Source organism: Sporosarcina soli (genome assembly GCF_042655805.1).
In the GTDB taxonomy this organism is placed as follows: Bacteria; Bacillota; Bacilli; order Bacillales_A; family Planococcaceae; genus Sporosarcina; species Sporosarcina soli.
In genome coordinates this window covers 1,268,774-1,384,116 of record NZ_JBHSNO010000005.1, presented here as the reverse complement: position 1 = coordinate 1,384,116, position 115,343 = coordinate 1,268,774, and the positions used below count along the sequence as shown (strand labels likewise).

Below are 115,343 nucleotides of genomic sequence, written 5' to 3'. Positions count from 1 at the left end.
ATATGTGCCACATCAAAACAATCATCCGATGGACCAAACAACAGAAGCGTTAAGCCAATTGTCTCCTTTGGCGGCGCTTTCAAAGGGTTGAGTTAAGCAGAACATGAGGGTGGAATGAAATAAAGAATATTTCATTCCACCTACTATGTTTGTGAAGTCTTCAGTAAGAGGAGTGATCTAAAATGAGGATTCACACTTGCAATGACTTAAAATTGCCTGCTTCGATTATTGCAATTGGAGCATTTGACGGTGTGCATAAAGGGCACCAAGAATTGATTCTCAGTGCACGTCTGCAAGCGGAGAAACTGCAAGTTCCTTTTGTATTATATACATTCGATCCTCCGCCAAAGGTCTATTTTCAGAAGGTACGACTGCTCACTTCCTTGCCTGAGAAGTTAGAGAGATTGAGTCGGTTAGGTGTGCAACATGTTATCGTGGCACCGTTTGATACGCACTATGCTTCACGGAAAGCTGAGGAGTTTTATGAAGAAATACAGGCATTGAATCCAAAAGGGATCTGGGTTGGTAGTGATTTTAGGTTTGGTATCAACCGTAGCGGAAACGTTGAATTATTACGAGAGCGGTTTCCTGTTCATTTACTGGAGCCGGTACGATGCGGATCGGGTGAGGTCATCTCATCCAGTCGAATACGTCAACTTTTCAATGAGGCGAATACATTATTAGGATGGAATACAGATCGTATTAATGAGTCATCATAGATTTTGTTTCAGGGGGGCTTTGAGTATGATAAGCAAAAGTATCGAAGAATTGGCAGTCCATTTATGGGATGCAGAACAGACTGGAAAAGGTATACCAGCCTTGACGGAACTTCAACCAAACCTAAGTATTCCAGAAGCCTATCAGGTACAGTTGCACAATATCGAAAGAAAACGGAAGGATGGTCGAACCATTACCGGGAAAAAAATCGGCTTGACGTCCTTGGCTATGCAGGAGCTGTTGGGCGTCGATCAACCCGACTACGGGCACTTATTGGATGACATGCTTGTGGCAAACGGAGCTGAAATTCCTTTTTCCAGAGTGATGCAACCAAAGGTGGAAGGTGAAATTGCTTTTGTACTAAAAAAGGACTTAGTCGGTCCCGAGGTGTCAGCTGAGGACGTGTTGCAAGCGACTGATTACATATTGCCTTCCATTGAAGTAGTAGATAGCCGCGTGAAAGATTGGAAGATCCAGCTTGCAGATACGATCGCAGATAACGCTTCCTGCGGGTTGTATGTACTCGGTGGTCCTCCATTGCCGGTTTCAGACGTTGATCTGCTGCAAATCAGGATGGCTCTTAAGAGAAACGGTGAAGTTGTCAATACAGGTGTTGGAGCTACGGCGCTTGGAGATCCCGCATTCGCTGTAGCTTGGCTCGCCAATAAACTGCATGAATTTGGAATTGGTCTGAAGGCCGGTGAAGTTATTTTATCTGGAGCACTTTCAGCAGCAGTGGACGCACGACCAGGAGATGTGTTTAGCATACAGATGGATCATTTAGATGAAGTAAGTGTCAAATTTTCATCAAACTAAGAGCAAGAATAGTAATGGCTGGGTGGATACGGTTCGTCTGATGGATAAAAGGGCGCATTACTTCTGTTTTCACGGGCATGTGCATATTGAAAAGATGAGAATATGAAGGAGTTGAGTGGGGTGCAAAAAAGCATAGATAAGCAAGTACTGTATAAAGAAGTGATGGGAAACTATCCGACAGGCGTTACGATTGTTACGACGAAGGATGATCAAGGGACTCCGGTTGGACTGACGGTAAATTCGTTTGCCTCCGTTTCGTTAGATCCATTACTCATTCTGTGGTCGATTGACCATTCCGTCTCTTCATTGGACGTATTTAAAAATGCCGGTAAATTTGCTGTGAATATATTGGCAGGGGAGCAACAAGAGCTTTGCAAAATCTTTGCCAGTAAAAATACGGACCGTTTTGCAAGTTGCCAATGGGAGACATCTGAACATGACCTTCCGGTTATTGCAGATACGTTTGCTGTATTGCAATGTGAGACATACCAAACTGTAGAGGCTGGAGATCATACCATCTTAATAGGCCGGGTGCTGGATATTGAAAAGGGAGATCAGGATCCTATGTTGTATCACAACAGAAAATTCGGTCCTATTCCGCTGGAGTTTCACGTTTGATTTGCTATGAAAATAGTGGAGAACTCTTCATGGATCGCTTGAAGCTACCGTTTCCGGATTCATCTACCGAGAGTATAGTTTTTTAAAAATATAGGACTGCCCAGAAAGTCAGTTTCACTGATTTTCTGGGCAGTCCTATCGTTTTTTTATTTATCCCCAAACAAACGCCATACGCCTAATGCATCGAGAAACACGATAATGATGGCGATCGGGGTGACATATTTCAATAGATAATACCAACTATTGAAGAAAAGTTTTCCGACATTCGATCCTTGTTTCATCTCATTGAATAAATCCGTTTTCGAGAGTTTCAAAGGGATGAAGATAGAAATCAACAATGCACCGAGTGGCATTAAAACATTGCTGACGGCATAATCGACCAGATCGAAAACCGTTTTATCAAAAAGCTTCACATCGGCCATGACCCCGTACGATAAACAAGAGGGAATGCCGACGATGAAGATGGCTATTCCGATGATCCAAGTGAATTTTTTTCGTTTCGTTGGATCATTTTTTGTCATCGTCGCGACAATGATTTCAATCATCGAAAAAGCGGAAGTAAGTGCCGCAAATAAGAATAGGATCAGAAATGCGATGAAGAAAAGGATGCCGAACGGCAGTTGATTGAAGACGGCCGGCAATACTGTAAAAATAAGAGTAGGACCAGCGTCCGGTTCAAAACCGAATGAAAAAACACCCGGGAAAATAGCAAGACCCGCTAAGAGCACGATGATGATGTTCATCGTAATGATTGAAAAGGCAGAGCCCGGTAGGTTTTGCGTTTTGGGAAGATAAGAAGCGTAAGTCACCATGACAGAAGCGCCTAATGTGAGTGTGAAAAACGCTTGCCCGAGGGCAAATAAAATCGATTCGGATGTCAATTGCGTGAAATCAGGGACGAGTAGAAAGCGAACGCCTTCCATCGCGCCGTCCAAAGTGAGCGAACGGATGACAATAAGGACAAACAGGATGAAGAGGACAGGCATCATGATTTTACTTGCTACTTCAATTCCTTTTTGGATCCCTTGCGCAACAACGATAATCGTCATAAGCATGAAAAGCAGTTGACCGATGAGTGTGGAAATTGGATCCGCAATAATACCGCCGAATAATGGTCCAAATTGCTCTTCGGAAAGTCCGGAAATCCCGCCGGTCACTGCCTTGAATAAGTAGAGGATGATCCATCCCCCGACAACACTATAAAAAGACAAAACTAAAAAGCTGATGACGACACCGATTCTTCCTGTTAAATGCCAATTCGTTTGGGGGGCAAAAAGTTTATAGGTTGTGATGGCGTCGCTCTGGCTTTTACGGCCGAGGATAAATTCCCCGATCAGAAGGGGAACGCCTAATAGTAACGTGAATAATAAGAAAATCAGTAAGAAGGCTCCTCCGCCGCCTGTTCCAGCTACATAGGGGAATTTCCAAATGGCTCCTAGTCCGATGGCAGAACCGGCCGCAGCTAGTACAAAACCGACCTTCGATTTCCAATGTTCTTGTTGAGACATACTTTCAATCCTTTCGATTTTTCCGTGTTGCGTTCTATGATGCAAAAGACCTTGTATAATACTAGCCTATTCAAGGGTAAATGTCACTATTTACAAAGGCTCAGATAGCGGAATGTTTGGTTTGCGAAAGCGTGGGATCGGGGAAATCAAAAAGTCTGCCTGAATGAAATGAATTCATTGATGGCAGACTTTTTTTAAGTGGTGAAAAATGTATGTTGTAGGCTTATCATGCGTGTATACCTACCTCATTAAAAGCTGTACGTTTTATTAGTGGAACAAGTTAATGGTAGTGATAATAATAGGAATCGCGAATACGTCAATGAGGAAAGCACCGACAATTGGAACGATCAGGAATGCTGTTCGAGAAGGACCGAATCTTTCTGTAACAGCTGCCATATTGGCCATTGCGTTAGGTGTAGCCCCGAGACCGTGTCCAGTAAACCCTGCGACCATAATGGCGGCATCGTAGTTTTTACCAAGTAAACGGAACAAGACGAAAATCCCGAATAGGACGATGAAAACAACTTGGACAAAGACGATGATGAGTAGTGGAAGGGCCAAATCGGCAACTTCCCATAGCTTGATGCTCATCAGTGCCATGGAGAGGAAAATGCCTAACGATACGTCGCTGATTAAGCCAATGCCCTTCATGTCGACTGTTTTCGGATTGAGTTTGTCCATGATATTCCGGACGATGACTGCAACGAACATGGCGCCAACATAGCCGGGTAGGACGAATCCTGTTGCAGCTGAAAATAGATCTCCTAAATAAGTTCCGACCGCCATACAAAGTGTGATGAGCAAAATCTGTGTGAAGAAAGCGTCCGTCTGGATTGGTTTCTCTGTTTCTCCCACTGGCATTCCTATACCATCATCTATTTCCGACGGTTTCAGATTATGTTTGGAAATCAAGTATTTAACGGTTGGTCCTCCGACTAGACCGCCTGCAACGAGTCCAAATGTGGCAGCAGCAATTCCGATAGACAAGGCGGATTGGATGCCCAGGTCTTCGATTGTTTGACCGAATGCCGTAGCAGCGCCATGACCTCCTTCCATTGATACAGCACCAGCCATCATGCCGATTAGCGGATGCAAGTCAAAGAGATAGGCCATGGAGACGCCGATTGTATTTTGGGCAAGCGCTAAAAATCCGCAAGCAAGCCAGTAAATGACAAGCAGTTTACCACCGAGCTTGATAAGTTTAAAGCTTGCTCCTAGGCCGACTGTCGTAAAGAATGTCAGCATGAATAAGCTTTGCAAGGATGTATCAAGGGTGATTTCCAGCCATCCGAGTGATTTGAAAATGGTCGCAAAAATGGCGAACAATAAGCCACCGACGACAGGAGCCGGAATACAGAACTTTTTAAGGAACCCGACTTTCTTGACTAAAAGCATTCCTAATGTAAGGAGGGCGATGGCTAGAAAGAGAGTTGTAACTTGGTTAAGAACTAACGTCATGCAATGTTCCTCCTAAAAATGATGTGATGGCCTCATTTGTCAAATAAGCCCCAAGTTTTACGGTGCGATTGTTTTCATCCAAAATTGGATTGACTTCCGAGATATCAAAAGACAAGGTTTTGTCATGGGATGTAACCGTTTTAATAATAGCTCTGACGATAGCTGGGTCCAAACCAAAAGGTGAAGGGGCACTTACGCCGGGTGCGAAAGCTGCATTCAGGACATCCATACATAAAGTGAGAAAGACAAAATCATGCCGGGCGATGAATTTTTCGAGATCTGCAGTTAGGCTATCCATTTTGCCGATATGCATGTCTTCTTCATAAACATAGGTAACGCCAAGCGCGTCAGCTCGGTCGAATAATTCTTGTGTATTGCCGTAGCGCTGGATACCGGCTACAAAATAGCTGCTTTTCTTGTCCTGTTCAAGTATTTGTTTGAACATCGTGCCGGAGGACGGCTGTTCATCGTAAGGGCGTAAATCGAAATGGGCATCGATGTTGATGATCCCGATGGTTGCTTCTTTCCCTACGTGTTTTCGAACACCAAGATAATGTCCGTAAGCGGTTTCATGTCCGCCCCCTAAAATGATCGGAGTCATATCATTGTGTAAGGCTACAGCGATTGCATCACCTAGTTGTTGCTGAGCTTTTTCAAGGTTATTGTCTAGGCATTCGATATTCCCTAAATCAACAAGTCGTTGTCCTTCAGGCATCTTCCAAGGTAATTTTGCAAGTTCGTTACGCAACGCATCGGGTGCTTTTCCTGCACCGAGTCGTCCATTGTTGCGGCGGACACCTTCCTCACTTTCAAAACCGATAATGGCACAAGTAGCGGGAGATGGCTTGCATGCATCTATATTTTCGAATTCCACGATTTGGTGATAACGAAAACTGGATCTATTGTCAATGTGGTCTGTGCGTCCAGTCCAAACATTTGGATTTACTTTTTTCATCATGTAATCATCCTTTCCTAAACTTCAGAAAATGTAATACTCATTAAGTATATATGTACAGATTTATAAATTCTAATATATAATTATAATAAATGGATAGTTTCAAACTATAAGTACTAAGGGTGTTGACTTTGGAGCTCAAAAAACTGAAATACTTTGTAACTGTCGTTGACAAAATGAGTTTTTCAAAAGCGGCTGAGGAGCTGCATATTTCACAGCCATCATTGAGTAATGCGATAAAGAATATGGAAAGTGAATTAGGGTTTCAAATTATTGAAAGGAATACGCGATCCATCAAATTGACCGAAGCGGGTGAAATCCTCTACGACAGAGCAATTCATTTATTATCAGAAATGGAAGTCGTGAAAAAAGAAATGGAGGAAGTGAAAAACGTAGGCAAAGGGGATATTCGAATCGGCATGATTGAATCCGTCAAGCATTGGTTGCCGAAAGTAATTGTTCAATACCATCAAAAAGTTACGGATATGGATATTAAGCTAACGGAAGTGCTAAGCGGAAATGATGTGAAAAATTCACTTAGAAACTATAAGACGCATGCCATTTTAACAAATCAGTTGATTCGGGAAGCCGATATTGAAACCATTCCTTTATACAATGAGAAGCTGGTTTTGGTGCACCATGAAAGTCACCCACTTGTAAATATGGAAGCGATTACGCTTAAGGATGTCATAAAGGAACCGTTTATCTTGAGTACTGAGGGATTTCAGACAAGGGAAGACATACTGCATGCATTTGAATTGGAAAATGTAAGGCCGAATATTAAATATGAGATTGAACGGTTTGAAACGGCTTTAAGCTTAGTGCGTGAAAATTTGGGAATCACGATTATCCCGGAAAATTACTTGCAAGGACCGCATGATACGTTAATCAGAAGTAGAACTATTGCACCAACTGCATTGGAGAGAACTGTTTATTTGACCTATATGAAAAATAGGTATCTGTCCCCGGCTATCCGGTCATTTTTATCAGCTATTACGGAATTCTTCGAGTAACAGTCGTTAGAACAGAAAACAGATGATTATGAGGGGGTTCGAAGGTTGAAGAAACGATAATTCGGGTATTAAAAATAGAGTTCCATTGATTCGAGTACATGCTAGTAAAGTGAAAAGAGGTGTTTGCTATGAAAGGGTCAATCATCCCTTATTTGACTTTCCATGGGCAAGCGAAGGAAGCAGCTGAGTTTTATACGGAGCTTTTCGGTCTGGTCAATTTGGGCGTTCAGCGATATGGAGATGCCGATTTTCCTTCACCTCCGGAAGCGGCAGACCTTGTCATTCATTGTCATCTTCAAAAAGGTGATTTTCAGCTGATGCTCGCGGACTCGACTGAAGAACGCCCGCAAGAAGTGCAACATGGACTGTCTTTAACAGTTCAATGTGAAAGTGATAAGGAAATTCAAAAACTATATGACGGGCTCCTGCAAGAAGGCACGATGCTCATGGAATTGCAACATACGTTTTGGGGAACGAAGTATGGAAAAGTGCGGGATAAATATGGATTCGTCTGGGATTTGAATTGTGAAAAAGAAGGATAGCATGTTAAAGCGGGAAGAACGGAAGGCCTTTGTATGGAAAGAGGCCTTTCGTTCGTTTGCTGATCGTTGGCAGAGAAATTCGTATATAACAGCGGTTAACATAGAAATAAGCACTACCTGATAGGGGGGATAGGCGTGATCGGAAGAAATGATCCTTGTTTATGCGGGAGTGGAAAGAAGTATAAGAAATGTTGTGGGGCGAAGGGAACCGATTTGGTTGAAATGATTGTCAATGAAGAGCTCGATCGCATCCTAAGTGGCTATTTTGATGCCTATTCGAAAGGGCAGGATCGGGCGGAAATGATGCGGATCATGCGGGAATGGGCAAACCGGTTATCGGATAGTTGGGAAAAGGAGCATATTGAAGAGGCGGCCAGCGAGTTTTATTTGTTTATCCAGAACGGAAAGCTTTGGCGTACATATATGGAAGTACAACTTGCGGAGACGAAACGCGAATCGGTTGTAGCGGTATTAGAACAATGGAGTAAACCGATTTTATTGCTTGCTGAGATTGTAGCCGTAGAGGCGGAAGTGATGAAAGTGCGTGAGCTGTTCGGGGAAAAGGAGTATCGCTTGACCCGTGCCGAAGGAGTGCCCGCGGATAGTGGAACGTTGTTATTCGGGATTGTTCTTCGGGATCCGCGCAAAGGGGAAGACGTTGTCGCTCCAGTATCCTCCATGATCTTCCTTGCCAAGTGGAGTAAACAGACGAAGAAATCACTGAATGAATTGAGGGAATCTGATTTACAGAAACCTTCGGAGGAATTTTTACAGGATCATATACTCGCGATTTATGAATTGCTCATCAAACGGAGCCAAGCTTCCATGAATGAGCTAGTGGAAGAGATGCTGGATCCTTCACAATTGAATGCCTTGAAAGAGCTGGATTCGACTATGATTGAATGGGAACAAACCGCGGATTCACGAGAGATCATGCATAAGTTGGCTGTTGCTTATTTCCTGAATGAAAATGAGCAAGCGATCGTGGCCTCGGATTTTGTGGTGGCAGCTTTGCAGACAGGGGTAGAAATCGGCATCGTGCAGGGAGAAGGCTTGAAAGAAGAAATTGTACGGAAGTTCGGTCCTTCTAAGGAAGGAATTGACCTGTATACGGAACAACTGCGCACTTTATTCGATGCAATGATGGATAGCGGAGAGGAACCGGTGACGGCACGGGTTTACGAAATCGGCACGGATCCAAGGCCGACAGAGAAAAAGCTTTGGGAAACGGCGATGACGACATCGGGAATCGTTCAACCGGAGCGGAGACCGGGCATCGCGGAAGGACGGGCACAGCTTCTTGCTTATGAAGCGTATACCGCAGATACGGAAGAAGATCGGCAGAGGCTTGCGAAACGGGCTTCGGAAATCGAACCGGATCTTCCAGATGTGTTGCTAATGTCTGCGGAGATGGAAGAAGATCCGCAGAAAGCGGCAGAGCTCTATGAAAAAGCGATTCGTCAAGCGAGTAAAGTTTTTGAGCCAGGGGATTCGCCGTGGCAAAATATCCCGAACCGCCCCTTCATGCGAGCAACTTTCGCGTATGGAATCCACCTGTTCAGTTGCGGCGACTATGATGAGGCGGCAGGCGTGTTTATGGATCTAGTGAAAATGAACCGCAACGATCAACAAGGCGCTCGCTACGAAGCGATTGCCTCCCTCATTCACGTCGAGCGTTATAAAGAAGCGGCTGAACTATTGGTGCGCTATGAAAAAGGCTCGCAACAGGATGCGACGTATCTCTATTTGGACTGGAAACTCGAGCATGAAGCGTCTGGTGGACAGTCACTTGAAGTGGAAGAGATGTTAAAAGCCGCCGCGCAGTTGAATGGACACGTCATGCATCTGATGACATTTAAAGCGAAGGCAATTTCGTACCCGCGCCATCAATCGATTGAACCGGGAAGTGTAGAAGAAGCGAGATATATTTGGTGGTTGTTAAAGGGGAATAAATAAAGAAGAGATCTGCCGTACGAGCCATTTTCTCGTATGGTTTTTTCTATGTTCATACACTTTAGACATGCGGTTTGATTTCATAGCTATCCAATTTGAATGCATATTTTCATTATGAAAAAAGTAAAGATTAAGTAGATTTATGTTTTAGGTTAGAAAGGTAGGGAATACATTATACAAAAATAATTAGGAGGAATTTGTAAATGGATGGTCAAGACTCTAATGAACGAAGGAGAAAGTTAACGAAAACATTGAAACCATCATGGGTGTTCGCGATTGCACTCGGTTCGTCCGTCGGATGGGGAGCATTCATCTTGCCGGGTGATTGGATCGGGGAATCGGGACCGTTAGGCGCGATGATCGGTCTGTTGATCGGTGCGGTGATCATGATGGTGATTGCATCGAGCTATGGCGTGATGATCAAGAAATTCCCGGTGTCGGGCGGAGGATTTACATATGCGTTTATCGCGGCAGGTAAGAAATGGGCATTCATTTGCGGTTGGTTTTTGTCGCTAGGATACATATCGATTGTTGCGTTGAATGCCTCAGCGTTTTCGCTGTTGCTGAAGTTTTTAGCACCGGGATTCATGAAGCAATTCTATTTATACTCGGTGGCTGGTTGGGATGTTTATTTGCCGGAAGTACTGATTTCTTCGGCAATCCTGATCATTTTTGCCTTGATCAACACGACGGGGACGAGTGTATCAGGAAGAATCCAATTTTATTTTAGTGTATTGCTTATTGCAGGTGTTATTCTGCTTGGTGCATTTACATTCGGGGTTGCAGAGAATCCGCTAGAGAATATGAAACCATTATTTAGCGGTAACCAATCTATAATTGTTTCAATTCTCGTCATTCTTGCCATTGCACCTTGGGCATATGTCGGCTTTGACAATGTGCCGCAAGCGGCGGAGGAGTTCGATTTTTCCCCGCGCAAGGCGACCGTTTTAATTGTGTTATCGCTTTTCACTTCTTTTTTGATTTACGCAATAATGATTGGGCTAACGGCATGGACTTTCCCGAAAATGTCGGAAGTGAGCGGCAATCTCTGGTTGACGGGTGATGTCGTCGGTTCGGCGCTTGGCTTAGGTGGTCTCATTATCATGGCTATCGCGATCATTATGGGGATATTCACAGGATTGAATGGCTTTTATATGTCAGCCAGCCGTCTCTTGTTTTCAATGGCGCGGGCACGGGCATTACCGGATATGTTCAGGACGATTACGAAAAAGAATCAGATACCTGTTTGGGGAATATGGTTTGTTGCGGTCATTACATTGCCGATGCCGTGGTTTGGTAGACAGGCGTTATCTTGGATTGTGGACATGTCATCGACTGGTGTCTCCGTTGCGTATTTCTTTACTTGCTTCGCTGCCTATAAAGTATTGGCGTGGAAAGCAGAAACGGCAGGACGGGAAATTGCTCCGTTGAAGAAGTTTCTAGCGCTTGTCGGAATGATTGCCAGTGCCGTTTTTCTACTATTGCTCCTCATACCATTCTCGCCAGCAGCATTATCGGCGCCATCGTACATACTTCTCGTTATCTGGGGAGTTGTCGGCGGAGGTTTTTATGGGGTGATCCGCAAGCGGTATAATAGTTTGAAACAAGAAGAGACGGAGTACTATGTATTAGGGAAAACGATTGAATCCGAAGTCGAAAACAATGATGCCTCTGAGGATTTTGACAGTAAAAATGTCTCTTTTACAAATTAAAAAAATAGAAAACAGCCCATCCGTTTATTTTAGGCGGATGGGCTGTTTGGATTTTTGAAGGTTTCAATCTTTTTATTGACAAAAGATAGCATTCTCTATACTATTTTAAATAATCAAACAGGGTTCGACAATGCCGAATCTCGGGAGGTCAAACATGTCTAAGCCAATACAGTCGGTAGATCGTGCTTTAACAATTCTGGAGATGTTCAATGAAAGGAATGCTGAATTAGGTATATTGGAAGTCAGTGAACGGATGGGACTTCCTAAAAGTACTGTGCATGGAATCATTAAAACATTAGTGATGAGAGGGTATTTGATTCAAAACAGTGAGACAAAGAGATATAAATTGGGAATTCGGCTATTTGAACTCGGGAATACGGTGAGTAAAGGGTTAGATATCAAAGAAAAGGCGGGACCTTATTTAAAAGAGGTATTTAGTCAAACAGGTGAAACAGTCCACTTAGTCCAACTTGAAAATAATGAGGCGTTCTATGTGGACAAGCATGAGAGTGATAGTGCGTTACGAATGTATTCACAAGTGGGGAGAAAAGCTCCGCTCTATTGTACAGGCGTAGGGAAGGCGATACTGGCCCATTTGGATAAGGAGATGCAACTAGCCATTTTGCAATCTACTAAAATGGAAGCTTACACGGAAAAGACGATTCTGGACAAGAATGTAATTCTTGAAGAGTTAGAAAAAATTAAGGAACGAGGCTATGCGACGGACGATGAAGAGATTGAAATGGGATTGTTTTGTGTCGCGGCCCCGATATTTGACAGCAATAATCGTGTAATTGGATCCGTCAGTACAGCAGGCCCTAAATTCCGATTTACGGAAGAAAAAATAGAAATCGCGAAGCAATGTATAAGAGAAGCTGCCCGCAGTATCTCGCGGGAAATGGGTTCAACAAAGTGAATGGAGAAGTGAATAGATGACCAAACATGCCATATGGGAGGGCTTCCCATATGGTTTTTTTGAGGTCAGCAAGAATATATTTTCTGTCAATTGTGCAAAGAAAGACTATTTAGTATTGACAGGATGATCAATCTTGATTATATTTTAATAAACGTATTAGTCGAACTTAGTTCGGCAATGCCGAACTATGAAGAGGTTTTGGAAATGCCTAAGCCGATTCGATTAATTCAAGATAGAAGCGTATGCAGAGAAGGTTTGGGTGTACAAGGACTTTGAAACTTTGAAAAAGGAGTGGAGAAAATGAGTAAAATCAATGTAGCGATTATCGGTTCGGGTAATATCGGAACGGATTTAATGTACAAATTGGAACGAAGCGAATTGTTGAATTTGACCGCAGTCATCGGGATCGATCCGCAATCGGATGGGTTGAAGAAGGCGAAGGAAAGAGGGTATCAAACGTTTAGTAATGGGATTGAGGCGGTCAAAAATAATCCTGACCTAGCGGAGATTTTCTTTGATGCGACTTCAGCAAAAGCCCATTTAGTGAATGCTGAAGTATTGAAAGAATTGGATAAAATCGCTATCGACTTAACTCCGGCGGCGGTAGGTCCATTAGTATCACCAGCGGTTAACGGTGATACGTATAATGCCGAGTCCAATATCAACCTGATCACTTGTGGCGGTCAAGCGACGATTCCGATGATTCATGCAGTGAATCGGGTAGCGGATGTGACGTATGCTGAGATTGTTGCCACGATCTCCAGTAAGAGTGCGGGACCTGGAACGCGTGCTAATATTGATGAATTTACGATTACGACGCGTCGGGGCATTGAGGAAGTAGGGGGAGCGGACAAGGGGAAAGCGCTCATTTTGATTAACCCTGCGGAGCCACCGGTATTAATGAGGGATACGATTTATTGTGAAGTGAAAAACATGGATGCCGAGGCGATTACAAAATCGGTAAACGACATGCTTCAAGTGGTGCAAAGTTATGTACCGGGTTATCGTCTGAAACAAGAATTGATTTTTGATGAAGACAAAGTGACCATTTTGTTGGAAGTTGAAGGGGCGGGAGATTATTTCCCGGTCTATGCAGGAAATCTCGATATTATGACAGCCGCAGCAGTGAAAGTGGCGGAAGAGCAAGCGAGAAGAATTCTACATGTTGAAGAAGAGGTGACGAACTAATGACAAACGTAGTGAAATTGACGGAAGTATCCCTTCGTGATGGAAGCCACGCCGTGTCGCATCAATTTACAGCAGAGGAAGTCGGTTCGGTTGTACGGGCATTGGATGAAGCGGGCATGCATTACATCGAAGTCAGTCATGGCGATGGATTAGGGGGATCTACCTTACAATATGGAAAATCTCTTGTCGATGAAATGAAATTGATCGAGCGTGCTGTGGCCGAGGCTCAATCTTCTAAAATTGCTGTATTGCTGATCCCTGGAATTGGGACGGTCCATGAATTGAAACAAGCCCACGAACTCGGGGCGAAATTAGTACGTGTCGCTACACATGTGACAGAAGCGGATGTTTCGGCCCAGCATATTGCGAAAGCGAAGGAATTGGGCATGGAGTCATTAGGTTTTCTGATGATGGCCCATTCGGCACCGGTTGAAAAACTGGTTGAACAAGCAAAGCTGATGGAAAGTTACGGGGCGGAAGCAGTCTATATTACCGATTCTGCGGGGGCACTTTTACCGGAACAAGTAAGGGAACGAGTTCGAGCGCTTCGCCAAGCACTAACTTGCGAAGTGGGCTTCCATGCGCATAATAACTTGTCATTGGCTGTTGCGAATACGCTCATTGCCATTGAAGAAGGTGCGACAAGAATTGATAGTAGTGTGTGCGGCCTAGGAGCAGGGGCAGGCAATACACAAACGGAAGTATTAACAGCAGTATTGGATTTAATGGGGCAAAACCCTGGAATCGATGTGTATAAGATGATGGATCTTGCCGAAAGCGTTGTGACACCGATTATGAAGCGGCCGCAACTTGTAGACAAGGGAAGTTTAGCATTGGGGTATTCCGGCGTCTATTCAAGTTTCTTAATCCATTCAGAACGAGCGGCAAAAAGATTCGGACTGGACCCGCGAGATATCTTGGTGGAATTAGGCAAGAGGAAAGTAGTTGGTGGACAGGAGGATATGATTTTAGACGTTGCTTCGGAATTGGCGAAAATGAAGTGATTTGAATGGGATTGATGGACGATTGAAGATCAGTTTGTGTTGAAAAATCGGGATGTCCCGTAAGTCGATGATGAAACGGCTTATGGTACATCCCTTTTGTTATGCAAGTCCCTTTCGTTGCAAAGTATCAATCGGTGCACCTAAAAGTCTGGATATTTCGATAGTTTTTTCTTTCAAAAGTTTTACAGCTTCAGAGCTTTCTGATATATCCAAAGAGTTTTCAAGGCCTACCACAGTCAGCACGGCAATTACTTGTGAGGTATGGTCAAAAATTGGCGCGGCTATTGCACTAATACCTGGAACAATAGTGCTGATCACATAAGAGTACTCTTTCTCACGTATGGTGTTCAAATACTCTTGAAGTTGATCTTCACTGATAGAGTTTTTACTTAATTCCCGGCTGATTTGTTCGGCAGTCAAATGACTGGGCAAATAGGCGGCAAATACTCGACCAGAAGCACTTTGGGTAACTCCAACACGGGAGCCCACTTTGATTCCAATATTAATGGGTCTATTGCTTTCTTCCCAACTGATAAAAAAAGGACCGCCTTCTCCCCAAATAGCTAGTGCTGCTGTTTCATTTAATCTATTTTTTACCTCAATTAAATGCGGGGCAACGATATCAGTAATGTTTAGCTTTTGGGATGCGCTTAACCCTAGCATGATTAATTCTGCTCCGAGTGTGTATTTAGCGTCTTCACTTTTCTCTAACATCCCGGTTCTAATAAAACTTGTTAAATAACGATGCAGTTTACTTTTGGATGTATCACATAAGTTGGCAATTTCAGTAATAGATAGAGGTTTATCGGCTTCAGCAATTTTTTTTAGTATGTCTACTCCTACCTCGATGGATTGTATTCCTTTACTTTTGGATTCTTCGCTACTCATGTCGTATCTCCTCGTATTTTATTTTAAAATTCAGTCGAAATGTATGTAGCATGCTTTCGGTATTATGTATATCGCAAGTTTTCATCTTATGTATAAGTATATAGTGGGCTTTCCTTTTAGGCAAAAAAATCCCACAAAAACCTAATCGTCATCGTGGGGTTTTAAGGCTTATATTGGTGATGTTTTAAGTATCTGAATAATAAACAGCGTTGCCTGATCCTCCGGATACATCAATCACATCGCCTGTAATAGCAACCGATAATGGTGAGGATAAAAATGCAATCACATTGGCTATTTCTTCCGCTTTAACTAAGCGTCCGATTGAGTTCATCTTAGAGGCCTTCAGTAAATCCGCTTCACTGGGGAATCGATCTTTTGTTGTTTCAGTTTCGGTAACACCTGGATAGACAGTATTGACAGTAATCCCATGCTTTCCCGATTCCTCTACTACCACCTGTAATCAGTGCCTTTTTACCAGCTAACTGCAAATCCATGGCAGACCCTCCTTATAACAGAATGTCTACATTACGATTTTAAGAATGTTACAGCAAAACGAACCCCCACTATTCATGCTGATAGTGGGGATTCGTATTTTGTCTTCAATTATAGGACCAATGCTTCTTCTTGATTAAAATGCGGCATGACTTGCTTAGTGAAACGTTCCATCGCTTTCATCGTGTCTTGATGCGACAGCCCTCCGAAATCGAAGTAGAGGATGACTTCATCTAAACCTGTTGCTTCGATTTCTTTGAGTTTTTGGGTTACATATTCAGCATCGCCTACGATAATGCTTTTATCGCTCAAACTGTCCGTCGTCATATTTTTTAGCTGATCAACGATTTCGGCGAAATACCGGATATTTGGCGGTGCTTTGGATGGATCTTCCGGGAATGCAGGAACAAGGCCGGTAAAGTATTTTAACATACGCCGCTTTGTTTCTTCTTCCTCTTCTTTTGTTTCCACCACATTGATGAAGTAGGAGCAGCTTGCCTTTCTGTCCGTAAATCCATTTTCAGCAGAAATCCGATTAAACGTCTGAATAGCGTTTTCCATCGTGCCGAATACCATATTTGCGGCGAATGGAGCGAAGATAACGTGTTCTCCCATTTCTGCAGCTTTGCGGATAGAAGGTTCACTGAAAGCGGCTACATAAATTGGTAAGTTTTCTTGTACAGGCGTAGGTGTAAGTTGAATTTCTGGGAATGAGAAGTTTTCTCCTTCATGAGAAATCGGACCTTTGGAACGCCATGCTTTTTGAATAATGTCCAATCCTTCAAAGAAAAGTTCACGGCTTTTGTTAAAGTCGATGCCGAAAACATCGTATTCACGTTTATCATATCCACGCCCTGCCGAAAAGATTGCCCGACCATTACTTAGTAAATCTAGTAGAGCGTATTCTTCAGCTAAACGAATTGGATGCGTAGCTGGAAGCAACACAGTAGCTGGCGCTAATTTAATTTTCTTTGTTTTTGCAGCCACACTTGTTAAAAACATAGCCGGCGACGGAAGAACGCCTAATGCACTAAAGTGGTGTTCAGGAACCCAGACTGAGTTAAAACCAAGTTCCTCCGCATAAATACATTGTTCTTCTAAGTCCAAGATCATTTGATTTGGATTCTTGCGTGTATCGCCGTATTCGATAGGATTATCCGTTAAAGTAAAATAACCAATTTTCATTTGACAGTCACCTCATCTTTTTTGTTAACGTTTCGTGAATCTAATTCACCTAACGTTAATTCAAACGATAACAAATGTATCTTGGCTTGTAAAGAGAAAAATTGTTTTATTTAGGTAGTTTTAAACAATTAGTATTTTTTGATATTTGGACTTTACAAATGAAGAGCGGGTAGTATAATTAAAAATGATCACCAATGTTGAACTATGTTCACCTATGGTTAACAAAATGAAGGATTTAGAAACTACTAAAATCGGAATTATCTTACTAAAGAGTAAAGATGATTCTAAACAATGGGAGGAAAAATAATGCTTAAAGTCAAAGACCAGGATTTATTTAAAGAAGTACTGGGGAATTATCCTACGGGCGTTACGATTGTAACGGCAACTACTGAAGAGGGAAAACCGATCGGGTTAACCGTTAACTCATTCGCTTCTGTTTCTTTAGATCCTCTTATGGTTCTTTGGTCGATCGATCATGGTGTATCTACACTTCATGATTTTGTAAACGGCGGGGAATTTGCAATCCACATTTTAGCGGGAGATCAGCAAGAACTCTGCCGTACATTTGCGAGTAAGGGAGTTGACCGTTTTAGTCAATGTAACTGGGCATTTTCGGAAAGAGGACTACCCATTATTGAGGATACTTTCGCCGTTCTGGAGTGCGAAACGTTTAAGGCGGTAGAAGCGGGGGATCATACGATCTTAATTGGTAATGTGAAGACCATTATAAAGAATGAGAAAGAGCCAATGTTATATCACCGGAGGCATTTTGCATCCATTCCTGATGAATTTTATGCGGTTAAATAAGTAAATTAAAAGAATTGATGAGGTGAAAAATAATGAATATTGAGGAGACCGTCATTCATTATTTGGAGAAGCACCCGGGAGCTAGTGCAAAGAAAATCATAAACCACTGCCATCATCTTCATATGAAGAATCCATTATTAGAAACGAAACAGTTTAAATCAATTGTTTCAAAAAAGCTTCGTGTTTTAAAGAAAAAGCAGGTGCTTCACAATAAGCAAAACGCATGGTATTTATTAAAGTGTGAGGCTTAGTGATCGTGATGTGTAAGTAAAATGGAGAAAATCTATGACAAAATTTACGAGGGGGGATAAAGATGTTTTTGTTTGAATATTTCTTCTTTTTGGAGTGTTTTTGTTCGGATGATTAGAGAATAAATATTGCTAGATTTGAAAGCGCTATCTTTTATCATGAACGCTTTAATGACATGTTTAAAAAGAAAAGGAGAATCTTATGAACTCTGTTAATGTGGGACAAGTAATTGACGAATCAAAGTTTAATCGTTTTCATGCAAAAGTGCTCTTTTGGTGTGCTTTTTGTATCGTATTTGACGCATATGATTTAGTCGTTTTCGGATCTGTCGTTCCAGTCTTAATGAATGAATGGTCTTTGACAGCAAATCAAGCAGGGACATTGGGAAGTTACGCGTTAATTGGCATGATGCTTGGAGCTCTGATCTTTGGTCCTTTAGCAGACAAATTGGGTAGGAAAAATGTTATTCTGTTTTGTGTAGCTTTGTTTAGCCTTTTCACTTTTTTAATCGGTTTTGCCGACAGTGTGACTGAATTTGGGGCATATCGTTTTATTGCAGGACTCGGATTAGGCGGTGTCATGCCTAATGCGATTGCTCTCATGTCTGAGTATTCACCGAAACACTTGAAAAGTACGCTTGTCTCCGTTATGTTCAGTGGATATTCTGTTGGGGGGATGCTTGCGGCAGGTCTTGCTATTTTTCTTATCCCGAACTTTGGATGGCAATCCGTATTTTTCGTAGGAGGGCTTCCTTTATTGGCTCTTCCATTTATGTATAAATCATTACCGGAGTCACCGGAAATGTTAATGATAAAGAATCAATCAAAAACGGTGGAAGAATTATTGGCTAAAGTCAAACCGGGCTTTGTGTTACATGAAGAAAGTCAGCTGGAAATCTCCAAACATGAAGAAAAAGGGAGTCCTGTCATCAAGCTATTTACCAAAGGTCGTGCCTTGAGTACTGTCTTGCTTTGGATCTCCTTCTTTATGTGTCTATTAATGATTTATGGCATTAATACATGGTTGCCGAAATTTATGGAAAGTGCTGGATATGGTTTAGAATCAAGTCTGGTATTCTTATTTGTTCTAAACTTCGGTGCAATCTTTGGTGCAATTGGAGGAGGGTGGTTGGCGGATAAATGGAACCCGAAAAGTGTGTTAATTTTATTTTATCTTTTAGCCGCTCTATCACTATTTCTACTAGGATTTAAAGCGAACATGATTGTTTTACTCATTCTGGTTGCCATAGCAGGAGCAGCAACGATTGGTACGCAAATTATCGCGAATGCCTATGTCTCTCAGTATTATCCAAGCGATATGCGTTCAAGTGGGATCGGTTGGTCTTTAGGAATCGGACGATTAGGTGGGATAGCAGGACCTATCATGGGGGGAATGCTTTTAACCATGAATCTACCTATCAATATGAACTTTCTTGCATTTGCAATTCCGGGTATAATCGCTGCGATTTCTATTATGCTAGTCCAAGAAAAATACTCTTCTGTCGTAAAGGCAAAAAAAACATCTGAGGAAAAAAGTATAGCTCAAGCTCAAAGAATTTAAAAAGTTAATTCATTCATTAGGTTTGAAAGACTCGATTGGAGCGGGGCTTTGAACCTTTTTCTTTGAAATTTTTTTGTGAATGGGAACCACAAATAGGGGATGTCCCGCAAGTCGATGACAAAACGACTGACGGGACATCCCTAGTTTGTGCTTATATCGAATTTAGTTTTTCCCGCCAAGCAAGTCGAACAGTCCTCCGGTTACGCTGCCTTCACCGACGGATTTACCACCAGGTGTTTGCGGGGCTGCTGCGAATACGCGGCTTGCGAGTCTTGAAAATGGCAATGATTGAATCCAAACGGTTCCAGGACCGCGGAGCGTTGCGAAAAACAGTCCTTCGCCGCCGAATAATGCTGTTTTGACGCCTTTGACCATTTCGATGTTGTAATCGACGTCACGTGTCATGGCGACAAGGCATCCGGTATCGACGCGTAATGTTTCGCCGGGCAGCAGTTTTTTCTCGACAATCGTCCCACCTGCGTGGATGAAAGTCATGCCGTCCCCTTCCAGTTTTTGCATGATAAACCCTTCACCGCCAAAGAATCCCGTGCCGATTTTACGTTGGAATTCGATGCCGACGGATACGCCTTTTGCGGCGGCAAGGAATGCATCTTTTTGACAGATGATTTTCCCGTCATGTTCACTGAGATCCATCGGAATGATTTTCCCAGGATACGGTGAAGCAAATGAGACGTGCTTCTTCCCAGATCCGGTATTCGTAAAGGTTGTCATGAAGAGACTTTCCCCAGTTAGAATCCGTTTACCCGCTCCCATCAGTTTGCCCATGATTCCGCCCCCGGAAGATCCGGATCCGTCACCGAAAATTGTCTCCATTTCAATGCCGTCTTCCATCATCATTAGAGCGCCTGCTTCCGCGACAACGGTCTCCTGCGGATCAAGTTCCACCTCGACGAATTGCATATCATCCCCATACAGTTTGTAATCGATCTCGTGGTTGTTCATCGAATTCCTCCCTTGATTGTTTGCTAGTTAAACATACGGATGCGTACTCAGAAAGTTTCAACGAATTACTTGGATGTTTCTTCTTTTCGAATGGCGTCCATCTGATGCCAGACATCATTAGCTAGTTCATGGGCTTCCGGTGCGTGTGAAGTCCCGACAAAAGCTTTGCGAAACGATTGGACAACGGATTCTAAAACAAAGATGCGTGGGTTTTCTGAACGTAATTCATCCAACAGAAATTGGACATACTGTTTGTTAACAGGCTGTCCATCGTCATCGAGTAACGCAAGAAATCCCGAAAGCTTTTCCAACAGTTCCTCTTTAGAGATAGATTGTTCTTTTTTGGGAGCACCTAATTCGAAGAAAATTCCATTCTCCAATAGTGCATCTTTTGACTGAATCATATCGGGAACGATGGAGTCGATTCTTCGGATGACGTATTGCACAAGTGCTTCGACATCTATTTCTTTTTCAGCATGGCGGGAGCGAAGACGCAACATTTGGTGAAGCATGCCAATGAGGAGGACTGCGCAATCAGCGGCATAAGGCTCGGCCTCTTTCCCGTATATATCCACAAATCTGTCTGCTAGCCATGTAAACTCAACTAACAGCATTTTCTTTACAAAAGCCCTAAGCTCAGGGTCATTGGAATGAAAAATCGATTCGAAAATGGGTAACAAATTTTTTTCGTGATTGACCTGCATTCTAACGATGATTTGCTTCGCTAAGACGTTTTTGTCTGTTCGGTCTTGGCCGATCAGCAGTTCACGTCTTCTCACTTCAGCTTCATCCCATCCGTGATCTAATATTGCCATCAAGCATTCGTTTTTGGAAGTGAAGTAATTATAGAACGTACCTTTGGAAATGCCGGATTCATCCAAAATATCTTGAACAGACGTAGAAGCAAACCCTTTCTCTATAAAAATTCGCTGCGCTGTCAATAAAACCTGTCTTTTCCGTTCGTTCACATAATCACCCTTGTACTCATAGTCTACTTCTATTTTATCCTTGAAAGTGGGTGAAATCAATAAATATAGAGGTGGGAAATTTTTTGTTTGCATTTTTTATACCATGAGTATAAAATGTTTCAAGTAGTGAACAAGAGGTTCAAACTTTAAACTGTCAGCTACGCGAAGGACAGTTGAATGGGGGAATTAGATGGATATGAAACAAATGCACGAAAAGCCGCCATATGGGATGATTGCGATTTTGTTTATCGGCGCATTCGTAGCTTTTTTGAATAATACATTATTGAACGTTGCTTTGCCGACGATTATGGATGAGTTTTCTGTGAAGCCATCGGTGGTGCAATGGTTGACGACAGGGTATATGTTGGTCAATGGTATCTTAATCCCAGCTAGTGCGTTCTTCGTACAGAAGTTTACAAATAGGAAGTTGTTCATCACAGCCATGTCGCTTTTCACTGTTGGGACGCTTCTTGCGATGTTGGCGCCATCATTTGGGGTGCTCGTTGCAGCCCGGATGATTCAGGCATCAGGATCTGCTATGATGATGCCCTTACTGATGAACATCATGCTGGTGGCATTTCCAATTGAACGCCGTGGAACTGCAATGGGCGTTTTTGGGCTCGTTATGATTACAGCGCCGGCAATCGGGCCGACGCTATCCGGTTGGATTGTTGAACATTATACATGGCGTACCCTTTTCGGTATTATTTTACCATTTGCGATTTTGACACTTGTCTACGCGTTTTTCAAACTGCGAAATATTACTCCGAACCGTGATATGAAATTGGATTTCTTATCCCTTGTTTTATCAAGTATTGGTTTTGGCGGTCTTCTTTACGGGTTCAGTTCGGCAGGGGATATGGGCTGGGGAGACCCACTCGTTTATGGGACGATCATTGCGGGTGCGGTTGGGCTTGTTCTATTCATTGTTCGTCAATTGCTCATGGACGATCCGATGCTCGACTTCAGAATTTATAAGTACCCGATGTTCGCCTTATCATCGGCTATTTCGATCGTCCTATCCATTGCCATGTTTTCTGGAATGATTTTGACGCCGCTTTATGTCCAAACGATTCGAGAGATTTCACCATTTCATTCAGGCATCTTGATGCTTCCAGGTGCAATCGTCATGGGAATCATGTCGCCGATTACGGGAAGACTGTTCGATAAATACGGACCGAAGATGTTAGCGATTGTGGGTCTAGTCATCACAACCGTTTCGACATACTATTTGAGTAAGCTCGGTATGGATTCCGGTTACTACTATATCATGTTCATTTATACGATTCGGATGTTCGGGATTTCAATGGTTATGATGCCTGTCATGACGAATGGGTTAAATCAGTTGCCGATGGTTTCAAATCCGCACGGAACGGCTATGAATAACACGTTACAACAAGTTTCCGGTGCAATCGGATCTGCGGTGTTGTTGACGATTATGACAAAGCGGATGGAATCGGCGGGTGCGAATCTTTTTGCGGAAGCGCAAGCGTCTGGCAACGCCCCGACAACTGCCGAGGGGCTCGCGAAATTGCAAGAGCAACTTGGTGCACAAGCGATGTTGGACGGCATTCAATTCTCGTTTTTCATTTCGACAATCGTCGCGCTAGTTGCGTTGGTGTTAACGTTTTTTGTGAAACGTGTGACACAACCGACTCGCGAAAAATCGTTTGCGCAGTCGGAGGAAAATGAAAAATAATAGATCAGATCAATTACGCCGGGGCGTAACTGATTGAAAAAGCCTTGGGAAGCGATTGTCTTTCCAAGGCTTTTTGATCGTCTAAGCAGGCGCCCTGCGCTTTTGTCCTGTCTGGAAAGAGCTATCATTGGCAAACAGTGAGATACATATACTTAAGGAGAGGGAAAGGAATTTCGTATGAAATGTCGAATTATTTAGTAAAGGAATTTTCGGAAAAATGATGCTTTTAGAAGGGAGACGGAGCAATGCAACTGAACAACTATATCGGAGGTACGTGGCAAAGTACTGAAGGCGCAGACTACACGGCAGTGATCAATCCGGCGAACGGCGAACAGCTGGCAGAAGTGAGGTTGTCGACAAAGGAAGATGTGGACCTTGCGGTGCAAGCAGCCAAAAAGGCGCAGAAAAATTGGGCGCTCGTCCCCGCACCGAAGCGCGCAGACTTTTTATATGAAATCGGTCGTGTCATGAAAGAAAGGAAAGAACATTTAGCACAAGTGTTGACGAAGGAAATGGGGAAAGTAATCGAGGAGGCGCGTGGCGAAGTCCAAGAAGGGATCGATATGGCATTTTATATGGCAGGGGAAGGGCGGCGCTTATTCGGGGAAACAGTCCCATCCGAATTGCAGGATAAGTTTGCGATGAGTGTCCGTGCACCGATCGGGGTTGTTGGATTAATCACCCCTTGGAATTTCCCGGTAGCGATTGCCACGTGGAAATCTTTCCCGGCGATTGTCGCGGGCAATACGTTCGTCTGGAAACCGGCAACAGAAACACCGATGATGGCGTATGAAATGGCATTGATCTTTGACGAAGTGGGCATACCACGTGGCGTGGCAAATATTGTTTTTGGATCTGGATCTGAGGTGGGAACGGCGATGATCGAGCATCCGGACGTCCGTGTCATTTCGTTCACCGGGTCGACGGAAACGGGTCGTCATGTTGCGGAACTGGGCGGACGCCATCTGAAGAAAGTGTCACTGGAAATGGGCGGGAAAAATGCGGTCATCGTCATGGAGGATGCCGATATCGATCTTGCAGTGGAAGGGATTCTGTGGAGCGCATTCGGAACGGCTGGGCAACGCTGTACAGCATGCAGCCGTGTCATTGTCCATAAAGACGTGAAAAAGGAACTTGAACAAAAGCTGGTAGAAGCGATGGAAGGTTTGACAATCGGCGATGGGCTGGATGAATCGGTGAAAGTAGGCCCGGTGATCAATCAACAAGCGCTGGAGAAGATTCAGAGTTATATCCGCATTGGTACAGAAGAAGGGGCGAAACTGCTGGTGGGAGGCCAACTATTGAGGGAGGGGGCGCTTGCGAAAGGCCATTATGTTGCACCGACTTTATTCACTGATGTGAAATGGGATAGTCGTCTTGCGCAAGAAGAGATCTTCGGCCCGGTCGTCTCACTCATTGAAGTGGCTGATTTGGATGAGGCGATTGACGTTAATAACAGTGTGAAATATGGACTTTCGAGTTCTATTTTCTCGCGTGATGTCAATAAAGTATTCCGGGCGCAGCGAGATTTGGATACGGGCATCGTCTATGTCAATGCGGGAACGACGGGGGCTGAAATCCATCTGCCGTTCGGTGGGACGAAAGGAACGGGGAATGGTCATCGGGATTCGGGTGTTGCGGCATTGGATGTCTTTACGGAATGGAAGAGTATTTACGTGGATTATAGCGGTAAATTGCAACGGGCACAAATCGACACGGACTAACTCGCGATGTAAGGGGCTGAGGATATGAAAGTTGTCATACTTGGCGCAGGATTGATGGGGAAAGAGGCTGCCCGCGATCTTGTGAAAAGCGAAGAAGTCGACAAAGTCTATTTGGCGGACTTGAACGTCCGGCAGGCAGAGGATTTCGCGGAAGAACTCAATTCCGATAAACTCGATATTTTGCGGTTGGACGCGCAAAATGATGTGCAATTACGCGATGTGATGAGACTTGGAGATGTCGTCATCAATGCGTTGTTCTATACATTCAATGAAAAAGTGGCACGAACTGCTGTAGATATCGGTGTTCATGCCATCGATTTGGGAGGTCATATCGGAGGGGCGACGGATGCGGTACTTGCGTTGGCAGACCAAGCGAAGGCGAAAGGGATTACGATCATTCCGGACTTAGGCGTTGCGCCGGGGATGATCAATATTTTGACGGGGTATGGAGCAGGGAAACTTGATCAAGTGATGACGATCAAATTGTATGTTGGAGGGATTCCGGTGACACCGGAACCGCCGCTAAACTATAATGTCGTCTTTTCGTTAGAAGGGGTGTTCGATCATTACACGGACCCTTCCCATGTCATCCGGAACGGCCAGTTGTTGGAAGTCCCGTCCTTGTCCGAAGTGGAGTCGATCTATTTTGAACAGTACGGCGAATTGGAAGCGTTTCATACTTCGGGCGGCACATCGACCTTGACAAAATCGTTCCCGAATGTTGAAACACTCGAATACAAGACAATTCGTTATAAAGGGCATGCGGAAAAATTCCAGTTGCTCGTCGATCTCGGTTTATTGTCACGGAATAAGGTAGTGATGATAGACGGTAAACCGATAAAAATTCGTGACATCATGCGTGAGCTTTTATCGCCACAGCTACGTCTTGGCGACAAGGCGGATGTCGTTTTACTTCGGGTTATCGTCAGCGGTGTTAAAAAAGGGAACCCAGTCACCTATGAATATGATTTGATTACAGAAAAAGATCAGACAGTCAATGAAACGGCGATGGCGCGTGCTACTGCCAATACCCTTTCAGTCGTTGCGCAAATGATCGGCAATGGCACGATTACAAAACGCGGCGTCCATCCACCGGAACAGATCGTGCCGGGGGAATTGTATATGCAGGAGATGAAAAAGCGTGGTGTCGTCATTGTAGAGCATGTGGAGACGAGAGACTCATCGGCTTAATGGAGGAGGAAATGGCATGGATTTCAGTTTTACCGAAGAACAGCAGATGTTGAGAAAAACGGCTCGTCAATTTGTCGATTCAGAAATTATGCCGCATATCCAGAAATGGGATACAGAAGGCGGCTTCGACCCAGCGATTTGGAAGAAGCTTGCGGATCTTGGTTTCATGGGCGTTTGCATACCAGAAAAATACAGCGGCAGCGGCATGGACTATAATTCGCTCGCGATTCTGTGTGAGGAGTTGGAGCGCGGCGATACGGCATTCCGTACGGCGGTATCGGTGCATATCGGTTTGAATTCGATGACGCTTTTGCAATGGGGGACGGAAGAACAGAAGCAGAAGTATTTGATTCCACAAGCGAAAGGTGAGAAAATCGGCGCTTTCGGCTTGACGGAACCAGGCGCTGGATCGGATGTTGCGGGGATGGCGACGACGGCGGTACGCGACGGGGCTCATTATATATTGAATGGCCAGAAAACGTGGATTTCGCTTTGCGATGTCGCGGACCATTTCCTCGTTTTCGCCTATACGGATAAATCAAAAAAACATCATGGAATCAGTGCATTCATCGTCGAACGGACGACACCGGGCTTCTCCTCCAAAGCGATCAAAGGGAAATACGGTATTCGCGCCGGCAATACCGGAGAACTGTTCTTCGAAGATATGCGGATTCCGGCGGAGAATCTGCTTGGGAAAGAAGGGGAAGGATTCAAAATTGCGATGTCCGCGCTTGATAATGGTCGCTTCACCGTAGCAGCGGGAGCCGTCGGATTGATCATGGGCTGCCTCGAGGAAAGCGTGAAATACTGCCATCAGCGCGAAACATTTGGCAAAGCGATCGGTAAACACCAACTCGTTCAACAAATGATCGCCAATATGGAAGCGGGCTACCAAATGAGCCGCCTTCTCGTCTACCGCGCAGGCGAAATGAAAAACAAAGGGGTACGCAACACGCGCCAGACCTCACTTGCGAAATGGCAAGCATGCGATTTTGCCAACAAAGCGGCGGACGATGCCTTCCAAATCCATGGCGCTTACGGCTATTCGGACGAATACCCGGTCGCGCGTTTCCTACGTAATTCGAAAGCGCCCGTCATTTACGAAGGGACGCGCGAAATCCATACAATTATGCAAGCGGAATATGTCCTCGGGTATCGGGAAGATAAGCCGTTGAGCTATATGCTTCCGGAATGGCCGTTTGAATAAGAGGAAAAGGAATTCCACAAATTTTTTGTGAATGTCGAAAATAACTTTGCAAAACTACATCGTTCGACAATTTTTAATATTTACAATTATCGGCATGTGGGGTAAAGTATTAGCAATGAGTCATGTTGAAGCCAAAAAATTACGCCTTGGCGTAATTGCGTCCAGATTTTGAGTCGAGCAAAGCTAGATTCAAAATCTGTGACATCCGCCGGAGCATGATGAAGATGGAAATCAGACAATGCTGCCTAACCTGTCGAAAATCGAATCCCGATTTTTCTTCGCAGGTAAAAGCCAGTTCAAATGGATTTACGGCTAACCGTAATCTTTTTTTGAGCTGGCTATTTTAATGCCCAAAAATAATTACAAACAAACGAGGAGGAAATAACATGAAAGAACTAATTGAATTGGACAAAAAGCACTTTATTCACCCGACGACTTCTATTATGGAACAGCAGGAAAAAGGGCCAAAGCTCATTGTTGAAAAAGGCGATGGCATCTATTTGACGGACAAGGAAGGAAACGCTTTCATAGATGCGATGTCGTCACTTTGGAATGTCAACATCGGACATGGTCGCAAAGAGATTGCGGAAGCGGCAAAGGAACAAATGGAGCAACTTGCTTTTAATTCTACTTTTTCGACATTCAGCAATGAGCCCGCAATTCGTTTAGCTAAAAAAATTGCTGATCTTGCACCTCCCAGCTTGAATGCGGTGTTTTTCACGTCAGGAGGTTCCGAATCCAATGATTCCGCTATCAAACTAATCCGGCACTATTGGAAAATTCAAGGTCAGCCTGAGCGCAATAAAATCATTTCGCTGAGCCGTGGCTATCATGGCGTGACTGCGGGTGCGACAAGTGCAACTGGTATCCCTCAATTTTGGGATATGGCAGGGCATATGCTGACGGGCTTTGCCCACGCAAAAACACCATATGAAATCGGAACAACTGCGTCGATCCAATCGATTCGGGAAGTTATTGAAGCAGAAGGACCGGAGACGGTAGCCGCCTTTATGGCGGAACCGGTGCAAGGAGCCGGCGGTGTCCTGATTCCACCAAGCGATTATTTTAAAGAGGTGCGTAAGCTTTGTGACGAATACGGTATTTTGTTTATGGCAGATGAAGTGATCACTGGTTTCGGACGGACGGGAACGATGTTCGGTATTGAAAACTGGGCTGTTGAACCGGATTTAATGTCCTTTGCTAAAGGGGTTACGAGCGGATATTTCCCACTTGGTGGCGTGATCGTCTCGGATCAAATCCATGAAGTGCTGAAAGAGAAATCGCAAGGTGTCTTATTCCATGGATTTACGTATAGCGGACATGCGACAGGTGCGGCTGTTGCGTTGAAAAATATTGAGATTTTGGAGAACGAAGGGCTGGTAGAAAATTCCCGTCTTATGGGGGAAGAATTGTTGAAAGGTCTTCAATCGATTAAAGAAGAGAGCGTGATTGTTGGAGATGTCCGTACAGTCGGATTGCTTGGAGCAATTGAATTTGTCCAAGATCCCGCAACGAATACTCGATTTTCACCCGATTTGAAAGTGACGTCAAGAATGATTGAAGCATTGCATGAACGGGGAGTCATCTGCCGAGGAGTCACTTACGACGGGACAGACATTGTCTGTTTCTCACCGCCGCTCATCATTAACAAAGAGCAGATCGATACCCTCATTGAAAGATTACGTCAATCTGTGCTGGCTGTTCAGCAGGAGCTGGAAAGCCAATCGGTAAAACTTTCATAAACAGGTAATTCTAGAACTAGAATGAGTGTGGACTGGGGGGGATCGAGTGGAAGATCAGAAGCTATTGAAAGTTTTAGGGAATCGGGATGTGCTTGCACTTGCATTCGGAGCGATGATTGGTTGGGGCTGGGTCGTCACTGCGGGACTATGGATCATGGAAGCTGGTTCGCTCGGAGCAATTCTCGCATTCCTCATAGGTGGGTTACTTGTTGTCTTTGTCGGATTAACGTATGCAGAATTGGCTTCAGCCCTTCCATTAGCGGGAGGGGAGTTATTTTATGGCTACACCGCAATGGGACGATTACCTTCTTTTATTCTGACATGGGCGATTATCCTTGGATATGTTTCCGTTGTTGCGTTTGAAGCAGTTGCGCTTCCGACCGTTTTTGATTATTTGTTCCCGGGATATGGGAAGGGGTATATGTATACGATTGCAGGCTGGGATGTGACGGCCACTTGGGCGGGCGTCGGGATTGCGGGCTCTATCCTGATTGCTTGGATCAATTACCGAGGTATGAAGCTAACAAGTATCGTCATGACAATTCTGACGTTATTGATCATCGTTTCAGGTGTGTTGTTGATTACAGGAAGCTCGGTGGCCGGAAACGTTGGAAATTTGCAGCCTCTTTTCGGAAGTGGCATGGCGGGCTTGATGATTGTGCTGATCATGACACCTTTCATGTTTGTCGGATTTGATGTCATTCCGCAAGCGGCAGAAGAAATCAATTTGCCTCGTAAGCGGATCGGTCAATTATTGGTGTTTTCCGTTCTGATGGCAGTTGCTTGGTATGTCCTGATTATCTTTGGTGTTTCCATGGTTATGACGCCTTCGGAAATTTCGGGTTCTACATTGGTGACGGCGGATGCGATGGCAAAAGCTTTCGGAGGCAGTAAGATGATGGGGAATATCCTCGTGCTAGGGGGGATCGGAGGGATATTATCAAGCTGGGTCGGTTTCTACGTAGGCGGGAGCCGTGCAATTTACGCGCTGGCGAAGGCGGGAATGCTACCGAAGTCGCTTGGAGAGTTGCACCCGAAATACAAGACGCCGCATAGGGCGATTTTGTTGATTGCGGTTTTGACGACTGCAGCGCCATTGTTCGGAAGACCAGCTCTCGTTTGGCTTGTGGATGCAGGTGGATTGGCATTGGTCGTCGCTTGGCTGATGGTCGCTTTGTCATTTATCATACTTCGGAAAAAGCGGCCGCAGTTGCGGCGGCCATTCCGTGTGCGGGGAGGTACGACAATCGGCTGGATTGCCTTAGTCATGTCTGTAGGGATGGCCATCCTGTACATGCCGGGGATGCCATCAGCGCTTATTTGGCCGTATGAGTGGGTGATCATCTTTGTATGGGTCCTATTGGGAGCGGTCTTCTATAAAACGTCGATCAGCAAATACGGAGCGGCGAATGCCAATGCGCATTTGGATGCAGAGGTGGAGCGGGTCCTTCAAGAAGAGGATATCCTATCTGAAAAGGATATCAAGGATCGTGATAAGGTGGGCGAAATGTATAGCTGATAGATGAGGTTGAAAAAGAAGTTAGAAAGAGAATTGAGTTCTAACTTCTTTTTCTCGTAAATAATTTGCAGTGTGAATAGGCCGAAAAGGGAGAGGAATCTATTGACAGATTATCGTTTTGCAGTCGATGTAGGCGGGACGTTCACGGATGTGTTTGTGTTTGATGAAAAAAGGAAAGAAATTGCGATCACGAAAGTATCCTCCACTCCGAAAGAGCCTGAAGTAGGGATACTCGAAGGTATAAAAAAGACCGGGATATCCGGGGAAGATATTATGCAATTTTCCCATGGGACGACCGTTGGAACGAACGCTTTGATTGAGAGGAAATTACCGAAGACAGCGCTTGTCACAACGAAAGGATTCCGGGATGTCATTGAAATCCGTGATGGGACAAGGCTGGATTTGTGGGATGCGTACAATGATGTCGCACCGCCGTATATTAAACGCCGCGATCGTTTTGAAGTGACAGAACGAATCGATTATGCGGGGAATGTCTTGGAAGAGATTGATGTGGAAGAAGTGCGTGCTTTAGGGGCGAAGTTGAAAAAACGTGGTGTCGAATCAGTTGCCGTCTGTTTTATTAACGCGTATGTCAATGGTGAAAACGAAGCCAAAGTAAAGGAAATCCTGCAGGAAGAACTTGGTGATGTTTATATTTGTGCCTCCAACGACATCTTGCCTGAAATCTTTGAGACGGATCGGATGAGTACGACCATTGTCAATGCAGTTCTTGGACCGACTGTGAGCAACTATATTAAAAAACTGGAAGGCGAAATGAAAGCGGTAGGGTATGAAGGCGATATCCTAGTCCTGCACTCAGGCGGCGGTGTCATGACATCGGAAACAGTACCGCGTTATGCTGCTAGACTTGCGAGTTCGGGAATTGCCGCCGGAGCGATTGCGAGTAAATACATTGCGGGATTATGCGGTTATAAAAATGCCATCGGATTTGACATGGGTGGGACGAGTACGGATATCTCCTTGATGTATGAGGGAGAATTGAGGATCACGAAAGATTGGTCTATCGAATATGGCTATCCGATCGGGTTTCCGAGTATTGAAATCTTGACGATCGGGGCTGGCGGGGGCAGTATTTCCTGGATCGACGAAGGTGGTTCTTTACGGAATGGGCCGCAGAGTGCGGGAGCTGAACCGGGTCCCGCTTGTTATGGACTTGGCGGCACAGAGCCGACAAATACGGATGCCAATTTAGTGCTTGGAAGATTGGATACGAAGTTGTTGGATGGACTGATGCACTTGGATAAGGAAGCTTCTTTAACAGCAGTTTCCAAACGTATCGGTCAACCGTTCCATCTTGAAGTAGCGGAAGCGGCCAATTCCATCTTGAAAGTGGCCAATGCAAATATGTGTGATGCGCTTCGTCTAATCTCAGTACGTAGGGGCTATGATCCCCGTGATTTTGCACTCGTTGCCTTCGGTGGGGCAAGTGGATTGCACAGTGCCTATTTGGCGAAAGAGATGGATATTCCGAATGTAATCATTCCACCTTATTCGGGAGTGGCGGCTGCTATGGGCTGTTTGATGGTTGACGTTCAACATGATATTACAAAGACATTTTTAGCAGATGCGAAAAGCATGTCATTAGAAGCGCTGGAAGCAGAATTTTCTTCAATGGAAAAAGAGGGGAAAGCACTATTGGAAGAAGAAGGGATCGCCCAAGAGGACATGAACTTCATCCGTTACGTCGATATGAGATATGCGGGGCAATGGAGATCGTTAGCGATCACAATCGGTCGGGAATTGAAGTCGATGGACGATGCGCTTTTCCAGTTCCACAGGGAGCATGAACGCGAATTTGCATTTTCCGATGCCGATCAAAATGTAGAGATTTATGGCCTTCGTGTAGCTGCCATCGGCGTCGTGGAAAAACCGGAACTGCCGAAGAAAATTGTACAAGGGACATTGGAATCCGCATTTATCGAAGAACGCCCTGTCTATTTCGAAGAGTCCGATGGTTTTGTGCAGACTTCCGTCTATCGCCGTTCGGACTTGCCGACGGGAGTGGAATTGGAAGGGCCGGCAATTATTAACCAGCTCGATTCGACCATTGTCATTCCACCGCAATTTACGGCGAAAACGGACGAGTATCGGAACATCATCATTCAATACACGAAATCATAAGGGGGAATGAGCATGTCGACAACTTCAACTCAACCAATCTTTCAAAGTAAACTGGATCCAGTGACATTCGAAGTGTTGAAAAATGCGTTTGTGAATTTAGTGGATCAGATGTCGGAACAAATCCTCAGAACATGCTATTCGTTTGTTATTTATAACCGCGACTTCAGTTCGGCTATTTGTGATGCAGAAGGAAATACGGTCATGCAGGGGACACAAGATATTTCTGTCCATGTTGGTACATTGCATTTAACCGCCAAAGCGATTATCGAAGACTTTAAAGATGATATTCATCCCGGTGATGTATTTTTAATCAACGATCCTTATCGGGGTGGTACGCATTTCAATGATACACGAGTCATTAAGCCTGTCTTTCATGATGGAAAAGTCATTGCCTTCATGCAAGTGAATGGGCATTGGGCGGATATGGGCGGTTCCGTTCCCGGATCATTCGATATTAAGTCGAAAGACCATTTTGGGGAAGGTCTGCGGATTCCACCGCTGCGGATTTATAGTAAAGGCGTTTACTTAGAGGACGTAGCAAATATGCTGGTGGCCAATATGCGTGTGCCTGAAGAACGGCTTGGGGATCTTCGTTCACAAGTCGAAGCGACCAAAGTAGGGGAGACACAGCTGGCAGCATTAATTAGCAAGTATGGAATTGAAACGGTTTTAACCGCTTTCGATGAAGTGCAAGAGTATGTGGAACGCCTAACAAGAACGCATATAAAAGGGTTGCCGGATGGGACCTGGGAAACGACGGATTATATTGATATGGACCCGGAAATCGGGGATGGATTGATTCCTATCCATGTGAAAATGACCATCAAAAATGATGAAGTATTTTATGATCTAAGTGGATCACACGCCTATATCGGTTGTTTCTTGAATGCAGGTTTTGGGGCATCGCTATCCGCGGCGTATGCGGGTACCAAAACATTTTTTCCGGATATTCCGTTGAATTCTGGATTTTACCGGGTCGTCCATGTTCATTTGCCTGAAGATTCAGTTGTTAATGCTCCTTATCCAATTGCGGTGACAGGTTTCTGTTCAGGTGCCTATGAAAAAATCATGAATGCCTGTTTTGAATTATGGTCCGCGATCATTCCGGAAAGAGCATTGGCCTGTTCTTTTAACTTGGAATACTTACTCATCGGCGGTTGGGATACGAGAGAAGAGCAAAAAGATTACTTCATGTGGTATGACTGGATGGCAGGCGGACATGGTGGACGCAATAAACGAGACGGGGCCAATGCCATGTCACCTGTATTCGGGGTCGGGTTAAGTATCCAGCCTTGCGAAGGGCAGGAAAGGCTATCGCCGGTTATCACGACGAAGCATGAAATTATAACCGACTCAGGTGGGCCGGGAGAATACCGGGGTGGGTGCGGGGTTGAAAAAGGCGGAACGCTGACAGCTGTTGCGGATACCGTTATGTCTTATTGCTGCGACCGTTCCCGATCGGTGACATGGGGGATTTCCGGTGGGTTGCCTTCTTCTCCGCATGGAGCCTGGTTAAATCCTGAAACGGCTGAACAGGAATTTCTCGGTGCAATTTTTTCCAATGTCAAAGTGAAAAGTGGGGATTCGTTCGTCAGACCATCAGCAGGAGGCGGTGGTCTTGGAGATCCTTTGGAAAGAGATCCGGAGGCTGTACTGGAAGACGTGATTGACGAATATGTCTCCATTGAGCGAGCTGAAAAAGACTATGGTGTAGTCATTAAAGAAATCGATAGAGATATAGACCTTTTTAAAATTGATCAAGAAGCGACCATCCTTGCTAGGGCTAAAATCCGCAAAAAACGGAAAGCGTGGTTGCGCGAGGATATCGAAAAGGTGGAAAGCTTGTATTTGAATGGCTCAATCGATTCGTATGATTTGATTCGAAGATATGGAGTTGTATTTGATCATGAACAGAAAATAGTGTTGCCGAAATCCACGCAGCAATATCGTGAAATGCTGGAAGAAAGAATGGTTCCGCACTGGGGCTAATTACATTCAGAATGGAGTGTCGTGCATATGAAACAAGAGTTGAAAACAAAACAGTCGCTGATGTATCTAAACGGGAAATGGGTCGGAGAAGACCTGGCCGAATTGCGCGTGCTCAATCCGGCAAATGGGGAAGTTGTCGGGTGCGTACCGAATGGCGGTGAAGCGGAAACGAATGAAGCGATCGAGTTTGCTTATGAGGCGTTCCAAACATGGTCACAAACAACGGCTTACGAAAGGGCTGAGCATTTAAAAAGGCTGCATGCATTAATGTTGGAGCACCAAGAGGAATTGGCAAAAACAATGACACTGGAAATGGGGAAACCCATCAATGAGTCTAGGGGTGAAGTTGTGTCTGCCGCGGCCTATTTGGAATGGTTTGCGGAAGAAGGGAAACGGGTTTACGGGGAAACGATTCCTACCCATACACCGGGCAAACGATTACAAGTATGGCGGAAGCCTGTAGGTGTCGTGGCCGCGATCACGCCGTGGAATTTCCCGGTAGCGATGCTAACAAGGAAGATAGGACCGGCATTGGCGGCTGGCTGTACTATCGTCATTAAGCCATCCGGAGAGAGTCCTTTGACGGCCGTCAAATTGGTAGAGCTATGTGAAAAAGCAGGCTTTCCAAAAGGCGTTATCAATTTAGTGACAGGTTCTTCGTCCAAAATCGGGAAAGCGATTATGGAAAATGAAAAAGTCCGGAAAGTAACGTTCACTGGATCGACGGAAGTCGGAAAAATGTTAATCCGACAAAGTGCAGATCAAGTGAAACGATTATCACTGGAGCTCGGCGGACATGCCCCGTTCATCGTCCTCGATGACGCCAATTTGGATGCGGCAGTAGAGGGTGTCGTCGCTTCGGCTTTCAGAAATGCCGGCCAAACCTGTATCTGTACCAATCGGATTTACGTACAAGCTGGAATTCACGATGCCTTCGTCGATAAATTTGCGGCGGCCGTCAAGGCATTGAAAGTCGGAAACGGCATCGACGAAACGGTCCAAATCGGGCCGGTCATCAATCAAGCGAGTCTAGAAAAAGTGGCTCATCATGTAGAAGATGCTTTGTCAAAAGGAGCTTCCCTCGTAACGGGTGGAGCCCCGCTAGACGATGCCAAAGGAAATTTCTACGCGCCGACTGTACTCTGTAACGTTACTCCGGAGATGGTTGTCATGCATGAAGAAACATTCGGACCAGTTGCGCCTATTCAAAAAGTAGAGACGGTCGAAGAAGCGGTTGCATTCGCGAACGATACGCAATATGGTCTGGCTGCTTATGTCTATACGGAAAGTGTATCAGCTGGTACAAAACTGATTGAACAACTGAACTACGGTATTGTCGGTTGGAATGACGGCGTTCCGACAGCAGTCCAAGCCCCGTTCGGCGGCATGAAGGAAAGCGGGATCGGGAGGGAAGGCGGCAGACAAGGAATTGAAGACTATTTGGAGACGCAATTTGTTTCGATTGGCGTGAATTAATTATGAAGTGATAATTGAATATTTACAAAATTAGAGGATTGTAGTAGAATGATAAGTAACGAATCATGTTGAAACGTACAAACGTTCATTACACATGATCGATTGCAACAAGGGAAATGAATAGCTATTGCTGCCTAATCTGTTAAAAGCCTTACCGGGTTATCCAACACAGATACAAGCCAGTTCAATTTGACTAACAGGTGACCTGTAGTCTCTTTGGACTGGCTTTTTATGTTCTTTGAAGAAAGGGGTGGGAATGTGTCTGGAGCTTTAGAGAATATTCGGGTTCTCGACTTATCGCGAGTGCTTGCGGGGCCATACTGCACGATGATTTTGGGTGATTTAGGTGCCGAAGTGATCAAAGTGGAAGGACCGGGGGGAAGCGATGATACGCGTAAATGGGGACCGCCTTTTAAAGATGGAGTCAGTGCTTATTATTTAAGTGCTAATCGTAACAAAAAGGCGATCACGGTCGATTTGAAATCGGCTGAAGGCGTTGACATCATTAAAAAACTTGTTAGCGAAAGTGATGTCATCATCCATAACTTTAAAACGGGGACGATGGAGCGGTTCGGCCTGGGTTATGCCTCGCTCGAAGCTATTAATCCTGGCATTGTGTACTGTTCGATTACGGGATTCGGGGAGACAGGTCCGGATCGGCATGTGCCCGGCTATGATTTTATTATCCAGGCGATGAGCGGGTTGATGAGTATTACGGGGACGGATCAATCGGGACCGCAGAAATCAGGTGTCGCCATTACGGATGTATTGACTGGTTTATACGCTTGTATCGGGATCCAAGCGGCGTTAGTGGAACGGGCTCAGTCTGGAAAGGGGCAAAAAATCGATATTTCGCTGTATGACTCTGCAGTGAGTGCGCTTGTGAATATCGGCAGCAATTATTTAATGGAAGGCAAGATCCCGAAGGCGCTTGGCAATGAGCATGCCAACATCGTACCGTATCAGACATTCCGGACGGCGGACGGCGAGATGGTCATTGCGGTCGGGAATGACCACCAGTTCAGAGCGTTATGTACGGTGTTGACCGTACCGCAGTATGCGGATGACAAGCGCTTTCTCACGAATCCGGATCGCGTATTGCATCGGGAGGAATTGGTTCCTTTATTGCAAAAGGAGTTTTTGAGCGAATCAACTGCCTATTGGTACGAAAAATGCCGAGAGCAAAATATTCCAGCAGGACCGATTCAGAACTTGGAAGCAGTCGTAAACGATGCACAGCTTCAAGCGCGCAATATGTTCATTGAACACGAACATCCGACGGCGGGGACAATCAAAATGATCGGCAGTCCATTAAAGCTATCAAGGACACCGGTTGCCGTAAAACATCACCCGCCAAGTCCCGGAGAACATAACGACGAAATCATCGGAAACTTATTCGAAAAAAACAAATAATAGGAGTGGTTGATATGAACTTTGAATTTACAGAGGAACAACAATTATTAAGAAAAACGGCGCGTCAATTTGTGGATGAGGAAATCATGCCGCATATTCAGAAATGGGATTCGGAAGGCGGGTTTGATCCAGCGATTTGGAAGAAGCTTGCGGATCTCGGGTTTATGGGCGTTTGTGTGCCTGAACAATATGGCGGCAGTGGGATGGATTATAATTCACTAGCGATTCTATGTGAAGAATTGGAACGCGGGGATACAGCATTCCGGACGGCGGTATCCGTCCATATTGGGTTGAACTCGATGACGCTCATGCAATGGGGGACGGAAGAGCAGAAACAGAAATATCTTGTGCCGCAGGCGAAGGGCGAGAAAATTGGCGCTTTCGGCTTGACGGAACCGGGTGCTGGATCGGATGTTGCTGGGATGGCGACAACGGCGGTGCGCGACGGGGATCATTATGTATTGAATGGGCAGAAAACATGGATTTCACTTTGCGATGTCGCGGACCATTTCCTCGTTTTTGCCTATACGGATAAATCGAAAAAACACTCTGGCATCAGTGCGTTCATCGTTGAACGGACGACACCGGGCTTCTCTTCTAAAGCGATTAAAGGGAAATATGGTATTCGCGCTGGTAATACCGGGGAATTATTCTTCGAAGATATGCGGATTCCGGCGGAGAATCTGCTTGGAAAAGAAGGGGAAGGATTCAAAATTGCGATGTCTGCACTCGATAGCGGACGCTTTACAGTAGCAGCGGGGGCTGTCGGATTGATCATGGGCTGTCTGGAAGAAAGCGTGAAATATTGCCATCAGCGTGAAACATTCGGCAAAGCGATTGGCAAACACCAACTTGTTCAGCAAATGATCGCTAATATGGAAGCGGGTTATCAGATGAGCCGCCTTCTCGTTTACCGTGCAGGTGAAATGAAAAATAAAGGCTTACGAAACACACGTGAGACCTCACTTGCGAAATGGCAGGCATGTGATTTTGCCAACAAAGCAGCGGATGACGCCTTTCAAATCCACGGTGCATATGGTTATTCGGATGAATACCCAGTTGCTCGTTTCTTACGCAACTCGAAAGCGCCCGTCATTTACGAAGGGACGCGTGAAATTCATACGATTATGCAGGCAGAATATGTCCTTGGCTACCGTGAAGATAAGCAATTAAGTAAAATGCTTCCTGCTTGGGAAGAAGAACTGCAATATAATTGAAATATGGAAATAAAACCTTGATGGGAAGTCTTTCATCAAGGTTTTATTTTTGGGGAGTGCTAGGTTGAAGGTCATGTTTCGCTGATAATTGACGGATAAGCGCCGATAAATCGGCTGTAACCGCTGATAAATGAGGGGCGACCGCCGATAACTGTGAACTGGGCGCCGATATTTCTGCGACTTCACAAAAAAATGGTGTGGAAAACTAATCGTTTGAATCTTTTATTGGATTCCAACGTATGTATAGGCAGTTAGAGTGTGCGAAAGGGGAGTTATGAATGGGGAAATATACGATTAACGAGTTCATTAAACAGACGAAGCAGGATGAGCGGGAGAGCGAGTATTTTGAGTTGGAAACACCGCGTATTTTAGAAGTGAATTTAACAGACCTTGTGTGGGCGAAGACCGGTTCGATGGTTTCCTATACAGGAAATATTAAATTCGAGCGGGAGCGAATGCTTGAGCATGGGGTGGGGATGATGTTCAAAAAAGCATTCACAGGTGAAGGTACTTCATTAATGAAAGCGACAGGCAATGGCCGTTTGTATTTGGCGGATCAAGGAAAAAAGATTACCATTTTCGATTTGGACAATGAGTCAATCACGGTGAATGGCAATGACTTGCTGGCATTTGAACCAAGTATTGAATGGGATATAAAATTGATGCGGAAAGTGGCAGGCATGATGTCTGGCGGACTGTTCAATGTGAAGTTACGGGGCAAGGGCAAAGTAGCGATCACCACACATTTCGAACCATTGACGCTACTCGTCCGGCCAGGGGCACCTGTCATCACGGACCCGAATGCAACCGTCGCCTGGTCCGGCCACTTAGAACCGGAATTCCGAACAGATATCAGTTTCAGAACATTCCTTGGCCGTGGTAGTGGAGAATCAATTCAGATGGAGTTTTCAGGTGAGGGGTTTGTCATCATTCAGCCATTTGAAGAGGTGTATATGACAGGGAATGGTTCTTCGTCTTGATAGAAGGTGAAGATGGAAAAACCTTGATGAGAGTCGGCTCCCATCAAGGTTTTTTCTTGGGGATGAGATAGGCCAAAGGTCATGTTTTGCTGATAAGTGACCGTTAAGCGCCGATAAACGAGTGGCAAGCGCTGATAAATGACCGTTGAACGCTGATAACTGTGCTTCGAACGCTGATATTTCTTCAATAAGCGATCAAGCGCTCATTCCTGAAACTGTTTTTGAATAAATTCCACCAATTTTCTCGTACTTGGCGAAATATGTGTAAACGAAGTCGCTCCTATTCCTATGGAGCGATAGACATTGCTTTCCAATGGGATGGCACGGACATTTACAGGAAGGCGATATAAAATCATCGATGGCAGAATGCTGATACCGAGTCCATTTTGTACCATAGAAATGATTGCCTGATCTTCTGCGATTTCGTATTGTACATGAGGGTTTATGTTGTGTTTTTTTAAGATCCTCCTCACATCATTATCGATCGTTGACTTCGGCATGATAAATGGTTCTTTATCCAGGCTTTTGAACTGGATTTTATCGTGATGAAAGAGCGGATGTGAATCTGGCACGATGCAATGCAAGGGATCATTTTTGATAGGAATCGTCTCAAATGATTTGGAAGCAGGTAGTGAAAGAAAGCCGAAATCAATTTTACCGTCCATAATCCATTGGGTGATTTCATCATAGTTTCCTTCATAGAGCTTCAAGTCGATGAGTGGAAACGCTTCTCGGAATTGTTTAATAATCGACGGAATCCATTGGATGGATACGCTTGGAATCGTTCCGATTCGGACAACGCCTGTTTCAATTCCGTTGATCTTGGCAGCTTCTTGCATCATTTGTTCATTAAGCTTCAACATTTCTTCCATATAAGCCAGCATGTTTGAACCGTTTTCCGTCAAAATGACGCCTGAACGATTTCGGATTAATAATGTAAAGCCGAATTCATTTTCAAGGCTTGCGATGGCATGGCTCACTGCAGATTGCGTAAGTTTCAGCGTTTCTGCGGCTTTTGAAAGAGTCCCCGATTCTATAACGGTTCTAAAAATCTCAAATTTGATTAGTGACATTTAACTCACCTTTAACTATTAATTTTATTCATACTTCTTATTATAACTATTCATTTGATTTATGTAAAAGAGAGATTTTATAATAGAGATAAGAATAATTAGTGAATTAAGAACCATAGGAGGTTGGAAGATGATGAGAAGGTGGGGGATGAGCACGACGCTTATCCATGATCAACATGCTTCGGAGAGGAAGACAGGTGCTGTCGCTCAGCCGATTGTACCGGCAGTTGCCTATTCGTTTGGAAATCTTGAGGCTGCTGCCGATACAGTAGCCGGGAAAAGGGACGGCATTTATTACGGGCGGTATGGGAATTCGACGCTGCGCGCGTTGGAAGAGAAAATGGCGGTACTTGAGCATGGTGAAGCAGCTCTCTGCGTAGGATCGGGAATGGCAGCCATCTCTACTGCGCTGTTTAGCGTATTACAAAATGGTGATCATCTCATTGTTACAAAAGATGTATATGGCGGAACGTACCACTTTTTAACGACATTGGCAGCGCGCTGTGGAATTACGTACAGTTTAGTCGATTGTACAAATGTAGAAAACATTGTTGAAGCGATGCAGCCAAATACAAAAGCGGTCTATATTGAAACGCCATCCAACCCGATGCTAACCATTTTGGATATTGAAGCAATTGCGCAAGTGACGAAGCACTATCAAATTCCGCTCATTGCGGACAATACGTTTATGTCACCTTACTTGCAAAAGCCGCTCGATTTAGGGGTGGATATCGTCATTCATAGTGCGACCAAATATTTGAACGGGCACGGGGATGTCGTAGCCGGCGCAATTGTGGCGAATGCAGAACGCATCCAGTTCATGCGCCAACAAATTATGGGTGATTTAGGACAAGTATTGAGCGCTTGGGATGCATTTTTAATCTTACGGGGGATGAAAACACTCAGTGTAAGAATGGAACGGCATTGCAGCAATGCTGAACAGATTGCAGCCTTTCTTGAGGCGCATCCGATGGTAGACAAAGTCTATTATCCAGGTCTCCAATCACATCCACAGTATGAGATTGCGCAAAAGCACATGAACGGCATGGGCGGGATCGTATCCTTTGAAGTGAAAGGGGGAGGCGAGGCGGCAAAATCTTTCTTGGATGCTTTGCAATTAGCGATGATCTCTTTCAGCTTGGGTGATCCGGAAACGCTCGTTCAGCATCCGGCAACAATGACGCATTCGTCGATACCTGAAGCGGAAAGGGAAGCGGCAGGCATTACAGATGGCTTGATCCGTCTTTCTGCGGGGCTTGAGGACATAGAGGATATCCTTGAAGATTTAACACAAGCATTCGAGCAAGTAAACCATACAGAACGGAGTGCATACGCATGGGCGAAATAACAAACTTGACACCGGTAACGATGTATACCATTACGGCTAAACTGATGACGCATATCGTGGATATCGTCACAACTCGATTTGGAGAAGAAGGAAAGGCTAGAATACGGGCAGGGGTTCAACAGGTAGTCGATGAACAATCTGCTGAATTGAATGGACAGTTAACAGAAAACATGCTATTTTCGTTCGACAAACTGTTTGATGATGGTAAAATTGAGATAGCGTTTCTTGCATACAGTGAAGCGCAAAAGCAAGCAGGCAAAGAGCCATGGACGATGTTTGCGATTATGGCGAAGCTATTTGCCCAAATTGCAAAAGCTATCGTAGAGCGTTACGGCAAAGAAGAAGGGGAAAAAGCGATGATGGATAGTGTCGGTGCATTCGGCGAGGAACGTGGCCGGGACATCGCGCGCCGTGCCGCTGCCGTCGGGAAGCCGAATACGATGGATCATTACTTGTCCAATTATGATATGGGCCGCAGTGACCTGTTTGAATATGAAACGCTATTCCATCCGACTGAAATTGAACAAACGTTCACGAAATGTGCCTTTGCAGAACAGTGGAAAAAAGATGGGATGGAAGACTTCGGGATTTTGTACTGCCATATGATCGACCCATCGATCGCAAAAGGGTTCAACCCGAATTTTGAAGTGATCCATGATCAATACGTGTTAAAAGAAGGCGTCTGTCATTTCCGATTTCAAATGAAAGAGGAGGACCAAACGAAAGTGGAGGCGAGTCGATGATCAACCAAGAACGATTGTGGAACCGTTTAGTGGAACTAAGCGAGTTTGGAAAACAAGTGAGTGGCGGAATTACCCGCTTCTCTTTTACAGAAGAAGAGAGGGAAGCGAAAGCATTGGTTGCTTCCTACATGAAAGAGGCGGGGATGACGGTACGAGAAGATGCTGTCGGGAATCTGATTGGCCGAAAAGAAGGGCAGCGTAAGGATGCACCAGCTGTTCTGATCGGTTCGCATATCGATACGGTTCCAGATGGCGGGCGGTTTGACGGAGCACTTGGCGTCATCGCAGGCATCGAAGTTGTTCAAACCTTGCATGAGCAGCAAATCCAGCATGATCATCCAATCGAAGTGTATGCCTTTACGGATGAGGAAGGGAGCCGCTTCGGTTTCGGAATGATCGGTAGCCGTGGTCTTGCTGGCATATTAACGAACGAGGAGTTGCAACACCGCGATGCGAATGGCGTGTCGATTGCAGAAGCGATGAAAGAAGTCGGGCTCAATCCGGAGCAGTATAAGGATGCGGCAAAAGATCCATCTTCCGTTAAAGGGTATGTGGAGTTGCATATTGAACAGGGGCGGGTACTTGAACAGCGTGGTCTTGCAGTGGGTATCGTTTCAGGAATTGCTGGTCCCCTTTGGATGAAATGGACCATCGCCGGAGAAGCCGGTCATGCGGGTGCGACACCAATGGCGATCCGCAAAGATCCACTCATGGCAGCAGCGGAAATGATGCAGTTTATAGAAGCGGAAGCGAAAAAATATCCGAATGCCGTTGCGACGATCGGACAGATTTCCGTGAAACCGGGCGGGGTCAATGTCATTCCGGCTGAAGTGGCATTCACGCTCGATCTTCGCGATATCGATGAAAAAACCCGCGATCAGGTTGAAGCAAGCATAACAGCTCATGCGCTGGAAGTAAGCCGTAAACGGGCTGTCGAATTGAAGCTTGAAACCATGCAGCGGGTTGAACCGGTTCCTTGTTCTGAATCGATTCAAAACGTTATTCAAGCGGCATGTAACAAATTGGATGTTGAATCTTTCGTATTGCCGAGCGGTGCCGGACATGATGGCATGCAGTTCAAGGATTATTGCCCGATCGGGATGATTTTCATCCGTTCCAAAGACGGGATCAGTCACAATCCAGCTGAATGGAGTTCAATAGAGGACTGTGGAAAAGGTACAGAAATCTTATATGAAACAGTGTTAGCTCTTGCTAGTGAATAAACGAAAACAGAGTGCTAGATCCATTAGGATCTAGCACTCTGTTTGTAGTTATACTTAGGCACCCATGAAAGCTTTAATTGCATCAATCAAGCTGTAAAGACCAAGGCCTGTACAAATTAAGGCAACGATGCCGCCGAAGATGTTTGCTTTCAATGAGTTCGTATACTCACCGAGACGTTTTTTGTTATTCATAAAAATTAATAACAAGATCGCGATGACTGGCAATAAAATACCGTTCAAAGCTTGTGCGAAGAGTAGCACATCGAGTGGGTTGAATCCGAGACCGGACGAAACGATCCCGATGACCATAATCGTAATGAACACAGCTTTAAATCGCTTGTCCTTCATACCGTTTTCCCATTTCAAAACGCTGCCTACCGTAATCGCTGCTCCAAGTGGTGATGCGAGCGCAGAAGAGAACCCAGCCGCAAACAAGCCAAGACTCATGAACACCTTTGCCCAATCGCCTAATATTGGCTGAAGTTGAACGGACAAATCCGCTGCACTTGTTACTTCCATACCTTTGATCATTGCACCTGCAGTGATTAGGATCGCTGCTGTAATCAGACCGCCAATACTGATGGAGATGATTGTATCCCAGCGTGCTTCTTTTAGATCGGAAGGCTTACTCCAACGTTCTTGCACCATCGTGGAATGCATGAAGAAGTTGTAAGGAACAACCGTTGTTCCGATAAGCGCGATAACCATAATAATTGAACCGGAAGGCATAGATGGAATAAATGCCCCTTTGAATAGTTCACCTAGATCAGGTTTTGCGATGATCATTGTTGTAATGAATGTAAAACTCATAACGACGATAAGGGTAATCATAACGCGTTCGATCAATTTGTAACTACCGCTCAAACCAAGAAATAGAATGACAATCCCGATGATCGGACCAAGAATATTCGAAGGAACTCCCGTTAGCGTCGTAATCCCGAGAGAAGTACCGAGCAAGTCCCCAGCCATATAAGCTGCACAACCGACACTGATGGCAATCATGACGAGCCACATCGAACCGTATTTTAAGATCGGATTCGTGAATTGTTCCCGAACTGCATCACCGAGGCCTTTCCGAGTGATGATCCCTAGTCGCGCAGTCATTTCTTGCAAAACGATCGTTGCGATAATAGAGAAGAGAACTGCCCACAAAAGTGCAAATCCGAATGAAGCACCTGCACGTGTTGCGGTCGTGACCGTACCAGGTCCGATAAAGGATGCGGTAATGATCGCCCCTGGGCCTATTATTTTCAGTCTATCGGTGAAAGATTTTTTTTCTTTAGACATGTTTGCGTTTACATTTACATCTTCAATACGTGTCATTTCTTTTCCCCCTTTTCTCTCCACATTCTCTTTGCTGTCGTTTGTAAAATTCAGTCACCCTTGAGGGAAAGATACCTGTAACAAGCCTTGTTGTTACAGGTATAGTTCTCGGGCATTGGATTGTGGATGCTCATTTACTCCAAGTAATTATAAATGGTTTGCTTCGATACACTAAGCACCTTTGCGATTCGTTCAGTTGAACCTTGAATGAGGAAAGTTCCTTTTTCTTCTAAGTTTTGAACGAACCGGATTTTATCTTCTCTCGACATTTCCTGGAGTGAAACGCCTGTCTCGATAAGTGCCGTGTTGATTAAATGGTCGAAGACTTCTTCAATATTTTTTGCATATGATTCGTTTGAATGATGATCGGCATGATCGAAATCCGTCGTGGAGGAAAAATCTTTAATAATTTGATTGACCATTGAAAAGGCCGTGATATCAAAGTTAATCCCTAAAAAACCGATCACTTCTGCACGATCATTTCGGATGAAGGAAATGGATGTTTTAACTAGTTTGCCTTCCTTTGTCCGCGTTGTGTAGCCGAGTTTATCTTTTACTTGCTTGCCGTGTTGCCGCAATTCTTTTAAGATGACTTCAGTTGTCGGTGCCCCAAGTTCTCTGCCCGTCAAAGTCCCTTTTATATAGATGAGAGACGCTTGAACGTTTTGCAAATCATGCACGACGACTTCGCAGTTGCTGCCAAATGTTGCATAAATCATATCGGCAATCGGTTTATAGCGATCTAGGATTTTACGATTTTCATCATGTGTAGTTTCCAACGTTATCACCTATTTCTTTAAAAATCATTTGGAAGTTTACTTTAATTCTTCCTGTTATTGTAGGGGATAACGATAGTATCGGCAAACATTATTTTCATTCAGCTTTGTTAGCGATAACACCAGCAAGTGCATATAACACAACTGTTGAAACAAAGTGTGCTGAATTTTGGTTTGAATCCTGTTGAGGATAAACTTCAACGAAGTCCATACCGATAACACCTTGTTTACAAATTTCATGAACAAGTGTGAGCAATTCGTAAGAAGTCAATCCGTTTCCGTCAACGGGTCCACCTGGGTTAAATGCAAAATCGAGGACGTCACTGCAAATGCTCAAGTATACACAATCCACGTCTTTGCTTGCCATTGCATGCAATTCAACTGCTAGCTGTTTTAAATCCTTCGCGTTGCGGATATCGTTAACTGTGACTGTTACAGCGCCGGCTTCTTTAGCATTACGTCCAGCTTGTGGCTCGTTACGAGGTCCGTGAATGCCTGTATGAATGATGCTTTCATTTCTGACGCCTTCTTGCTCGTAAAGTCGAGCGAATGGACTGCAACGTGCATATTGGTCACCGTTATGGGATGGCAAGTTATCATAATGCGCATCGAGGTGAATGATCCCTACTTTTTTGCCTGACTCGGCAAGCGCTTTCACGATCGGGAAAGTTACCCCGTGATCTCCGCCCAATCCGATGAGGAATTTTCCGCTATCCCAAAGCTTACGAGTGAAATTTGTAATGCGTGTCATTGTTTCGTCGACATCGGCAGGTACAACATCGATGTCACCGATATCGCCCAATTTCACATGTTCAAATACATCAATATGGTCGAGTTCAGGTAAATAGCCGCTGTATCGTCCAGATGTGAGACGCATCACTTTCGGTCCGAGTTCACAGCCGGTATAGTCGCCCCATGTTACTGCACCTTCCCAAGGGATTCCGTAAACAACTGCATCGATACCTTCAAAAGATTGATCTTTAGAGATATTTTTTGCGCCGAGAAAGCAAGGAGTGTTTCCGTATAAAGTAGTAGTCATATATATTCAATCCCTTTCACAATTGTACTATAATTTTGTTAATCCATAATTGAATCGTACTCTCTTTTTTAAAAAAAGTCAAATTGATTTTTATGATTTTAAAAGTTGAATTGAGAGGGATGCTTTGGATTTAAGTCTTGTTGTTGCCTTGAATACCTTTTTAACGCTTGTTTTATCTATTGTTTGTAGGGTGGAGAGAAGTTTTAAAAAAATTAAAAGTTGCTTTTGGTCTTGAAAATTACTTTAATAATTTTAAAAGTATAGGATGATATACCTCGGTAATTTTCCTTATATGGAAAAATTATGACTAGGAGTTTGGGAGTAGGAAATAAATGGTGAATGCAATTATTTGAGACGCAATTGATCAATCGCGTCGTAGATTATGATAAAATTACTCTTAAAAATAATTTCTTAACCATTAAGGAGTGCTTATCAATGAAGTTTGAACCTTCGTTAAAAATGTCTATTTTTGAACCCGCTATTTTTGCAGACTTGAAAGCGGCAGCCGAAGCCAAAAAAGCGACGGGTGGAGAAACGGTTGACTTAAGTCTTGGAAGTCCCGATCTGCCGCCGGATGAAAAAGTGAGACGGGTATTAGCGGAACAAAGCGCTCAAGCAACTACATATGGCTACACTCTTGGCGGCACAAAACGGTTCCATGAAGCCGTCGCCAGTTACTATAAACGGCGTTCGGGTGTAACGCTAAATCCAGAAACGGAAATCATTCAAACGATGGGATCCCAAGAAGGTTTGGTCCATTTGCCACTCGCTTTTTGTAATGAAGGGGATATCGTTTTGACGACAAACCCCGCTTATGTAGCGTACGAAGCAGGCATAAAGCTAGCAGGGGCGGTTCCATACGAAATGCCGTTGCGAGCGGAAAATGGCTTTTTACCTGATCTGGATGCCATTCCAGAAGACGTTGCACAACAGGCGAAGATCCTTATTTTAAATTTGCCAGGGAATCCAGTTCCAGCCATACCGGACGCACAATTCTTTGACAAGGTTGTGGCTTTTGCAAGGAAGCATAATATTCTTGTCCTCCATGACGCAGCTTACTCGGAATATTACTTTGCAGGCGATTCTCCGATCAGTTTCTTGTCCACACCAGGGGCAATGGAAGTCGGAGTGGAAATCAATTCGTTATCCAAAAGCTTCAGTCTTGCGGGTGCCCGCATTGCGTATATTGTCGGCAATGCAGAGGTAATCCGTATTTTTAAAGAGTTGAAATCGAATTTGGATTTCGGGACATTTGGACCGATTCAAGAAGCGGCCGTAACAGCGCTTGATCATGCAGAAGAAATTACGGACCGTTTAAGGAGAGAATTTTCAGCGCGTCATCATGTATTGATGAATGGTTTGACCGAAATCGGCTGGTCGGCAGCACCTTCAAACGGAGGGATGTTTGTCTGGGCAAAATATCCATTTGACATGGATGATAAGGAATTTGTCTTTAAAGCAATCGAACATTGCGGCGTTGTCATGGTACCCGGAAGTATCTTTGGGACGGAAGGGAAAGGGTATGTTCGATTGGCGCTCATTCAAAGTGTGGAAGAATTGCAAAAAGCTGTTGAACAACTAAGCAAACTAGAAGTTTTTATGAAAGCTTAAATGAATGGTCTGTATAAGGTTAGGAAGGACATGCGTATAGATGTCCTTCCTAACTTTTTTGCGTGCAAAATGAAAGGGGGAGGAAGCAAAGGTTGAATGTGACTTTTAAAATGTTAATTATTTTTATGCCAGTAATTAAATATGTTGAAGTTAAAATTAATTTTATTGAAAATTAATCTTGATTTTATTGATTCTTTGCTATACGATGAATACAAATGGGAGGAGGGAACTACACTTCATCATGACCTATCCAGTTATTAGTCATTGTCCTGTCTGTAGTGAAACATTAAAAATCACGAGACTTCATTGCTCACATTGTCATACAACTATTGAAAATGAATTTGAATTATCTAAATTGGCATCTCTATCGAGTGATCAACTTCGTTTTGTTGAAGTATTTCTAGCGTGCAGGGGGAATATTAAAGAAGTTGAAAAGGAGCTTGGGATTTCTTATCCGACGGTTCGAGGCAAGTTAAATGACGTGGTCAGCTCCCTTGGATACGAGACAAAGAAGAAAAGTGAAGTAGACGAGAAAAAGGTCGTTGCGATGTTAGAAAGTGGAGAAATAACGCCGGAAGAAGCAATTAGGCTCTTAAAAGATGAATAGGAGGGAAAGCTATGAATGCTGAAATCGAAAAGGTGTTAACGATGGTGCAGGAAGGGAAAGTTGATGCGGAGAAGGCATCTGAACTCATCCAAGTGTTAAATGAACGGGAAGTTGGCAGCACCCCTGTATCAAAATCACCTGCCTATGCAGACAAAATGCTGAAAGTCCGTGTTGTATCAGCGGAAAATGACAACATTTCAGTCAATGTGCCCATTAAACTTGTTAAAGTTGTCTTGTTGGCAGGACATAATATCGCTGCTAGCATTCCACAATCGGAAAAGTACGTGAAGGAAATCGATATTGGCTTACTTGTAGAAGCGATTGAGAATGAATTAGATGGTCAAATTGTTGATGTGAAATCTGCAAATGGCGATACGATTTCCGTGACGATTGAATAAGGTGGTCAGATGTTGCATGTAAAGGTGAAAATGTCAAAAGTAAGACTCTTTATTCCGGTACCTTACCTCATTCTGACGCTAGGCATTTCCATACTTTCGTCGAAAGCAGTGAATCGTCTTATTAACAAATGGGTGAAGGAGTCTACGAAGGAAAAAGAACAAGCATTTAGTATGCCGCCACTAAACAAAAAGGAACTCAAAAGCATCGTAAACGAACTGAAAAGACATAGGGGGCTTGAGCTAGTCGATGTCATAGCGAAGGATGGTACGGAAGTTAGGATTAAGCTCTAAGCTGATTGACGAATGACATCCAGTCCGATTAGTAAAAATAAATGAAGGAACCTCTTTCGTCAGATCTTGAATGGTCTTCTCACCGGTGTGGTTGAGGGGGCTTCTTTTTTTCTGCTATTATTGGCCTCTAACGCCTCGCCAATTCTTTTCACATGGCTGTATTCAAAATGAGTCTTTCAATTTATATTGAGTTTACATTTGTTTATTAAGATGAATGAATCAAATATGAGTCAAAGGATTGGAGTTCTGTATATTGGAAAAGAAACAAGGCGGTTTAAAGCCGTTTTTTACACTTATTTTATCTACAAAAATCCCCAAACTGGCACTCATTGTTGGTTTAACGGCAAGTGTTCTCACTACGCTAGCCGGGCTGGTTGTTCCGTTGCTGACGAAAAATTTAGTAGACGGTTTTGAAGTTGCTTCTTTAAGCATTCCGCTGATGATTGGGATTGGGGCGGCCTTTATCGTTCAAGCAGTCATTAACGGGATTTCCATTTACTCACTCAGTTATGTTGGACAAAAAGTGGTGGCTCGGTTGCGCGATCGGATGTGGACAAAACTGATCCGCTTGCCTGTCAGCCATTTTGATAAGGAAACGAGCGGCGAAACGGTCAGTCGTGTTGTCAATGATACGGGAATCGTGCGGGAATTGATTTCGCAACATTTTCCACAATTTATCACGGGCATCATTTCGATTATCGGTGCGGTGACGATTTTACTTATCATGGACTGGAAAATGACGCTCATTATGTTAATTTCTGTGCCGATTACAGTCGCCATCATGATTCCGCTCGGTACGAAAATGGCGAAAATTTCACGGGGGTTGCAAGATGAAACAGCGGTGTTTACGGGCCAAATCCAACAGACGCTTGGTGAAATCCGCTTAATGAAAGCATCCAATGCCGAACAGAATGAAGAGGCGAAAGGATTAGCCGGTATTGGGAAATTGCTTGGATTTGGATTGAAGGAAGCCCGTATTACGGCGCTGATTGCTCCACTTATGTATTTAGTCGTCATGATAGTCATTGTCATGATCATCGGCTATGGCGGGATGCGTGTGGCGAATGGAACGATGACAACAGGTGCACTTGTCGCATTTTTGCTCTATTTGTTCCAGATCATTTTTCCGATCACCTCTTTTGCCATGTTCTTTACGCAACTTCAAAAAGCGAAAGGAGCCACAGAGCGCATCATCGATATTTTGGAATTGCCGTTGGAAGAAGGGCAGGATGGATTGGAAATGGATATCGCCAACAAACCGGTTCACGTTGCCAATGTATCTTTCGCTTATGAAGCGGACGAACCGGTGCTGAATGGCATTTCCTTTGAAGCACAACCTGGTGAAATGGTCGCTTTTGCCGGTCCGAGTGGCGGCGGCAAGACGACGATGTTCGGATTGTTGGAACGCTTTTATGAACCAACGGCAGGGGAGATCCGAATCGGCGATACGCCGGTCAAAGCGTTATCGATGGCGTCCTGGCGCAGTCAGATCGGTTATGTCTCACAAGAAAGTGCCATGATGGCCGGCACAATCCGTGAAAATTTATGCTATGGCTTGAAAGAGATGGAAAACATTTCAGACGAACGGTTATGGGATGTCGCGGGAATGGCCTATGCTGATGAATTCATCAAAAGTTTCCCGAAAGGATTAGATACTGAAGTAGGGGAACGCGGAGTGAAATTGTCAGGCGGTCAAAGACAACGGATCGCCATTGCCCGTGCCTTTTTGCGAGATCCGAAAATATTGATGATGGACGAAGCGACCGCAAGTCTTGACAGCCAATCGGAAGGTGTCGTGCAAGAAGCGCTGACACGATTAATGGAGGGACGCACAACATTTGTTATCGCCCACAGGCTATCCACAATTGTCGATGCAGATAAAATCATCTTCATTGAAAACGGGCAAGTGACAGGCATGGGAACCCATCACGAATTGACGCAATCCCATGCGCTATACCGGGAATTTGCTGAGCAGCAATTGGCGTAATGAAATACAGTACCCCTTAGGGGAGCAATAAAACCAATTGAACACACAAAAAGAGTGCCAAATCTCGATGATTCGGCACTCTTTTTAAATAGGGTCAAACCTTGGTCCATCAGGCTCCGGCAAATCCACTCTTGCGATGGATATTTTGCAACGGGAGTGTCAAAGACAATATATGGAGTCCAGCGGTTTGACAACGGACGCCATTAGCAAACCGAATGTCGATTCGATTATCGGGCTTTCCCCTTCCATCAGTATCGGGCAGCATGTCACGAACCGCAATCCGCGTTCGACGGTCGGCACAGTCACCGATATGTACACGTATTTGCGATTGATCTACGAAAAAATCGGTGAACGCCCTTGTGAAAACTGCGATAAAGTTCCCTACAATTCAGTGGATCTCTCTATTATCATACATGAGGCAAATGATAAAGTTACCCGGGAATTAAACCGTATAAAATCATCATTGGTATTTAATATTTTGAAGGGTAGGGGTATCACTTAACCCATTTTTCGGGGTGTTACACCATTCATAAATGAACCGAATCATCACTTTTGTAAAATCCACGAGCTGTTCAATGCGGACTTTTTCATTTACCGCATGCGCGTTTTGTAAATCTCCGGGACCATAAATAACGGTTTGGATGCCCGCATCTCCAAGCCATCCACCATCTGTAACGGTAGGGGAGTAATCGACAATGGCTGGGATGTTCAATTGGGATTCGTGACAACGTGACAATAATTGGACGCCGGGCGCTTCTGGGTCTATTTCTAATGAAGGGAAGATCTCACCCTTGTCCTCAATCATCGACGTCCCACCCCATTCAAATATCGGTGGATTATCGCGTAACCAACTATCGCTTTCGGCGACTTTACGTAAATGCATTTCGACTTCTTCTGCTACTTGTTCATGTGTTTCATCGGGATAAAAATGAACGGTAATCCACAATCGACATTCATCCGCGATAAAAGCTGGATGTCTGCCACCTTCAATGACGGCAGGGTTAATGGTTGAGGAGCCGGCTGGGAATCCGGGGTAACTTTTCATAACAGCCCAATGTCGTTCCAAGTCTTGTAATCCAGCAATCATTTTCATCATCTTTTCTATGGCGCTTGCACCGTGGAGACCACCACCTGCGTGAATCATACTTCTTCGCGTAGCGTCATGATGTGTTGTTGGGCTTTTGATCGTCACCCATCCGGTGATGACGCCGCCTTGCCCTTGGATATGAAGATCGGATGTATCGACAACGACCGCGAAATCGGCAGTATAGCCTCTTTGTGTACACGCCAGCGTTCCGGCTTCGCCAACTTCTTCACCAATTACAGATTGGAAAATCAAATCGCCTGCAAGTTCGAGGTTGGCTTCTTTCAATAATTGGATGGCAAACAGGGAAGCGGCTAATCCGCCTTTCATATCTGCCGCGCCTCGTCCGATCAAATGTCCGTCCTGAATCGTCGGTTGAAAGGGGCTTGTAGCCCATTGCTCCTGTTCGTCAATTTCAGCTACATCGACATGCCCGTTAATGATAAGGCTATTATGTAGTTTGGCATCTGTCCCTTTTAATAAACCTACAACGTTTGGATCATTAGGATACACATCCCACTGGTCGATTGCAAAGTCCAGTGTTCTTAAAAAGTTAGCAATAAATTCCTGTGCTTCTTTCGTGTTTCGGGCTGGCGGGCTTGGCGTTTCGAACTGAATCAGCGTCTTTGTAAGATGGATTAACTCCTCTTGTCGTTGTTCTACTCGTGCAATGACTTGCTCAATTGAGCGCATAAACATTCCTCCCATATTTGAAATCAATTACGCCTCGGCGTAATTGCGTCCAGATTTTGAAGCGAGCTTGCTCGATTGACTCCTTTCAAAATCTGTGACATCCGCCGGAGGCTTTATCTTCTTTCAGCGGGCATTTGAACACCCATTCAACAGGAAACAAAACTAGCATTCATCTCGCCACCTACAGAGGTGGGAGTCTTCCGCTGAATGAAGATAAAAAACCACTTTCACAGAATGGAAAGTGGTTGAACGCACAACGAAAAATGCGTGAACAAGTTTTACCACTTCCCTACGCTAGCATTATCTAGGTCAGGTCATTAGGGTTGAGCACATAGGTCTCTCTCAGCTTGACAGCACCCCTAGGGTATCGATTAGGATTGAAATGAATCTATCTCCACCATCGCACGGATTGAAAATTAAGTCAATCATGCGAATGATGTGGATAGTTTTTGCTATCTTCAGAGTTGATGCAAAGGTAAAAGGTAATTATGATTAGGTAAATGAAATAGTTGAAAGGGGGATTAACGTGCTTGACTTGTCTACTTTAGGTGCATTTATTGTTGTGGTTATCGGTTTGTTTTTGATACCGGGGCCTGCCGTCTTTTTGACGATCACACGGGCAGCGCAGGGAGGTCATAAAACGGGGATTATGACAGGGCTTGGCATTGCCACGGGCGATTTTCTACATGTATTGCTTGCAGCTGTCGGATTCTCGGCAATTCTTATGACTTCTGCGGTTGCGTTTAATGTCGTGAAATTTGTGGGAGCGGCTTATTTATTATATATGGGGATTCGGGCGATTTTCGCGAAAACGGCAACCTCAAAGATGCCGGATGTATCACATGTTTCTGCAGCACGTGCTTATGGACATGGGGTTTTGGTAGAGGCTTTGAATCCCAAATCTGCTCTCTTCTTTTTAGCTTTGTTCCCACAATTCGTTCATCCGGAAAAAGGATCGACCCTTGCCCAATTTTTAACGCTCGGAGTCATTTTTGTCGTGATGAGTATCCTCTATACATCGACTTTGTCGATTGGTACGGGAACAATCACGCGATGGATGAAGCGGGGGTCATCCGGGTTTGGCCGGTGGGGCAATAAATTTGTCGGTTTGGTCTATATCGTCATCGGTTTGCGGGTTGTTTTCCAAAGCCGTTAGAGACGTGAAAAAACTCGAAAAAACTTGCATAATCTTCTGGTCAGGCGTATGATAATGACTGTGTGACCGATATTGTATTTCGGTCACAAGAGGAATTCCTTTCGAAGTGAGGTGGGAAAATGGACCGTAGACAGGAGATCATGGCGGCGGCAGCCAAATCATTTTCGCTGTTCGGCTACAAGGCGACTACAATGGACCAAGTTGCAAAAATTGCAAATGTCGGCAAAGGGACAATCTATACGTTTTTTTCCAATAAAGAGGAATTGTTCAATGCCATCGTGCTCAAAATGATTGATGAAATGAGAGATGAGGCGGATACCGTTTCAATGGAAGGTGCGTCGTTTGAGCAAATTGCACATGCAAGATTGATGCGTATGCTCAAGTTTCGTAAGACCCATCAATTATATGCAAAATTGATTGATGAAGAAAAAGAATTACGTACCCCTGCCGTAAGCGAAGTTTTACAGGCGATCGAGCAAGAAATTGTTACCTATATTAAAGAAAAAATTGAAAAGGCGGTTGCGAAAGGCGAGTTGAAGCCTTGCGATACCGAATTGGTCGCCTATTTGCTATTCAAATCTTATCTTGCACTTGTCGCGGATTGGAGCAAAAACCACGATGAAGAGCTTGGAGAAGAGCGAATTGCTGCGTTATTGAGTGGAACCATTTTTAAAAGTCTCTTAGTTTGAGACTCTTTTTTTATTCATATATGACCAAATGAAGAAAATGGTCAATCAGTACAGAGGAGAGAAGATTTATGAAAAAAACAATGACAGGCGCAGAGTGGAAACAATTATTGCGTTCCCGGAAGCTGATGGTTCCGATGATCGCCATTTTGTTCATTCCCGTCCTTTATGCAGGGATGTTCTTATGGGCATTTTGGAATCCATATGCGAATATGAGTGACTTGCCTGTCGCCATTGTGAATTTGGATGCAGGATCAGAGATGGATGGGGAACAGCTGGCACTTGGGAAGGAGCTAGCTGATAAGTTAATCGATAGCCATCAATTTGATTTCAAAAATGTGTCAAAGATAGATGCAGAAAAAGGGCTGGCAAACCAGGAGTACTATGTTGTAATCGAAATACCGGAAAATTTTTCCCAACATGCAACGACATTGCTCGATGACAATCCGGAGAAATTGACGATTGTTTATAAGCCGAATGAAGGCTTTAACTTCCTTTCTGCGCAGATCGGTGAAACGGCCATGGATCGGATTCGTGCGGAAGTGAATGAGCAAGTTGCATCCACCTACGCTGAAAAGCTCTTTGACTCCATTGTGGAAATGGGGAATGGGTTCGGAGATGCGGCGGATGGTGCCGGCGAATTACATGATGGTGCTGCGAAATTGGCTAACGGTGCCGATGAGTTGAAAGGGTATTTAGAAACATTGGCCGGAAGCACGATCACCCTTGCAGATGGTTCACAGAAACTCGCGCAAGGAGCGAAAGATGCCGCTGCCGGTGCCAGCGATTTGAATAAGGGAATCGCGACATTAGCGGAAGGATCCAAAGAATTGCTCACGGGCGCAGAAAAAGCGTCAACAGGCGCAAATGGGCTTCAAGAAGGGATTGCCCACTATACAGAAGGTGTTGGCCAGCTGACTGATAGTTACGGGCAAATTGCCCAGAAAGAAACAGCGTTTACCGCAGCTGTCGGTTCATTGAATGAAAAATCCGGTCAGCTAAACGGCGCCGCTAGTCGGCTGGTGGGGGCGGTAACTTCCATTCAAAATGGAATGGAAGGATTGTCTACTCAACTGGAAGCGGTGCTGGCTGAATTGCCGGAAGAGCAGCGGACAGCGCTTCGGGAAACACTTGGTCAATTGAAACAGGGGAGTGCAGAATTGGCGGGCGGTATGTCAGAGTTGTCTACGGGCACGGCCTCGCTTGCGCAAGGGGCGGCTGATTTGAAAGGAGCGGCTGGCGAACTTGCAGGTGCGCATGGTCAAGCACTTGCCGGACTGGAAAAATTGAATGGTTCGTCTAAAGAACTCCGCGACGGGGCCGATGCCCTTGCATCGGGTAACGAAACACTTGCAACCGGGCTTGCTCGATTTACGGAAGGCGTAGCATCTGCTCAGAAAGGGGGCGCAGATTTGGCTACTGGGCTCGCTTCTTTGACTGAAGGGTCAAGCAACTTGAAAGCGGGAACGGATACCCTCGCTTCGAAATCCCAAGAACTTGCGGCAGGTTCCGTGACATTGGCTGAAGGGCTGGCGGAGTTCGATAAAGGGACATCGACCTTGCAGGAAAAACTTGCAGAAGCGAATGAAACAGCAAGCGAAGTGAATCCGTCCGAGAAAACATATGGAATGGTCGGTGCACCTGTTGATATAGAGAAGGAAGGCATCAATCATGTACCGAACTACGGAACAGGATTTGCGCCATATTTCCTGTCACTCGGCTTATTTGTCGGCGCTTTGCTGCTATCGATCGTCTTCCCGCTTGTGGAACCCGCGATGATACCGACTGGTGCCCTTAGATGGTTTACGAGTAAAGTTTCCGTACTCGCAATTGTCGGGTTATTGCAGGCATTGATCGCAGTCGTCATCATCAAGTTTGCACTCCACATGGAAGTGGTCAATATGCCGGTGTTCATTTTGACGGCAATCATCACAAGCTACACATTCATTGCAATCGTGCAAATGCTTGTGTCCATCATGAGCGACGCGGGACGCTTCGTAGCGATTCTCGTACTCATTTTGCAATTGACGACAAGTGCTGGAACGTTCCCGCTCGAACTGATCCCAGCACCATTGCAAATCTTCAATATAGTATTACCGATGACCTATTCTGTCCAAGCCTTCAAAGGAGCGATTTCGACAGGCGATACTTCATTCCTTTGGATGAATAACGGCATACTGATCGGCTTCATGGTAGCTTGTCTTGCCATCACATTCGGCTACTTCGCATTGTTGTTCAATAGAAGATATTCAAATGGAACGGTAGAGGCTTAATCATGTAACTCCTTAACGAGGGTGAAAATCCTTGTTAAGGAGTTTTTTTATGGATGCTTTGGTATCTATCAGCGCGGAGAAAATGTTTTTTTGGAAAGTACATAGCGTTTTCACAAAAGAAAACAGCGCTCCATCCCCCCAAAACACCCCTTGAAGAATTTCTCTCCAAGGGGTGTGTACTTATTAATTAAGAACCTACAAAATCGCCGCCGTCGACATGGATTGTCTGGCCTGTAATGTAGGTGGAATCTCCTGAAGCCAGGAATACATAAGCTGGTGCATTTTCAGCGGGTTGACCGCGACGTTGTACCGGTGTGTCCGATCCGTGCTGTGCCACTTTTTGCGCATCGAATGTTGCTGGGATGAGCGGTGTCCAGATGGGCCCGGGGGCGACTGCATTGACGCGAATTCCTTTTGGAGCTAGATTCAGTGCGAGTGAACGGGTGAACGAAGTGATCGCTCCTTTGGTCGCCGAATAATCGATGAGTCCCGCGGAACCGTTATAGGCCGTGACGGAAGAGGTGTTGATGATGGTGTCCCCTTTGCCCATATGGGCCAATGCCGCTTTCGTCAAGTAGAATAGTCCGAAGAAATTCGTATCAAATGTTTCACGTAGTTGGTCGGCTGAGATAGCAGAAATATCGTTTTGAGGAAACTGCTTACCAGCATTGTTGACAAGAATATTCAAGCTGCCGAATTCATCAACGACTTCGTCAATCAGTTGCTCACAATGTTCTTCTTCGCTAATATCAATCCGGATTTTCAACGCTTTTCCGCCATAGCCTTCGATAAGCTGTACAGTTTTGGCTGCGTCTGCGTCTTCTTTTTCATCGAGATAGGCAATGGCAACGTTCGCACCTTCTTTGGCAAAGGCGACCGCGACGGCACGTCCGATTCCACTATCACCGCCCGTGATCAAAGTGTTTTTCCCTTTCAATTTACCTGACCCTTTATAATTTTTATCGTCATAGATCGGTTCGGGTTGCATTTCCGATTCGATTCCGGGTTGCTCATTCTGTGTTTGCGGGGGCACTTTGTTATCGAGTTTTTCAAATTGATCTTGTGACAAGTAAATTCCTCCTTAAATTGACTTCTAGAAGGACTATTCCCCGAATTGATTTCAATAAACAAAGGGTGCCACTTCCGCTATGATTATGTCCAGCTCCAGCGACCAGATGCCCGGACCATGATCCGCTCCGGCTGTGCGACAAAAGACGTCGCTTAGGCCTACAGGATGTAGGTCATGCAGTCGTTGCCGCAGGAAGCGGCGACCTTAGACTGCCTTCCTTCATTCGTCTTATGCCTGTTGCATCTAAACGGTCGCTTCCGCATTTCTTACAACAATCCAATCCATTTCCAATACGTCGCACTGAACAGTAGGATCAGCAAGTAGCCGATTACTGTAAGTGGGACGCCGGATTTCAGGAAGTCTTTTACCGTGAAAGCGCCAGTCCCATAGGCAAGCATATTTTGTGGAGCGCTGACCGGTAGCAAAAAGCCGAAGCTGATAACAAATTGTTGGATTAGGACGAACCCGACGTTGTTCACATCAAGAGAAATCGTTGTTGTCAGGGCGATAAAAATTGGAATGAGTGCCGACGATAAGCTGGTGGCGCTGGCAAATCCTAAGTGAATGATGATATTGAACAAAGAAATCAAGGCAATCGTCGCAAGGATTGGCATATTTTCTAGTCCCATTGCTCCGAATACTTTATTGGAAAGCCATTGTGCACCTTGTGTACTTAACAAAATGGTACCGAGTGCAATGCCGACTGCGAACACGATGATCGTTCCCCAAGGAATAAGTTTTTCTACCGTTTTCCAATCGAAGACGCCGATTTTAGGGGATAGTAGGATGGTGATGGCGATCAGTGTCACGGTCGTCGTATCCAACTGATGCAACTTTTCTTCCGTTGACCATAGTAGAAGAAGTGCGAGCGATATGACGATGAGCCGTATTTCTGCAGACTTCATCGGCCCTAGTTCTTTCAGTTGTCCTTCAATCAATTCTTTACCGCCCTCGACCACTTTCGTTTCGGGCTCAATCAACTTGATCATGACGAAATAGAGCACGATGGACATGATGATGGCCCATGGTGCGGCATATAGGAACCAGGAGCTCCAAGCGACGGAGACACCGAACTCTTTTTCCATGAAACCAAGGGCGACCATATTTTGCGCGGCGCCTGTTTTGATCCCGATATTCCAAATGGAGACGGATTGAACAGCGGTGATGACGAGCAACGCACCGAGCCGACTATTATGAGGCAATCCGAATGCGGCGACCATCCCGAGTAAAATCGGAACAACAGCACCCGCACGTGCAGTTGCACTTGGTACGAAAAATGCGAGGATGATGGAAACAAGGATAGCCCCGAAAACGATGGCGCCTGTTTTCACTCCCACTTTTGATAAGATGAACAAAGCCACCCGCTTATGAAGATTCGTCGCTTGCATGGCGGCAGCTAGGAAAAGTGCAGCCGCGACAAGTGCCACTGCGGAGTTCGAAAATCCGCCGAGTGCCATTTGAAGCGCCGCCTTCGTACCGAGCAGTTCATCCGGATTTGCCATATTTGGGGCAAAGCCGAGCAATAGCGTCGAAAGACCGATAATCATTGCTGCACTGACTGGATAAGATACGGCCTCCGTCATCCAAAGGATGACGGCAAATACCAAAATGGCCAATGCACGTTGGCCCATAACGGGCAGATCGTCCGGATTGGGCAATAAAACGACTGTAATCATTAATATGAATGCAAGTGCAATCCAGATTGGTTTTAAATTGCGTTTAGGCTTTGCAATCGTTTCTGTGCTTTCCAATTGAATTCAACCCTTTCCTTGTCATCATTTTCCTATATACTCTTCGATACCCTGGATGGAGAATAGGTAAAACCGTTAAGGGGAAATTTCATCAGAATGGGATAAATTTCGACACTCATTGACCATCGTGAAAAATCGGGCTTACCGATTGATACGTGTCCATACAGAACAAAAAGAACCATTTTTTCGCTTTCCAATGTAAAGTGAACCCAGAGGCTGAAATTGTGTCACTTTTGATTTTTATGAACAAAATGATTTTAAAGAATTTTACTCTTTTAATAAAAGAAGGCTTATAAATTAGTTGACATTCTGCTAACATAGAGAAGGCTATTATACATAATAAGATATTAATTTATTAAAAAATAGTAAGTAGACGTCAAACATAAACATCAAGGGAAGAAGGAGAAAAATGGAATTTGCTACTTTATTAGGAATTACAATTTCATCGGCAGCTATGATTGCTTTGCTGAAGATTATTGCGATTGATATCGTTCTTTCGGGTGACAATGCAATCGTCATTGCGATGGCGACTCGTAATTTACCAAAAGAACTGCGAAACAAAGCAATTTTATGGGGGACAGGAGGGGCCGTTGCGTTACGGATCCTATTTGCGATTATCATCGTTTGGCTACTGCAAATCCCTTTTGTAAACTTGATCGGGGGATTGCTACTGTTATGGATCGCTTATAAAGTGCTCGTTGGCGGTGAAGAAGATGCGAATATCTCTGCGCATAGCGGTTTGAAGGCTGCAATCGGGACGATCATTTTAGCCGATGTTGTGATGAGTTTGGATAATGTCATCGCAGTAGCAGGTGCGGCAGATGGCCATATTATTATGATTGCAGTTGGTATTGCGATCAGTATCCCGATTATGATTTTCGGTTCGAAGTTTATCGTCAAAGCGATGGATAAATATAGCTGGATCGGTTATATCGGATCAGGGATTCTTGCTTGGACGGCAGGGGAGATGATCCTGAAGGACAAGCAGGTAGTTGCGTTCTTAGACATCCAAAGTGGGATCGTTACGTATTTAATCGTTGCTGCTTTAACGGCTCTTGTACTGGGCTTCGGTTATTTAGCAAATAAAAAGATTGCAACAACAGAAGTGAACCAGGCTAGTTGATAGGAAGATGAAAAGGCTATTCGGAAATTCAGTGAATACTGATTTTCTGAACAGCCTTTTTAGTTTACGATTCCGCAAGGATTAAACTTGTATTTGTTTTTTTGAATGGATCAGCGATTTCCTTTGGAAGGTGATCTGTCACGATGTAGTCAATTTTTTCAAGAGGTGCAATGCCGATTGTGACATTTTTATCGAACTTCGTACTGTCAGCGGCTACGTACACCTCTTTTGATAATTCGATCATTTTTTTTCGGGTAATGGCTTCTTCTAAGTTGTAGTCGGAGATCCCTTTTTCAACAGTGATGCCACTAGCGCAAATAAATGCTTTCAGTATATTTAACTCATCGAAATTAAATAAGAATTCAAAAGCGGTTACGGATTGTTCATTTTTTCTTATTTTTCCTCCGATAATAAACAATTCAACATCACTTGTAAGCAATTCATTCACTACGGGAATGGAATTGGTTACGACGGTGAGGTTTTTTTTGCTTTTAATATATTTTGCAATTTGATAGGTTGTCGAGCCGCTATCCAAATAAATACAGTCACCGTCATGAATATATTCACTGCATTTTTGTGCGATCCGTTCTTTTTCTTTTAGACGACTGATCATACGTATATCAATAGTGGACTCCCCGAAATTCGACTCAACCCATTTAACGCCTCCGTAAATCTTTTCGATTTTCCCCTCTGATGCAAGCACATTGATATCCCGACGCAATGTTTCGACAGAAATATTCAGTTCTTTGGCCAGCTCGGCTATTTTAAGGACTTTTTTAATCATCAGTAAATCAAGAATCCTCTTTTGTCTCTCCAGTGGAAACATATATACACCACTTTCTCTGTTAAGGTTGCTTACTTGAAGTGTACGCATTCCTAATCATCTATTCAATAGACTTGTGTAAAGAGTCTGTAAAACATTCGTAATGTGGTCAAGAGTTGTTAAGGACTTGTGCATAATTTACATGAGATTTACATGAATCATGATGTGTATTTACAAATCCCTTTTATACTAAGGTTGTGTTTCAGGGAGGTGGAACGTTTGCTGCAATTAAAAAACATCGGCAAACAATTTGATCAAAAAGTTGTTTTGGATGGGATTCACCTGGACATTCAAGCAGGGGAGATTGTTTCTCTATTAGGTCCGAGCGGGAGTGGTAAAACAACATTATTGAATATTATTTTGGGATTAACAACGATGGATCGCGGAAAAATCATCTTTAACGGCGAGGATTTGACGAATGTTCCCATGAAGCGCCGTGGGTTTAATATTGTTTTTCAGGATTACGCGTTATTTCCTCATTTAAATGCATACGACAATATCGTCTATGGATTAAGAAACAAGAAGGGGACCGTAACAGAGAAGGAACTCCAGGATTACATCGAATTCTTAGGGTTGAAACCGCATTTAACGAAGAAAATCGGAGAATTGTCAGGTGGCCAGAAACAGCGGGTCGCTCTTGCACGAACATTGGTCACGAAGCCGAAACTATTATTATTGGATGAGCCATTGAGCGCATTGGACGGTGTCATCAAAGAATCCATTAAACAACGGATTCAATCGATTGCCAAAGAATTTAAACTGACAACGATTATTGTGACGCACGATCCCGAAGAGGCGCTGACATTGTCGGATAAAATTCTAATCATCAATGAAGGAACGATTGCTCAATTTGGCACACCGCATGAAATCATCAACAAGCCAAGCAATGATTTTGTGGAGGAATTTATTTTGAAGCAATTACAGATTAAGAGACAAAATATCTATCATTTATTCGGTGACAAAAATGCCTAATGTAAAACCGGCAATGCGGGCCATTTATATTCCGATCTTACTATTCTTTGTCGCTTTTCTAGTTGTGCCACTGGGTGTTTTGTTTGTCCGTTCATTTGAAACGGGGGAGGGATTCAATCTCTCGAATTATGCGGAGGTCCTGTCAAATGGGGAACTAATGACGTCCATCTGCAACAGTATTAAAATCTCGGGTATTGCGGCTGTTATTACGACGGTTTTAGCCTTTACCCTAGCCTACGCCGTCAATTGCACGAGAATATACCGACCTTTAAAAGCGGCGATTAAAATAGGGATTCTGCTTCCGATGCTTCTTCCTACGATCACGTATGGATTTGCGATTATCTATTCTTTCGGTAATCAGGGATTGCTCACAAAAATCATCGGACACAACCTGTTTGAGATTTATGGCTTTAACGGATTACTGATCGGCTATGTCATCTATACCTTACCGGCAGCGTTTCTGCTCATACATAACTCGTTCAAGTATATCGATAAGAAATTCATCGTCGTTTCCAAGTTGATGGGAGACGGTATCTTCAGGAGTTTTAGAAATACTATTATTCGTCCATTAGTGGGAACTTTAGGTGGGGCTTTTGTTCTGTCCTTCATCTTGAGCTTTACGGATTTCGGCATACCGGCTTCCATCGGAGGGACGTATACGGTCGTAGCGACGCAGTTGTATCAAGTCATGCTCGGTTCCATCCCGAATTTTAATCATGGCGCAGTCATTGCGATTCTGATGTTGCTGCCGGCAGTATTTGGTGTATTGTTATTGAACTATCTCGAAAAACTTAATTTTCACTATGACAAGTTTACCGACACGGAGCTCATGCAACATAAAGGAAGAGATATTAGCTTTGGGATGATTTCGACTGTAATTGTAACGGGCATGCTTTCCGTTTTTGCTGTGATGTTTATTGCACCGTTTCTCAACAGTTTCCCATATGATCTATCGTTTACGCTGCAACATTTTAAGGACACATTCCAATCGAGTGATTTAACGACGGTTTATAAAAACTCATTGTTCGTGGCATTATTGACAGCTGTATTCGGTACGTGCATCGCGTTTTGTTCGGCGGTTTTAAATGTCCGGACAAGTCTAAGTGGGAGATCGTCAATGGATATCACATCCATGATGACGAATACAGTACCTGGCATGGTGTTGGGTCTATCGTATTTACTGCTTTTCAATGGTAGTAGTTTAAAAGGGACATTTCTCATTCTTGTGCTTTGTAACATTGTCCACTACTTTACGACACCTTATTTAATGGCGAAAAACGCTTTGGCGAAGATGAACCCGTCTTGGGAAACGACCGGTGAGTTATTGGGTGATAGCTGGATCAAAACCGTTTACCGGGTCATCCTTCCCAACGCAGCGGCGACCGTCGTGGAGATGTTCAGCTATTATTTTATCAATGCAATGGTCACCATCAGTGGCATTATCTTTTTAGTGACAGCTCAAACGTCATTAGTAGCGAGCAAGATAAAAGAGCTGCAACATTTTGCTAAATTCAATGAAATATTCATCTTATCCATCTTGATTTTCATAACAAATTTAGCCGTCAAGTTGCTTGCGGATTATTATCAAAAAAGGAAACTTAAACATCTATGAGGAGGTTATTATTGTGAAAAAAATGAAGGGGATGCTGTTGTCGTTAGTCGTTCTAAGTGTACTAGCTATCGTAGCGGGCTGTAGTAGCGGCAAAGCCGCTGATGGGAAAGTCATCATTTACACGAATGGAGATGAAGCGGCGTCTGAAGCGATGGAACATGCATTGGATGGGGCGGGGTACGAAGGACAATATATGATTCAATCGGTAGGTACTTCTGAATTAGGTGGAAAACTATTAGCTGAAGGCGATCACATCGAGGCCGACCTCGTGACGATGAGTTCGTATTTCATCGAAAGTGCGCAGCAACAACATAAGATGTTCAAAGATTTAACGTTTAGTACAACCGCATTGGATGATTATCCATCGTATTATACGCCGGTTTTGGCCAATACAGGTTCGATTTTTGTGAATACAGAAATGCTAAAACAAAAAGGATTGCCAATGCCCACTTCGATTAAAGATTTAGCGAAACCGGAATTTCAAGGGCTGGTGTCTATCCCCAATATTATGGATTCCTCAACGGGCTGGTTGTTGATCCAAGCGATGATTAGCCAATACGGGGAAGAAGAAGGACAAGCGGTTTTGCAAGCATTAGTTGCAAATAGTGGTCCGCATGTTGAAAGCTCAGGTTCAGGTCCGATTAAGAAAGTGCAAGCGGGAGAAGTGGCTGCCGGTTTCGGTTTGCGTTATCAAGCAGTTATGGCCAAAGAAAACGGTTTGCCGATAGAGTTTGTCGATCCGATCGAGGGCAATTTTTCACTGACAGAATCAGTGGCTGTTGTCAATAAAGACGAAGCGACAACGGCATTAGCAATGGAAATGGCAGAAGTCATCATTCAAGATGCCCGACAAAAGTTGCTCACACATTATCCGGTCGCACTCTATGAAGGGGAAACGGTGACGGATGTGAACAAACCGGCACATTCCATGAAATTTGAACAACCGTTAACGGTGGAATTGTTACAGCAACATCAGGAATTTTTCAAATCTGCTAAATAAATTAGGGAGAGTGAAGGAAAATGAATACTTATAAATTATTGACGCCAGGTCCATTGACGACAACAAAAACGGTAAAAGAGGAAATGCTTTTGGACCGTTGTACATGGGATCAAGATTATAAAGACATCACACAAAAAATCAGAACGCAATTACTTGAATTCGCATCCGTTCCACAAGAGGCATATACAACGGTGCTCATGCAAGGGAGTGGTACATTCGTTGTGGAATCGGTGATGACAACAGCAATTGGTGAACAAGATAAGGTGCTAATTGTTACGAATGGCGCGTATGGGGAACGGATTGTAAAAATGGCTCAAACGAATGGACTGAATTATGTTGAATACGGCGTGGCCTACAATGAATACCCAGAAGAAATGGACATTAGACGTCTATTAGAAGAAGATCAGCAGATTACCCATATCGCAATGGTTCATTGTGAAACGACGACTGGGATTTTGAACCCGATTGATATGATTTCGAAGCTGGCGAAGAAATTTGATAAGACGTTGATCGTCGATGCGATGAGTAGCTTTGGCGGGATCGACATCGATGTGGCTGAGCTAGGGATTGATTATTTGATCAGCAGTGCCAATAAATGTATTCAAGGTGTGCCAGGGTTTGGCTTTGTTATCACTAATCTTGAGAAACTTAAAGCGTGTGAAGGGAATGCGCGCAGTTTATCACTTGATTTATATGACCAATGGAAAGAGATGGACAAGGAGGGGAAATGGCGTTACACATCACCGACACATGTAGTCGCTGCATTCGCGAAAGCAATGGAGGAGTTAGTGGAAGAAGGCGGCATCCCGGCTAGATTTGCACGCTATCAACAGAATAATTATCTTTTACGGGAACGACTGGAGAAAATAGGTATCCAAGCTTATATACCAGTTGAAAAGCAATCGCCGATCATTACAACATTCCTATTTCCAAGCGAACAATTCAGCTTTGAACAATTTTATGGCTATGTAAAAGCAAGAGGTTATGTCATCTATCCAGGCAAGCTGACGGATGTCGATACATTCCGCATTGGCAATATTGGTGAAATCTATGAAGATGATATCCAAGAATTATGCACGATTATCGAAAAATATATGAAAGTGGTGGCAGCATGAACAGAGTAGAAGGCGTTATTTTTGATTGGGCTGGGACAACGGTGGATTTTGGCTGTTTTGCACCTGTTAATGTATTTGTGGATATCTTTAAAAATGAGGGAATCGACGTCACGATGGAAGAAGCGAGAGAGCCGATGGGCATGCTGAAAATCGATCACATACGTGCGATGCTGTCCATGCCAAGAATCGCTGCATTATGGGAAGAGAAAAACGGAAGATCTTTTAACGAACAAGACGTGAATGATTTGTATGCTGACTTTGAACCTGCATTGATGGCTTCATTAGCTGATTATACTGATCCAATTCCGGGAGTCATTGAGACAGTTGAAGCCTTACGGAAGCAAGGGTTAAAGATTGGTTCGACAACAGGCTATACAGCAACCATGATGGATGTCGTCGTTCCGAATGCCTTGAAAAAAGGCTATGACCCGGACTGTTATGTGACCGCAGATGATACGAATGGTCTGGGAAGACCGTATCCGTATATGATTTATCGGAATATGGAACAGCTTACATTATCCGCTCCGTGGAAAGTCGTCAAAGTGGGCGATACGGTTTCAGATATTCAGGAGGGCGTGAACGCGGGCGTTTGGTCAGTAGGCGTCGTCATCGGCAGCTCGAAAATGGGCTTAAGCTTGGATGAATACCAAACTTTGACACAATCTGAGCAAGAAGCGATCATCGCTAAAACGACAAGTATTTTTAAGGGAAAGGGTGCGGACTTTACAATTCGAACGATGCGTGAACTTCCAGAGCTGATCGATACGATCAATCAACTTATATTAGAAGGGCACAGACCCCATTCAATGGAACATTGAGTTCGCTGGAAAAAAAGGGGTAAAAACTTTCAGAAATAATTTTTAATTTGCTGTAACGAAAACGATCCAATACAGTCTAATTCTATAACTAACAAATTGGAAAGGGTTGGTTATAGTGAAGAAATCATCTATTGGAATTGTCTTAACAGCATTAGTAACCATTGTTGGCGTCTCGTTTATGTTGTTGGGCAATAAAATAACGGTGACAGCATTTTCAACAAAGCCGTCGCAGGAAACGATTGAATCTGTCACATCGGCGGATGAGTTGAAAGCTTATTTTGAACGAGCGAAAAAGGAGCTTTCGTGGATGAATCAATCCGGGATGGTTGAACAGGAATCCGCGGAGTCGGCTGTGAAATCCGAGTCAAGCGATACGGCAAACTCCACTGGAGATCATTCCACGACAAACAATCAGGTGGAAGGGATCGACGAAGCGGACTTAGTCAAGACGGATGGGGAATATATTTATTCCACGCTTGGAAATGGCAAAGTCGTCATCACGGATATCCGTGATCCAAAAAAAATGAAAAAAGCCGCGGAAATTAAAATGGAAGAAGGGTTTTACCCAAGTCAACTTTTCCTGCACGAGCAAACCCTCATCGTCTTGGGCAGTAAATATGAGCCTTACCCCTATGATGAAAAAGCGGATGCACGCATCATGCCGATGATGAACGGGATGACGATGTTGCGGTTCTATTCCGTCGAAGATCCGGAAAAGCCGAAGCTCATTCGGGAAGTCGGGGCGGAAGGTTATTTGAACGGTGCCCGGAAAACAGGGGACTTGCTCTATGTTGTGACAAATGTCCAACCGAATTTCTGGATCATGGAAGAGTTTGATGGAGACGTCCTTCGTCCTCATGTACTAGATTCCATGGAAGGGGAGCAACCGCAACCGATCGATTATAAGGACATCGCCATTCTACCAGGCGCGATGGAGCCATCGTATTCGGTCATTACTGCAATTAATTTGTCATCGCCTGCAGATAATAAAGTGGTAACAAAAGGTTATCTCGGCAGTAGTGAACAGCTGTATATGTCGAAAGAGAATTTGTATTTAACGTCAACAATCTATGAAGCTAGCACGTCTCCCAATGCTACCTCCAGTTCGATGATCTGGAATCCAGGGAATGCCAATAGTGAATTATTCAAATTCACATTGGATGGGACGGATGTGAAATTCCACAGTTCTGCTAAGTTGAAAGGGCATTTGCTCAACCAGTTTTCGATGGATGAGCATGACGGCCATTTCCGCGTCGTTACAACGGAAGGCAATATGTGGGATGAAAAAAATCCATCCAAAAATCATCTATTCATTTTGGATGGAAAGCTGAACGTCACCGGTTCCGTGGAAGGACTGGCAAAAGGAGAGCGTATCTATTCCGCCCGCTTTATGGGAGACAAAGCGTATATGGTGACATTCCGTGAAACCGATCCACTCTTTGTCATCGACGTAGCAGACCCGGCTGCGCCGAAAGTACTTGGCGAATTGAAAATTCCGGGCTTCAGCAACTACTTGCATCCAATCGATGAAAATCATCTGATCGGATTCGGCTATGAAACGGTAGCGAAGAAAAATCCGACGGGTGGCGAACCATTTATATTAACGATGGGCATGAAAGTTTCGCTATTTGATGTGACCGATTTTGAAAATCCGAAAGAGAAGGATACGGAGATTATTGGCGGACGGGGTACTTATTCACCGATCCAATACGATCACAAAGCGCTGTTCCAGCATAAAGAACGAAATCTATATGGTTTCCCAGTTGTCACTTACGATGAAATCGGGAAAAATCATTATATAGAATACCAAGGGTCCGGCGCGCTCGTCTACGAAATTACACCTGAAAAAGGCATTGTCTTGAAAGGTGATTTGTTGAAAGCGAAAAAAGAAGGGGAACAGTATGGCGAGTGGGAAAAAGAAATCCAACGCATGCTGTATAGTAAAGACCAACTTTACACACTTTCCATGAAGGAAATCAATAAATACTCCCTCGATACATTCGCACCAACCGGTAAAGTGGAGATTGAGTGATAGGAAAATGTGAAAAGGTCCGGCCGTGTGCCGGACCTTTTCAATTTATTAAGTGTTGTGCGATCAAAGAATTTGTAGCGTGCTCAAAGGAAGCGTGTGGCGCTCAAAGTCACCGTCGTGTGCTCCAAAGTATACGTCATGCGCTCAATGCGAGCCACACGCGCTCAAGACTCCATCCCTTGCGCTTATAAAAAGGGAAATAAAGAGGTAATGTTTTCAGATTCAGTTCATTGTCATTTACTCTTTCCTCCGATAAGATAATGGAAAAGAGCTTTCGTGGGAGGCACAAGATGTCCGTTATTGATAAAGAACTAGCGATCGATTGTTGCTTGTTGGCTGGGCGCCTCATGATGGAAGCTGGCGCGGAAACATACCGTGTGGAAGATACGATGGAGCGCATGGCTGAAACTCAACAACTTCCTTCCACCCAGAGTTTTGTCACACCGACGGGGATCATCTTCACGCCTGGAAACCCTTATCATACAAAACTGATTCGCATTAAGAACCGATCGACGGATTTGGAAAAAGTGGCATTGGTGAATGATGTCTCTCGTAAGTTGTCTTCGGGCGAATATTCCTTGGAACAGGCTTATGCCAAATTACGGGAAATTGAAAGAGGGTATGTCACGTTTCCGTTATGGTTGCAAATCGTTGCGGCCGCTGTTGCGAGCGGCTGTTTCTTAGTTTTGTATGAAGGGGTTTGGGGGGATGTTCCGGCTTCAATCATTGCCGGGGGCGTCGGTTATAGTATTCTAATCGTCATTCAGGAGTTAACGAAGGTAAAGTTTTTCGCTGAGTTCATTGCGGCGCTTTTCATTGGGTTGATCGGATACTTTGCTGTGCATACGGGACTTGGTACAGAGCTCGATAAGATTATTATCGGGTCAGTGATGCCGCTTGTACCCGGACTATTAATTACGAATGCGGTCAGGGATTTGATGGCTGGACATTTTGTTTCGGGCTTGTCAAAAGGGGCGGAGGCTTTTCTTACTGCATTTGCAATCGGTGCAGGGGTAGCATTGGTTTTTTCTTTTTAGGAGAGAAGGGGGAAACAAGGTTTGACTTGGATTATACAGGGGATGCTTAGTTTCCTCGCTGCAGCAGGATTTGGTATCCTGTTTAATGCGCCGCGACGAATGTTATTTTACTGTGGTTTTGTCGGAATGACCGGGTGGCTCATGTATAGCGTATATGTCGGATGGACCGATGATCCGATGCAGGCTTCGTTTCTTGGGGCGTTTGTCGTTGCAATTGTGGCCCATATTTTTGCGCGTCGCTTCCGGATGCCGATGATCATTTTCAGTGTGGCGGGAATTATTCCGCTAGTACCGGGGGGAATGGCGTATAACGCGATGCGTCATACGGTTGAAAACGATTATTTAACGGCAATCTCGTTTGCATCCCGCGCATTTATGGTGTCAGGGGCCATCGCGATGGGACTCGTTTTTGCTGAAGTCATCATTCAATTGATTTTTCGTTCAATCGCTCGAAAAAAACGGAGTGCCTGATAGAAAAGGCATTCCGTTTTATCTTGATTTCTATTCGAATTGTATCTTGTCTGCAGTGACGGGTACGCCGATATAATATCCTTGTACAGCGTCGACGCCCATTTCTTTTAACAGCTCGAACTGTTCTTTCGTTTCGACGCCTTCTGCGATGACATACAGTCCCATCGATTTACCGAACTGGATCATCCCTTCCACTAACTGCTGTGTTTTAGGATGTGTCAGCAAGGAGTTCGTGAAAATCCGATCGATTTTGATTTTGGAGATGGGCAGCTGTTGCATATAGCGGAACGAAGCATAGCCTGTTCCGAAATCATCCAGCACAAATTCAATGCCCTGCTCTTGTAATTCCTTCATCTGATGAAAGATGGATTGTTCTTCTTCGGCTTGGAAAGCAAAGTTCTCCGTTATTTCGAGTTGGATCCGATTGGTAGGGCAACCGGTAGCTGCAAGGATATCGGTGATTCTATCTTTCATATGGGACTGGCTGAATTCCCGGACCGAGGAATTGACGGAAAGCTGGATAGGCTGTCCTTTTTGATCCCACTCAATGGCAAGTTTTGTTGCTTCTTCCAACACAAATGCACCGATTTCGAGAATCAGGCCGTTTTCTTCAGCAATCGGGATCAGTTCGTCGGGTGATATATAACCAAGCTCGTCGTCTTCCCATCTGACCAATGCTTCGAAGACCGTAAACTGACCGGATGCGATGTCTAGTTGTGGTTGGTAGAAAACTTGAAAATTCTTGAGATTGAGTGCTGTAAGCATTTTTCGATCAATCATCGCCCGTCGATTCAGTTCCTGATGCATTTTGGAAGACATGGATACGATTTTTCGGCCACCTTGTTGAATCACTTCTTTTGTCGCGGTTAGCGCCGTCATCATCAAATGCGTGTACGTCTTTTGATCTTCAGGATAACGGACAATCCCTCCGCTAATCGATAAAGGCAATGCTTTATGATCGATGTAGATTGGTTGCTGCTCTAAAAAATCCAGAAAACCTTGGATATACCAATCGCCAAAAGGAGTAAGTACAACAAACTCGTTAACACCGACTCTGGCAATCGGGTTGTTTTGAAAGTATCTTTTCAAACGATTGGAAAATGATTTCACAAGTTCTTTTTCCAATTCATACGAATGCAAGTCTTTCAATGTATAATAGTGATCGATGTTGATAAATACGAACGAGAAATGCTTTCTTTCCTCGATATATGAATTGACGGTCAACTCCAATTTGTAGCGGCTCATCAAACCTGTTTCAAAGTCGATGAATGCGACTTGTTGAAGCTGATCGCGCAGCTGAATATCGTCCGTAATATCGAGTTCTAAAAAAATGTGGGAGAATTGTTTGTCGTCTGATTGTTGTACAGGAATGGCTAGCATCGTGACAAAATAAGGTTCGCCGGAGCGGGTCATTTTTTCAGCTGTGCCAAACCATGTTTTCCCACGGCTTAGACTATCCCAAATTGTATGGGCTTGATTTTGGCCACTTTCCGTTTCAGGAAACATGTGCCAAAAACTTTTTCCAAGAACTCTTTTAGGTGTCCATTTGCTCGTGGTGAGAAAATTTTTATTGGCGTAGGTGATCTCACCGTCAGCGTCTGTTCGGGTCACCATATAAAATTGTTCAAGGCTTTTCATGATATCCGGAAATTCCAGTATGAATTGTCCGTTCTCCGATTTCATATCGATGTCTCCTTCAGTCAATTTAACTTTTTGCTACGAAAATTTCAAACCGAAAGCGAAGTGGTAGTTGAAGCTCCATCCAGGCATATTTAGATACGTTCTATTATAAAACACATCTTCTTAGTGTACATCATAATTGTAACAATTCCTAATAAATTACCGTATTCGTTGATAATTCATAAAGTTCATTCAGTGTAAAGTTTTAAATATAAGATAGCATAATTTGAATGCAAAGTGAGAGTAGTATAGAAGTAGAGGTGAAGAGATGGATCGATTTAAAGGTATTGTGATGATTGTATTAGGGGGCATATTTTGGGGCGCATCTGGCCCAATGTTGGAATGGATTCTTGTGAATAGTGGGATGTCTGTTCCGTCTGTGCTCATTATCCGTCTCCTGTTAGCGGGTTTGTTAATCCTTGCTTTTTTAAAAATAAAAGGTCAAAAAATTACGCTTCCCTTACGCCAAAAAGTGTGGGTCCGGCAATTGGTCATTTTCGGGGTGTTCGGAATGTTGGGGGTCCAATATGCTTTTTTGGCGTCTATTGACGAAAGTAATGCAGTGATTGCGACACTGTTTCAATTTCTTGCCCCCATTTATATCATTATTTTTATTTCGTTTAGACAAAAAACATGGCCGCCGATTGCACAAGTGCTCGGGATTGCCGTGACTTTCATTGGATTGTTTTTATTGCTGACCAATGGAACGCTGGCGGGCTTTACTCTTAGTAAAATTGCGTTGTTCTGGGGGATTGTCGTCGGCTTGGCCTTTGCCTTTTACACCTTGTATCCTGTCCGCTTGATGCAGGAATGGGGCGTGCTGTTGATGGTTGGGTGGGCGATGCTGATCGGCGGATTGGCGCTCTTTGCGATGAATAGTGTGACCTTTTTCAAGGAACTTCATCATTTGCTGGAATGGAGGATGACGGGGATGCTGGTCCTTGTCATCCTCGTCGGAACATTGGCGTTTGTGCTGTTCCTGGCGAGCATGAAATATATATCGCCTGTAGAGACGAGTGTCTTGTCTAGTTTTGAACCGCTGACAGCAATGGTCATATCCGTCCTCTGGCTCGGGCACATGCTAGGAATCTGGCAAACGGCAGGAGCCATTATTATGCTTGGTGGGGTGACTTGGCTTTCCATTGCGGGAGGGAAGGCGAAAGTAACGAGTGATAAGACATGAAAAAAGCTGTCCTACGTCAATTGATTGACGTAGGACAGCTTTTTTAATTGTCAATAAACATGACATTTTGTGTATCGGTTTCAAGTTCTATGTTTTTAGGGACAAGCAGGTGGATAACGAGCGAACGGGAACTGCTGCTCCAACTGTTCAGATTGTGCTCTTCTTCCTTCATCAATTGGTTTAACATTTGGGAATCATGATAGGAAGTATACCGGAAATCGTTAACAGGTTGATCGGGTAAGAACATGGAATGATCACGCCAAACGGGTTTTTTTACTTTAACATAATCAGAGAGATCATAATCATTCATAGTCAGCTCCGGTTTATAAATCCTCTCTTCTATTACAGTATTCTCTTCCGCAGTTCGCTCAATATAGACAAACGCTTGGCCGTAAGAGTTGCTTATGGAAAGTGTACCGTCTGTTTCGTGAGTCCTCTTTTCCAAAAGCAGAGAGGATGGAATTTCCTTCCCGTTTAGAATTGCTTCATCCAGATTGACCAGCGATTGTTCGACCGAATATTGGGGAGGCGTATTTCCCTCGGAGTTCCAAGCCATTACCTCTGAAAGGGCGAGTGTAACAAGAAGGAGCACGATGAATGCTTTCATGAAGGTGAAATGGAATTTTCGTGAGATCCGAAAAACCTTTGTTTTCCCCGGGCTTTTTAGGAGACGGAGCAGCAGAAGGATAAGCCCTATGAACAGTAATAGAATGATGGTCCCATACATTACTTCCTCACCTCGATTCGGTTTGTTGACCAAACGCTAAAAAAGAAGAGCGCTGCTACGATCAGTACAATTTTTACGATGAAGAGAATTGTAGATTGTTCATCGGTAATAAAGCCTACTAAATCTATTTTTTCAGTATTTAAACTTGATAGATTCAAGCCAATAAATAATCTCAAGCCAATAAATAATGCTGCCAAAAGCATAATAAAGAGTCGGCTCAATTGAATTAACATGCCAACCGTATAGCAGAGTATCGAAACAAGTAACGTGTATGCAGTCATCACAAGAAATCTCGAAAAGAAATCCCCAGGAGCGTTGAGCAGTCCAGACGTTGCAATAATTACATGGTCATAACGAAGAAGTGCATATAACTTCGTGGCGGAGCCAAGCAAAACGGTTGTCACCCCACCAATGATTGCTGCAAAACACAAGAAATACAAATTGGCCAAGTGATAGGTGAAGCGGTTGGAAACGAATGCAAAGGATTCGTTGCGCTGTGCGGTCGACGTGCATAGAAAACCGACAACTATTGCCCAAAATAAAGTGAGCCCAACGATGCCGTCATTTGAAAAAGAGGCCCATGTAAGACTTGTTGAGTCATGTGAGTGGTGAAAGTTTCCGGAACTCCCACTCCCCAATAAAAAGATCGTTGAAATGATTTGCAAAATGAATAGAACGGTGAAGACAGAGGCATTTGCATGTAATTTAAAATAAAATTGTCGTTTGGCGATATCGAAAATGCTCGTTTCATTTAAAGACATCGTCGATTCCTCCTTTTGCCTGACCTGTTAGAGCGATATATGCATCATTTGCGGCGACTGCTGTAATACGGATTCCAGCTGACTTCATATCCTTAATTTCCTCATCTGAAAAAGAATTTTTTACCATCCATTCGTGATAAGGACCAGCTGTAAAGCGGTCGACAACAAGTTTACCGTTCGTATGAGCAGCTAACTTATCTGAACTTCCTGACAACGATAAGAACATTTCCTGCAGCTCGGTAATCGATCCATGAAAACGAATCCCCCCATCATGGACAAGTAGGATATTTTCCAACAAATGCTCGATTTCTTCGACATGGTGACTCGACAATAAAATCGTTCGCGGGTGTGCGAGATAATCTTTTAAAAGTGCGCGATAAAAGTCCTTGCGAACTGCCGCATCCATTCCAGTCGTCGGTTCATCGAAAATGGTCAGTGCGCAGTGGGAAGAAATCCCGATGAGTGCATTGAATGTACTTCTTTTCCCTTTCGATAAAAATCGATGTCGCGCTTGTGGATGAAACCCGAAATAGTTGAGGAGGCGGGTAGCGAGTTCCGCATCCCAATCCGGATAAAAGCGACCACATTCATGCAAAATATCTTGCAATGTCATAGCGTCCGGAAAGTTCATCGCATCATCTATAAAAATAGAGTTCGCAGACACTTTCAAACTATTGAAAGGGTGCTCTCCAAAAACTTGCACCTTTCCGCTCGATTCCTTTATAAAGCCTGCAATCATTTTCATCAGCGTTGATTTCCCGACACCGTTCCGACCGATAATTCCGGTCAACGCGCCATTTTCAATTTTGAAATTCAGATCATTCAGTACGTTGTGGGATCTGAATGATTTTTTTACATTGTGAAATTCAATGACTGTCATGTGACATCCTCCTTTTCCGCTCCGCATCGATCATGGATAGTAATTGTCTATCATCGACATCAAGCAATTCTGCTTCGTTGACCAAGTCTTTAATGAGCCGTTGTAATGTTTCCACTTTCCGTTTCGCAAGCAGTTTTGTTCGTGCATCGGGTGAAACAAAAGTACCAAGACCTCGCCGTTTATACACAATTTCAGCGTCGAGCAACAAGGTCAGCCCTTTGCCCGCGGTCGCTGGATTAATATTGAAAAGCTCCGCAAGCTGGTATTGTGAATAGACTTTTTCATCGGCTTGAAGTGTTCCATCGATAATCCCTTTTTCAATCCACTCTGCGATTTGAACGTAAATCGGCTTTGCGTCATCCATATCGAGCATCAGCGTCACCTCCTGTTAATCAGTGCATTACTGTTGTAATGTACTATATGCTATTAGGCTATAAAATGCAACTAACAAGGAAATGGGATTGTCAGACCAGCTATACACCTATCTGTCCCTGTGGCATAATAAGGACTATCAAATTATTTCGTCAATCGAAAGGGTTTTGGGGGCGATGGGATGAGAATGGTATTTTCTTATGCAAAGCCGTATAAATGGGCGGCTGTCATAGCATTACTCCTTATGCTTGTGGAGTTATCCGTCGAGCTAATCCAGCCATTGCTGATCGCGAAAATTATCGATGATGGTATTGTGGCGGGGAATGAAGGGGTTATTTGGACGTGGGGAAGCGTCATGATGGCTCTTGCGTTTGTGGCATTAGTATCCGGGGTGGTCAATTCCTATTTTGCTGCTCATGTTGCGCAAGGTTTCAGCTTTGATTTGCGGTTAGCGTTGTTCCGGCAAATCCAGGCGTTTTCTATGGCCACTTTTTTACGGTTTCCGACAGCGGGACTGATTACACGTTTGACGAGTGACGTGACAATGGTACAGAATGTGCTGTTCATGGGGCTACGTATTATGATGCGCGCACCGTTACTCGTGATCGGTAGCTTGGTGATGGCTTTTGTCATCCATGCAAAATTGGCTTTGTATTTGGTGGTAGGAGCTCCTTTCTTATTCTTTTTCCTAGTGATGATGACTAGAAAAGGAGTCCGCTATTTTGCGCAAGTTCAGCGTAGATTGGATCGGGTCAACCGGGTCATTCAGGAAAATTTGCAGGCGGTAAGATTGATCAAAGCGTATTTACGCGGCATGTATGAGGCGAGCCGCTTTTCCAGAGTGTCTGACCTGCTCAGGACGGATACAGTGAAAGCGATGCGGATGATGGAAATGATTTTACCGATTTTATTGCTCGTCATGAATGTGAGTCTCATGGCGGTTCTTTGGTTCGGGGCGGTAGAAGTGCGCGAAGGTGGCGTGCAAGTGGGGGAACTGGTAGCGATCGTCAACTATGCGATGCGGATGACGGGTTCATTTTCGATGTTTTCCTTTATCATCATCGCGTTCTCTCGTGCGAAGGCTTCCGCTGAGCGGATCGAAGAAGTGCTTCAGACGGATGGAAACTTGGAAAAAGATCGTTCGGAAAGCTCGGGATTCGATTCCATGGAAGGCGATTTACGGTTAGAAAATGTGTCGTTCCGTTATCCAGGAAAGGCCGAACCGATATTGAAAAACGTCTCTTTTCATGTGTCTCCGGGTGAAAAGCTGGCGATTATGGGAGCGACAGGTTCCGGAAAATCGACTTTGCTGAATTTGATTCCACGAATTTTCGAAGCGACAGAAGGAAAAATTTATGTAAGTGGCGTAGATGTGACGGAATGGTCGTTAAAAGAGTTGCGCGATACGATCGGACTGGTGCCCCAACAATCCGTATTATTCACAGGGTCCATCTTGGAGAATTTGGCGTGGGGAGACGCAGAAGCACATGTGGACGAGTTGGAAGAGGCGGCCAAGAAAGCACAAATCCATGAGTCCATCGACTTGTTCCCGCAAAAATATGACACACGTGTCGGACAACAAGGGGTTAACTTGTCCGGTGGGCAGAAACAGCGGCTTTCGATTGCGCGGGCTCTGGTACGCAAACCGTCTTTGCTCATTTTAGACGACAGCACGAGTGCACTCGATGTGAAAACCGAAACGGCCTTATGGGATGCACTTGAAGGAGAAGCGGCGACGATGCTTGTTGTGACGCAAAAAATCCGAACAGCTCAAGGCGCGCATACAATCCTCCTTTTAGATGAGGGGGAAGTGGTCGGCTATGGAACACATGAAGAATTGATGGAACAGTCCGCACTCTACCGAAAAATTGCGGAATCCCAAACGGAAGGGGAGGTGGTTCCGGATGCTACGGACCATTCGTAACCCGTTCGGCTATGAACCGATCATTCAAAAAAAGGATCTTAAAGGTACTGGGAGGAAGAAGAAAGAACGCGCCAACGATTGGCGATCCACCCTTTATCGGATCTGGAAATTGGTCGATGAGCAGCGGGGATACCTCATTGCAGTCCTTGCGCTCGTGTTTGTCAGTTCTATTTTGGCGCTGCTTGGCCCGATTCTGATCGGAAAAATCATTGATGCACATATCATACCGATGCATTTTAACGGCTTAGGTGCAAAAATCGGTCTGCTCATTGCAATTTATTGCGGATTGTCCTCCGCTATGTATTTTCAAAATTACTGGATGGTCGGCATTGCACAGCAAACCGTGTTTCGTTTACGGACCGGTCTGTTTGCCCATCTGCAGAAATTGCCGGTCCCGTTTTTTGACAAGCGGCAGCATGGCGAATTGATGAGCCGATTGACAAATGATATCGAAAACGTCAGTCAAACGTTGAACTCATCGTTCATCCAAGTGTTTTCAAGTATATTGACATTGACGGGAACTTTGGCGGTGATGTTCTACTTAAGCCCGCTGTTAACCGTGTTGACGATGATTATTGTCCCGGTTATGTTCACGGCGATGCGCTGGATCACGCGGCGGACCGGATTATTATTTAGGGAACAGCAACGGGCGGTCGGGGAATTGAATGGGATGATTGAAGAGACGATTTCCGGACAACGCATTGTTAAAGCATTTTCCCAAGAAGCGCGTGTATTGGAGGAATTTGCACAAAAAAGTGATCGGCTGCGCCGGACCGGTTTTTGGGCGCAGACGTATTCCGGTTTTATCCCAAAAGTGATGAATATGCTGAACAACGCAAGTTTCGCAATTGTTGCAGGGGTTGGTGGCATATTGGCGTTGAAAGGCGAAGGCATTGTGACTGTTGGGACAATCGTCATCTTTTCGGAATTTGCCCGTCAATTTACACGGCCTCTTAACGACTTGGCGAATCAGTTTAACACGGTACTATCTGCGATTGCGGGTGCGGAGCGTGTTTTTAAGATTATGGATGAGCCTGAAGAGAAGGATGAAGCGAAGGAACATCAAGGAGCGATTCTCCAAGGGGGTGTCGAGTTCCGTAACGTCTCTTTCGGTTACGCAGTGGAAACGGATGGCTATACAGTCGACAATGTTTCATTCCATGTGAAGGCGGGGGAAACAGCAGCCTTCGTTGGTGCAACAGGAGCCGGGAAGACGACGGTCATGCAGTTGCTCGCCCGATTTTACGAAGCGGACAAAGGGACCATTTTGATCGATGGTATTCCGATCGGGGAATTGCCGCGGCAAACGTTGCGCAGCCAAATCGCTTTTGTCCTGCAAGATCCCTTTCTTTTTGAAGCGACCGTCCGCGAGAATATCCGCTATGGAAAATTGGATGCGACAGATGAAGAAGTGGTGGAAGCCGCGAAGAAAGCAAATGCCCATCATTTCATCAGTCAGTTGGAAAACGGCTATGATACGGTGTTGACTGCGGATGGCGGTGAAATTTCGCAAGGGCAGAAACAATTATTATCCATCGCACGGGCTCTCGTGGCCGATCCCGTCCTGCTACTTCTCGATGAAGCGACCAGCAGCATCGACACCGTGACAGAACTAGAGATTCAAGAAGCGCTCGATCGTCTCATGGAAGGCAGAACCAGTTTTGTCATTGCCCATCGACTGAATACCGTCCGAAAAGCGGATCAGGTCTATGTCATGGAACAAGGCAAACTGATTGAATCTGGCACACAGGAAGAACTAATTGAGCAGCAAGGCGTTTATTACAATATGTTGAAGGAATCGAAGGTTTGAATCATGAAATGATGGTGCAAGTGTTGTCTCGCTCAATGGAGTGTCGTGGACGCTCATATGGGATGTTAGAGTGATCAAAGGATTGCTCTGCGCGCTCATAGGAGATGTGAGTTCGATCAAAGATTGCCGTGAGTGCTCATAGGAGATGTAAGTGCGATTAAAGGATTGTTCTGCACGATCATACGAGTTGTAAGTGCGCTCCAAGATTGTTGTGGCCGCTCATACGAGGTGTGAGTGTGATCAAAGGGTTTCCGCTCACGCTCAAAAGAGACGTGCTGTGAACAAAGTTTTCCACGCGCGCTCATACGAGATGTGTAAGTGATCAAAAGAGTGCTGCGTTCGCCTATATGAAAAGTGTGCCCGATCAAAGCGTTTCCGCGCATACATGATTCGAAACCAAACAAAAAGGCTATGGGAAGTATATTGTCCCATAGCCTTTACGATTTACTGGATATCATCAATGTTTAACTTTGTTCCATCATCAAAATCGACTTCGATTTTGAATTTTGAATAGGAATCTAACTGATACCACTTCAAAATTTTATCAATCACTTCTTGTTGTGGCGTATCTTTCGTAATCAAAATATCCATAAATAGCTTGTTCAGCTGATCCATTGCTTCATTACCTTTGAGTTTGATATTTTTAAGCTTATTCTCATAGTCTGCATCGGCAGTTTCATTTATATCATAATCTGCATCAATGACGTCTTTACCATCCACCTCGATTTCAAGGTCGAACGATGTAAATCCGTAGCCATCTCCTGTTTCAAGGGAACCGCCTTCTTTTTCATGTTCATGAATAATGTCCGCATCTTCTCGCTTCGGTTTATCTGCATTTTTACCGAAGTTCCCGCATCCGCTAAGCAATAAGACGCTTGTCAATGCAACTGTACCTGCAATTTTAAACAATTTCATCCTATCCACAGCCTTTCATAATTATGCCTGTTTTACTTATTTTGCCTCAAAACAGGAATGTTAAACAATCGCTTGGAGAATTGAACAAAAAGAGAGGAAAAGGGGGGAGTAGATAACCTAATGAAAAAACCGGCTAGTTAGCCGGTCAGTCTGCAAAGATAGCGAGGGCACAGCTATTGTATTGATTACCATTTGACAATCTGTTCTGTTGAGCAACCGAGCATTTTCCGAATTTGAAGAGCGGAACCGTCACGTAATTTTACATCGCCATCGAAATAGCCGGTGAGCCGATGTGTTTTGATGCGGAAAAGCTTAGAATTCGTACTGGAAATCCTTTCAAAAAACGGCGTAAACGTTAATTCAACAGTATCCGAAAATTTTGTACGGATTTTCCAAGGTTCCATGAAATTATCCCGATTATAAGTGAAAATCACGTCTTCATGGATTTTGGTCATCTTCCCATCGATGAATACGGCATTTTCTGTCATTCCGGTACCATCCGTCCAGGTACCGCCAAAATTAAGGCCGATACGTCGACCCCTTACTCGCTGGGAGGACATTGCCCAGTTCCATTCGGCTTTCCTCGGCCAGACGCCGCGACCAAAATCGAGTACGGCGAAACTATGTTCACGACTGAAATCATACCGTTTATCTCCCACTTTTACAAAGCCAGAAGTCGGTAGGCTATGCTGTTTTGCAGTGAATTGAAAAACATCCCGACTTTTGGGAATCACGACATTCAATGACTCGTCCTGTTCTGGATGCAAGATATGAAGATCGGCATGAAGCACTTCATTATCAAAATCCGGAATGGTGACGGAGAGATGCGTTTCACCTTGGATATGTAACGTTTGGATCGTCATGGACTGATTGGTGAATTTGATGCTGTCCAGCACGTTTTCAGGCATACTCACATTGCGCCCGATCGGGATGGTCACTTGTTTCTCATAAAAGCGCTGCGTCTCGTAATCCAAAATATAGACAAAACAGATCACCGCATAATCAAGATGACGAATCGAAGCAGAAAAGAGAAGATCTTCACCGAACACACACCAATCATTCCACTTCTTTTTCCGCATGAAATGCCCCGTAAGATTACTCTGTATGTAAGGATATCGTGAAAAGCCGATTGCTTCGGGATTCAGTAATCCCTTCTCAACACACAATGTTATAGGCTTCTTAATTTCCCTTTCTGCGTGTTGCATGTAGATGTTCACCCGCCTATTGTCTTTTCAGAAGTTTGTTGTTATAATTCATATTGTACCAAACTTTCGGGGCATTAGCTCAGCTGGGAGAGTGTCACGCTGGCAGTGTGAAGGTCAGGGGTTCGAGCCCCCTATGCTCCATATGTATTAACACCAACGGTATCAATGTTTCAATTAGAAATTGAGTTGTGTTCATCTCAAAAGTTGAGTGACACGCAACGACACTTCCACATCTGTTAAATTACAGAATGATGGGAGTGTTTTTTTGTCGTGAAATATTTTGATGAAAAACCAACAATTGCAAAACGACAACCACACAAAAGGACAGCAGAGAAAGCGGTCAAAAAGGAATCGGTCAAGATAATATTTGAAAAGTTCCTCGAAGCTAAGCAAAAACAGAATTTAAGAACCAGCACTCTGAATGAACATATCGGACTCTGCAAAAACGTTGCCAAATTTCATGAGAGCAGATATGACAGGTCATTCTACCTTTCAGACATTACAACTCAGTTTATTACCGATTATGTATATTGGATGAAGAATGAATCTATTCGATATGACGGACATAAATATATTCCAGAACATGCTCAAACGGTTGGACTATCAGACGCTACTATTGAAGGCCGTCTAAAGTATCTCAAAACATTTGTAAACTGGTGCTTGAAAGAAGAAATTTTGAAAGAGAATCCATTTACCAAATTTGAAGGGTTCAAAAAAGACGAAGTTGAAATTGAAATTTTGACTCGTGAAGAATTGAATAAACTCCTTAAAGTAGTCAAAGGACATTCCGATAAATCATTTAAAAATTTTCGGGATTATGTTCTTTTACATCTCTTAGTGGATTCCATGTTGCGTATAACGGAATGCTTGTTGATTAGCCCGCATGATATTGACCATACGAGCAGATATTGAAAGAAAATGACATTGAGGGTTCCATTGGTTCCGCTTATGGTTTACCTGTATTTGTTCAAAACATGAATGGAAAAGCAAAAATGGTGCTCATGCGAAAAGGTGCTTATGCAGTTTCCATTGACAATAGTTTCCGCGTCTCTGAAAATGACGGTTCTCAAGATTCTGAGGTTGCTCGTGCTGGTGCTGTTGTAATTTACGGTGAAGTCATGGCTTCAGGAATGGTTGCAAATCCATTAGGAATCCGTATTTTGAAAGGAACTAAATAATTATGAAAAAAGTTATTTGTGTGGTTTCGTTTGTTGATGGTCAAGGCAAGAAATACAGCGACACATTAAAAAGATGGATGTCATATCCTGGGTCATGTTCATATGGACTAAGTTATGAAGTTGATGAGGACGGTGATACATTCATCGGCGGAAGAAAAAAAGACATGATCATTACTGGCGGGGAAAATGTTTATCCACAAGAAGTCGAGCAATGTCTCATCAATTATTCCGGAATTCGCGAAGCAGCGGTCGTCGGCATGGCGGATGAAAAATGGGGAGAGATTGTAGTTGCTTTTGTGGTGGCGGCTGATGGGGATTTGAATAATGATGCGGTCATTGCGCATTGTCGAGCAACACTAGCATCCTATAAGATCCCGAAGAAGATTGTTGTTTTGGATGAACTGCCGAAGACACATGTCGGGAAAATTGATAGTGGGTATTTGTGCAAAATGCTGATATAACGAAAAGCGCCTCAAAAGTCGGTTTTTTGACTTCGAGACGCTTTTTTTATTTGGGGGGTATGGGAAGTTTTAGCCGTTTAATGGGAACTCCTTAGCATTCTATGAGAAGTCTTTCGCGTTTAACGGGAAGTTCTGGGGGATTAATGGGAAGTTGCCGGCGTTAAACGGAAAGTCTTCGGCATTCTACGGGAAGTCCCGAGACTAATAATTAATTATTACGGATCATACCTATTCAACAGACGGTTGCGGTGTTCTCGAACATTGCTCGCTTCGATTTCCCGTGCCATCTGATCCTTCCGTATTTGGCCATTTATCCGTGGGTCCTGCAAGCGTTGGCTGTCCCATCTTGCACTCCCAATTTTTTTGCTAACTTTTTCAATTTCATCCTCGAAAAATAACATGTCCATTCCTCCTTTCTACAAGAGTAGATTTGAGTGAAAGGGAATGTAAATTTCCTCTCTATCTACAATACGCAGATAGCAAGAATGCACGAAGGTATATGCACAGGGCGGAACGAATTAAATGAAAAATACGTTAAGAATGCGGGTTAAGAGTTGTATCGATTCACGAAAGTACAAGAGCAGCCGCAAGAGCGGTAAATGGAACTCCTGCTGGCATCCAATCTGTGTGCAATGGCACAAGGAAAACAACCAAAGGATTTGTATGGAAATACTGTGTTGAGAAACCTTGAGGCGTTCACGTCAAATCTGTATAATTAAGATAACAGATTTGTGGAAGTGTTGATAAATCAAGGTTTGCTGAAGGTGAGTATGCATGAGATTTGAGTCGGATTCTGGCAGTGTGAAGGTCAGGGGTTCGAGCCCCTATGCTCCATATATAATGAACGGCAAACGTTGATTTCATAACGTTTTGCCGTTTTTTTCATTGACTTGGCATGGTAACCGCTCTTAAACGGAGCAGATAACAGCATGTCTTTTCATTACGATTATCATTCGTATTGAAAGGACGTGTTTTTTTGGGACAAAAATACCCCCTTTCTTTGATAAAAACAAGGCGGCATATACGGCACAAAAGCGGCTTTCGCGGCTTAACGCGAAAACGTCTAGAATAAGTTCTTATAGACTTGCTATCGGATGGAAGTTTATCAATCAAAACAAATAGATGGCAATATATGTTAGTATGTACGAAAGAAATGAGCGTAGGAGGATATCGCAATGAAAAAAGTTAATATAGCTTTCGGTTCTCTTCTTATCGGTGGAATATTATTGTCGGGTTGCGCCCCGGACGAAAGCGAAGTGAAGACACAAGCCACAGTTGAAAACGAAGTCGTTGAGGTTGACGAAGACCATGTTGATTTGAAGTCGTGGAATATTGAGGTTTCGGAGTATTCGTCGCTTGAAAAGTTCATGACCGACCTTTCGGAGAATTGGAAAGAAGACTCGGAATATCGGAAATCATATCCCTTAGCTGAATCCATCCTTTCGGAATCAACGATCTCATACATAAACTACTTCGAAGATGAAATCGCGGAAAAGGGATTGAACAAAGACTTTGATGAACTCCAATTGTTGGCATATGAAGTTGTGCAAAACCAAGAAGAAAACGACTATGAAGAACATGTGAAAAGATTTGAAGAGAAAATTAAAGAAATATTAACGAAGATGGATAGAGACGACGCTAAACGGTATGGAAGTATAGGCGAATGGGCTACGGCATTAAATGACATACTTTCCAAACCATTAAACGACCCTAAATTGAAGGAAACGAACAACGACGAAGGTTTCGAATACTATTTGAAAGCGCAAAGGGTTATGGAAAGATTTCCGGTGCAATTGATGGACGAAGGAAGTGAAGTTGAAAAGATTCATTCGAAAGTTTTCTCTCTATCAAGTCAAATCATTCATGGTCAATTTGTGCGGACAGCGCATTTGGGCGGCGAAGGTCAAGCGAAAGAAGCAACGGAACTTTCCGACAAATGGAAACCGACCGACGAGGAAATGCGGAATGCGTTCAAAGAATTGAAGCAAGTTGTCAATGACTTGGCGAATAAACCACATTAGATTCCGAAGGGGAAAGGATTGATTCGAATTGTGGAACTATCTTTTCGAAAAAGCACCAATGTCTGTAATTTTGACGGTGCTTTCAATCGCAATTGGAGCAATATATAATTGGTCGCTATTAGTTGATATAATGACAAACGAAAATAATTCAAACCATTGGTCGATTATTATTTTTGACCTTATTTATTTCGCTACAGAAATGGCGAAGATTGCATTCTTCTTTGCGATTATATTTAACTTAGCATACTACGGAATTAAGAGTGTTTTCGTCTATTAAAACTTGAATAGAGACGATTCAAGGCATATTTCCCTTGTGGCCAATATGTTTTGGCGGAGTTTCTTCTTTCTAAAAACATTATGAACTTCCACGATTTCGTTGTTACCTTCCAAAATGCATTCCACTTCCCTCATTTTCATACGTTACTGTAAGGAGGCGTTTGGATGATTTATAACAGGGAAGCGGCTGTGAACTATGCGAATAAGTGGTGGGACGGTCGTAATCCGGCATTTCCATCCTTTGATGTCGATTGTACGAATTTTATTTCACAATGTTTGTTAGCAGGCGGGGCTCCGATGCATGGCTATCCGAATCGTGAACGGGGCTGGTGGTTGCGGGGAAATAACTGGAGTTTCAGTTGGTCGACGCCGCATTCTTTGCGTTGGTATTTTGCAGGTTCGAAAAAAGGATTGACGGCTCAGCAAGTTTTTTCGCCGGAAGAATTGGGGTTGGGGGATGTCATCTTCTACGATTTTCAGGGAGATGGTCGATATGATCATTCAACGATTGTGACTGCTAAGGATGGGAATGTTCCGCTTGTCAATGCGCATACGTTTGACGCACAGCACCGTAATTGGGCGTATAAGGATTCGTATATGTTCTCGCCGAATGCAAAGTACGTCTTTTTTAAAATTAACGATCAAATCATGCCGGTCTAGAAAAGTAAATTCTGCAATTATAAGGTGCATCCATAATTGTGAAAAGCTGAATACGAAAAGTAAATCAAAAACTCGAAAAAAGCAGTCTGTCACCCAAGTAGCGGACTGCTTATTCTTTATTCAATTCAGTTTCAATCAAACCATAAAACAGCTAGCGTTCCTTCGCCACCGTGAACTGCAAGAACAGAGCTAATATCCCCGATTTCCACCTCTAGGCCTGGAATCTGTTCCAAAATCAAGTTTTTCAAATGGGTGGCCTGATCCCTAACATTGCCGTGCATAATATAGATTTTTCGTCTGCCGACATGATGACCTTCTATTACTTTGTCAATCAAATATTGAAGTGCTTTTTTCTCGGAGCGTACTTTTTCGATCGCTTGTAATCCGCCTTCTTTGGTGATTTGAACGATTGGCTTTATCTTCAATAGACTGCCGATGAAAAATTGAACGCCGCTCATCCGCCCACCCTTATACAATTGGTCCAATTTGCCGATCAGGATGTAGTTATGCATCGTGCCAGGCATTTTTTCCAATTGAGCGATTATCTCAGGAATTGGTACTCCGCTATCATGCATTTCCATGCCACGTTCAATCAATCCTGTGATACCGTAGGATAGACTGAGTGAGTCGATGAAAGTAACGGGAAAACCAGCAATTTCAGCACCTGCTTTGGAGGCGGCAAGTGTTCCGCTTAATTTTCCTGATAGATGGATTGCAATTGCTTGTTCATATTGTTCGCCAACCTTTTTGAATAGTTCAGCAAAATCTCCCGGGGAAGGCTGTGATGTTTTCGGAATATCGTCAGTGTCTTTTATTTTTTGATAAAGTTGTGTCGGGGTCAGATCAACTCCATCGACAAACTGTTTTTCGCCGAAATGTATATTCAAAGGGACCGAAAAGAAATCAGGATGTAAAGTGAGTTCCTGGGAAATATAGGCGGTGCTATCTACAATCCATGCAAGCGGCTTTTTTGTCATACAATCCATCATTCCTTATCGTCATTTTTCCACTATTAATACTATAGCATGAAAAGTATTCTGAGATTCTTTTGAGAAGTGACAATAAGGCTAACGTTCAAAGCAATGCTCCCGTGCTCAAAGAATCCGCCGCGCGCTTAAGGAGTCACCCAAGTGATCAAAGCCCATCACCTCGCGCTCAAAATCTCCCTTGATACGCTCATTCCCCCTAAATCCCTTCATAAAACACTAAAAAACCGGATCCCCTCTATAAAAGGGGAAATCCGGTAAAAACTTCATTTTTTCAATTCATCTTTCGAAAAAGCGGCGATTTCATAATAATAGTCACCGATGACGCGCAGTCCTTGGTCGAAGTTTTCCAAATGGAAGTGTTCGTTTGGCGCGTGGAAGTTTTCGGATGAGAGACCGAAGCCCATTAAGACGACGGGCACTTCCAGGATTTCGTCGAATGCTGCGACGATGGGAATGGAGCCGCCCATGCGCGTGAATGCTGTTGGGACATTGTATACTTTTTCATAAGAACGCCCGGCTGCTTGGATGGCAGGGTGGTCGAATGGTGTGATGAAAGGTTTGCCTTTGTCGAATTCAGTGACGTTCACGGTGACACCGGCTGGTTTATGTTTTTCGATATGGGCTTTTAGTTTTTCAATGATGACGTCAGGGTCTTGGTCAGGGACGAGGCGGCAAGTGATTTTGGCGCCTGCTTCCGCTGGCAATACGGTTTTCAGGCCTTCGCCGGAGAATCCGCCGAATACGCCGTTCACTTCCAATGTCGGGCGTGTCCATGTGCGTTCGAGGTGGCTAAACCCTTTTTCTCCGAAAAGCTCGGTCACGCCGATCTCTTCTTTTAAAGCCTCTTCATCGAAATTCAGGGCTTTATAGGCATCTCGTTCCTCGTCTGCTAAAGGACGGACGTCATCATAAAATCCGTCGACGGTAATGGTACCTTCCTGATCGTGGAAGGAGGCGAGGATTTCGGCAATTGCATGGATCGGGTTGGCGACACCGCCTCCGAATAATCCCGAGTGTAGATCGCCTTTGGCACCTTGGACATCGATTTGAACGCCGCAAAGTCCACGCAATCCGTAGCATACGGCAGGATGCCCTGGACCATACATGCCGGTATCAGAGATGACGATGATGTCGGCTGCGAGTTTCTCTTTGTTTGCTTCGATATACTTTTCTAGATGGGGGCTACCGATTTCTTCTTCTCCTTCGATGATGAATTTGACGTTCACCGGTAAACTGCCATTCTGTTTCATCAGTGCTTCAACCGCTTTAACATGCATGAATACTTGTCCTTTGTCGTCGCTTGCACCGCGTGCATACATTTTATTGTCCCGGATTTCGGGCTCGAATGGTCCGCTTTCCCATAAGCGAAGCGGGTCAACAGGTTGCACGTCGTAATGGCCGTAGACGAGAATTGTCGGTTTGCCTTCTGCGTGGAGCCAATCACCGTAAACGACGGGATGGCCAGCTGTTTCATCGATCGATAAGTTTTCGAGTCCGGCCGCTTGGAATGAATTCAATAGCCATTCCGCCGCTTTTTGCATATCGTTTTTATGTTCGGATAAAGAACTGATACTTGGAATTCGAAGAAATTCTTTTAATTGTTCAAGATGTGTATCACGTTGTTCTTGGAAGTACTTGTCCAATGTTTGTAAATGATCCAATACAATCCCTCTTTTCCGCATACTTTTTTTGAATAGCTTTAGTATAACAGAGTGGGCGAATCAGGAGGAAGCATGAGGCAGACGTGGAACTGTAAATTATGGTATGCTATTTGAAAAGTGAAACAATGTGTTTTATTTTACTTAGTAAAATTTAAAGGTCTTGGGACTGCCATCCTCGATCTTTCATATTTGAATAGAATCACATCGAAATTGGGAGGAACCGCTTTTGTTTATCGCACTTGGATTTTTGCTGTTCATATCTTTTTTCCTATCTGGTAGTGAGACAGCGCTTACAGCAGTTAATCGAATGAAGGTCCAGTTACGTGCAGATCAGGGAGATAAAAAGGCCATTCGGCTACTGAATCTGATTTCGAAACCGAGCCGGATGATTACGGCGATTTTGATCGGCAATAATATCGCCAATATTTTGATGCCGACGATCGTTACAATCATTGCATTGGACCATGGATGGAAACTCGGTGTGACAACGGCTATTTTAACGGTAATTATTATTTTAATTGGTGAAGTGTTGCCGAAGACGGTTGCTGCGACTTTTTCAGAGCGGGTTGCTTATGCTGTTGCACCGCCCATATCCCTTTTTGTGAAAGTATTGACACCGTTGACTGCACTACTTTCCGTATTCACCAACGTTTTTATCCGTATCATTTCAAAAGGGACGGTAATCGGGGCGACGTTGACGAAGGAAGATGTACGATCGATGGTGGATATTGCATCGGTAGAGGGGACGTTCGAGCAAGAAGAATCGAACCGTTTGAAAGAAGTACTTGATTTTCCAGACAAGGACGTTTCGGATGTCTTGGAAACGCACAGGACCGATATTATCGGTTTGCCGATTGAATCGACTTATGAAGAAGTGCGGGATACGATTCTCGAATATTCCTATACCCGGTATCCGGTCTACGAAGAAAATATGGATACCATCCTCGGCGTCTTCTATTCGAAGATGTTCATCAAATGGTCGATGAATCCAAAGTTGACGCTTGGTGAATTGATTGACCGGAAACCGCTATACGTTGTGCAGTCCGCAAGTGTTGAAAAAGTATTCAAAATGATGCTGGCCAAGAAAAAACATATGGCGATTGTCTTGGATGAATACGGAGGCACACTCGGAGTTGTCACACATGAGGATATTATTGAAGAGATGATCGGGCAAGATATTGAAGATGAAACGGATATCGATGAAGAAGTGCTCGTGTACGAAAAGACGGACAATATGCTCATTTGTCACGGAAGGCTAGAAATCATTGATGCGATGGAGCTCCTTGGCATCGAGTTGCCGACCGATCATGACACGCTTGGGGGCTTCGTGTTGCAGGAGCTGGGCCATGTACCTGAAGAGGGCGAGCGATTTACATATGACCAACTACTTGTTGAAATCGAGGAAATGGACCGTAGTCGTATCGTTCGAATGATGATTACCGTGAAAGAGGAAGAAAGTGAATAAAACAGAACTGCCTTGGAACTGGTGTATCGTTCCAAGGTTTTTTCGCATGTTGGCAAACATTTCTCTTACCTTACATGTTTGTAAGTAAAGTGAAAGAGAATCCGATGGTTTGAAAGGTGGGGATTGACGATAATGGAGTTAACAGTTAGAAGGCGGAGGGTTTTTCTATGAAAATGAATTTAAATGGGTTGTACGAAGAATACGGCCGTTACATATATCATCTATGCTTGAAATTGACACGAAATAAAGACGAAGCGGAAGACTTGATGCAAGATGTTTGGCTGAAAGTGGTACGCAACAGCGGCCGTATGGATAATGTGGATCATATGAAAGCATGGTTGACGACGATTTGCATGAATACGTTCAGGGATCGTTATCGAAAAGATGTCAGAAGAAGCAAGCATGTCATGCATCAGCCGGAAACGCTCGATGTACCGATTCTCGATCTTGTTCCGAGTGATAACATGACACCAGCGGAGCTGCTTGAGCAAAATGATATTCAAACACTTGTTCAACGAAAAATCGGCGAACTCGATGCGATTTATCGGACGACGATTGAATACTTCTATGTTTATCAATATTCCTTGATTGAAATTGCGGAAGTGATGAAGGTGTCGATCGGCACAGTGAAGTCACGATTGTTCCGTGCGAAGAAATATTTGAAGGAATTGATGATGGAAGATACTGCGGTGCAAGATTACGTCATTGCTTAACACACAAAAGCGCAGCCGTTCATGGCTGTGCTTTTAGTTTGCAAAAACACCGCAAAGGGAATATACCCACTAACCTATTCGTCTATGCAAAATACATAGAAATGAGGAAAACGCTGTGGGAACAAAAAATGTGAAGCAAGGACGCAATGTTCGTAAACGGATCCTTTTTGTGATTCTTATTGTGTTCATACTGCTCTATATCGGCGTTATGCTTTGGCATACATACAAACCATTGCCCGATGGGATCTCTTATGCCGGGGATATCCATTGGACAAATGATGTTGAACTGTTCACCGATCTGACCTATGCACAGGATCAGGAGGGGGAGGGCGTGGTCCATGAATTAACGATTTTTGATGAAGTGAATGCCATGATTGACCGTGCCGAACAATTTATCGTTCTCGATTTCTTTCTGTTCGATCATTATTATGATGAAAACCTTGATTTTCCTGACATCGTCGAAACGATGACTGCGAAACTTATAAAGAAAAAAGAGGATAATCCTGAGATGCCTATCATCTTTATCACAGATCCATTGAATAAAGGATATGGTTCCTACGAAACAAAGTGGTTCGGTATGTTGGAAGATGCGGGCATCGAAGTCGTTTACACGGATTTGGATCCCCTCCGTGATTCAACGCCTATCTATTCAGGTTTGTACCGGACTGTATTTCAATGGATGCATATTGAGAATAAAGGCTGGATTGCCAACGCGATGTCCAGTAAAGCGCCAAAGATGACACTTGCTTCTTACATGGCGTTGTTGAACGTCAAAGCGAATCATCGGAAAACGGTGATTACCGATCAGGAAGGGCTTGTCACATCATCGAATCCGCATAATGCCAGTGGCTTTCATGGCAATGTTGCATTGAAGGTGAAAGGTTCCATTTTGAACGATATGTTGGAGGCGGAAGAGGCGATTGTCCGTTATACGAACGGAGGGAAGCTGCCGCGAGTGAACGTTCCGGAACAGAGTGGCGGGGAATATGCAGTGCAATATTTAACGGAGAAAAAGATACTCCATGCCATGCTTGGGGACATTGCAAGAGCACAACAAGGAGACAACATTCGAATAGGGATGTTTTTCATCGCAAAACGTGATGTCATCCATGCGTTGATCGATGCTACCAACAGGGGAGTGGACGTCACCCTGATTCTCGATCCCAATGAAAACTCATTCGGCCGTGAAAAATCCGGATTGCCGAACAGGCCTGTCGTTCAGGAAATGTTGGAAAAAACAGATGGGAAAATCAACGTCAAATGGTATAACACGGTTATCGGGCAGTATCATACGAAACTGGTAGTGGTGCAGACCCATGACGGGACCTATATTTCGAACGGGTCCGCGAACCTGACGGAAAGAACGCTGGATGATTACAATCTGGAGGCAAATTTGCGCGTCATCGCCTCCAACAACAGCAAGCTGGTCAAGGATATCGATGCGTATTTTAATAGACTATTGGATAATGAAGATGCCCTTTATACACTACCTGTTGAAACTTATCAGGATACATTCACTTCTATCCAACATGGGATTTATACACTACAGAAACTCCTTAAACTGACGACTTATTGATGAGGATAGTGGAAATTGTCGAACAGAAAACGGGAGTTACAGCTGAGGATTTGTGGAATAGGTTCGCCTTTGTGTAGTTTGGGGAATATTATGCTCGGTTGGAGTGTGGTATGTGCGTTTGTCTTGGTTAATGCTCCGTTTAAATGGGGTATGCTCGCTTGGAACGAAGGTATGCGTGTTTCAGGTAAGTTTATGTGCACTTCACCCTCCATCTTGTAAAGCCCGCTTGGCCAATGGCTATGCGGGCTATTGGCCAATTGTCGGCCTGCTGCAGTAGTACGTGCCTAGCATCGATTCTTTATTCGAAATCAGCTAGTTGCTTATTCAGATGCGCGAGTTTTTCTTCCATTGCGGCAAGGCGGATCTCCGCTTTTTTGACAAAGCTATTATTGCCTGTCGATTCAAGTTTTTCGATATCGCCTTGCAGATTGATATAATCCATTTTCAGCTCGGCGATGGCTGACTCCACTTGACGTTTTTCCATAAGGGACACCTCGACTTTTCCCCTAGTGTAGCATATTCGAAGTTTCTTTTCCTGTCCGATTTTTTAAATGACCGCGTTTCGGATATTCCACAAAATAACGGATTGCTTCGCATACGGCATCTTTGCCATCGCCCAGTCCAAGGGCAGTTTGACGTGCAATCGCTTTTTTGCGGAGCGGCTCATGCAGCAAGGGTTCCATGATGGCGTTCAGTAGACTGGATTGTTTTACTTTGCGTCCAAGGCCTAGATGGATAAACCCGTGCTGCTCTTTTGGAAATGCAAGTTCGGCCTCGAAGTCATTTTGTGCCAACACGACGCATGGAATGCCCATCACTGCCACTTCATAAGGCATATAACCGGATGCGCAAAGAATGACATCAGCTGATGCACATACTTCTGCAAAATTATGCGGATACTCCAAGATGAAAGTGTTTCTTCTTCCGAGAGCCATCATGCGCAATGTACTAATATCATGTGCATAATTTTCGCCAAGGAGGACCGTCACTTTCAACGGGATTTGGAGCTGCAACATATGTCGCAAAGCACGGTATGATAAATTCCCGGCATCTTCATCCCCGAATGAAATGACTAAATGGGGAAGGGGATTTTGTTCTTGTTTCCGTAAACCGATCTGTTTATAGCCCAGAATCTTCTCATCGGCAATAAAACTATCCAGTCCGACGACGTAATGTTCAGGCACGGGATCATTCGTTTCCGTATAAAGTGTTTGGAACACAAGGTCTGCACTTTTTCCGCCATCTCCAAAATCATCGAAATGGATGATGGATGGGACGATTCCCCGTATTTTTTCCACATCTTCCTCCACTGTAGAACCGCTATCGCGGATGAGCAGGTCAGGCTTGATGTCAGTTAAGATGCGTAGTAAGGAATGGCTGTTGCCAACTTCGATCTCTTTATAACCAGCGGGTGTCGGAGGGGATTCCTCTCCGCGTAAAAATAGGATGTCCATTTCTGTAGTCAAAGTCTGTGCAATCATCGCAGCTCTACGTGCCGGGTATGTCCCTTTTCCGTCCGAGCGGGAAATATAGATGGCGATTTTTTTCTTTTCATGTCCGACGATAGTAATCACCCTTTCTTGCAACATTAAGTCCTTCATCTCTACCACCCTATGTGATAGAAAAGGTGAATATGCGGAAATCCCCCGATTGAAACGAGTCTAACTGCCCTTTACGATTGAATCGGGAAAAAGGGGGATGATTGATCGGCAGGAAGTGTAATTGGTATCTTGTAAAAAAGTGCAATGTACACTTGAAGCAAAACGACATATTCTAAGAACGTCCGTCGCTGGGGGTAAAATTTCAGCCGACTCAAAATAGTTGATGGGTTCCAGTGGTTTAGATCAAACATTATGGTAAACTGGCAGTATTTCATATTTGGAAATGGAGTGATTCCATTGTTCGATTCGTTATTATTTGACCTGATGCTTGTTGTGCTAATTGGCGTATTATCGCAATGGGTAGCATGGCGTTTCCGAATGCCGGCGATTGTAGTGATGTCAATAGCGGGGCTTCTAGTCGGTCCCATTTTCGGGCTCATCAATCCGCAAGAGACGATGGGGGAACTGTTTGGACCGATCATTACGTTTGCGGTGGCGATAATTTTGTTCGAAGGCAGCTTGAATCTGGATTTTAAAGAAATTCGCGGGTTCAGTAAGCCGGTTGCGCGAATTGTCACGGTTGGTGCATTTATTGCATGGATTGCGGGATCGCTGGCGGCGCATTATTTGGCGGGGCTATCGTGGGCGGTCGCTTTCGTCATCGGCGGCTTGTTCATCGTGACAGGACCGACCGTCATTTTACCGCTTCTTCGACAGGCGAAGCTGAAACCGCGGCCTGCGGCAATTTTGAAATGGGAAGGGATTGTTGTCGATCCTTTTGGTGCATTGCTGGCCGTCTTTGCATTCGAATTCATCAAGTTTTTAGATCGTGAAGTGACGTTGACTTCACTGCTGCTATTTTTTGCGGCTTCCGCGTTTGCCGCATTCATCGGCTGGGGAGCCGCCCGGGTGATGGGCAATGCGTTTGAACGTGGCACCTTACCTGAATTTCTGAAAGCACCCATTCTTTTCGCAGTCGTCATTTTTACATTCGTTTTTGCGGATGAAATCATGCATGAGACGGGGTTGCTTGCGGTGACGGCTATGGGGATAACGATGGCGAATATGCGGTTGACAACATTGCAGGACATTCGTCATTTTAAAGAAAATATTTCGGTGCTTCTCATATCGGGCATCTTTGTTATGCTGACAGCTTCACTTGATCCTCGGACGCTCATTGAAATTTTCAATCCGAACATTATTGCCTATGTTGCTGCAATGCTGTTTATTGTCCGGCCTTTATCGATTTGGCTTTCGACAATCGGGACCGAATTGAATGTCCGGGAGAAACTATTGATCGGCTGGATTGCACCACGGGGCATTGTAGCACTAACGGTTTCAGGATATTTTGCCTCGATCTTATTGGAAAATGGCTATGCGGATGCCGCGTTGCTGACAGCTTTGACGTTTGCACTTGTCCTGTCGACGGTTGTCCTTCATGGATTTTCAATTAGCTTTCTAGCCAAGAAATTAAACCTAACAACGACTGATGAATCGGGCGTATTGATCGTTGGTGGAAGCAGGTTTGCTGCAGCACTTGCCCAATCGGTTAAAGATACGGGAAATGAAGTACTGATTGTTGACCGTTCATGGGCTAATTTGACGTATGCACGTCAATTGGGTATGCCGATTTACATTGGTGATATCCTTTCCGAGCAGACGGAATATCATCTTGACTTAACGCCGTACCGGTATATGTTAGCGATGACGAAGGCAGATATGTACAATGCCCATGTTTGTGCGGATTTCACGCCAGATCTAGGACGTGATCATTTGTATCAAACGGCATTTCACGTTGGGAAAGACGTCCAAACGTTTACCATCATGGGTGGGCAGACAATATTTACACCGGATGTCTCCATCTACGAGTTGGAAGATCGGATGAGCGCAGGGCATGTCATCCGAAAAACGATGATCACGAAACAGTATAGTTACACGCAATATTTGCGCGAGCGGGATGATAAATCTATTCTTCTTTATATTTTCCGCATAGATGGAACGATTGAATTCTTTACACCTGAAGTGGAACTACAAGCATTTGCAGGAGATGCGGTCATTTCACTGACGTCTCCCGAAAAAATAATCGAGCGGGTGAAAGAGCGTTTGGAAGAAGCAGTCCCTTATGAAAAAATCGAAGAGCTTTTCATTGGGGATGATAAAGCGGAGAAGACGGTGATTCCGGGGGATGCCCCTCTCTCTTCGCAATGACTTGATGGCAGGGCGCCGGGACTCCCAGAATTCTGTGTGAGTGCTTGGCGCCCTGTTTTGGTTTTGATCCGAAGGTTCCAGAATGCAACCAATGCGACGCGGAGTACAAGCAAATCGGGCAGGAAGCAGACCGATACAGAAAGTCACTGTTTTTTCGTTGTTCAGCGAGATCTATTCGCTTGGCATGCATCACGATCGATTCTCCCTTATAATCAATAGAAGAAGAAAGGGGATCTTTTTATGTCCAAATCATTAGTATTAGCTGAAAAGCCGTCCGTGGCACGCGATATTGCGCGGGTGCTCGGCTGTAATAAAAAAGGGAACGGATTTCTTGAGGGAACAAATTATATCGTCACGTGGGCACTCGGCCACCTTGTGACACATGCGGATCCAGAAGGGTACGGCAATGAATACAAAGAGTGGAAGCTCGAACATTTACCGATCATTCCGGAGCCCTTCAAACTTGTGCCGATCCGTCAGACATCGAAACAATACAACGCAGTGAAAGCGCAATTGAAACGTAATGATGTGAAGGATGTCATCATCGCGACGGATGCGGGGCGTGAAGGGGAACTTGTGGCACGCTGGATTTTGGAAATGGCTAAAGTCCGCAAACCTGTCAAACGTTTGTGGATTTCATCTGTTACCGACAAAGCGATTAAGGACGGTTTCAAGAACTTGAAAGACGGCCGTGCTTACGAGCATCTTTATGAGGCGGCGGTCGCTCGTGCGGAAGCGGACTGGGTTGTCGGCATTAATGCGACACGTGCATTGACGGTGAAATACAATGCGCAATTGTCAACGGGGCGCGTGCAGACGCCGACATTGGCGATGATTGCGGAACGGGAAAGACAGATCCGTGAGTTTAGGCCGAAATCATATTATGGTTTGCAGGCTTTGACGGAGTCCGCGAAGTTCACTTGGCATGACAAGGCAGGACAGACGCAGTCATTCGATAAAGAAGCTGTCGAGTCATTGCTTGGCAAGCTCGATGGGGTTCATTCCGGAAAAGTGACGGATGTGAAAACGGCACCGAAATCGCAGCCGGCACCACCTCTTTTCGACTTGACGGAGCTGCAAAAAGAAGCGCATCGCCGCTGGTCATGGTCCGCAAAAGAGACGCTATCTACGCTCCAAAATCTATATGAGCGCCATAAAGCAGTGACGTATCCACGTACCGATTCCAAGCATTTGACGTCCGATATGGCGAATACGTTGAAAGAGCGTATTAAAGCGGTGGATATCGGTCCATACCGCAAATCGGTCAACACACTACTGCGTTCGAACAACGTTAAACCGCAGAAAGGCGTCATTGATGATAGACGTGTGTCTGATCACCATGCCATCATCCCGACAGAAGAAACACCATTGCTTCAAAATCTATCGGACAAAGAGCAGCGTTTATATGATTTGATCGTTAAACGTTTCCTTGCCGTTTTCTTCGGTCCGTTCCGCTATGACCAAGTGACGGCGGAACTGGCGGTCGGTGACGAACTGTTCAAAGCGAAAGGTCGTACGATCACCGATGAAGGATGGAAAAAGGTTTATTCGACTGACGAGGAAGAGGTCGATACGGATACACTTCCTCCATTCAAAAAAGGCGATGACGTGAACATTCGTGCTATTGTCATGACAGATGGCCAAACGAAGCCACCTGCCCGCTTCAATGAAGGAACATTGCTCGCAGCGATGGAAAATCCTGTGCAGTTCATGCAAGGGGAATCGAAAGATCTGATCAAGACGATCGGTGAAACGGGTGGACTTGGAACCGTGGCAACCCGTGCAGATGTCATTGAAAGACTGTTTAATTCATTCGTTGTAGAGAAAAAAGGCAACGACATTTATACGACGTCGAAAGGGCGCCAACTACTCGAACTCGTTCCGGAAGATTTGAAATCACCGGCACTCACGGCGGAATGGGAACAAGGCCTGACGAAAATCGCCAAGGGACAAATGAAAAAAGCGGCTTTCATGAAAGACATGATCGACTTTTCCAAACGGACCGTTACGGAAATCAAAACAGACGACAAGAAGTTCAAGCATGATAATGTAACAGGAAAAACCTGCCCGGATTGCGGGAAATTGCTGCTCGAAGTGAATGGCAAACGCGGCAAGATGCTTGTTTGCCAAGACCGTGAATGCGGCCACCGGAAAAACGTCTCGACATTGACGAATGCTAGATGCCCGGTTTGTAAGAAAAAATTGGAACTGCGTGGAGAAGGCGACGGTCGGATTTTCGTCTGTAAATGTGGTCACCGTGAGAAGTTGTCTGCATTTGAAAAGCGCAGAGCACAATCTGGTGGGAAAAAAGCGGACAAGCGCGACGTCCAGAAGTATATGAAGAAACAGGAAGAGCCAGTTAACACAGCGATGGCCGATGCGTTGAAGAAGTTGTTTGATAAATAAATGCATCTGAATAGAAGATAAAAAAGCCCAATCCCTCGGTACTTTTTAGTGAGGGATTGGGCTTTTGATCTTTAACAATCGTGCCCAATTGCTTAATAGGATAGTTTGACTAAAAGTAGCGACGGACTTTTTTACTGTATAGTTTATATTCCTCACCGTAAATTTTCATCAACGATTGTTCCTCAAGCAGTACTTGGCGATTGAAAAGCCAATAACCTACAATCAAATATAATAGTAAAATCCAATTTGAGTATATGAGAAATTCTCCTAATAAAACCAGTCCAAAGGCCGTATATATTGGATTTCGACTTATGGCAAAGGCGCCAGTCGTAATTAAAGGGCCTGGATTGTCTTCATCAATTCCTACTCTGAAGCTTTTTCCGAACGAAATTAAGCTATAAAGAAATAGAAAAAGACCCAGTAAGCATAAGACCACGCCGATCCAACCAACGAACTCATTCCTAAATAATTCCGTTCCCAATCGCGGTAAGTTAAATGTGTTGGAAAAAATTACATAAAATAATAGCAAAGCAAATGGCGGTATAATGAAATCCTTTTTGTCCATTTCACCAAATTTAAATGCTTGAATGCCCAGTTTTTTTAACTGTATTGAACGAATGATTACCAATATGATTAACAAAACAATAGTAATAACAGTAATATATCCTTTCATTCATCCAACCACCTTTTAATCATTACTTATTTCTATTCCCTCGATTAAAATCCATTTGTTTGAAAACGCTTGACGGACCTCTTCCCATCTCATTTCAATCACTTCCGAGTTACTGTGGACATACTTTAAAGCTCTTTGAATGTATTTTGTACCTGAACAAGGACGTATTTTTTAGTCCGCATCTGGGTCGCGGCAATTAATCTTTTACCCTCTTTTTCAAAGAACAGACCAGAACCTTCTTTCTCCTTAAATTCCCAACCATTTGAACCAATCATTTGTTTAACTTGCTTCAGCAGAAGCCCCCCACTTCTATAGGTGGTGGGATGAATGCTAGAAATGCATTCCATTCAGTGGGGGTTCAAACCCCGGCTGAATAGAGGAACTCAGGCTAAGATTGCCGCGTCCTGAATGAAAGTGCCTTAATTTCTGCAAAAAACCGCAGAAATACGGCAAATCAAACCCTTCGCTGTTTGATTGGCAACGCCTGAGTGACCAACATCCTGTTGGCCCAAGCCTCCGGCGGATGTCACGGATTTTGAAAGGAGTTAATTGAGCAAGCTTAATTCAAAATTTGGACGCAATAACGCCGAGGCGTTATTGATTATTCTCATCGACTTCACTTTGACTTCTTGTGATATACCAAGTGTAATCATCGTTTGTTGCAACCTCAACTATCCTTTCATCGGAACTTTTTAGTTTTTCAAGTGCTTCTTTTGCCGAAAGATGATCTATCGGTAGGGGAGGATAGTATGATTTATTAAAAAACATAAACACTGCTACTATAACTACTATGCCTAAGATAATTCCAACCTGTTTCATGTAATGTCCTTCGATCGTTCATTTTACTCCTCAGGAAAAATCTGACCCGTTTCTAGAAGACTGATTTTATTGAAAAGCGGTCAAGTTTGTATAACAAGCATAACATTTACGATTCCAAAAACTAGTTTTTTAATGGCAGTGACGTGGTACCCTAGTATGTTATACTGGTTACTAACTACATAACATTGAAAAAAGAATAATTGAGAAATAGGTTTTTGGACGTTTGAAAATAACTGTTCAGAACGAAGAGGGAAGTTGGTGCAAGTCCAACACGATCCCGTCACTGTAAGCGTTGAAGCGACTAAGGCTAAATCCACTGTGTGTTGAGCATGGGAAGGAGTTAGTTGGCTGATGAGACGTAAGTCAGGAGACCTGCCTATTTTGATTTTTAAGCTTCCTCGAGGAGGGAATGTTTAAAGTGTGGACATGGGATGCCAGGCACCCTGGTGAACGCTTTTTAAACGCGCCTTCTTTTAAGAAGAGCGCTTTTTTTGATGTAAAAAAAAGGAGAGATTGAATTGAAAGAGTACTTTCAAAGATACGGATTATTCAGCTTCGTTTTAGTCTTCATGTTGGCAATTCTGACGGCATGCGGTACGGATAAGGGATCGAATGATGCAACGGAAGATGTGTCGGATGCAGGAGCAGCGGATGTCAGTGAAGAAGTCGCTCAAGCGTTTCCGGTAACAATTACGGATGATGCGGGGCGGGAAGTGACCATTGAAAGCGAACCAGAAACGATTATATCCCTCCAGGCGAGTAACACGGAAATCCTGTATGCACTTGGCGTAGGCGACCGCATGATCGGTGTATCCGATTACGATAATTATCCGGCGGAAGCGCTTGAAGTACAAAAAGTCGGCGGACAGGATATGGATGCGGAGCTGATTTTATCGCTCTTGCCGGATATCATCTTTGCTACGTCTTACCATTACAATACGCACGGGGATATTTTAAAACAGTTTGAAGAGGCGGGAATTACAGTCGTCGTGACAGGGAGTGCATCTTCTTTTGACGATGCTTACCAAACGATGAGCATGATCGGGAAGGCAACGGGAACTGCTGAAAAAGCGGACGAAATCATTACCGATATGAAAGAGCGACGCGCAGCGATTGAAGAAAAGGCAAAAGCCATTACCGATAAAAAGAAAGTATGGGTGGAAGTGTCCCCTGCGCCGGATATTTTCACAACCGGGCAAAATACGTTTATGCATGAAATGTTGGAAACGATCAACGCCACCAATGCCGCAGAAGATCAAGATGGTTGGGTGAAGTTGACGGAAGAGGAAATCGTCCAATTGAATCCGGACGTCATCATTACGACATACGGTTATTATATCGACAATCCAGCCGATCAAGTTTTGGCACGTGAAGGCTGGGCGGAAGTGACAGCGGTAAAAGAAGGACAAGTATTCGATGTGGATAGTGACACGGTCACTCGTCCTGGACCTCGTTTGATCCAAGGAGTGGAAACACTTGCAAAAATTATCTATCCGGAAGTTTTTGGGGAATAAAATAACTTGGCTTTACTTACTTAGTATCGGATTGGTGCTCGGTGCGCTGCTGCTCGGATTATTCGTCAGCAGCGTTCAGTTTCCGATCATGACTATATTACATATTGTGTTGGACAAGTCACTCGGATTCGGTTGGCTTGAAAACATTCCGCGGAATGAAGAGTTGATCATATGGAATATCCGACTCCCTCGAGTTTTACTCGCACTTTGTGTCGGTGCTTCGCTATCGCTTGCGGGCGCCGCATTTCAAGGGCTGTTACGGAATCCGTTAGCGGACCCTTATACGATCGGTGTGTCGTCAGGTGCCGCATTGGGTGCCGTGTTTGTCATCTTTTTTCAATTTACCATCATTGGACTTGGCAGTTTTACATTGCCAATTGTCGCCATTATTAGTGGATTTATCACCTTAGGCATTGTGTTTGGCTTAGTCCGTTTGAGCAGTAGAAGTTTGGCGATTGAAACGATCATTTTGGCAGGGATTATCGTCGGTGCATTTATCGGTGCCATTACATCGCTTCTGATTTCGCTCGGAGATCGGGATGCCATGACGCAAATCATGTACTGGTTATATGGCAGTGTCGGGATGAGGGGATGGAGTCATGTGCAGCTCGTCATTCCATTTATCATCGTCGGTGCGATTATTCTACTGATGCATTATCGGGAATTAAATGCGCTTGCACTTGGAGAGGAAGCGGCCGACCATATCGGCGTCAACGTGAAAAGAGGGAAAATCATGGTGCTGCTCGGCGCCTCTTTATTGACGGGGGCGGCTGTAGCCGTTTCCGGTTCGATCGGATTTGTTGGGCTTGTTATTCCACATCTCGTCCGTTTGCTGACCGGACCGAATCATCGGCATCTACTTCCATTATCAATGCTGTTCGGCGGTTCGTTTTTGATTTTGGCCGACTTGCTGGCCCGGACGATCATTGCCCCGAAGGAATTGCCGATTGGTGTCATCACGGCTTTGATCGGCGCACCGGTTTTTGCCATTCTACTGGTCAGGGAACGAATCGGGAGAGGTGAGCGCGGATGATTAAAGTGGAGCGACTGGCGGGGGGCTACGGGAAAAAGCCGATTGTCCATGACATCGATCTGGAAATTGAAAAAGGGGAGTTTTTTGCCTTACTTGGACCAAATGGAAGTGGCAAAACAACGCTTTTCAAATTAATCACTGGACAATTGCCAATCCTCTCCGGAGACATTTTTATCACCGGTAAAGCGGTATCCAAATTGACGAAGTTGGAAAAAGCGAAAAAAGTAGCTGTTCTTTCCCAGGAAGTGCAAATGACATTCGATTATACCGTTGAAGAGATCGTCAGCCTTGGACGCTATCCCCACCAAAAAGGGATGTTCAAGATACTAACCTCGTACGATCGTGAAGTGATCGATTCGATGATGAAGATTACCAATGTGGAACGCTATCGTAAAACGAACTTCCGTCTGTTGAGTGGAGGAGAAAAACAACGCGTCTTATTGGCGAAAGCATTGGCGCAAGAGCCGGAGATTTTATTGCTGGATGAACCGACCAATCACTTGGACATTAAACATACCTTCCATATGCTCGATTTGTTAAAAGAGTGGCAACAGACGAAAGGGCTGACAATTTTCGCCATTTTGCATGACTTGAACGTCGCCTCCCTTTATGCGGATCGCATCGCTTTATTGCATGAAGGTTCTTTTTTGGAAGTCGGGGACGTCAATACGTTACGGAAAGAGCGGCAATTGAAAAAGGTCTATGAAGTGGAAGTGCGAGCGCAAGCACATCCGTTCGTGCCCAAGCCGCAACTTCATCTGACGCCGACGCATTCCTATGAACCCGAGGGGGCGCCGTTAGCGGAATGTTTCCAAGTGGAACGCTCTGAAGAGGCCATCCATCTGCATTTTCATCAGCCGTTACGGACGTTATCCAATGCTACGGTAGGGGAAGGAGTCCAGTGGTTACAGCATTTTTGCCTGTTGAAGGAGCGGGTTCATTCCAGGCAGTCGTTGCTAGAAGGGCTTGAGGAATATGGAATTCCCCCTGAACAAGCGGCTGCCATCGGGTTTAATGGCAATCTACAGCATGTGGTCATCAGCGAAAGGTCGTTCCTGGACAGCGAGCTGTTGGTTGTCGCTGCGATAGAAGCGGCTGATCATGTGGGTGCCATTCATCTGTTGTTGGTTGTCAATGGTCATTTGGAGGATAAAGCGCTGTTCGACGGGTATATGGCTGCGACTGAAGCGAAAGTGAAAGCTTGTCAGCGATTCCAGTCGGGGGCGGTGCAATCAGCAAAAGACGTGTTGCTCGTTGCGGGGACACAAGTGGAGAGTCATTGGCTACACTCGGAAAATGCAATGGCATTCCGGGAAGGGATCGAACAGGCTGTTTTTTCGGTGTTAGAAGAGGCGTTTGAGAAAATAGGGGGGAGCGCTGATGACTGAACGTAGAATCGTGATAGCAGGGACAGGCAGTGGAGTTGGGAAGACGACGTTGACGATCGGCTTGATGGCCGCATTGAAGAAAATGGGGCTTGTTGTCCAAGGGTTCAAATGTGGACCGGACTATATCGATCCGACGTATCATACGGCGGTGACAAAACGGGTATCGCGGAATTTGGATAGTTGGATGCTCGGCAAAGAGACGGTTCTTGACATCTTCAATCATGGCAGCAAGGGTGCGGATATTTCGGTCATGGAAGGCGTGATGGGTTTCTATGATGGGAGAAATCCGTTGTCGGATGAAGGAAGTACAGCGGAAATTAGCGTGCTGACGAAAAGTCCCGTGCTGCTCGTCGTCAATTGCGCAAGCATGGCGAGAAGTGCGGCGGCTGTTGTGAAAGGGTTTCAAACGCTTTCGGACGAGCCGCAAATTGCCGGCGTCCTCGCCAATCAAGTCGGAAGCGAACACCATTTTAATCTAGTAAAGGCCGCTATTGAACAGCAATGCGGCATTCCGGTGATCGGCTATTTGAAAAGGGAGCAGGACATTGAAATTCCCGAGAGAAGTCTCGGACTTATTCCGTCGATTGAAAGAGGGGAGCTTGATCCGTTTTTCGACCGGCTTGGCGAACTCGTAACGGAAACGATTGATATGGACAAGTTATTGGAGATTTCGGTGGCGCCCACTTTGCCGGCATCCTCAGGTGATTCATTGTTTGGGAAGCCGAAAAGTCCAATTGTACGAATAGCGGTTGCGAAAGACGCTGCCTTCAATTCGTATTACGAGGAGAATTTGGAGATTTTACAGTCGTATGGAGCCGAACTCGTTTACTTTTCGCCTTTGACTGATCAAGCATTGCCGGAAAATGTGGATGGCTTGTATGTGGGCGGTAGTTTGCCGGAAGAGTTTGCGCAGCAAGTTTCCCAAAACGAATCAATGAAGCGTTCCATCCGCCAAGCGATTGAACGGGGGCTCCCGACATTTGCGGAAGGCGGTGGGTTCGTCTATTTGACGCACTCGCTCAGTTTGACCGGTGGAGAATCGTTCGAAATGGTCGGATTGATTCCTGGAAATGTGAAAATGCATCCGAAGTTGCAAGCGATCGGATACCGGGAGATTAAAGGCTGCTCCGTAAATTTCCTGCTCAGCGAACAACAACAGGCAAAAGGGCATGAATTTCACTATGCCACATTCCATACGGAAGAACCGATCCAGCATGCTTATGAAACATCAGGCATGCGGGGGACCAAAACAGACGGCTATGCGAATAAAAACGTCGTAGCGGGCTTCACTAGATTTCATTTTGCAACCTGTCTGGACATGGTACAAAGATGGATCCAAGCATGTCAGCACGATCAAAATAGAAAAGGGGATGATCGAAATGAGTGAAAACAAAAAAGAAAGACGAGGCCTAACGCTTGTCTATACAGGGCATGGCAAAGGGAAAACGACCGCAGCATTGGGAATTGCCCTTCGCAGTATCGGTAGAGGATACAAAGTGAAAATCTTGCAGTTTATCAAATCACCGCAACGGTCTTATGGCGAGCAAATCGCATTGGAAAAACTCGGTGTGGAAATGGTGCAGCTCGGCATCGGCTTTACTTGGTTGAAAACGCCTGAAGAGCATCGCGAAGCGCTGAAAAAAGCATGGCCACAAGCAAGAGATGCCGTCATGAGCGGGAAGTACGATGTCGTCATTTGGGATGAATTGAACAATGCATTGGCCATCGATAAGTTCCCAATCAATGACGTCCTTCCTCTGGAGGAAGTGTTGGAAACGATTCGAAATAGACCTGCCCATGTGCACCTTGTGATCACGGGAAGAGATGCACAACCGGAGATCAAAGAAATCGCCGATCTTGTCTCGGTGATCGAGGCGGAAAAGCATTATTATGAAGATGGGGTAGAAGCGGTTAAGGGGTTGGAATTTTGATTGTACCCTGCCCAACCTGTCAGTGCGTAAATTGAATTAGTAAGTATGATTATGCTACAATCAACATAGAATAAGATAAGCTGAACGTCTGCAAACGTCCAGCTGATCACAGTCACATACCGCATGAAGAGCGGTTGACCCATTGTACAGAAGTGTTGAAAAAGAAAAACCACCCTGCTTACTTGGTCGTTAGCGGAGGGTGGTTATTTCTTTTGATTGGTGATAACAATTGCAACTACAATGGCTACAACTGCTGTTAAAGTTGTAGCAAGGAATATACCAAATTGAAATAGCATATTCATAGCTTCAAAAGTTACCAACATCTCTAACACGGGCCCACACGATGTGGGTCATGCAGACGTTGCCAATCGAACAGCGAAGGGTTTGATTTGCCGTATTTCTGCGATCTTTGCGGAAATTAAGGCGCTTTCCTTTTAGGACGCGGCGGTTTTAGTCTGCCTTTCCTTTGAAAAAGGGAGTGCCAACCGTCCATCCGCTTTATGCAATTGCACTTTTAGTTTAATAACCATTTATTGTGAATTGATATACGCTAAAGACGAACCACGAAGAAAGAAGGGCATGTGCTACTAAGTTCAGTATGATTGAAGATTTTTTGTAGAGCTTTTTTTTCAAATAAATGAAAACGAAAAGTAAGAACAGCAATTGTATCAATAACATGGGGATACTAATCACAAGAAAAAGCATAAATTCCTCAGCTTCGGTTAACATATACCCTTTACTCTCGTCCAACCTACTTAGCGCAACCACAATTTCAGCAATTTTAGTAGAAACCCATATAAAACAGAGGTTTATTCCGAAAAATAGAAACCCTGTTATCTTGTGAAATCGATTCAAAGCAGCACCTCCCTAGCAACAGTCCATCACTCATTCTGAGATCCTTTCCATTTTACTCTTCTTGTACAAAACTGCACCGATTATTCAACACTAAATCTATTTTTGAAACCAACAATAACAAGTGATAGTAGAGATTAGATGCTACTAAGCAGCATATTGAAAAGGGAATCACATCGGATAGGTTGGCATTTTGATTAAGTATAATTAGAAGAAGAGCACCAACGAGTGTACCCGCTAATGAATATAAACCTAACCCGAAAAAATAACGTTTCCATTTCGAAGTTCTGTGAAATTTTGCAACTAACTTGTCAATAAAGATTGAAAGGGGGAATCCCGCCAATAAATAAACAGGTCCGGCATAAAGAATGACAAAAACAAACGTTTCGGAAAATCCGAAGTAATAAACATTAGGTTCTCGCTGGGAACTGGGAACAAAGAAAAACCAAGAAAAAATTATTGCAAATAAAATAACAGATAGTACTGCTGTTAAGAGCCTTTTCCTCATCTCATACCTCCATAAATAATTCAGGAACCAAAATGACAATCCCTTCCTTTTTAAGCAATCCTTGAATGTTCACACTTCTCTTATGTGTAACGATGGATAAACGAATAGGTTCCCGAACTTTGATCCATTACGCTTCCGTATAATGGATTTAAAACTAGTTATGGGTTGATATAATCCTTTACAAGGTTTAACATTTTATGTAATACGCTAAAAAACAATAAAAGAAGGTCTTTGTGTGTTAGAAAAACTAAATAGTTTTCTCCAAAGATACATTGCTATCTTGACCCCGCTCACTGTGGTTTTAGGGGTTTTGTTAGAAAGTGTAGGGCATAATTTATTATTTCTTGTCACATGGCTTTTTGCCTTCATGACATTTGCAGGAAGCTTGTATATGAAATTTAAAGATGTGAAAATTTTTGTGAAGCATCCAGTATTCATTGTATTCACCATTGTTTTCCTTCACCTATTGATGCCTTTATGGGTTTATTTCTTATCGACTGTCATTTTCGATGACCACTTATTGACGGTCGGCTTTGTCGTATCTGTTGCGGTCCCTACAGGTGTATCCAGTGTGATTTGGATCAATATTTGCAGAGGAAATTTGCCGTTAGGCTTAGCGATTATTTTGATTAATACGCTACTTACTCCGTTTATCATACCTGCAATGCTCCATATCATTTCAGGTGAAAAAATCCATTTAGATGTGGCATCACTGATGCTTAACTTAATTTTGATGATTGTTTTGCCTACTATTTTAGGAATTTTAGTGAATGAACTTTCAAAAGGGGAGATACCAAAGAAATATGGAAAGAAACTTTCTCCGATTTCAAAGCTTTGTTTACTAACAGTCATTATGATTAACAGTAGTGCAATCGCTCCATATTTGAAAGATTTCAACTTACATCTAATTTCCGTTTTACTATTAGTGTTTTTCGTAGCTGTCTCGGGCTATGCTTTTGCTTTACTCATCGGTCGTTATATTTTAAAGGACTATCCTCAAATGATTACCTTAATATTTACTGGAGGCATGAGAAATATTGCACTCGGCGTCATTGTGGCAACGACCTATTTTCCGAGTAAAGTAGCCATGCCTGTTGTTTTCGGCATGTTATTTCAACAAGTGTTAGCTTCCGTGTTTAGCAAGATAGCTACAAAAAGTGCAGCCCCTCTAAATCATCCGCTGAGTTCATAAATTGTGGGACATCGTTGTTTTGGCGGTGTTCTCTTGTAGAAGGGTGATATTATGACAAGTGATAGAAAAACTCAGTTAGAGAAGTTGCTGAAAAAAAACAAAGTAAAACAAGCAAAGATACAGCTTGTGGACGATTTAAAGAATTACCACGACATAGATATTTCTGATAAAGAGTTTGTTGATTACCGAAAATCTGAAGAAGTGCATAAAAAAATTTATGACCGAATAAAAATGGATGAAATCAAATCTTTTGAGTTCTCTTATAACGAAGAAACCCTAAAATCAAAGATTGACTTTATTTTTGATTACTATAAGAAATACGAACAGGAAACCGTTCTGTTTTATCCTTCTACATTTGGTTTTTACTTTAGGAGTAGTAACCAACTTTATCTAGATTATCCAATAGCCCTGACACTACCATTATTAGAATGCAAAAATATTATTATGAAATTGATTTTAGAAATGCACGATGATTTGATTGTTGCTTCAGAAGAATTCAATTTCGGGTTTGTTTTGAGCGAGGACGAATATTCAGATGTAACAATCGAGTATTGGGGGAAATAAAATCTAAAAAGGACCATAAAAATAGGTCCTTTATTTTTATAAATAAAAATCAACAGTATTGTTTAACAGAGCCTAAAATTAAATAACTTCATTGTCATTTTACTGAAGGAACTGTTAACCATTCAATCCGCCTTACTCTTTGGGATGAAGAAACACTAGGATTTTACCATCCTGAGCGTCATTGGAATAGCGTTCAGCTTCATCATCTGGAACTCCGATTTCCATAAGAGCATGCTTTAATCCGCCAGCACCAGAGCTGGCCCCTAAGATTGCACCTCCAATTGTTGTAATAATGGGCCCCGCAGCCAACACAGCGCCAACTCCAGGAATCAATACAGTGGATAACCCTGCTATCACTCCCGCTAAACCGATTGCTCCTCCAGTTGCAGCTCCAGCAATGGCTCCATCCTTAGTGGAGGGTTTTACTTCCTGTGTGATTTCAGATAGTTCTTTTGTATTTTTAGCAATCACTGAAATTTCCTCAGTTGTATAGCCTTTTTCTTTTAAATCTTCCACAACTTCAGCCGCTTGTTGTTCATTTTCATATACGCCAATAACATGATTTTTCATTAAAAATAACCTCCCAACTAATATATCCTTTACCCGTTCTTTAGTTTTTCTAGACATATTTCGCTTTTTCTGCAAATAGATTTACTAGTGGAGAATAGTATTAGCTCGTAAATTGTTGGACACCGTTGTTTTGGCGGTGTTTTCTTTTTTTTTTCTGACCAACACATTCAATTCAATGAGGGGGGATGATACACTATTCTATAGCACAATTATTTTAAAAATTATGCGAAAGCGGGGAAATTTTATGCGTTTTGAAACGAAGGCTATTCATGTTGGGCGCCAGGTTGATAGTTTAACTGGTGCAGTGACTACGCCGATCCATCTCTCTACTACATACGAACGGGATATAGATGGAACTTATACAGATGGATTCCTGTATAGTCGTGGAGATAATCCTAATCGACGCGCGCTGGAGGAATGTCTTACATCGCTCGAGGAGGGGCACGATTGCGTCACATTCGCATCAGGGATGGCTGCAATCACATCATTAATTGAGGCATTGCCTTCCGATAAGCCACGTCGGATCATTATGCCGGACGATATGTATTTTGGTATTCGTTCTCTTATTTCTGAAACGGATATTGGTTCAAAGTTTGACTTTGTGATGGTTGATATGACAGACCTCCAGGAGGTTGAAGAAGCCATAAAAAGTGCACCCACCGGTATGGTTTGGATCGAGACGCCGTCTAATCCACTTGTGAAGGTCACTGATATTGAAGCTATTGCCAAGCTAGCACAGGAGGTTGGAGCTTACACCGTAGTTGATAATACGTGGCCAACTCCAGTTTTGCAGCTTCCCTTAACGCTTGGTATTGATTTTTCGCTTCATTCCGTGACGAAATATATAGGAGGCCATAGTGATTTAATGATCGGTGCTGTTATCGCTAAAGCAGATAGTCCGATGTTGACCAATCTACGTGCTTGGCAACATTCAAAAGGTGCTGTGCCTTCTCCTTTCGACTGTTGGCTTGCATTACGCGGCGTGCAATCATTAGCCGCGCGTATGAGGGTCCATTGTTCGAATGCGGCAGAAATTGCAGATTTTTTAGTGCAGCATCCGAATGTAGAAGCTGTTCATTACCCGGGACTTGCTAGTCATCCTGGACATCATATTGCAGCACGGCAGATGAGCTCGTTCGGTGGTATGCTGTCATTTCAGGTGAAAGGCGGAGAGCGTGAGGCGATGGCTGTTGCAGCAAAGCTACGGTTATTCATACGTGCTACAAGTTTAGGGGGTACCCACAGCTTAATCGAGCACCGTTCTTCAGTTGAAGGAAGCGATACGATGGCTCCAGCTAATCTATTACGGGTATCGGTTGGAATTGAAAATGTAGAGGATCTTAAAGAAGATTTGATACAAGCTCTTGAATAGTTCATACAAATTTCATTCAGACGTCAAAATATAAAATACTGGAAATCCATCGACGGATTTCCAGAGTTTTTTGTCGTTAAATTGCTTTTTAACTTGCTTCAACAGAAGTCCCTCACTTCTATAAGTGGTGGGATGAATGCTAGAAATGCATTCCATTCAGTGGGGGTTCAAACCCCGGCTGAATAGAAGAACTCAGGCTAAGGTCGCCGCGTCCTGAATGAAAGTGCCTTAATTTCTGCAAAAAACCGCAGAAATACGGCAAATCAAACCCTTCGCTGTTTGATTGGCAACGCCTGAGTGACCAACATCCTGTTGGCCCAAGCCTCCGGCGGATGTCACGGATTTTGAAAGGAGTTAATTGAGCAAGCTCAATTCAAAATCCGGACGCAATAACGCCGAGGCGTTATTGATAATCCCTACAGTTTATCAATTACTTTTGTTAGTTTTTGAAGTGCGGATAATAAGTTTGTTAATTCTTCGGGTGATAAAATCGCATAATATTTTTCGGAAATCTGCTGCATAAATCTTTCCATTTCTATTTTATAAAGCAATCCTTTTTCGCCTAATTCAACTGAAAATGTACGCTTATCTTCAGAATGTTGCTTTCTATAAATATAACCATCAGTTTCAAGTTTTACTAACTGTTGGCTGATAGCACTTTTGGTAATATTCATTTTTTCTGCTAACTCTGTAGGAGTGGATGATGGATGACGAATAATTAATGTTAATAACGTATATTGCTGATTATTTAATTGGAAATTCGTATAAGCTCTTTCTTTTGTTTCAAGTAACAGCCATAGTTCTTCAAGTGTTTGATTAATTTTGTCAGGTAGGTTTTCATTTTTCATCTTTTTGTTTACCACCTTTTCTTCTCCAATTTTTTGGGTTGAACTTACTTTTATATTTGGTCACCATTTCTTTGCCGACAAAGGCAACACCTATCAAAAAAAGATTTCTCCCACTACTATACATGCTGTAATAACAGTGGCCTTTATGTGAGTTGGAAATGGGGTAAATGGTAAGATAGCAGCAAATCCCCATAGTATCGGATATAGGATTAGAAGTCCTATTCCAAGTTTAAAAAGGAGTGGTTTTTTTGGCTTATCTCCGTTTGAAACTATCTCTTTTTCCAATTTCAAACCTCCTTCGATTTAGTTAAGTTAACTAAACTAAATACCGAATCCTGTTTGATTACAAGACTTTAACATTTCATAATTGAGCTATCCTGCTCCGATAGTTCATTAATCTCTGTTATAAAAGTTCAGGGAATTGGATTGTGATATAATGTTTACTTTAGAATCCAAAATAGGTTCGGGCTATTTTTTACATTAAACATGTTAATATATTTCGTCATAATCTAGGAGTAGTATATGAAAAAAATATTGGTCATTATTAATATTTTACTTTTTCTAATAATCGTTGTTATTGGTTGTACAATTTATTTGATATTAAAATCTGATGAACAAATAAATAATGAAGAGGAAATCAAAGGTATTACTGAAGATTATCAAAAGCCTACTGAAAAATACATAGAGTATGTATATGGTATTATCGGTGAATTAGATCGCCGATTTACTGTATCTGCCAATGTAGCTTATGATTATCAGGATGGAAAACTTACAAAAGAAGAAGCTCTAGAAAAAATTGGAGAGAATGTGTTATATACCATTAACGCCCATGACACTTATGTTCCTTATGATATTTCTAGTCTTTCACCTTCAGACCAACTATTAGCGAAAAAAATGGAAGTCGTCACTGAACAGCTTCTTGATTTGTACTTTGAGATACAACTTTATATCCAGAATGTGATTGATGATGAGGTGTATTTAGATCCGTCGGAATTTCCTTCAACCATTGGGATGGAAGTGACAGACTTAATTGAAGAATTGAATGGATATCAGGATCAAGTATTAGACAGGTAATTGAAGCGATTAACGTCATGAAACAGAATCGGGGGGACGATTTTCAACTTGGCGTATTAGGCGAGGCTGACTTGCAACATGAGGGTATACGGTGAGTTTGCTCCCTATACCAAACTGAAATAGCATGTTCATAATGTCAGTTGTACTCATCATCTATAACACGGGCCCACACGACGTAGGTCATGCAGACGTTGCCGCAGAACGCGGCGTTTTAAGTCTGCTATTCCTTTTTTAAAAAAGGAGTGCCAACCGCCCATCCGCTTTATGCAACTGCTGTTCTTAGTTTAGCATAATTTCGGTAGGCTGTAATGGATCTAGAACAAATGAATAGCAATATCCTATAACAAAGAATCCGGCCCCTCGGCTAAGAAATCAATTAGAGGGGGCG

General features: G+C 44.0%; 103 protein-coding genes, 1 tRNA gene, 1 pseudogene and 2 riboswitches (1 of these 107 cut by a window edge). Of the genes and pseudogenes, 69 read left to right on the top strand and 36 right to left on the bottom strand.

Annotated features, from left to right (window positions below):
* The 4 genes from ACFPRA_RS10655 to ACFPRA_RS10640 form a co-directional block, all read left to right on the top strand.
* On the top strand, positions 1 to 91 hold the 3' portion of the coding sequence (locus tag ACFPRA_RS10655; RefSeq protein WP_381433889.1) for a VOC family protein. Its footprint begins 914 nt before the window's first position; only the last 91 of its 1,005 coding nucleotides appear in the window; its start codon lies off the left edge, out of view; the stop codon is at positions 89 to 91.
* Positions 92 to 182: 91 nt separating this feature from the next.
* Positions 183 to 719 carry an FAD synthetase gene (locus tag ACFPRA_RS10650; RefSeq protein WP_381433887.1) on the top strand — a complete coding sequence of 179 codons (537 nt, stop codon included), beginning with the start codon at positions 183 to 185 and terminating at the stop codon, positions 717 to 719.
* 25 nt (positions 720 to 744) lie between these two features.
* Entirely contained in the window at positions 745 to 1,533 is a 789-nt protein-coding gene (locus ACFPRA_RS10645) for a 2-keto-4-pentenoate hydratase (RefSeq protein WP_381433885.1), read from the top strand.
* 120 nt (positions 1,534 to 1,653) lie between these two features.
* Positions 1,654 to 2,151 (top strand): flavin reductase family protein, encoded by a 498-nt coding sequence (locus ACFPRA_RS10640; RefSeq protein WP_381433881.1) that lies wholly within the window; start codon positions 1,654 to 1,656, stop codon positions 2,149 to 2,151.
* 146 nt (positions 2,152 to 2,297) lie between these two features.
* Here the strand turns inward: ACFPRA_RS10640 and ACFPRA_RS10635 are convergent, their stop codons facing one another.
* From ACFPRA_RS10635 to hutG, 3 genes are all read right to left on the bottom strand, one after another.
* Positions 2,298 to 3,659 (bottom strand): sodium-dependent transporter, encoded by a 1,362-nt coding sequence (locus ACFPRA_RS10635; RefSeq protein WP_381433878.1) that lies wholly within the window; start codon positions 3,657 to 3,659, stop codon positions 2,298 to 2,300.
* Between the two features lie 267 nt (positions 3,660 to 3,926).
* Positions 3,927 to 5,117, bottom strand: a complete 1,191-nt coding sequence (gene gltS, locus ACFPRA_RS10630; RefSeq protein WP_381433875.1) for a sodium/glutamate symporter — start codon at positions 5,115 to 5,117, stop codon at positions 3,927 to 3,929.
* Positions 5,101 to 6,075, bottom strand: a complete 975-nt coding sequence (gene hutG / locus ACFPRA_RS10625) for a formimidoylglutamase (RefSeq protein ID WP_381433872.1) — start codon at positions 6,073 to 6,075, stop codon at positions 5,101 to 5,103. The genes gltS and hutG overlap by 17 nt, the downstream gene beginning before the upstream one ends.
* A 128-nt stretch (positions 6,076 to 6,203) precedes the next feature.
* On the opposite strand from hutG, the gene ACFPRA_RS10620 reads away from it, so the two are divergent.
* The 7 genes from ACFPRA_RS10620 to dmpG all read left to right on the top strand — a co-directional run bounded on the left by ACFPRA_RS10620 (position 6,204) and on the right by dmpG (position 14,400).
* On the top strand, positions 6,204 to 7,085 hold the full coding sequence (locus ACFPRA_RS10620) for a LysR family transcriptional regulator (RefSeq protein WP_381433869.1): 882 nt from the start codon (positions 6,204 to 6,206) through the stop codon (positions 7,083 to 7,085).
* Between the two features lie 128 nt (positions 7,086 to 7,213).
* On the top strand, positions 7,214 to 7,627 hold the full coding sequence (locus tag ACFPRA_RS10615; RefSeq protein ID WP_381433867.1) for a VOC family protein: 414 nt from the start codon (positions 7,214 to 7,216) through the stop codon (positions 7,625 to 7,627).
* Between the two features lie 135 nt (positions 7,628 to 7,762).
* Entirely contained in the window at positions 7,763 to 9,583 is a 1,821-nt protein-coding gene (locus tag ACFPRA_RS10610; RefSeq protein WP_381433864.1) for an SEC-C metal-binding domain-containing protein, read from the top strand.
* Between the two features lie 200 nt (positions 9,584 to 9,783).
* The gene (locus ACFPRA_RS10605; protein ID WP_381433861.1) at positions 9,784 to 11,292 is read left to right on the top strand and encodes an APC family permease; all 1,509 of its coding nucleotides are present in this window, start codon (positions 9,784 to 9,786) and stop codon (positions 11,290 to 11,292) included.
* A gap of 154 nt (positions 11,293 to 11,446) precedes the next feature.
* Complete coding sequence (locus ACFPRA_RS10600; RefSeq protein ID WP_381433858.1) at positions 11,447 to 12,208, top strand: IclR family transcriptional regulator; 762 nt, start codon at positions 11,447 to 11,449, stop codon at positions 12,206 to 12,208.
* 300 nt (positions 12,209 to 12,508) lie between these two features.
* Positions 12,509 to 13,396, top strand: coding sequence for an acetaldehyde dehydrogenase (acetylating) (locus tag ACFPRA_RS10595; protein WP_381433856.1), 888 nt, complete (start codon positions 12,509 to 12,511; stop codon positions 13,394 to 13,396).
* Positions 13,396 to 14,400 (top strand): 4-hydroxy-2-oxovalerate aldolase, encoded by a 1,005-nt coding sequence (dmpG, locus tag ACFPRA_RS10590; protein WP_381433854.1) that lies wholly within the window; start codon positions 13,396 to 13,398, stop codon positions 14,398 to 14,400. Before ACFPRA_RS10595 ends, dmpG begins: the two co-directional genes overlap by 1 nt.
* Positions 14,401 to 14,499: 99 nt before the next feature.
* On the opposite strand, the gene ACFPRA_RS10585 is transcribed toward dmpG, so the two are convergent.
* The 3 genes from ACFPRA_RS10585 to ACFPRA_RS10575 form a co-directional block, all read right to left on the bottom strand.
* On the bottom strand, positions 14,500 to 15,288 hold the full coding sequence (locus ACFPRA_RS10585) for an IclR family transcriptional regulator (protein ID WP_381433851.1): 789 nt from the start codon (positions 15,286 to 15,288) through the stop codon (positions 14,500 to 14,502).
* 184 nt (positions 15,289 to 15,472) lie between these two features.
* The gene (locus tag ACFPRA_RS10580; RefSeq protein WP_381434863.1) at positions 15,473 to 15,712 is read right to left on the bottom strand and encodes an SDR family oxidoreductase; all 240 of its coding nucleotides are present in this window, start codon (positions 15,710 to 15,712) and stop codon (positions 15,473 to 15,475) included.
* A 179-nt stretch (positions 15,713 to 15,891) separates the two neighbouring features.
* Positions 15,892 to 16,965 carry an LLM class flavin-dependent oxidoreductase gene (locus ACFPRA_RS10575; RefSeq protein WP_381433848.1) on the bottom strand — a complete coding sequence of 358 codons (1,074 nt, stop codon included), beginning with the start codon at positions 16,963 to 16,965 and terminating at the stop codon, positions 15,892 to 15,894.
* A gap of 306 nt (positions 16,966 to 17,271) precedes the next feature.
* Here ACFPRA_RS10575 and ACFPRA_RS10570 point away from each other — a divergent pair, with 306 nt between their 5' ends.
* Positions 17,272 to 17,772, top strand: a complete 501-nt coding sequence (locus tag ACFPRA_RS10570) for a flavin reductase family protein (RefSeq protein WP_381433845.1) — start codon at positions 17,272 to 17,274, stop codon at positions 17,770 to 17,772.
* Between the two features lie 450 nt (positions 17,773 to 18,222).
* The gene (locus ACFPRA_RS10565; protein WP_381433841.1) at positions 18,223 to 19,581 is read left to right on the top strand and encodes an MFS transporter; all 1,359 of its coding nucleotides are present in this window, start codon (positions 18,223 to 18,225) and stop codon (positions 19,579 to 19,581) included.
* 162 nt (positions 19,582 to 19,743) lie between these two features.
* On the opposite strand, the gene ACFPRA_RS10560 is transcribed toward ACFPRA_RS10565, so the two are convergent.
* Positions 19,744 to 20,544: a TIGR00266 family protein gene (locus ACFPRA_RS10560; protein ID WP_381433838.1), complete on the bottom strand. Its 801-nt coding sequence runs from the start codon at positions 20,542 to 20,544 to the stop codon at positions 19,744 to 19,746.
* 65 nt (positions 20,545 to 20,609) lie between these two features.
* The gene (locus ACFPRA_RS10555; RefSeq protein ID WP_381433835.1) at positions 20,610 to 21,512 is read right to left on the bottom strand and encodes a TetR/AcrR family transcriptional regulator; all 903 of its coding nucleotides are present in this window, start codon (positions 21,510 to 21,512) and stop codon (positions 20,610 to 20,612) included.
* Between the two features lie 190 nt (positions 21,513 to 21,702).
* Between ACFPRA_RS10555 and ACFPRA_RS10550 the strand changes: the two genes are divergently transcribed.
* The 12 genes from ACFPRA_RS10550 (at position 21,703) to ACFPRA_RS10495 (ending at position 39,811) form a co-directional block, all read left to right on the top strand.
* Positions 21,703 to 23,211: a DHA2 family efflux MFS transporter permease subunit gene (locus ACFPRA_RS10550; RefSeq protein ID WP_381433832.1), complete on the top strand. Its 1,509-nt coding sequence runs from the start codon at positions 21,703 to 21,705 to the stop codon at positions 23,209 to 23,211.
* A gap of 245 nt (positions 23,212 to 23,456) precedes the next feature.
* Positions 23,457 to 24,935 (top strand): aldehyde dehydrogenase family protein, encoded by a 1,479-nt coding sequence (locus tag ACFPRA_RS10545; protein WP_381433829.1) that lies wholly within the window; start codon positions 23,457 to 23,459, stop codon positions 24,933 to 24,935.
* A 24-nt stretch (positions 24,936 to 24,959) separates the two neighbouring features.
* Positions 24,960 to 26,126: a saccharopine dehydrogenase family protein gene (locus tag ACFPRA_RS10540; RefSeq protein ID WP_381433827.1), complete on the top strand. Its 1,167-nt coding sequence runs from the start codon at positions 24,960 to 24,962 to the stop codon at positions 26,124 to 26,126.
* 16 nt (positions 26,127 to 26,142) lie between these two features.
* Positions 26,143 to 27,333, top strand: coding sequence for an acyl-CoA dehydrogenase family protein (locus ACFPRA_RS10535; protein WP_381433824.1), 1,191 nt, complete (start codon positions 26,143 to 26,145; stop codon positions 27,331 to 27,333).
* Between the two features lie 386 nt (positions 27,334 to 27,719).
* Positions 27,720 to 29,075: an aminotransferase family protein gene (locus tag ACFPRA_RS10530; protein ID WP_381433821.1), complete on the top strand. Its 1,356-nt coding sequence runs from the start codon at positions 27,720 to 27,722 to the stop codon at positions 29,073 to 29,075.
* 46 nt (positions 29,076 to 29,121) lie between these two features.
* Positions 29,122 to 30,594, top strand: coding sequence for an APC family permease (locus ACFPRA_RS10525; protein WP_381433819.1), 1,473 nt, complete (start codon positions 29,122 to 29,124; stop codon positions 30,592 to 30,594).
* 102 nt (positions 30,595 to 30,696) lie between these two features.
* Complete coding sequence (locus ACFPRA_RS10520) at positions 30,697 to 32,736, top strand: hydantoinase/oxoprolinase family protein (protein ID WP_381433816.1); 2,040 nt, start codon at positions 30,697 to 30,699, stop codon at positions 32,734 to 32,736.
* Between the two features lie 12 nt (positions 32,737 to 32,748).
* Positions 32,749 to 34,725: a hydantoinase B/oxoprolinase family protein gene (locus ACFPRA_RS10515; RefSeq protein WP_381433813.1), complete on the top strand. Its 1,977-nt coding sequence runs from the start codon at positions 32,749 to 32,751 to the stop codon at positions 34,723 to 34,725.
* A gap of 27 nt (positions 34,726 to 34,752) precedes the next feature.
* Complete coding sequence (locus ACFPRA_RS10510; RefSeq protein ID WP_381433809.1) at positions 34,753 to 36,201, top strand: NAD-dependent succinate-semialdehyde dehydrogenase; 1,449 nt, start codon at positions 34,753 to 34,755, stop codon at positions 36,199 to 36,201.
* Between the two features lie 258 nt (positions 36,202 to 36,459).
* On the top strand, positions 36,460 to 37,614 hold the full coding sequence (locus ACFPRA_RS10505) for a CaiB/BaiF CoA transferase family protein (protein WP_381433805.1): 1,155 nt from the start codon (positions 36,460 to 36,462) through the stop codon (positions 37,612 to 37,614).
* A 14-nt stretch (positions 37,615 to 37,628) separates the two neighbouring features.
* Entirely contained in the window at positions 37,629 to 38,831 is a 1,203-nt protein-coding gene (locus tag ACFPRA_RS10500; RefSeq protein ID WP_239389870.1) for an acyl-CoA dehydrogenase family protein, read from the top strand.
* A 278-nt stretch (positions 38,832 to 39,109) separates the two neighbouring features.
* On the top strand, positions 39,110 to 39,811 hold the full coding sequence (locus ACFPRA_RS10495; RefSeq protein WP_381433801.1) for an AIM24 family protein: 702 nt from the start codon (positions 39,110 to 39,112) through the stop codon (positions 39,809 to 39,811).
* 203 nt (positions 39,812 to 40,014) lie between these two features.
* Here the strand turns inward: ACFPRA_RS10495 and ACFPRA_RS10490 are convergent, their stop codons facing one another.
* Complete coding sequence (locus ACFPRA_RS10490) at positions 40,015 to 40,884, bottom strand: LysR family transcriptional regulator (protein WP_381433798.1); 870 nt, start codon at positions 40,882 to 40,884, stop codon at positions 40,015 to 40,017.
* A gap of 130 nt (positions 40,885 to 41,014) precedes the next feature.
* Here ACFPRA_RS10490 and ACFPRA_RS10485 point away from each other — a divergent pair, with 130 nt between their 5' ends.
* The 3 genes from ACFPRA_RS10485 to ACFPRA_RS10475 are packed head-to-tail and all read left to right on the top strand — an operon-like array spanning position 41,015 to position 44,198.
* Complete coding sequence (locus ACFPRA_RS10485; RefSeq protein ID WP_381433796.1) at positions 41,015 to 42,232, top strand: trans-sulfuration enzyme family protein; 1,218 nt, start codon at positions 41,015 to 41,017, stop codon at positions 42,230 to 42,232.
* Positions 42,220 to 42,975, top strand: a complete 756-nt coding sequence (locus ACFPRA_RS10480) for an L-2-amino-thiazoline-4-carboxylic acid hydrolase (protein WP_381433794.1) — start codon at positions 42,220 to 42,222, stop codon at positions 42,973 to 42,975. Before ACFPRA_RS10485 ends, ACFPRA_RS10480 begins: the two co-directional genes overlap by 13 nt.
* Positions 42,972 to 44,198, top strand: coding sequence for a Zn-dependent hydrolase (locus tag ACFPRA_RS10475; RefSeq protein WP_381433791.1), 1,227 nt, complete (start codon positions 42,972 to 42,974; stop codon positions 44,196 to 44,198). Before ACFPRA_RS10480 ends, ACFPRA_RS10475 begins: the two co-directional genes overlap by 4 nt.
* Before the next feature lie 54 nt (positions 44,199 to 44,252).
* On the opposite strand, the gene ACFPRA_RS10470 is transcribed toward ACFPRA_RS10475, so the two are convergent.
* From ACFPRA_RS10470 to ACFPRA_RS10460, 3 genes are all read right to left on the bottom strand, one after another.
* On the bottom strand, positions 44,253 to 45,521 hold the full coding sequence (locus ACFPRA_RS10470; RefSeq protein ID WP_381433788.1) for an Nramp family divalent metal transporter: 1,269 nt from the start codon (positions 45,519 to 45,521) through the stop codon (positions 44,253 to 44,255).
* Positions 45,522 to 45,655: 134 nt separating this feature from the next.
* Positions 45,656 to 46,300: a helix-turn-helix transcriptional regulator gene (locus tag ACFPRA_RS10465; protein ID WP_381433785.1), complete on the bottom strand. Its 645-nt coding sequence runs from the start codon at positions 46,298 to 46,300 to the stop codon at positions 45,656 to 45,658.
* Positions 46,301 to 46,394: 94 nt separating this feature from the next.
* Positions 46,395 to 47,336 carry an agmatinase family protein gene (locus ACFPRA_RS10460; RefSeq protein WP_381433782.1) on the bottom strand — a complete coding sequence of 314 codons (942 nt, stop codon included), beginning with the start codon at positions 47,334 to 47,336 and terminating at the stop codon, positions 46,395 to 46,397.
* A gap of 435 nt (positions 47,337 to 47,771) precedes the next feature.
* Here ACFPRA_RS10460 and ACFPRA_RS10455 point away from each other — a divergent pair, with 435 nt between their 5' ends.
* From ACFPRA_RS10455 to uvrA, 6 genes and pseudogenes are all read left to right on the top strand, one after another.
* On the top strand, positions 47,772 to 48,947 hold the full coding sequence (locus ACFPRA_RS10455; protein WP_381433779.1) for an aminotransferase class I/II-fold pyridoxal phosphate-dependent enzyme: 1,176 nt from the start codon (positions 47,772 to 47,774) through the stop codon (positions 48,945 to 48,947).
* 241 nt (positions 48,948 to 49,188) lie between these two features.
* Entirely contained in the window at positions 49,189 to 49,554 is a 366-nt protein-coding gene (locus ACFPRA_RS10450) for a DUF2089 domain-containing protein (RefSeq protein WP_381433775.1), read from the top strand.
* A gap of 11 nt (positions 49,555 to 49,565) precedes the next feature.
* The gene (locus ACFPRA_RS10445) at positions 49,566 to 49,952 is read left to right on the top strand and encodes an SHOCT-like domain-containing protein (protein WP_381433771.1); all 387 of its coding nucleotides are present in this window, start codon (positions 49,566 to 49,568) and stop codon (positions 49,950 to 49,952) included.
* Between the two features lie 9 nt (positions 49,953 to 49,961).
* The gene (locus ACFPRA_RS10440) at positions 49,962 to 50,243 is read left to right on the top strand and encodes a hypothetical protein (protein WP_381433768.1); all 282 of its coding nucleotides are present in this window, start codon (positions 49,962 to 49,964) and stop codon (positions 50,241 to 50,243) included.
* 253 nt (positions 50,244 to 50,496) lie between these two features.
* Positions 50,497 to 52,230, top strand: coding sequence for an ABC transporter ATP-binding protein (locus ACFPRA_RS10435; RefSeq protein ID WP_381433765.1), 1,734 nt, complete (start codon positions 50,497 to 50,499; stop codon positions 52,228 to 52,230).
* A 103-nt stretch (positions 52,231 to 52,333) separates the two neighbouring features.
* A pseudogene (gene uvrA / locus ACFPRA_RS10430) lies at positions 52,334 to 52,600 on the top strand (ABC-ATPase UvrA); the annotation flags it as partial.
* Between the two features lie 90 nt (positions 52,601 to 52,690).
* On the opposite strand, the gene ACFPRA_RS10425 reads toward uvrA, so the two are convergent.
* On the bottom strand, positions 52,691 to 54,007 hold the full coding sequence (locus tag ACFPRA_RS10425; protein WP_381433762.1) for an acetylornithine deacetylase: 1,317 nt from the start codon (positions 54,005 to 54,007) through the stop codon (positions 52,691 to 52,693).
* 269 nt (positions 54,008 to 54,276) lie between these two features.
* A riboswitch (TPP riboswitch) is annotated at positions 54,277 to 54,378 on the bottom strand.
* Positions 54,379 to 54,533: 155 nt separating this feature from the next.
* Between ACFPRA_RS10425 and ACFPRA_RS10420 the strand changes: the two genes are divergently transcribed.
* The 3 genes from ACFPRA_RS10420 (at position 54,534) to ACFPRA_RS10410 (ending at position 58,122) form a co-directional block, all read left to right on the top strand.
* Positions 54,534 to 55,163: a LysE family translocator gene (locus ACFPRA_RS10420; protein ID WP_239389883.1), complete on the top strand. Its 630-nt coding sequence runs from the start codon at positions 54,534 to 54,536 to the stop codon at positions 55,161 to 55,163.
* Positions 55,164 to 55,282: 119 nt separating this feature from the next.
* The gene (locus ACFPRA_RS10415; protein WP_381433758.1) at positions 55,283 to 55,852 is read left to right on the top strand and encodes a TetR/AcrR family transcriptional regulator; all 570 of its coding nucleotides are present in this window, start codon (positions 55,283 to 55,285) and stop codon (positions 55,850 to 55,852) included.
* A gap of 68 nt (positions 55,853 to 55,920) precedes the next feature.
* Positions 55,921 to 58,122, top strand: a complete 2,202-nt coding sequence (locus ACFPRA_RS10410; protein ID WP_381433756.1) for a YhgE/Pip family protein — start codon at positions 55,921 to 55,923, stop codon at positions 58,120 to 58,122.
* A 187-nt stretch (positions 58,123 to 58,309) separates the two neighbouring features.
* On the opposite strand, the gene ACFPRA_RS10405 is transcribed toward ACFPRA_RS10410, so the two are convergent.
* Positions 58,310 to 59,191, bottom strand: a complete 882-nt coding sequence (locus tag ACFPRA_RS10405) for an SDR family oxidoreductase (protein ID WP_381433753.1) — start codon at positions 59,189 to 59,191, stop codon at positions 58,310 to 58,312.
* Between the two features lie 266 nt (positions 59,192 to 59,457).
* Positions 59,458 to 60,942, bottom strand: a complete 1,485-nt coding sequence (locus tag ACFPRA_RS10400; RefSeq protein WP_381433750.1) for a DASS family sodium-coupled anion symporter — start codon at positions 60,940 to 60,942, stop codon at positions 59,458 to 59,460.
* 409 nt (positions 60,943 to 61,351) lie between these two features.
* Between ACFPRA_RS10400 and ACFPRA_RS10395 the strand changes: the two genes are divergently transcribed.
* Positions 61,352 to 62,065, top strand: coding sequence for a TerC family protein (locus ACFPRA_RS10395; RefSeq protein ID WP_381433747.1), 714 nt, complete (start codon positions 61,352 to 61,354; stop codon positions 62,063 to 62,065).
* Between the two features lie 64 nt (positions 62,066 to 62,129).
* Here the strand turns inward: ACFPRA_RS10395 and ACFPRA_RS10390 are convergent, their stop codons facing one another.
* Positions 62,130 to 62,891: a DeoR/GlpR family DNA-binding transcription regulator gene (locus ACFPRA_RS10390; RefSeq protein WP_381433744.1), complete on the bottom strand. Its 762-nt coding sequence runs from the start codon at positions 62,889 to 62,891 to the stop codon at positions 62,130 to 62,132.
* Positions 62,892 to 63,107: 216 nt separating this feature from the next.
* Between ACFPRA_RS10390 and ACFPRA_RS10385 the strand changes: the two genes are divergently transcribed.
* The 8 genes from ACFPRA_RS10385 (at position 63,108) to ACFPRA_RS10350 (ending at position 71,945) form a co-directional block, all read left to right on the top strand.
* Entirely contained in the window at positions 63,108 to 63,860 is a 753-nt protein-coding gene (locus tag ACFPRA_RS10385; protein WP_381433741.1) for an ABC transporter ATP-binding protein, read from the top strand.
* The gene (locus ACFPRA_RS10380) at positions 63,853 to 65,472 is read left to right on the top strand and encodes an ABC transporter permease subunit (RefSeq protein WP_381433738.1); all 1,620 of its coding nucleotides are present in this window, start codon (positions 63,853 to 63,855) and stop codon (positions 65,470 to 65,472) included. Before ACFPRA_RS10385 ends, ACFPRA_RS10380 begins: the two co-directional genes overlap by 8 nt.
* Before the next feature lie 13 nt (positions 65,473 to 65,485).
* Positions 65,486 to 66,472, top strand: coding sequence for an ABC transporter substrate-binding protein (locus ACFPRA_RS10375; protein ID WP_381433735.1), 987 nt, complete (start codon positions 65,486 to 65,488; stop codon positions 66,470 to 66,472).
* Between the two features lie 20 nt (positions 66,473 to 66,492).
* Complete coding sequence (gene phnW, locus ACFPRA_RS10370; RefSeq protein ID WP_381433732.1) at positions 66,493 to 67,587, top strand: 2-aminoethylphosphonate--pyruvate transaminase; 1,095 nt, start codon at positions 66,493 to 66,495, stop codon at positions 67,585 to 67,587.
* Entirely contained in the window at positions 67,584 to 68,405 is an 822-nt protein-coding gene (gene phnX, locus ACFPRA_RS10365; RefSeq protein ID WP_381433730.1) for a phosphonoacetaldehyde hydrolase, read from the top strand. The genes phnW and phnX overlap by 4 nt, the downstream gene beginning before the upstream one ends.
* Before the next feature lie 115 nt (positions 68,406 to 68,520).
* Positions 68,521 to 70,437, top strand: a complete 1,917-nt coding sequence (locus ACFPRA_RS10360) for a beta-propeller domain-containing protein (protein WP_381433729.1) — start codon at positions 68,521 to 68,523, stop codon at positions 70,435 to 70,437.
* A gap of 290 nt (positions 70,438 to 70,727) precedes the next feature.
* Complete coding sequence (locus ACFPRA_RS10355; protein WP_381433726.1) at positions 70,728 to 71,474, top strand: threonine/serine exporter family protein; 747 nt, start codon at positions 70,728 to 70,730, stop codon at positions 71,472 to 71,474.
* 21 nt (positions 71,475 to 71,495) lie between these two features.
* Positions 71,496 to 71,945 (top strand): threonine/serine exporter family protein, encoded by a 450-nt coding sequence (locus tag ACFPRA_RS10350; protein WP_381433723.1) that lies wholly within the window; start codon positions 71,496 to 71,498, stop codon positions 71,943 to 71,945.
* A 30-nt stretch (positions 71,946 to 71,975) separates the two neighbouring features.
* Here ACFPRA_RS10350 and ACFPRA_RS10345 read toward each other — a convergent pair whose 3' ends face one another.
* On the bottom strand, positions 71,976 to 73,628 hold the full coding sequence (locus tag ACFPRA_RS10345; RefSeq protein WP_381433720.1) for a sensor domain-containing protein: 1,653 nt from the start codon (positions 73,626 to 73,628) through the stop codon (positions 71,976 to 71,978).
* 265 nt (positions 73,629 to 73,893) lie between these two features.
* Between ACFPRA_RS10345 and ACFPRA_RS10340 the strand changes: the two genes are divergently transcribed.
* Positions 73,894 to 74,808, top strand: a complete 915-nt coding sequence (locus ACFPRA_RS10340) for a DMT family transporter (RefSeq protein ID WP_381433717.1) — start codon at positions 73,894 to 73,896, stop codon at positions 74,806 to 74,808.
* Between the two features lie 43 nt (positions 74,809 to 74,851).
* Here the strand turns inward: ACFPRA_RS10340 and ACFPRA_RS10335 are convergent, their stop codons facing one another.
* From ACFPRA_RS10335 to ACFPRA_RS10320, 4 genes are read right to left on the bottom strand one after another with little or no spacing between them, the layout of a single operon-like run.
* Positions 74,852 to 75,535, bottom strand: coding sequence for a hypothetical protein (locus ACFPRA_RS10335; protein WP_381433714.1), 684 nt, complete (start codon positions 75,533 to 75,535; stop codon positions 74,852 to 74,854).
* Positions 75,535 to 76,296 (bottom strand): hypothetical protein, encoded by a 762-nt coding sequence (locus ACFPRA_RS10330; RefSeq protein ID WP_381433711.1) that lies wholly within the window; start codon positions 76,294 to 76,296, stop codon positions 75,535 to 75,537. The genes ACFPRA_RS10335 and ACFPRA_RS10330 overlap by 1 nt, the downstream gene beginning before the upstream one ends.
* The gene (locus ACFPRA_RS10325; protein WP_381433708.1) at positions 76,283 to 77,176 is read right to left on the bottom strand and encodes an ATP-binding cassette domain-containing protein; all 894 of its coding nucleotides are present in this window, start codon (positions 77,174 to 77,176) and stop codon (positions 76,283 to 76,285) included. Before ACFPRA_RS10325 ends, ACFPRA_RS10330 begins: the two co-directional genes overlap by 14 nt.
* Positions 77,163 to 77,549, bottom strand: a complete 387-nt coding sequence (locus ACFPRA_RS10320; protein ID WP_381433705.1) for a GntR family transcriptional regulator — start codon at positions 77,547 to 77,549, stop codon at positions 77,163 to 77,165. The genes ACFPRA_RS10325 and ACFPRA_RS10320 overlap by 14 nt, the downstream gene beginning before the upstream one ends.
* 180 nt (positions 77,550 to 77,729) lie before the next feature.
* On the opposite strand from ACFPRA_RS10320, the gene ACFPRA_RS10315 reads away from it, so the two are divergent.
* Both ACFPRA_RS10315 and ACFPRA_RS10310 read left to right on the top strand, forming a co-directional pair.
* Positions 77,730 to 79,472 (top strand): ABC transporter ATP-binding protein, encoded by a 1,743-nt coding sequence (locus ACFPRA_RS10315; RefSeq protein ID WP_381433702.1) that lies wholly within the window; start codon positions 77,730 to 77,732, stop codon positions 79,470 to 79,472.
* Positions 79,453 to 81,282, top strand: coding sequence for an ABC transporter ATP-binding protein (locus ACFPRA_RS10310; protein WP_381433699.1), 1,830 nt, complete (start codon positions 79,453 to 79,455; stop codon positions 81,280 to 81,282). The genes ACFPRA_RS10315 and ACFPRA_RS10310 overlap by 20 nt, the downstream gene beginning before the upstream one ends.
* Positions 81,283 to 81,726: 444 nt before the next feature.
* Here ACFPRA_RS10310 and ACFPRA_RS10305 read toward each other — a convergent pair whose 3' ends face one another.
* Together ACFPRA_RS10305 and ACFPRA_RS10300 are read right to left on the bottom strand one after the other, a co-directional pair.
* Positions 81,727 to 82,197: a YusW family protein gene (locus tag ACFPRA_RS10305; protein ID WP_381433696.1), complete on the bottom strand. Its 471-nt coding sequence runs from the start codon at positions 82,195 to 82,197 to the stop codon at positions 81,727 to 81,729.
* 185 nt (positions 82,198 to 82,382) lie between these two features.
* The gene (locus tag ACFPRA_RS10300) at positions 82,383 to 83,402 is read right to left on the bottom strand and encodes a DUF2804 domain-containing protein (RefSeq protein WP_381433693.1); all 1,020 of its coding nucleotides are present in this window, start codon (positions 83,400 to 83,402) and stop codon (positions 82,383 to 82,385) included.
* A gap of 68 nt (positions 83,403 to 83,470) precedes the next feature.
* Between ACFPRA_RS10300 and ACFPRA_RS10295 the strand changes: the two genes are divergently transcribed.
* From ACFPRA_RS10295 to ACFPRA_RS10280, 4 genes are all read left to right on the top strand, one after another.
* Positions 83,471 to 83,543: transfer RNA gene (locus ACFPRA_RS10295), tRNA-Ala, on the top strand.
* A gap of 129 nt (positions 83,544 to 83,672) precedes the next feature.
* Complete coding sequence (locus tag ACFPRA_RS10290; RefSeq protein WP_381433690.1) at positions 83,673 to 84,314, top strand: tyrosine-type recombinase/integrase; 642 nt, start codon at positions 83,673 to 83,675, stop codon at positions 84,312 to 84,314.
* Entirely contained in the window at positions 84,311 to 84,580 is a 270-nt protein-coding gene (locus ACFPRA_RS10285; protein ID WP_381433688.1) for a hypothetical protein, read from the top strand. Before ACFPRA_RS10290 ends, ACFPRA_RS10285 begins: the two co-directional genes overlap by 4 nt.
* Positions 84,581 to 84,582: 2 nt before the next feature.
* Entirely contained in the window at positions 84,583 to 85,041 is a 459-nt protein-coding gene (locus ACFPRA_RS10280; protein ID WP_381433685.1) for a class I adenylate-forming enzyme family protein, read from the top strand.
* Between the two features lie 215 nt (positions 85,042 to 85,256).
* Here ACFPRA_RS10280 and ACFPRA_RS10275 read toward each other — a convergent pair whose 3' ends face one another.
* Positions 85,257 to 85,442, bottom strand: coding sequence for a hypothetical protein (locus tag ACFPRA_RS10275; RefSeq protein WP_381433682.1), 186 nt, complete (start codon positions 85,440 to 85,442; stop codon positions 85,257 to 85,259).
* Positions 85,443 to 86,216: 774 nt separating this feature from the next.
* On the opposite strand from ACFPRA_RS10275, the gene ACFPRA_RS10270 reads away from it, so the two are divergent.
* Together ACFPRA_RS10270 and ACFPRA_RS10265 are read left to right on the top strand one after the other, a co-directional pair.
* Entirely contained in the window at positions 86,217 to 87,062 is an 846-nt protein-coding gene (locus ACFPRA_RS10270) for a hypothetical protein (RefSeq protein WP_381433679.1), read from the top strand.
* A 441-nt stretch (positions 87,063 to 87,503) separates the two neighbouring features.
* Positions 87,504 to 87,998: an amidase domain-containing protein gene (locus ACFPRA_RS10265; RefSeq protein WP_381433676.1), complete on the top strand. Its 495-nt coding sequence runs from the start codon at positions 87,504 to 87,506 to the stop codon at positions 87,996 to 87,998.
* A gap of 131 nt (positions 87,999 to 88,129) precedes the next feature.
* On the opposite strand, the gene ACFPRA_RS10260 is transcribed toward ACFPRA_RS10265, so the two are convergent.
* Positions 88,130 to 88,975: a DegV family protein gene (locus tag ACFPRA_RS10260; RefSeq protein WP_381433674.1), complete on the bottom strand. Its 846-nt coding sequence runs from the start codon at positions 88,973 to 88,975 to the stop codon at positions 88,130 to 88,132.
* A gap of 275 nt (positions 88,976 to 89,250) precedes the next feature.
* Positions 89,251 to 90,648, bottom strand: coding sequence for a dipeptidase (locus ACFPRA_RS10255; protein ID WP_381433671.1), 1,398 nt, complete (start codon positions 90,646 to 90,648; stop codon positions 89,251 to 89,253).
* A 226-nt stretch (positions 90,649 to 90,874) separates the two neighbouring features.
* On the opposite strand from ACFPRA_RS10255, the gene ACFPRA_RS10250 reads away from it, so the two are divergent.
* The 3 genes from ACFPRA_RS10250 to ACFPRA_RS10240 all read left to right on the top strand — a co-directional run bounded on the left by ACFPRA_RS10250 (position 90,875) and on the right by ACFPRA_RS10240 (position 94,402).
* Positions 90,875 to 92,113 (top strand): hemolysin family protein, encoded by a 1,239-nt coding sequence (locus ACFPRA_RS10250; protein ID WP_381433668.1) that lies wholly within the window; start codon positions 90,875 to 90,877, stop codon positions 92,111 to 92,113.
* Positions 92,114 to 92,280: 167 nt separating this feature from the next.
* Positions 92,281 to 92,826: an RNA polymerase sigma factor gene (locus ACFPRA_RS10245; protein WP_381433665.1), complete on the top strand. Its 546-nt coding sequence runs from the start codon at positions 92,281 to 92,283 to the stop codon at positions 92,824 to 92,826.
* 115 nt (positions 92,827 to 92,941) lie between these two features.
* The gene (locus ACFPRA_RS10240) at positions 92,942 to 94,402 is read left to right on the top strand and encodes a phospholipase D-like domain-containing protein (protein ID WP_381433662.1); all 1,461 of its coding nucleotides are present in this window, start codon (positions 92,942 to 92,944) and stop codon (positions 94,400 to 94,402) included.
* A 298-nt stretch (positions 94,403 to 94,700) separates the two neighbouring features.
* On the opposite strand, the gene ACFPRA_RS10235 is transcribed toward ACFPRA_RS10240, so the two are convergent.
* Positions 94,701 to 94,886 (bottom strand): SE1832 family protein, encoded by a 186-nt coding sequence (locus tag ACFPRA_RS10235; protein ID WP_381433659.1) that lies wholly within the window; start codon positions 94,884 to 94,886, stop codon positions 94,701 to 94,703.
* A 22-nt stretch (positions 94,887 to 94,908) separates the two neighbouring features.
* A complete protein-coding gene (locus ACFPRA_RS10230) occupies positions 94,909 to 96,003 on the bottom strand; it encodes a hypothetical protein (protein WP_381433656.1) in 1,095 nt (364 codons plus the stop codon).
* A gap of 297 nt (positions 96,004 to 96,300) precedes the next feature.
* Here ACFPRA_RS10230 and ACFPRA_RS10225 point away from each other — a divergent pair, with 297 nt between their 5' ends.
* Complete coding sequence (locus tag ACFPRA_RS10225) at positions 96,301 to 98,211, top strand: cation:proton antiporter (RefSeq protein ID WP_381433653.1); 1,911 nt, start codon at positions 96,301 to 96,303, stop codon at positions 98,209 to 98,211.
* A gap of 240 nt (positions 98,212 to 98,451) precedes the next feature.
* The gene (locus tag ACFPRA_RS10220) at positions 98,452 to 100,617 is read left to right on the top strand and encodes a DNA topoisomerase III (protein WP_381433650.1); all 2,166 of its coding nucleotides are present in this window, start codon (positions 98,452 to 98,454) and stop codon (positions 100,615 to 100,617) included.
* 109 nt (positions 100,618 to 100,726) lie between these two features.
* Here ACFPRA_RS10220 and ACFPRA_RS10215 read toward each other — a convergent pair whose 3' ends face one another.
* From ACFPRA_RS10215 to ACFPRA_RS10205, 3 genes are all read right to left on the bottom strand, one after another.
* Entirely contained in the window at positions 100,727 to 101,290 is a 564-nt protein-coding gene (locus tag ACFPRA_RS10215) for a methyltransferase family protein (RefSeq protein ID WP_381433647.1), read from the bottom strand.
* 125 nt (positions 101,291 to 101,415) lie between these two features.
* The gene (locus ACFPRA_RS10210) at positions 101,416 to 101,637 is read right to left on the bottom strand and encodes a hypothetical protein (protein WP_381433644.1); all 222 of its coding nucleotides are present in this window, start codon (positions 101,635 to 101,637) and stop codon (positions 101,416 to 101,418) included.
* 247 nt (positions 101,638 to 101,884) lie between these two features.
* The gene (locus tag ACFPRA_RS10205) at positions 101,885 to 102,109 is read right to left on the bottom strand and encodes a hypothetical protein (RefSeq protein WP_381433641.1); all 225 of its coding nucleotides are present in this window, start codon (positions 102,107 to 102,109) and stop codon (positions 101,885 to 101,887) included.
* Between the two features lie 192 nt (positions 102,110 to 102,301).
* Positions 102,302 to 102,503, top strand: a riboswitch (cobalamin riboswitch).
* Between the two features lie 124 nt (positions 102,504 to 102,627).
* On the opposite strand from ACFPRA_RS10205, the gene ACFPRA_RS10200 reads away from it, so the two are divergent.
* Genes ACFPRA_RS10200 through ACFPRA_RS10180 form a run of 5 tightly spaced genes read left to right on the top strand, consistent with a single transcriptional unit; the run spans position 102,628 to position 107,975 of the window.
* Positions 102,628 to 103,623 carry an ABC transporter substrate-binding protein gene (locus ACFPRA_RS10200; protein WP_381433638.1) on the top strand — a complete coding sequence of 332 codons (996 nt, stop codon included), beginning with the start codon at positions 102,628 to 102,630 and terminating at the stop codon, positions 103,621 to 103,623.
* Entirely contained in the window at positions 103,586 to 104,656 is a 1,071-nt protein-coding gene (locus tag ACFPRA_RS10195) for a FecCD family ABC transporter permease (protein ID WP_381433635.1), read from the top strand. The genes ACFPRA_RS10200 and ACFPRA_RS10195 overlap by 38 nt, the downstream gene beginning before the upstream one ends.
* On the top strand, positions 104,653 to 106,044 hold the full coding sequence (locus ACFPRA_RS10190) for an ABC transporter ATP-binding protein (RefSeq protein WP_381433633.1): 1,392 nt from the start codon (positions 104,653 to 104,655) through the stop codon (positions 106,042 to 106,044). Before ACFPRA_RS10195 ends, ACFPRA_RS10190 begins: the two co-directional genes overlap by 4 nt.
* Complete coding sequence (locus tag ACFPRA_RS10185) at positions 106,037 to 107,431, top strand: cobyrinate a,c-diamide synthase (RefSeq protein WP_381433630.1); 1,395 nt, start codon at positions 106,037 to 106,039, stop codon at positions 107,429 to 107,431. The genes ACFPRA_RS10190 and ACFPRA_RS10185 overlap by 8 nt, the downstream gene beginning before the upstream one ends.
* Entirely contained in the window at positions 107,424 to 107,975 is a 552-nt protein-coding gene (locus ACFPRA_RS10180) for a cob(I)yrinic acid a,c-diamide adenosyltransferase (RefSeq protein WP_381433627.1), read from the top strand. The genes ACFPRA_RS10185 and ACFPRA_RS10180 overlap by 8 nt, the downstream gene beginning before the upstream one ends.
* Positions 107,976 to 108,178: 203 nt before the next feature.
* Here ACFPRA_RS10180 and ACFPRA_RS10175 read toward each other — a convergent pair whose 3' ends face one another.
* The gene (locus tag ACFPRA_RS10175) at positions 108,179 to 108,298 is read right to left on the bottom strand and encodes a putative holin-like toxin (RefSeq protein WP_255726633.1); all 120 of its coding nucleotides are present in this window, start codon (positions 108,296 to 108,298) and stop codon (positions 108,179 to 108,181) included.
* 584 nt (positions 108,299 to 108,882) lie between these two features.
* A complete protein-coding gene (locus tag ACFPRA_RS10170; protein ID WP_381433624.1) occupies positions 108,883 to 109,335 on the bottom strand; it encodes a hypothetical protein in 453 nt (150 codons plus the stop codon).
* Between the two features lie 235 nt (positions 109,336 to 109,570).
* On the opposite strand from ACFPRA_RS10170, the gene ACFPRA_RS10165 reads away from it, so the two are divergent.
* Positions 109,571 to 110,527 carry a bile acid:sodium symporter family protein gene (locus tag ACFPRA_RS10165; RefSeq protein WP_381433621.1) on the top strand — a complete coding sequence of 319 codons (957 nt, stop codon included), beginning with the start codon at positions 109,571 to 109,573 and terminating at the stop codon, positions 110,525 to 110,527.
* A gap of 51 nt (positions 110,528 to 110,578) precedes the next feature.
* A complete protein-coding gene (locus ACFPRA_RS10160) occupies positions 110,579 to 111,091 on the top strand; it encodes a hypothetical protein (RefSeq protein ID WP_381433618.1) in 513 nt (170 codons plus the stop codon).
* A 132-nt stretch (positions 111,092 to 111,223) separates the two neighbouring features.
* On the opposite strand, the gene ACFPRA_RS10155 is transcribed toward ACFPRA_RS10160, so the two are convergent.
* Positions 111,224 to 111,661 carry a general stress protein gene (locus ACFPRA_RS10155; RefSeq protein WP_381433615.1) on the bottom strand — a complete coding sequence of 146 codons (438 nt, stop codon included), beginning with the start codon at positions 111,659 to 111,661 and terminating at the stop codon, positions 111,224 to 111,226.
* 223 nt (positions 111,662 to 111,884) lie between these two features.
* Between ACFPRA_RS10155 and ACFPRA_RS10150 the strand changes: the two genes are divergently transcribed.
* A complete protein-coding gene (locus tag ACFPRA_RS10150; protein ID WP_381433612.1) occupies positions 111,885 to 113,033 on the top strand; it encodes a trans-sulfuration enzyme family protein in 1,149 nt (382 codons plus the stop codon).
* A gap of 416 nt (positions 113,034 to 113,449) precedes the next feature.
* Here ACFPRA_RS10150 and ACFPRA_RS10145 read toward each other — a convergent pair whose 3' ends face one another.
* Both ACFPRA_RS10145 and ACFPRA_RS10140 read right to left on the bottom strand, forming a co-directional pair.
* Positions 113,450 to 113,881, bottom strand: coding sequence for a MarR family winged helix-turn-helix transcriptional regulator (locus tag ACFPRA_RS10145; protein WP_381433609.1), 432 nt, complete (start codon positions 113,879 to 113,881; stop codon positions 113,450 to 113,452).
* A gap of 93 nt (positions 113,882 to 113,974) precedes the next feature.
* Positions 113,975 to 114,166 carry a transporter suffix domain-containing protein gene (locus ACFPRA_RS10140; RefSeq protein ID WP_381433606.1) on the bottom strand — a complete coding sequence of 64 codons (192 nt, stop codon included), beginning with the start codon at positions 114,164 to 114,166 and terminating at the stop codon, positions 113,975 to 113,977.
* Positions 114,167 to 114,403: 237 nt separating this feature from the next.
* Between ACFPRA_RS10140 and ACFPRA_RS10135 the strand changes: the two genes are divergently transcribed.
* Positions 114,404 to 114,955 (top strand): hypothetical protein, encoded by a 552-nt coding sequence (locus tag ACFPRA_RS10135; protein WP_381433604.1) that lies wholly within the window; start codon positions 114,404 to 114,406, stop codon positions 114,953 to 114,955.
* Positions 114,956 to 115,343: the final 388 nt, after the last annotated feature.

Coding starts and splice junctions, on each gene's coding strand:
- ACFPRA_RS10305 (WP_381433696.1), bottom strand. CDS start 82,197: ATGAAATTGTTTAAAATTGCAGGTACAGTTGCATTGACAAGCGTCTTA.
- ACFPRA_RS10645 (WP_381433885.1), top strand. CDS start 745: ATGATAAGCAAAAGTATCGAAGAATTGGCAGTCCATTTATGGGATGCA.
- ACFPRA_RS10260 (WP_381433674.1), bottom strand. CDS start 88,975: ATGACAAAAAAGCCGCTTGCATGGATTGTAGATAGCACCGCCTATATT.
- ACFPRA_RS10425 (WP_381433762.1), bottom strand. CDS start 54,007: ATGCGCTCAATTGAGCAAGTCATTGCACGAGTAGAACAACGACAAGAG.
- ACFPRA_RS10440 (WP_381433768.1), top strand. CDS start 49,962: ATGTTGCATGTAAAGGTGAAAATGTCAAAAGTAAGACTCTTTATTCCG.
- ACFPRA_RS10550 (WP_381433832.1), top strand. CDS start 21,703: ATGGATATGAAACAAATGCACGAAAAGCCGCCATATGGGATGATTGCG.
- ACFPRA_RS10335 (WP_381433714.1), bottom strand. CDS start 75,535: ATGTATGGGACCATCATTCTATTACTGTTCATAGGGCTTATCCTTCTG.
- ACFPRA_RS10190 (WP_381433633.1), top strand. CDS start 104,653: ATGATTAAAGTGGAGCGACTGGCGGGGGGCTACGGGAAAAAGCCGATT.
- ACFPRA_RS10485 (WP_381433796.1), top strand. CDS start 41,015: ATGATGAGAAGGTGGGGGATGAGCACGACGCTTATCCATGATCAACAT.
- ACFPRA_RS10330 (WP_381433711.1), bottom strand. CDS start 76,296: ATGTCTTTAAATGAAACGAGCATTTTCGATATCGCCAAACGACAATTT.
- phnX (WP_381433730.1), top strand. CDS start 67,584: ATGAACAGAGTAGAAGGCGTTATTTTTGATTGGGCTGGGACAACGGTG.
- ACFPRA_RS10475 (WP_381433791.1), top strand. CDS start 42,972: ATGATCAACCAAGAACGATTGTGGAACCGTTTAGTGGAACTAAGCGAG.
- ACFPRA_RS10565 (WP_381433841.1), top strand. CDS start 18,223: ATGAACTCTGTTAATGTGGGACAAGTAATTGACGAATCAAAGTTTAAT.
- ACFPRA_RS10455 (WP_381433779.1), top strand. CDS start 47,772: ATGAAGTTTGAACCTTCGTTAAAAATGTCTATTTTTGAACCCGCTATT.
- ACFPRA_RS10585 (WP_381433851.1), bottom strand. CDS start 15,288: ATGAGTAGCGAAGAATCCAAAAGTAAAGGAATACAATCCATCGAGGTA.
- ACFPRA_RS10210 (WP_381433644.1), bottom strand. CDS start 101,637: ATGGAATGCATTTCTAGCATTCATCCCACCACCTATAGAAGTGGGGGG.
- ACFPRA_RS10650 (WP_381433887.1), top strand. CDS start 183: ATGAGGATTCACACTTGCAATGACTTAAAATTGCCTGCTTCGATTATT.
- ACFPRA_RS10170 (WP_381433624.1), bottom strand. CDS start 109,335: ATGAGGAAAAGGCTCTTAACAGCAGTACTATCTGTTATTTTATTTGCA.
- ACFPRA_RS10265 (WP_381433676.1), top strand. CDS start 87,504: ATGATTTATAACAGGGAAGCGGCTGTGAACTATGCGAATAAGTGGTGG.
- phnW (WP_381433732.1), top strand. CDS start 66,493: ATGAATACTTATAAATTATTGACGCCAGGTCCATTGACGACAACAAAA.
- ACFPRA_RS10280 (WP_381433685.1), top strand. CDS start 84,583: ATGAAAAAAGTTATTTGTGTGGTTTCGTTTGTTGATGGTCAAGGCAAG.
- ACFPRA_RS10510 (WP_381433809.1), top strand. CDS start 34,753: ATGAAACAAGAGTTGAAAACAAAACAGTCGCTGATGTATCTAAACGGG.
- ACFPRA_RS10135 (WP_381433604.1), top strand. CDS start 114,404: ATGAAAAAAATATTGGTCATTATTAATATTTTACTTTTTCTAATAATC.
- ACFPRA_RS10245 (WP_381433665.1), top strand. CDS start 92,281: ATGAAAATGAATTTAAATGGGTTGTACGAAGAATACGGCCGTTACATA.
- ACFPRA_RS10395 (WP_381433747.1), top strand. CDS start 61,352: ATGGAATTTGCTACTTTATTAGGAATTACAATTTCATCGGCAGCTATG.
- ACFPRA_RS10535 (WP_381433824.1), top strand. CDS start 26,143: ATGGATTTCAGTTTTACCGAAGAACAGCAGATGTTGAGAAAAACGGCT.
- ACFPRA_RS10570 (WP_381433845.1), top strand. CDS start 17,272: ATGCTTAAAGTCAAAGACCAGGATTTATTTAAAGAAGTACTGGGGAAT.
- ACFPRA_RS10480 (WP_381433794.1), top strand. CDS start 42,220: ATGGGCGAAATAACAAACTTGACACCGGTAACGATGTATACCATTACG.
- ACFPRA_RS10340 (WP_381433717.1), top strand. CDS start 73,894: ATGGATCGATTTAAAGGTATTGTGATGATTGTATTAGGGGGCATATTT.
- ACFPRA_RS10450 (WP_381433775.1), top strand. CDS start 49,189: ATGACCTATCCAGTTATTAGTCATTGTCCTGTCTGTAGTGAAACATTA.
- ACFPRA_RS10615 (WP_381433867.1), top strand. CDS start 7,214: ATGAAAGGGTCAATCATCCCTTATTTGACTTTCCATGGGCAAGCGAAG.
- ACFPRA_RS10325 (WP_381433708.1), bottom strand. CDS start 77,176: ATGACAGTCATTGAATTTCACAATGTAAAAAAATCATTCAGATCCCAC.
- ACFPRA_RS10595 (WP_381433856.1), top strand. CDS start 12,509: ATGAGTAAAATCAATGTAGCGATTATCGGTTCGGGTAATATCGGAACG.
- ACFPRA_RS10635 (WP_381433878.1), bottom strand. CDS start 3,659: ATGTCTCAACAAGAACATTGGAAATCGAAGGTCGGTTTTGTACTAGCT.
- ACFPRA_RS10220 (WP_381433650.1), top strand. CDS start 98,452: ATGTCCAAATCATTAGTATTAGCTGAAAAGCCGTCCGTGGCACGCGAT.
- ACFPRA_RS10180 (WP_381433627.1), top strand. CDS start 107,424: ATGAGTGAAAACAAAAAAGAAAGACGAGGCCTAACGCTTGTCTATACA.
- ACFPRA_RS10145 (WP_381433609.1), bottom strand. CDS start 113,881: ATGAAAAATGAAAACCTACCTGACAAAATTAATCAAACACTTGAAGAA.
- ACFPRA_RS10345 (WP_381433720.1), bottom strand. CDS start 73,628: ATGAAATCGGAGAACGGACAATTCATACTGGAATTTCCGGATATCATG.
- ACFPRA_RS10315 (WP_381433702.1), top strand. CDS start 77,730: ATGAGAATGGTATTTTCTTATGCAAAGCCGTATAAATGGGCGGCTGTC.
- ACFPRA_RS10415 (WP_381433758.1), top strand. CDS start 55,283: ATGGACCGTAGACAGGAGATCATGGCGGCGGCAGCCAAATCATTTTCG.
- ACFPRA_RS10270 (WP_381433679.1), top strand. CDS start 86,217: ATGAAAAAAGTTAATATAGCTTTCGGTTCTCTTCTTATCGGTGGAATA.
- ACFPRA_RS10495 (WP_381433801.1), top strand. CDS start 39,110: ATGGGGAAATATACGATTAACGAGTTCATTAAACAGACGAAGCAGGAT.
- ACFPRA_RS10410 (WP_381433756.1), top strand. CDS start 55,921: ATGAAAAAAACAATGACAGGCGCAGAGTGGAAACAATTATTGCGTTCC.
- ACFPRA_RS10215 (WP_381433647.1), bottom strand. CDS start 101,290: ATGAAAGGATATATTACTGTTATTACTATTGTTTTGTTAATCATATTG.
- ACFPRA_RS10300 (WP_381433693.1), bottom strand. CDS start 83,402: ATGCAACACGCAGAAAGGGAAATTAAGAAGCCTATAACATTGTGTGTT.
- ACFPRA_RS10390 (WP_381433744.1), bottom strand. CDS start 62,891: ATGTTTCCACTGGAGAGACAAAAGAGGATTCTTGATTTACTGATGATT.
- ACFPRA_RS10380 (WP_381433738.1), top strand. CDS start 63,853: ATGCCTAATGTAAAACCGGCAATGCGGGCCATTTATATTCCGATCTTA.
- ACFPRA_RS10150 (WP_381433612.1), top strand. CDS start 111,885: ATGCGAAAGCGGGGAAATTTTATGCGTTTTGAAACGAAGGCTATTCAT.
- ACFPRA_RS10490 (WP_381433798.1), bottom strand. CDS start 40,884: ATGTCACTAATCAAATTTGAGATTTTTAGAACCGTTATAGAATCGGGG.
- ACFPRA_RS10155 (WP_381433615.1), bottom strand. CDS start 111,661: ATGAAAAATCATGTTATTGGCGTATATGAAAATGAACAACAAGCGGCT.
- ACFPRA_RS10310 (WP_381433699.1), top strand. CDS start 79,453: ATGCTACGGACCATTCGTAACCCGTTCGGCTATGAACCGATCATTCAA.
- ACFPRA_RS10355 (WP_381433726.1), top strand. CDS start 70,728: ATGTCCGTTATTGATAAAGAACTAGCGATCGATTGTTGCTTGTTGGCT.
- ACFPRA_RS10160 (WP_381433618.1), top strand. CDS start 110,579: ATGACAAGTGATAGAAAAACTCAGTTAGAGAAGTTGCTGAAAAAAAAC.
- ACFPRA_RS10230 (WP_381433656.1), bottom strand. CDS start 96,003: ATGAAGGACTTAATGTTGCAAGAAAGGGTGATTACTATCGTCGGACAT.
- ACFPRA_RS10460 (WP_381433782.1), bottom strand. CDS start 47,336: ATGACTACTACTTTATACGGAAACACTCCTTGCTTTCTCGGCGCAAAA.
- ACFPRA_RS10275 (WP_381433682.1), bottom strand. CDS start 85,442: ATGTTATTTTTCGAGGATGAAATTGAAAAAGTTAGCAAAAAAATTGGG.
- ACFPRA_RS10530 (WP_381433821.1), top strand. CDS start 27,720: ATGAAAGAACTAATTGAATTGGACAAAAAGCACTTTATTCACCCGACG.
- ACFPRA_RS10320 (WP_381433705.1), bottom strand. CDS start 77,549: ATGCTCGATATGGATGACGCAAAGCCGATTTACGTTCAAATCGCAGAG.
- dmpG (WP_381433854.1), top strand. CDS start 13,396: ATGACAAACGTAGTGAAATTGACGGAAGTATCCCTTCGTGATGGAAGC.
- ACFPRA_RS10575 (WP_381433848.1), bottom strand. CDS start 16,965: ATGAAAATTGGTTATTTTACTTTAACGGATAATCCTATCGAATACGGC.
- ACFPRA_RS10470 (WP_381433788.1), bottom strand. CDS start 45,521: ATGACACGTATTGAAGATGTAAATGTAAACGCAAACATGTCTAAAGAA.
- ACFPRA_RS10600 (WP_381433858.1), top strand. CDS start 11,447: ATGTCTAAGCCAATACAGTCGGTAGATCGTGCTTTAACAATTCTGGAG.
- ACFPRA_RS10545 (WP_381433829.1), top strand. CDS start 23,457: ATGCAACTGAACAACTATATCGGAGGTACGTGGCAAAGTACTGAAGGC.
- ACFPRA_RS10175 (WP_255726633.1), bottom strand. CDS start 108,298: ATGTTGGTAACTTTTGAAGCTATGAATATGCTATTTCAATTTGGTATA.
- ACFPRA_RS10235 (WP_381433659.1), bottom strand. CDS start 94,886: ATGGAAAAACGTCAAGTGGAGTCAGCCATCGCCGAGCTGAAAATGGAT.
- ACFPRA_RS10445 (WP_381433771.1), top strand. CDS start 49,566: ATGAATGCTGAAATCGAAAAGGTGTTAACGATGGTGCAGGAAGGGAAA.
- ACFPRA_RS10605 (WP_381433861.1), top strand. CDS start 9,784: ATGGATGGTCAAGACTCTAATGAACGAAGGAGAAAGTTAACGAAAACA.
- ACFPRA_RS10560 (WP_381433838.1), bottom strand. CDS start 20,544: ATGAACAACCACGAGATCGATTACAAACTGTATGGGGATGATATGCAA.
- ACFPRA_RS10185 (WP_381433630.1), top strand. CDS start 106,037: ATGACTGAACGTAGAATCGTGATAGCAGGGACAGGCAGTGGAGTTGGG.
- ACFPRA_RS10205 (WP_381433641.1), bottom strand. CDS start 102,109: ATGAAACAGGTTGGAATTATCTTAGGCATAGTAGTTATAGTAGCAGTG.
- ACFPRA_RS10515 (WP_381433813.1), top strand. CDS start 32,749: ATGTCGACAACTTCAACTCAACCAATCTTTCAAAGTAAACTGGATCCA.
- gltS (WP_381433875.1), bottom strand. CDS start 5,117: ATGACGTTAGTTCTTAACCAAGTTACAACTCTCTTTCTAGCCATCGCC.
- hutG (WP_381433872.1), bottom strand. CDS start 6,075: ATGATGAAAAAAGTAAATCCAAATGTTTGGACTGGACGCACAGACCAC.
- ACFPRA_RS10540 (WP_381433827.1), top strand. CDS start 24,960: ATGAAAGTTGTCATACTTGGCGCAGGATTGATGGGGAAAGAGGCTGCC.
- ACFPRA_RS10500 (WP_239389870.1), top strand. CDS start 37,629: ATGAACTTTGAATTTACAGAGGAACAACAATTATTAAGAAAAACGGCG.